Here is a 115343-nt window from a genome sequence, read left to right on the forward strand (position 1 = left end):
TGCATTTTACGGATATTTAAGCGCTGGTAATGAGGGGGTTGATTATTCACATAATATGCCACCTGCTAAATCTGTAAAATACGTCCCGAAACCCCTATTAACCATGTTAAATGTTGTTGTTATAGAGTTGCTATTGAGATCTAAGTTATTATTCTCTTTTTCCATTGTTGTGAATTGAAATATGCTTTCGTTACTATTTTTGCATTGCTCCATCGCGCTGTCTGGGTTCGTAAACATTAGTAGATTTTCTTGTTCATGGAACTCTAAAGCAACAGCATCTAGAAAAGCCTGATTATCATCAAGAAAAACAACTTTAGTGGGATGATAGAAACTCATTATATTAGTATTTAATACATTCATATTTTTTCCATTTACATCTAACGTATAAACCAACTGTTAAGATCTTGTTGAGAATCTCCTATCAGAGAAGATAAAATCTATTTTTGATTTCTTTCTTTATATCATGTTTTTTAAACCGAAATTGCTCCTTATGTTATCACAACGCAGTAGAACCACAAAAGAACACCATTTATCTAAAAAACTCCTTCTGCTGAATTTCTCTTATGATGTGAGTATTTATTTTATATTTAACCCAGCCACCCCGACCAACCTTTTGATCGGCGCGGATAAGTATTCCTGCATTATTTAAGCGGAACAAAGTGTTTTTAAGGGATTTTTGATTCACTTGAGTTAATTTTGATATTGACTCGAGTGTTAGCTCATCAGTTGTATCTGATTTGTTAATTTTAATGTTTTTGTATAGTGCAATTATAATTGCTCGCTGGTTGCCAACTAATTTTGAAAAGCTAATTTGAGGATTTTTTTCCAATACGGAAACTTGCGCATCAACTGTCTTCGATGCCAAATCATTAACCTTTACGTGAACCGATTGTGAACCGTTATTTGTATTGTTATTTAAAACGGAGTTTGCATGAGCAGATGGGCTTCCAACTGGTACTGTTTGTTGGATGAGGCTTTGATCGTGAACCGATTGTGAACCGTTACTTGTATTGTTATTTAAGCCGGAGTTTGCATGAGCAGATGGGCTTCCAACTGGTACTGTTTGTTGGATGAGGCTTTGATCGTGAACCGATTGTGAACCGTTACTTGTATTGTTATTTAATACGGGGTTTGCATGAGCAGATGGGCTTCCAATTGGTACTGCTTGTTGGATGATGCTTTGCTCGTGAACCGATTGTGAACCGTTATTTGTATTGTTATTTAATACGGGGTTTGCATGAGCAGATGGGCTTCCAGCAGGTGCTGTTTGCTGGACAATGCTTTGCTCGTGAACCGATTGTGAACCCTTACTTGTATTGTTATTTAATACGGGTTTTGCATGAGCTGATGGGCTTCCAGCTGGTACTGCTTGTTGGATGAGGCTTTGCTCGTGAACCAATTGTGAACCGTTACTTGTATTGTTATTTAATACGGGGTTTGCATGAGCAGATGGACTTCCAGCTGGTGTTGTTTGTTGGATGAGGCTTTGCTCGTGAACCAATTGTGAACCGTTATCTTTAGTATAAATATCATCAAAAAAATGGCTTGCTTTGGCGGGGCTTTTTACCCTTTTTTCTGGCAGTTTTCTTTCCTGAGTATATAATTCGAACGCTCCCTTTTTTATAGCCATCAGATAGCCTCTAGCTCGTTAGTTAGCAAAAGATCTACGAAGCTAAGTTCGTTGTTATTAACTCTACCCCATAATTCAGATATCAGATGGTAGTATTCTTCTGCCTGAGAGGAACCAAGAGCGTATTCTAATATGGTTTGTTTAGACATTAGAGCTTCTTCCCATTTTACAGATTTACGTATTGGTGTAGTAATCATATAGTCTACATAACGACTCAGGTACGTTGCATTTATTTGTTGACTAAGTGAGCTTCTTTCAAGCGCAGTACTAAACATGATTATTCCTTGGTCTGTTAGCTTCATAACATCTTGAAAGTCCCAAATGTTTTGCATATTAGTCGAAGAAGCATTATAAGCAAGAAGACTGCATCCTAATGGCATAACAACTGATGATGAAACCAAAATGGAATTTTCTACGAGATGATTCCATGTGGGGCTGTTATCAAAGATGATGACATCATATTTAGAGAGAAGCGGTATTAATTTATCTTGGAAGATATATTCACGACGTTTTTCAAAAGACATCCACTTATTTAATTTAACTAAATCGTGTGTTTCAGGTATAAAGTCGAGGGTGGGTAAAGACGTTGGGCGAATGATTTCTTCTAATGGTGTATTTTCAACGAAAAAATGAAATAAGCCTTTTCCTTGTTCAAAATCATCAAGCCTATTAAGTTCTTGTTGAGGAATTATTATATCTGAAACAGAACACTCAGGATCTAATCCTATTAATATAGTCTTTATACCATTAAGTGCTAGAGTACGTGCCTCATTATAGCTGGAAGTCGTTTTATACACCCCTCCTTTTTGCATATACTTACATAATATTTTTTGTTGTGCGGGTGGCTTTAAAAAACCAAATCTTTTTCCGATTTCAGGGAGTTGTTCTAATCCCCATACTCTAGTTGAAACCTTCCCTCGGGCTTCTCTTTTTGCTATTGGTATTTCGCCTCGATCTTCAGCATTATATAATGTTTGAACAGATTTAAAGCGGTTATCCATTTTAAATAATTTACGTATGTCTGAGTTAGTCCAGCTTGTTTGTTCCATTATTTATGCCTTGTATGTTTTTTTGTTTTTATACAGTTAATACATACAATTACATACTCATTTATGTAGGTCAATGATAAAGTAGTTAAAACATATAAAAAAAATTTTATATATGTAAAAGGCGTTTTTGTGTGCCTATTGTGAACCATTAAACATCTTTGAATGTGAACCAATTGTGAACCTATACTAAGGAGCTATTTGGCCTGAATGTTGAATTACATTTGATGCTTATTTAATTTGGTTGTGAACCATTAAACATCTTTTATTGTGAACTAATTGTGAACCAATTGTAAATCGATCGGCATGGCTCAATATATGTTCTCTATCCAATTAAATAAAGGCTAATATCATTATTTGGTGAACCGTTTGTGAACCATTGCTCGTGATTGGCTCGCGTTAATTGTGAACCATTTAAATGACAAATTCGTGAACCGTTTGTGAACCATTGTTGTTGGGAAATATAAAATACATTTAGGTAAATTGCTTGGTGATATGTGAACCAATAGTGAACCATTTTATAAGCATTTATGTGAACCAATTGTGAACCAATAAAACATAAAAAAATGCTATATTTCAATTGGTTATATAAAAAAAAGGAGTTGACGGATTAAATAATAAACGATAACTTTCTATTAATGATTTAAAAAAGGCAAAAAAAAAGCCCGTTGACGCGGGCTTTCCGGTTAACGCTAAAGTATAACCTGAACAAATATATCTTAGCGTTAAGTAATTGATTAGTCAACAATTAGCTACCGCTAAGGATATTACACGCATGCAAGAAAGTGCGTTAGTGATGGATTGCATTGATTTCATTAAGAAATCAACAGAAACAAGCTACAGCTCTAGAAGGGCAGGGATGGTGCGTCAGGGTAACTGGTGCGGCCATGATCCTGAGTCCCCGCGTTTTTTTCAAAAGCCACAGGAACATAAGGATCGCCCCAAAATAATTACCTGGGCGATTGATGCCTGGCGGCGTTACTATGGGCTACCCACATCCTATTTTAAAGAAATCCGTATGCGTCGCAACTCAACGCGCCAGCAGCGCTCTGAGGCGCGTGAAGCTTTGGCAAGTATAGCTCAGGTTTTATTACATTATACGGAACTGGCAAGTCTTAGGGTGGGTGTACCTCATGCAAGTGAAGGATTTCGCTCCCTTACCATTGAATTTCTTGCCGATAAGGCCGGGATTGGTTTAAAGCGCGCACAACGCGCCATTAAATTACTGGTTCGTGCAGGCTATTTAAAAATGATCGAGCGTTTTGATGTCAAACTCGAGGAGGGAAAAGAGCGTTTTATTGGTCTTGCTGCCGTGAAGTGCCTAACGCCCGCCTTTTTTAAAGCATGCAACATTAATCTGCAGGCTCTGTCTGCACAACGCGCTCTTGCGCGTAAACGGCTTAATAAGAAGCGAAGCACCTTTATTGCCAATGCTCAGGAGTCTCAGGCTGCCGCACGTAATATTCTTGATTTTATAGCTCCCAAAGGGAATGCTAAAACCCACATTGATGTGATGAAAGACATGCTTAAGTCTGAGCAGAAAACTGAAGAACAGGCGCGCGAAAAAGAACGCAGACGAAGAGAATCCCTTCTGCGCCGCCACAAATTGCGGGAATAGGGCGCTACAACCCACTTCAACACCCTTACCTTTGTTATTTTAGAGATATCCCTCTATACCCCCTAATACTACTAAAATGCTGCACAAACCCTAATTTTTATCATTATCTATAATTAGAGTAGAAAAAAACGTCCATCACCTGCAAAACATGTGAATTACAATGAATAAACTATCATTTTTAATAAAAGCTACTGTATATATTTTGTCATAATGAAATTTAAGTGTCTTATAGAATAGCTTTTAAGTGTCCGCTCTTACTTATAGTCCCGTTTAAACCTTCTTGAATATTATCCACAAGAAGGTTCTGTGGATAATTAATAATAAGGAATTCGCTACGCTCATCAATCATTTCATCTTATTAAAAGGAATTGGCCTATGGCCAATAATCAAATAAAAAAACAAACAAAGCAATAATTAAAGATCGATTGCCTCATCACCCATCACTCAATCGCAATAAAAGATAACTCCGCATTTTATTAAGAACAATGACTACTCACTCGCAAGCTCGCTCCGTTCCTCATTGTTCTTAATAAAATACTCCGTTATTTTTATTTTTGCGACTGAGCGATGAATGACGAGGCACAAATCTAAATCTTTCTTTTAAACTGCTTTAAATGAATTCGCTTCGCTCATAACTATTAAATGCTCCTAAGCTCCAAAATCAAAGGCAGGTGAGCAAAATTCGAACATACCTTTATCCACATTTTTAGGAGATAACCATGTGAATAGATTGACTTAAGGCAATACCGATAAGAACAAGGAGAAAGTGTACTCAATGAGAGTAATAGTTAAACATGACCCTTTTTTACCAAGATCCCGGCCGGGGGGCTAATTGATAAAAGAAATGTATCAACAGATGGTAAATACAAACAGGTGTAAAACCCAAATTAAACATATCTAATGTATCAACTATTGATAAATTCAATGGATATCAATAAACTGCCTTCAATAATTACTATAGAGCTTTATAAACTATGGCCAATAAAAAGCGCAAAGTATCCCTGGATGACTATGTATCTTGTTATCACTATTTTGAACGTGCCATTCAAAATAATCGATTCATGACTGAAGAGACGAACAATTCGGTGAGAATAAAAGCAATCCACGCCTTTGCTGAACTCAAAAACACGGCGCATGATGAAGAAACAGTACGCTTGTTTCAATTATGGCTTGATGAATTCGTAGATCCTCAAGCTTTTAGTCGCTGTTATCGTGCTCTGAATCAAAAAAAATATCTGGTCGAGAAAACTCTGCGTACCATCACCATCAGTGATGAAGCTTATAACGCATTAAAAGAAATCGCACATCAAAAAAATATCAGTCTCTCACAGGCGATAGTGGATGGCTGTACCTTACTACATAACAAAAATACTGAATCAATTAGACCATCGATAAACACGGACACATTAAAACCTGGTAACATCAATCCAAAACCAACTGGTTTGTCAATCCCACTGATAAAATCAATTGCGCAAGGCAACACCAATGTCATTTCCTTGTTTGGTGATGAACTTGATGAGTCAACAGACGAGGAAGAGTCAGACACTGAGTTTGATTTCTTTGATTTTGAAGAAGTACGCGAATGGCCACGTAAACCTGAAGGCTATGATTTTAGAACCAATGAATCCTATAAAAAATACCGCAAATATATTGAGCGTCTTACTATTAAAAAGCCAGATGAAGAACTGCTGAACACCTTTAATAAAACGATTAATTATTACCTCACGAAAGACAATTGCCACCAGATTGGACCACATCTGCTTTCAATCCGTCAGGAACTCTTAAATCAAAAGCTCTTTTCTCAAAAGTTTAATCCTGAACTCTTTGAGATCAGTAAGGGATTTAACGTAGGCAATCTCACCATGGATGATTATGCGGATGAACTGATTTTTCTTTTAGGATATATCTTTGGCTGCACCACTCAATCCATCACCGCAGGAAATAGACAACCGACCGTGTTTGCAGGTCACCCAAACCATGTTCAGCTGGCCTACAAAACCTTTCATTACCTTGATGCCTTCTTGAACGATGAAGTGAAGTCCTTTGCCGCACGGTGTCATAAAAACACCAAAAGAAAAAATCGAACTACCCGTGCAAAATGGCATGGATGCCACCTGGTCGGAGTGATGCTGAACTCTATTATTGATGATGAAGAAGACTATATGCTGTTACCCCAATCAGAATATGAACAATTATCTAAATATTCCTTTAATAAAGTGCATGAGTATTTTGATGAAAACGAACCTATTGGTGGTTGGTGGGATCCTAAAAAACATCCATTCAGATAACCTTAAGCCTGCAATATCATCAAGAATAGTGAGTCACTAAAAAAAGAATGACTGAACTCAATTTATTCGATAGAATGATCAAGATTTAACCGCTCTAAGGAAAAGCGCTCGGTTGATTGTTGTTTCAAACCAAATTAAGGAAACGTGGTAATGAGTAACATTCTGAATATTAAAAATCAATTTCCCCCCTCAATGGGCAACCTTAAGACCTTATTTTCAGGGTTTTTATACGTTGCCTCAAAAACCGCAGATACACCTCAATCCAATACGTAAAAAAAGTACTGGTAATTTCAATAATTAAGAGGTTATCCGTCACCCTGCTTATATTAAGGTTAACCTAATCATCAGGTGACACCATTTGTATTTTAAAAAAGTGGATGACCCATTCGTTGTAAGGAAGAATCATGTCGTATCAAAAAGTGGAACTTGAGTTGGCTTCTGATATCCATCAATCAGAAGACATGGAGCAGGACACTCTCGCTCAGAAAACAAAAAAAGATAAAGAGCGTTTTGAGAAGATTGTAACGACTCAAAATAAAATACAAAAAATTAAAGCAGATCTTAATCAACTGATTCAATCAATGAATAACAATTCCAGTTGGCTGTCTCGTGCTGCAAGTATATGGCATGAAATTCCTTTGTGGCAAAAAATTACCGCAGGTGCAGTGCTTACCATACCTCTTTTGATGATTGGACTCATGGCAAATCTAGCATCTCTTATTACGCTCAGTATTGTTACGGTAATTGTTTATACAGTAAGTCACATTCTTCTTGAAAATCATCAGAGTCAAAATACAGACAATATCGAACATTTGAAGGCAGGAATTTCAAGTCTTGTGGATCTGCTGGATTCGGTTATCTCAACTTTAGAGCTTTTACGCGAACAACTGGCCATTGAAATTGATGCATTCCAGAAAGAAAATGAACGTCTAACCGAGAGTGTTCAACAATTTTGTGAGCAAATTAACACACTAAAGTCAGAAATCAGTAAGCTGAGTGATACCGAAAAGGCACTGCGTGCAATTCAGATTGAACTCGAATTGACTGCCAAAACGCTTAAAGGCTCTATTGAGGAACAGTCTCAAGTTTTAGAAAACACTCAAAAGGAATTAGAGCAGGTTGTTCTGGCGTATAAAGACAATCAGAATCAGTTATCTGATAAAATTAAAGAGCTTGATGAAGTTAAAGTAAAAATGAGTAAAGAAGTTGATCAGGCACAAACACTTTCTCTTGTTCTAAAAAGCACAGTAGAAGCCCTATCAAAAACGGTCATAGCAGATGAAGAGCAACGTACCTCATTTCAATTAAGACTCAATGAATTCCTAACTGATAAAGAAAAGAGCTTTGATCAGGTAGCGGAGCGAATATGCGAAGCCGAACGCAAACTCTCTGTCGTTACAAAACAATTAGAAGAAAGTAATCAGAGGTATCGCAAGCTTTTAGACAGGCAGGAACAACAGATTATTCGCCTGGAACAAATTGATGTGGTTCAACCCGAAGAGGTGCAGGAATCGTTTGATGGTGTTAAGCCAAGCATCAATGGGTTTTATGCAATAAAAAAAGAGCCTCCATTTTTTCCTGAACCTAACCTTGGGGCTACGTTGATGGCCGTACTATAAGTGCTGAATAGTTTACTTTGGTTTGCCATGATTTACTCCATGAACCATCCATGACTGACAATAAGAGATTGTCCGGTTAACGCATTAGATTCAAATGATGCAAAAAATAAAGCAGTTTGAGCTACATCATCGGTGGTAGTAAATTGGCCATCAACGGTATCTTTAAGCATTACCTTTTTAATGACCTCGTCTTCACTGATACCTAGTTCTTTAGCTTGTTCTGGAATTTGTTTATCAACCAGAGGAGTGCGGACAAATCCAGGGCAAATAATATTAGCTCTCACGTTGTGAGCCGCACCTTCTTTAGCGACTACTTGACATAAACCAATCAAACCATGTTTTGCTGTAACATAAGGTGCTTTAAGAACAGAGGCTTCTTTAGAATAAACAGATCCCATATAAATAATGCTTCCACCTTTACCTGAAGCATACATATATTTTAGAGCCGCACGAGTCGTTAAGAAGGCACCATCTAAATGAATGGCTAGCATTTTTTTCCAATCGGAGAAGGCTAATTTATCGATTGATTCTATGATTTGAATTCCTGCATTGCTGACCAGAATATCCACTGCGCCAAACTGTTTTACGACGGCATCAACACCTTCATTGACCTGTTGTTCGTCAGTGACATTCATGGTTACTGCCATAGCCTGTCCACCTTGGGATTTTATTTCGTCAACAACACCATGTGCTGCATCCAAATTGAAATCAGCAATAGCAACTTTGGCGCCTTCTTTGGCATATACCAAAGCGATTTCTTTACCTATTCCACTGGCAGCGCCTGTAACTATGGCTGTTTTATTTTTTAATCTCATGAGTACACTCCCTGTAACTACATCGGTTTTTTTCAAAAAAGACAGCTAGGCTGCGTTAACGCCGCCTAGCGTTTGGAACGTCATCTGACTTTATCTTCGCCTTGATGAATAGGTTGAATCGCTTACCCGCAGGCCTACGCTCCGGAGTTTTTCTAAATATTCGCGCGCGCATGGTGCTTACATGTATTGACCACCATTGATATCAAAGTTTGCCCCTGTAATGAAACCACTTTGTTCATCAGCAAGAAAAGTAACTAATCGAGCGACTTCTTGGGGAATTCCTAAGCGTCCCACTGGAATTTGAGCGATGATAGAATTTAAAATATCTTCCTTTATGGATGCAAGCATTTCAGTTTTAATATAACCGGGTGAGATTGTATTCACCGTAATCTCTTTTTTAGCTACTTCTTGGGCTAAGCTTTTAGTAAATCCATAAAGTGCTGATTTACTTGCTGAATAATTGCACTGCCCGAACTGCCCTTTACGGCCATTGATGGAAGAAATAGTAATAATGCGACCGTACTTATTATCCAACATAGTGGGTAATACCGTTTTTGTCATATTAAAAACACTATTTAAATTCGCATTAATCACATCATGCCATTGTTCTGGAGACATTTTTTTTAATGTTGCATCATTGGTAACGCCTGCATTGTTGACTAGCACATCGATTGTACCGTATTTTTCTATGACCAAATCCGTTAAGTGTTCACAGTCTTTGAATTAAGAACTATCCGCATAAGCAATATCAATCTCAAATCCTTGAGCTACTTGTTGCGCTTGCCAAGCTCTTGCTAAATCGTGATCACCATTTTTGAAATAACAGGCAACTACTTGATAATTCAATTGATGCATCTCTTGACAGATAGTTGTTCCAATACCTCCTGTCCCACCTGTTACTAAAGCAACTCGTTTATTCATTTGTATTCCTCCTTGAATTTTCTTTACCTTAAAAGTAAATTGATTGTTTTGTAATGAACTAAAGATTTATTTGTAGAGATAAATAGGGTACTAATTAGTGACTAAATGAGTTCAACTTCTTCTGCTTGCAGACCTTTTTGTCCTTTACCTGCTTTAAACAGAACATTTGCACTTTCTGGCAAGGTTTTAAAACCACTGCTTTGTATGGCACTGAAATGAACAAAATAATCTTTGCCACTACTTTCAATAAAGCCAAAGCCTTTGCTTTCATTAAACCATTTTACCTTACCACGAATTTTGTCTGTCATTTTGGGGTCCTTTTTGAGTCATTGAAAATCTGTACTAGTTTTATGCTGGATGATTCATGATGTCAATAGCCGCTAAGTGGTGCATTACACCATGAAAGTGGCTAATGGTGATTCACGAACCATTAATTCTTAAGATGAAGCATGTCATTTAAATATAAAGGATATTTGACCTCCCCGCTCAAGTGTTGCATCTTTTATAGACGTAATGTGTTCTAAGCCATGCTGTACTCTCAATGCTTGTAAAATATCATGCGGAGTCAGGCGACAAGAGCGAATATTCTTTTCAATGTATTTTCCGTTTTTAACAAGACCGATTTTCTCGCCTTTAATGTAGGTACCAAGCCAATGACTTTTATAGGATAAATAAGCTAAAAATCGATGGATGGCTACGATGAGCGCACAAACTATCATTGAGGGAAGGAGGGGAATATTATTGACAATAGCTTCTCCTAGTATTGCACCAAGAATAATATAAATTATAAAATCTAAAGAAGAGTGATTACCAAATAGTCGGGCTGAATTCGCTCTAAAGAGAACTATCGCATAGAGGGTGATAATGATCCCTCTGAAATAAAGCCTATAATCAAACACCTCGCTCCAACCAAAAAGGTTATCCATACTATTCCATTTAAATTAATTAACTTGGATGATAAGTTTATTGTCCCTGTTACGATTATACGTGACAATCATTCTTTAGGTTGACATCTAGTTATTTCTAATTTTATTACGATAAATTAATCAAAGAGATTGCTCTGAGTATCTGATTAAAAATGTGCCCTAATCCGTGTGATATACACGGTAATAGAACTGTTGGGATTCGTACCACCAACGACGCGCAGCCATTACAAAACCCTATGGAAAAAACCAATATCCGGTGGGTGATGTGATACATCATGCCCCCAATTTTTAATTCTTTAAGATTTATACTGTTCTTGATAAATCAAAGGTTAATACTCCTTCTTCATGACTTGGACGCTTAAAAATTTGGGGGTATTGCAGCGTTCTCACCGTGTCTGCATAACCCGCGTTCCAATGTTCTCTCATGGTGAAAAGAGCGAATTCATAATCTTTGGAATGTCCTTCAGATTGTTTTGGGCGGTGAATCAATTGCACAATATTATATACTTTGTGATCCGCTATTTCTTTAAGAAGGGACGCTTCTTTGCCTTCAGATAAATGAGGCGGTAATTTGGAAAGCAGGCTGGCAAGTGTGCAGCGAATACTTTGGAGTCTTTGGAAATGAAAAGTACTGGCACGTGTCCTGCTGGAATATTGGATTTCTTTTTGGCGTGTCATGGTCTCGGCAATAGAACGTGGTAGTGTGCCTTGAGCATTCCAAAGATCTACTTGAAAGGCAAGAGTATCCTGGCGCGTCTCACCTTCAACTACCCACTCTAGCGGAGTATTAGAAATCAACCCCCCATCCCAATAGAATTCCCCATCAATTTCAGTGGCGGCAAAACCTGGGGGTAGGGATGCGCTTGCTATGACATGCTCAGGACGAATAGTGTGCGTTGTATTATCAAAATAGATGAAATTGCCAGAGGTTACATTGACAGCTCCTACACTAAAGCGAATCGGTTCATTATTAATCCTGTCAAAGTCTACAAAACGTTCTAACGTGGTTTTAAGAGGGTTAAGATCATAAAAACTTGTAGCCTCAATGGTTCCATCGGGGTAAAAAAAAGGGGCGGGATTGCGAGGGGTGAAGAAATTAGGCACCCCATTCATTAAACTTGACCAGGCACTCGTCTGATTGAACAGGTTACGCCCTAGGATATTGGTGGAAGTTATTGGAGCAAATACACTTGACCAATCGAGTAAAGGATTCGCACAGAGATGTTCCCAAAATAGTTTAAGTTGTGCGACCCTATTATTGATTGGGTTGCCTGCTATAATTGCGGCATTAATAGCACCGATTGAAATACCTGCTACCCAGTCAGGAAGGAGATCAACCTCGGCAAGAGCTTCATAGACTCCTGCTTGATAGGAACCTAAAGCGCCTCCTCCTTGTAAAACAAGTGCAATACACTCAAAGGGTGGCCGTTTTATCGTGTATGGTGACTTTTTTAGCTGTGACGCGCTCTGTCTTTTGCTTTTCAAAGAATGCCCCTATCTTGAAAAATTCATTTACGGATTTAGTGTACCTATATTAAATACTAAGATAGGCATTATTGATGAATTAGGCAACTTGCTCCTGACATTGAATGAACTATTAAGTGGGTGGTGCTCTAGAAATCTATTATCGTTTAGTGTCGAACACATTAATTGGCGTTCTTTTACAGAATCCTAAATGCGTTCCTGGTCATTTAACAAATCAGAATTAATTTTGTGCGGGATGATGCATTATGTCAATAGGGATTACGTTGTTATCATTTCATCTCTCGAAGGAGAAAAAGACTCACATCATCCATGGTTTCATGCCCCTCTCTAAACGGTTTTTCTAATACTCTGATGAGACGTCCGATATAGAGGAAGAAATAAGCAATGAAGCCAAAAAGTATAAATGATTCTGGAGAACCTTCAGTTTTTAAGAACAAAAGAAACAAGGTGAGAAAACCTATTAAGGATTCTGCCAAAATATGGACGGATGGTATAAATTGAGTTCTTTGAATTTGATAGATACGTAGGATAATACGGCGCAAGGTTCCTTGTTCCATTTTTAAACGCACAACAAAATTAGGTGGCATACCTAATTGTTCCATGGAATCAAACGAGGATGCCAGTTGATTGATTGAACTTAGACAAGGATCTAAGTCGTGATGATCTCCATCATGATCGATCCCTTTAAAAAAAAGCTGCACTATTTTTCTAGTAGTGTTATGAATTTTTTTTAAATCAAACTCATTATTCTTTTGATGAAAAAGAGTCGCTTCTTCTAATATATTTTCAAGAGTGGCTCTGATTTCTGCTGGAAATTTTTCGGCTTCTTTAAAGTCTGCCAAAATGCCAGCGAGCAAAATACTAATAATAAAAATGGCACCGGCCATCGTACTTGTAAAAAGAAGACTCACGCCTAAAAATTCTAAATTGAAGCGATGAATAAAAAATTTCGTGATGATCAATAAAATCATTAGGGGCACAACCCAAAAACAGATATGAAATTTTTTGAACCCGTTGTTTTTCTTTTGATGTTTATGGCTCTTCATAACCGATCATCCCTTGCTCATTTTTTAGTAAATTAAATACATCATTATCCCTAAAATCACTATACAGTGCTTTGATATAGATTCAATTCATTAATTCATTGCGTCTGCTCCACCAAAAAAGTAGTTACAGGATATTATTGGGAATGTTTTTTAATGGAGTAATAAGTGTGAAGTTCATCTATAAGACTTTGTAGTTTTTTATATTGAGCTTGAGTTATATCGTAGTCATTCACATCGCTGCTGGCATCCATCCGAGTGGCCAGTTTTTTAATAGAAGCAATATGGTTTTGAAGCATCTTTAATTGTTCTGGTGATAAATGTTGGCTTAATTTAGGTAGTGCTTTTACCAATTTAAGAACAGCAAAAACATGATAATGCACTTCACTTAACTGCTTGTTCTCAAGCATTTTATAAAGAGCCACGTTGTATTCATCTATTTCTTGAAAAATTTCTGGAATGGTTTTAGGAATAACCACTTGCGACACGGGATGCTCACTGGCAAAGGCTAAAGATATAAAGAATATAAAAAGAAAAATAATTTTAGCACTTTGTCTCACTCGCATGTTTCGTATTAAACATCTTATATTCATCGGCGCCTCATCTAAAGGATAACTACATCTTATTTAATATTAATGCCGCCCTGGGTGTCCTGATGGGCGGTAACCTCCTCCTGGGTTCTTCTTATGTGTGTGTGTATCTTCAGTTGTTGAAGTACAAGAGGATAGAATCATTAGAACTAAAATTAGGGTACTTATTTTATTTAAGATCTTAAAAAATAGCATGGGGCTGTCCTTAGTCGTTTAATAATTCCTTTCAAAGAATCAGTGTGTTGGAATGGTATGAAAATATTTCTTATATAAAGTAATATAAATGTCATTATTGGTTAATTTTTGAAGCGCTTTATTAACTCTTTTAATGAGTGGCACAGAGTCATTTTTAGCCATAATTCCATAGCCTGTCCCTATGAGTAAGGGTTCGCCAATTCCTATAAAAGAGTGTTGATTATTAATAATCCAATAGTCTGCGGAAAAATCATCCATTAAAATACCATCCACTTCATTACCGTTCAATGCACTAATTAATTGGTCTGTTGTAGGATATTCTGTAATGGATATGCCTGGCAATTTAAGAGTTATCCATTGTTTAAAAATACTTCCTTGTATGACGCCCACATTTTTTTTATTGAAATCGTCCAGCGAGGTGATTGCGTTTTTTGATGTTGTAATAAAACGTGCGTTACTTACTAAATAGGGAAGACTAAACGTAAACTGTTTTTGGCGCTCATCGGTTATGATAATTGCAGCAATCGCTAAATCGATGGTTCCTTTATTTAATTGTGTAAAGAGTTGATTAAAGGGCATGGGTTTAAACTGGCATTGGGCCTTCATTTCAGTACATAGACTGCTCATAAGCTCTATATCAAAACCAAAATAATGATCCTTACCCGCACGAACAGTAAATGGGGGATCATAAGATACAATTCCTACCGTCAAGGGTTTAGCGATTATGAGAGAGGTATGTATCAAAAGAATTAAGCCTATAAAACGAATCAACATAACAGAATCACTTATAATAAAGCATTAATTTGTATGTGTTTTAACATGTATCCCCAAGTTTTTAAATGATTTTTAAGAATAAATCACAGGGGTGTATAATTAATCTATTTAAGGGTAAACTTAAAAAGAGCTTGTTATTACAGATATGATTGAAGGTAAGGGATGCTTTATTTTATAAGAATGATACTGACGGTTTTATTCATCTTCGTTTTCAGCGAGGTGATGGCCGCTAACCCACTTACATTTAAAGAAGCATTAAATGAAGCCTATCAAAACAACCCTGAACTACAAGCAGAAATTGACAAAGCCCATGCCATGCGTGGTTACTTCATCCAAAGCGGTCTTTACCCTAATCCCCAAGTTACCTTAACCGCAGAAAACTTTGGTGGTTCAGGTTCTTATTCAAGCTATGAAGCCGCAGAAACCACAGCTTCTATTACCCAACCCATTCCTTTAGGAAACCGCTTATATTATCAACAAAGAGCTACTTACGGTGATTACCTTGCATCTCTAGCACAAATTCAGGTCTATAAGGCAACGTTATACATTAACGTAGGAACAGCTTATGTAGATGCCTTGTATGCAGGTCAGTGGCATGAGGTTACAAAAAAATTGACTCGTGTCAACGAAGATATCGTAGCCGCTATTGATAGACGGGTAAAAGCAGGCGCTGGCGCGGAACTGGATTTACGGTTAGCACAAGTGCGACTCGGTGATGCACGCATTCAACAGAAAAAAGCAGGTCAAGACACACTGGCTCAGCGCGCCAAATTATCGCGCCTTTTGGGTGATGGTTTGCGAGAAGACCGTCGTTTAGTCGATAAAGGACTTCCTGATGTGGCATTGAAATGGTCTGAGTTAATTAAGAAACTGCCGCAAAGCCCGCAATTACAACAAGTACAAATCCAATTACAAGCCAAGCGTGCTACCATCACTGCCGTTAAAAAGGCCGTATGGCCTGACTTAAATGTGCAATTGGGTGGACGACATTTTGAAGACGACGGTTCTAATGCGGTGGTTGCTTCAGTTAATGCTGAGGTGCCGGTGTACAATAGAAATCAAGGAAAAATTCTCACGGCCGAAGCCCAATACACGCAGACTGCACATCTGTATCAAGGCACCCGCCTTGATGTGAGACAAAATGTTTATACCGCCTTCTTGCAAGCTCAACAGAGCCAATATGAAGCTAATTTGGTAACTAATTCCCTGCTTCCTTTGGCGCGTAAATCGATTGGATTAGCCCAAGAAGGCTATAAAATGGGGCGTTACACCTACCTTGAATTATCACTTTCTTTAAACACTTTGTTTGAAGAGGAGCGCCATTATCAACAAGCTCATGCAGATTACCATAAAACCTTAATCCAGCTCACAGGACTCTTGGGATTACATCCCACTAAGGAGAGTAAATGAACCGACTACTATTTAAATCTTTTTTTATGCTCATCATTCTTTTGGTAAGTTTTAGTTTTATGTCAGGTTGCTCTAATGAATCTAATGTGCCTCAGGAGGAGAAGAAAGAAGAGCCAATAGAGAAGGGGCCAGCCGGCGGCCGTTTACTTAAAAAAGGAGCGCTAAGTCTTGAGCTTCAGTTATTTAATCGTGGCATGCCTCCTCATTTTCGCGCCTATATTTATCAAAACGATACGATAATTTCCCCAAACCAAGCCCAGCTTACGGTACAACTAACCCGTTTTAATCAGAAAAAAGAAGACATTACGTTTATTCCTGTTGAAGACTATTTGCAAAGTAATCAAGTGATTCAAGAGCCCCATTCGTTTGATGTCTCCGTTAAATTAGTGTTATCGGGGCAATCGTATGAATGGAATTACGCAAGCTATGAAGGTCGCGTGAAACTGCTGCCAGCAACACTTAAAGCTGCGGACATTCAAACGGAAACCGCAAAAAGTCAGATTATAAAAACCCAGATAAAAGTAGTAGGGAAAATAGTTCCTAATCGAGATACGATGGCGCCTATTTATGCGCGTTATGCGGGCATTATCAAATCGATGAATAAGTATTTAGGCGAAGAAGTCACTAAAGGTGAACCGCTGGTGACTATTGAAAGCAATGAAAGCTTACAAAACTATACGATTAACGCGCCTATTACCGGCACCATCGTCCAAAAATATGTAACTAATGGTGAGTTGGCACAAACCACCAAACCTATTTATGATGTTGCGAATTTAAGTAATGTTTGGGCTGATTTTAGTCTATACCGTAAAGATGCACCGTTGGTGAAACAAGGCATGACTATTCGGGTAACAGGCGATGAAGGCAAACCTAATTCGAACAGTACTATATCCTATATAGCTCCTCTTGGCATTGAGGACAGTCAGACCACATTGGCACGTGCCGTTTTACTCAATGAGAAGCGTCTTTGGTTGCCGGGCATGTACGTTAATGGGGAAATTATTATCAAAGAAAAAACAGTACCTGTCGCTGTACTTCTTTCAGCCACTCAACGTATTGGTGACCAAGACTTAGTCTATGTACAACAAGGTGATTATTTTGAAGCAACCCCAGTGGTTCTTGGGCAAAAGGATTCACAATGGGGTGAGGTGATATCAGGACTGGAGGCCGGGCAGAAGTATGTCACTCAAAACAGTTTCTATATTAAAGCGGAGCTTGGCAAGGAAGGCGCAAGCCATGACGACTAAGGATAAAAGATGCTCGAAAAAATCATCCGATTTTCACTAAGACACCGTTGGTTTATCCTGCTGTTTACATTGGTTATAGCACTTTTTGGTGTCTATAACTTTCAAAAACTTCCTATTGATGCGGTTCCTGATATTACCAATGTGCAGGTGCAAATTAATACCCAGGCCTCAGGCTACTCGCCCTTTGAGGTCGAGCAACGCATTACTTTTCCTATTGAATTAGCGATGAGTGGGTTGCCTCATTTAGATTATACCCGTTCTCTTTCTCGTTATGGTCTATCCCAAATCACGGTGATTTTTAAAGATGGGACGGACATCTATTTTGCGCGCCAATTAATCAATGAGCGATTGCAGGAAGTAAAGAATAAATTACCACCGGAAGTTGAAACCTCCTTAGGTCCCATCTCCACAGGGCTTGGAGAGATTTTTATGTATACGGTAACCAATAAACCCAACCTTCCAGAAAAGCAACTTTACAATCCAACAGAACTGCGCACGATACAAGATTGGATTATCAAGCCTCAGTTGCGCAATGTAGAGGGCGTTGCCGAGGTCAATACGATTGGTGGGTATGAAAAACAATTTCATATCACTCCAGATCCTGCAAAATTAGTGCGCTACAACTTAAGTCTAACCGATGTGGTTGAAGCACTTCAGCGCAATAATGCGAATGTAGGCGCCGGATACATTGAGCGTAATGGCGAGCAAAGTCTTATTCGAGTTCCAGGTCAAGTACAAAACATTCCTGATATTGACAATATTGTGGTGGCAAGCTTTGAAGGAACGCCAATACGTATTCGTGATGTGGCCGATGTAGCGCTGGGCAAGGAACTACGTACAGGGGCTGCCACAGAAAATGGTAAGGAAGTGGTGTTAGGAACGGTATTTATGTTGTTGGGAGAAAACAGCCGAACTGTTTCAGAGCGCGTGGCTGCCAAAATGAAAGAAATCAATAAATCGCTTCCAGAAGGCGTTGAAGCGGTGACTGTTTATAACCGCACGTTGCTGGTTAATGCGACCATTAATACCGTGAAAAAAAATCTCCTTGAAGGGGCTTTATTAGTATGCATCATTCTCTTTTTGTTTTTAGGAAATATTCGCGCAGCGCTTATTACTGCAATGGTTATCCCTCTGTCCATGTTGCTTACCATTACGGGTATGGTCACGAATAAAATCAGTGCGAACCTCATGAGCTTAGGGGCTCTTGATTTTGGTTTGATTGTTGATGGTGCTGTGATTATTGTTGAAAATTGCATTAAACATTTAGGGGAACAACAACATGAACTAAAACGGCTGTTAACGCTCGAAGAGCGATTAAAAGTCATTTCTTATGCTACAACCGAGGTCATTCGTCCTAGTATTTTTGGGGTGTTCATTATCACTGTTGTGTACTTGCCAATCCTTACGCTGACAGGCGTTGAAGGGAAAATGTTTTTGCCCATGGCGGAAACGGTGATTATTGCGCTTATGGCCTCCATGCTGTTTGCTTTAACCTTTATCCCTGCGGCTATTGCTATTTTCTTGCGCGGACGCGTTCAGGAAAAGCAAAACTGGTTAGTACACTATATTTCCCAAGGCTATGAGCGTGCCTTAAGGCGGTGCTTTCATGCGCGAATCTTGGTGGTTAGCATTGCAGGTGCTCTAGTGGTTGTAAGCCTTATTATTGCTTTTCGTCTGGGCGGTGAATTTATTCCAAGCCTTGATGAAGGAGACATTGCCATGCAGGTCATGCGCATACCGGGTACAAGTCTCACCCAATCCATTGCCATGCAGGATATGGTAGAAAAAAGAGTAAAGCAATTTCCTGAGGTTAAAAGCGTATTTGCTAAGATTGGGACTGCTGAAGTGGCAACAGACCCTATGCCCCCAAATGCTGCTGATACCTTTATCATGCTAAAGCCACGTGACGACTGGCCAAATCCTAAAACCAAACAAGAGTTGGTGCAAGAAATTGAAGAGGCCATAAAAAAAATCCCAGGAAATAACTATGAGTTTACTCAACCCATTCAAATGCGGTTTAACGAATTAATTTCTGGTGTTCGGAGTGATGTGGCTGTCAAAGTATTTGGCGATGACATGAATACTCTATTAAAAGTCGCTGAAAAAATTGATGCCCAACTTGAAAAAACACCGGGCGCTGCCGATGTGAAGGTGGAGCAAGTCAGCGGCCTTCCTTTGCTTACAGTGGACATTAATAGAGATGCACTGGCACGCTATGGATTACAAATTGGTACCGTCCAAGACGCGGTTGTCATCGCTACCGGTGGTAAAAAAGGCGGGGAACTCTTTGAGGGGGATAAGCGCTTTGACTTAGTGGTTCGCTTACCTGAATCATTGCGGCTTGATCCGGACGTGCTAAAACAGGTTTTTATTCCATTACCCCTATCTAAAGACGGTATGCGTCATTTTATTCCATTGAGTGAGGTTGCAAAACTGACGCGAAGCGAAAGTCCAAATCAAATTAGCCGGGAAATAGGCAAGCGTCGAGTGGTGGTTAGTGCGAATGTTCGAGGCCGGGATCTCAGCTCCTTTGTATTGGATGCAAAACAACGTATTGACCAAAATGTTAAAATACCTAGTGGCTATTGGATTACTTGGGGTGGTCAGTTTGAGCAGTTGCAATCAGCCTCTTCTCGGCTACAAATTGTTATTCCCATCACCTTGGTGACCATTTTCTTGTTATTGTTTATGAGCTTTGGCAGTGTAAAGGATGCGCTGTTGGTGTTCTCTGGAATCCCGCTGGCATTAACGGGGGGTATCTTTGCCTTATGGTTAAGAGGTATCCCTTTGTCTATTTCAGCAGGTGTTGGATTTATTGCATTATCGGGTGTTGCTGTATTAAATGGCCTCGTTATGATTACCTTCATAAAAAAGCTTAGAGAACAGAAAAAGTTTTATTTAAAAGATGCGGTATTACAAGGTTCATTAGCACGACTTCGCCCCGTGCTGATGACTGCTTTAGTGGCATCTCTGGGTTTTGTGCCTATGGCACTTGCAACAGGCACCGGTTCTGAGGTGCAACGCCCTTTGGCAACAGTAGTTATTGGCGGGATTATTTCATCCACTTTCCTGACCCTGTTGGTTTTACCAGGGCTATATTACATTTTTCATGACCGCCGTAAAAAAGGGCAACTCAGTCCACAAAAAAAGTCAGAGTGAATTTGACAAAGCACGGTATTTAGCTATATTAATAGTTAAATACTTGTTTAATTGTTTAAGTCATTATGCTAACACACGATCAAATGATAACGCTAAGCGATATTTTACATTTAATGGGTGAACCTAATCGCTTAAGACTTTTGGTGACTTGTTTGGAAGGTGCTAAGTCTGTTTCTGAACTGGCACAACAATTACAATTATCGGTACCACTAACCAGTCATCATTTGAGTTTACTTCGTTCGGCTCGACTGCTCGTTGCTAACCGAGAAGGCAAACACATTTATTACAGTATTTATGATGCGCATGTACGCTGTATTTTAGATGACATGCTAAAGCACTTTACCGAAGAGACGGACAGTTAATAGGATTTTTCTAATGGAACACGTCTTTGAGAGCAAGGTGTTGAATATCTTAATTGGTAGAACAAGGCCTATTTGGAGTGTTAATTATGACCGCACCTTTAACATTAACGACCTTTTTTGTTGCAGGCCTTGATTGTCCTTCTGAGGAACAATTAATCAGAAAGCAATTACAAACCATACCTGAAATAAAACAATTAGATTTTAATTTCATCGCGGAAGAAGTAACCGTACACCATTGTTTACCCACTATTGAGCCCATCCAGCAAAAAATTGAAAGCCTGGGTATGAGCGTTCGTTCTAAAAGTAGCAATGTGTCAGGCCAAAAGGGCAAGCGTTTTGGTATTGATGCGTCTTGGAGTGCCATTGGAATTGCTGGATTATTTGCACTTTTTTCAGAATTAGCTGCGTATTATTTTGCATCAGAACAATCCATTTGGGTCATTGTTCCTGCCTTATTAGCTATAGCGTTAAGTGGTCCTGCAACCATTAAAAAAGGGTGGATTGCTTTACGCACGAAAGCGCTGAACATTAACAGCTTAATGTTAATTGCCATAACGGGTGCTGCCTTTATTGGTGCATGGCCAGAAGCTGCAATGGTGACCGTTTTATTTGCACTTGCTGAGCGTATTGAGCGTTATTCCTTAGATAAGGCACGTCAGGCGATTCGAAGTTTAATGGAAATTGCCCCAGAGGTCGCTCTGGTTAAAGGGGACAATGGTCAATGGCACACACTACTTGTTACAGAAGTACAACCTGGTGCCGTATTTAGAGTGAAACCCGGTGAGCGTATTCCTCTCGATGGTCATTTGATTTCAGGTCAAAGTACGGTGAATCAAGCGCCTATTACTGGAGAATCAATGCCGGTGAGTAAACGAGTAGGGGATAGTGTTTTTGCCGGAACACTCAATGAACATGGTTCGTTTGAAGTCAAAGTGAGTAATGCTTCAGGGGATACCCTACTCGCAAAAATTGGCAAAGCGATTGAACAAGCACAAAGTGAGCGTGCGCCAACTCAGCGATTTGTCGATCAATTTGCGAGGTATTATACCCCAATAATGGTACTCATTGCCGTTCTAATCGCCCTTATCCCACCCTTGGTATTTGGTTATCCTTTTTATGATTGGATCTATAAAGCATTAACCTTACTGGTTATTGCGTGCCCTTGTGCCTTAGTTATCTCGACACCTGTTACAGTGGTAAGTGGTTTAGCCGCTGCAGCTAAGAGCGGGATACTTATCAAAGGGGGAACTTATTTAGAGAATGGATATCGCTTAAAATTAATTGCCCTGGATAAAACAGGCACATTAACCGAAGGTAAACCGGTAGTTACTGATTTTATTGCTTATGATAAAAACCATACAAAGAACGAGTTATTACTATTGGCAGCAAGCCTCGATTCTCACTCCGAACATCCCGTGGCACACGCATTGGTGGCCTATTGGCATCAAGAGCAGCCTGATGAAGTGATGCTATCCATAGATCAATTTAGCGCATTGCCAGGTCGAGGTGTTAAAGGCCTCGTTGACCAAGAACTCTATTATGTAGGGAATCATCAATTAGCTGAAGACAATGAAGTATGTAGTTTAGGAGTCGAACAAGCGCTCGAACGATTGGAAGAAGAAGGGAAAACAACCGTGATCTTAAGCAATAAGACTCAGGTTTTAGCGATTTTTGCTGTAGCAGATACACTTCGTCCCACCAGTAAAAAGGCTATTGAAGCCTTGCATCAACAAGGCATAAAAACTGCGATGCTCACCGGAGATAATGCCATTACCGCTCGTGCTATTGCAACGCTTGTAGGAATTGATGAAGTACAAGCGAATGTATTACCTACAGACAAAATGAAGGCTATTGGTCTTCTTCTGAAGGAATATAAAGCAGTAGGGATGGTCGGTGATGGAATTAATGATGCCCCAGCCTTGGCTGCAGCTACTATAAGTTTTGCTATGGGAAAAGGCACTGATACTGCTTTAGAAACAGCCGATGTCGCTTTAATGAATGATAATCTGGCGATGCTGCCTTTATACATTCACTTAAGTCGTAAAACGTCTCGTATTCTACAGCAAAACATCAGCCTATCCCTGATTATTAAATTGGTGTTCTTTATTTTAGCTCTTAGTGGATTAGCTACCTTGTGGATGGCTGTATTTGCTGATATGGGTGCTAGTTTAATTGTGGTGGCAAATGGTTTACGATTGCTGAACGCTCATAAAAGCTATATGAAAAAGACTCATTTAGCCGAAAGTGACACGTTAATTAAGTAATTAAAGGGCGTAAATAGTACGCTTGTTACATGAGTTAGGAGGTCGTTATGTTGCAGTATAAAGGCTACATTGGACATGTGGTATTTGACGATCTCAATGAATTGTTTTTTGGAGAAATAATTAATACGCAAGCGGTAATTACTTTTCAGGCAACTATGGCTCACCATTTAAAAAAAGCCTTTATGGAAGCGATTGATCATTATCTAAAAAGTTGTGAGAAACAATTTAAAGAGCCTGAAGTACCTTTATTAGGACAATTGACACTCACTATTTCGCCCGAGCTTCATCGAGATGTATTCATGGCGGCAAAAAATTCAGGAGTGAGTTTGAATGTTTGGATTTGTAGTGCTTTAAGGCATGCAGTGTGTAGGCATTAAAAATAAGAAATAAGGGAGTGTTAACAAAAGAGGCTATATATTGAGAGGTAGTATATGAATAGCAAATTGCATTTCTTAGTAACCGAACCCTCTCTTGGCGCACGGATTATTATACGCGCTCAAATAACTCAATTGGGGCATTGTGTCGATATGGCCTTGGATGTTGAATCCACCTTAGTTTTGGTGGAATTAAAAACCTATCATGTCATTTTGATTGATGCTGAGCTTAATAAAGAATGCGATTGTTTTGAACTGACTGATCTTATCCGGGAACAATCAATTTTTAATAAACTGACCCCCATTATATTACTGAGTACATCACCTCATAAAATTTTAAAAAACAGTCTTTACCCTTGCTTTGCAAAGCCTATGAACATTAACGATGTCACCAAGATAATTAATTATTTGGAGGAATATAATAAAAATAAATGATGTAGTGTTGGGGTTGGGACATATTATCCTCAAATAGAAGAGGAATACATTCTAATATTCAGTATGTTATGCTTAATAGGTATCGATTCAAAAGGAAATAAAAAATGACTATGGGATTTAAAAAAATTATTGTTTTGATAGGGGTATTCTTATTAGGTTGCAGTTTAATGTCCTGTGCAAAAAACAATCCTGACCCAGCCCATCCTGAGGAGGGATATCAAGGAGGGTTTGGTGGTGATGGTGGACATCTGCATGAACCTAAAGAATAGCTCAGGTGTTTAATCAGTCTAGGAAAGATGATGGAACTTACTCCATGGTTTTTAGTCGCTCTGTCAGCCGCAGTCATTGTGTTATGCGGGCTTTCTCTTTTCATTTTTAAAAAAAGAAAAAGCCGGCATTTCATTATTGTTCTCTTTATTTTTCTAATGTTTGCAGCCATTTTTTTACATGGGGTTTCATTTAGAATGTTATAAAGGGTGTGCCAAGTGCCTTTAAGTGCTAATTGTTAGATGCATCGGGAGTGATGTGACACATCATTGTTAGGAAGACATTATGAACAAAAAGATTAAACCCAATGTTCAAGGAGTTTCGAGAGAACAATCACTTTGGTGGGCGCTTTCATTAACAGGTGGTTTTTTGATTGCTGAGGTAATCGGCGGTATTTTAACCGGCAGCCTTGCATTAATCTCCGATGCTGCGCATATGTTAACCGATGTTACTGCGTTAATTATTGCACTAATTGCTATCCGTGTAAGTAAACGACCGGCTGATGCACGCCGTACCTTTGGTTACTATCGATTTGAAATTCTAGCTGCTGCATTTAATGCCGCTCTTCTTTTTGTAGTAGCGCTTTATATTATATATGAGGCATATCAACGGTTAAAACAACCTCCTGAAATTTATTCCACCGGTATGTTAATTATTGCCAGTCTCGGTCTGCTTATTAATTTAGCATCTATGTATTTATTATCCCGTGACAAAGATAAAAATTTAAATTTAAAAAGTGCTTATCTTGAGGTCTGGAGTGATATGTTAGGCTCTGTAGGGGTGATTATTGCAGCGCTTTTAATTCGCTTCACAGATTGGAGCTGGGTGGACTCAGCTATCGCAGTTTTAATTGGATTGTGGGTATTGCCCCGCACGTGGATACTTTTAAAAGAGACTATAAACATCCTTTTAGAAGGCGTACCCGCAGGAATTGATTTTAACCAAATTAAGTCTCGAATAATGTCTATAAAAGGTATTTTAGACGTACATGATTTACATATTTGGGCTATTACTTCCGATAAGATTAGCTTAACAGCTCACCTTGTCATTGATTCTCGTTTTAAGGAAGAACTGGTCAGGGATGAAGTTCAGTTATTATTATTAAACCAATTTAAAATTTCCCATACTACCTTGCAAATAGAATGCAAAAAGACACTTTATCTATGCCGTAGGGTTAATAATGTTGACTATTAAATGGCTATTAGAAGTGTAACGGAATCATAAACACAATATAGGGAGACTATTTAATTAATCCAATAAAGATTTAAATTTTCTTAGCCGCTTTATAGCCCATAATAACAAGAAACTAAATGTTTATGGATTTAGTGGTTATGAAAGAATTTATGGTGTTAGAATCAATAATTACTATTGAGATGACCCATAATTTATTCATCCATTAGAGCACATGGAATGGACTGTATCACATGAAACAACATTGCCCTATTCGATGGGTTATTCTAATAAATCTTTGTGACCATAAATTTTCCTTCCTTGGCCATAAACAAGGAAAAAAAGCTTACTTTATCTGAAGCAGAATCGTTAGCTCTTGCTACTTCGCCTGAATTACACCGCTTTCAAGCAGCGAGTGCGGCATTACAACAACAAGCTATTGCTGAGGGTCAATTAACTGATCCGCAATTGGTCGTTGGAGTTGCTAATGTGCCGACTGATTCTTTTAGTTTTACCCAAGACGAAATGACGATGGAGCAAGTAGGATTGCAACAAACGTTTGCTCGTGGTCGTTCCTTATCCATGAAATCAAAACAAAGCCGGGCGCTAGCACTTGCGGAGCATAGAAAAGCGCACGAAAAAGCCTTAACGTTAATTCGCAATGTACGAGAAACTTGGTTAGAACTTTATTACTGGACCGAAGCGCTGCGCATTTTACAAGCCAATCGTTTATTGTATAAAAATTTATTTAAAGTGACCACAGCAATAAAATAATGACTGCGCCTAACAAACCAGATAGAAAGTGAGCCTCTACATCAATTCAAGCCCAAAATTTACATTGAAATATACTTATTTATGATCATGCCGATGATGAACATCCGGATAATGAGGATGTGAATGCTTTATCATTTTATGATAGTGATGATGAGTATGTGGCTCCTTTCCATCCCATGGAAAATCATGGGTATGCTGGTGGTATTCATCATGAATATGGCTATGGCTGTGCTCAAGTAATTCGTGAGCATGTTCATGCTCATGATGTTCGGTGAGATGCAGCCAGACCCCAATCCCCATTAGTCCAGATGCAATCCAAAATGATAGAGAAGTTGTTTCATGAAAAAATAAAATCGCAATTGCGGCACCAATGAAAGGTGCTGTTGAAAAATACGCGCCTGTTCTCGCTGTTCCTAAGCCACGTAAAGCGAGAACAAATAAAACAAGGCTTGCACCATAACCAATAAAGCCAACTAATAACGCATATCCTGTTGTTAACCACGGAGGAAATGCTAATCCAAAGCAAAGAGCAAGACTTATACTAACTATGCCTGAAACAAGGCCTTTGCTTCCTGCAATGAAAAAAGGGTCACCAGTGGACACTTTGCGAGTTAAATTATTGTCAATAGCCCAACATAGACAAGCACCCGCGATGGCAATTAGACCAAGTAGATTTTGACCCCTTGTTTGACCTTGAGGCCATGACAATAAGATGCCTCCTGCAACAATCAATAACATACCAAACACAATTCGATGCGCCGTATTTTCTTTAAAAACAACCCATGCTAATAAGGCAGTGAGTACTGCTTCAAGATTTAGCAATAAGGATGTTGTTGCAGCACTTGTTTGTTGCAAGCCGAACATTAATAGTATAGGCCCTAAAATTCCGCCAAAACCAATAGCACCAAAGAGCCACGTCCAATCGCTTTTTACTAATCCCGAATGCTGCCAACCGCGGTCTTTAATTAAGCGAATTAAAATTAATCCTATCCCACTACCAGAATACAACAATCCAGCAAGTAGCAAAGGAGATATTTGCCCAACAAGGTGTTTGGCAAAAGGCGTGCTGCCACCAAAAAATACTGCGGCACTAAACGCGGCAAATGTTGGAGAAATGGTTCGTAAGTGCAACATTTAGATTACCTTTGAAGACCAATATAAAAAAGAAAGAAATGAATATTACCAAGCTCTTGCAAAATCAACCAGCAGCAAGTAGATCAAATAAGGCTTGACCATTAAGAAAGAAAAAAATGCCATAGCCATTTAGCAATTAGAGCGATGATAATTACCCACAAGCACACCATCATTGACGCAACCACCCAGTTTTTTGGTAATAAATCACCTTTATCAATAGCAATCTCTGCAAGCCGATTACAGTCATTCCAAACCTCTTGAGGTATTAGTTTAATAGCTAAGTAAATTCCTAAAGGGATAATTATTAAATCATCGAGTAGTCCTAAAATAGGAATGAAATCAATTGGGCTCAATGCATAAGCGAGAGTTATAAGTACAACTAATTTAGCTTTCCAATTAACTCTAGGATCGCGTTTAATAAAATATAATATCCAAACATATTTCTTCATGGATACAACTACTTTATTTGAATTATTCATACAGGTGATAATCTCCTAAATAGAGGCCATAGTGCATAGTTGTATGATATACAAAGCAGCAAGGGTAATTAATGAAATGCCTTTGGCAGATTTTGTTTTAATTAATGAGATAATTTGAGGTGTAAATAGCGTTGCATTTACCAGAAAACATATTGAAAACCTGTAATGGATGATGCTTCCTGCTATTGACATGATGAACCATAGTGAGTGGCCTTTGATAAAATTATATGTTGTTTCAGGATAAAACACACATCAGTTTAAGATAAATTACCAACCTGTATGATGTAACCATAGTTGTGAGATAATGTTTCGAGCTTCTTCGTTAAGAATGAAAATTGCCTGCACGAAATTGGGAGACTGAGCCTGGACTAAAGTCCCTGACCTCACTCAGGATCATAAAACGAATACATTAAACCAATTAAAACTTGTTTGCCATGGCTGTAGCTGCCAATTGCATTTTTGATAAACTGGTAGTTTGGTTCTAACTGCCATTTTTTTTGAGTTATATCAAGGGAAGAGGTTTTTATATTAAAAAATTCAGCTCCTACTTTTTTAATCCCTTTTTTCCAGGAAGAAACAAACAACTATTCATTCATATCACTTGTTTTTTTTCTTGACTGAATATTTGAATTTTACAATAGCAAGATTAACTTCTATGCTGGCTTCAGTTTCAGATGTGTCGAGATCATCAGGAACCACTAGATCTGAAATTAAATCACCTGTTTTTTGCATGAGCTCTTGGTACTTTGGTGAATTTTGTGGGGTTTGTGGTATTGCTTTAATAGTGCGTGATATTTCTCTTACCTTGGTAAAAGTTTCAATAATGGCTAAAGTGGTTTCCGTTGCCTTTGGGCTTTTTAATATAGTAGCTAGCATATAAAGACCTTTCTCAGTGAAGGCCTTAGGGTTTACTGTTGAATGCTTTAGTCCATTGAACCGGTGGAAATTTTCCACCAGTTCATTTTTTTCACGTTTATTTAATTGAATAATATAGTTCTCAGGAAACTTATCCGGGTTGTTTTTGACTGCTTTATTAATATCCCTTGTTTCTACTCCGTATAAAGCGGCGATGTCTGAATCGAGAATAACGTGAGTGTTTCTGAGATTTATTATTTGTTCTTCTACGTCTAATTGACTGATGTTCATTATTAAATCCGGGGTTATAGCCTGATGCGCTATTATAAGGTGAGCTGACTTTTTATCCCAGAACAATTTAAGAGGGCAGAGGGGTATTTATAGTGTCGGATAGAAATGATAATGTTTGGGATAGATAACGTACCTTATCTTTCACAAACAGGGTATAATTGAGAAAAAATTAAAAAGGGAACATATGGAGTTACTGGATCGCCAAAATGTGAAAAATCAAAAGTTTGTGATAGATAAGATTTTCCATCCCCTAGATGTGCATTTTGATACCAATTCCTTATCTGCATGGCTGACTTATTATTATTCAGTGCATGTTAAAGGGGCACCTGAAAAAACCGAACAAGCCAAAATGAAAGACATGTCCAAATTCGCTCAGTTTTTCCAAGCCGAAGTAGGGCATGATCTAGTGGATAGTTGGACTCCAGCGGTGAGTAAACAGTTTCAAAAAAATTTAGTAAAAACTATTTCAGAGAAAACGGGAAAACCGTATAAGGCAACATCTATCAATCGAACGATGGCAACCATCCGGCATGTCGGTCGATGGCTCCATCAACAACGCCCTTTATTGGCTGGCGACCCTTTAGCGCAAGTCAAAGATTTACAAACCGATGCGCCTAATTGGAATGGATTAACCTCAAGACAGTTAATGCGTTTAAAATCTGCCTGTGAACAACGAATCAAAAGTTGTACTCGTAAAAATCAAAATCCTGTAATGGAAGCCGCTTTATTTTATTTGCTCATGGGTACAGGGCTTCGAGAATCGGAAGTAGTTTCTTTAAATGTAAGGCAGTACCGGCAAAAAGGGCTGTATGATGTGTTACGCCATAAGTCGAAACGAATCAGTCAAAAAATTCCATTACCACAAGAGAGTAGAGAGTATTTGGAGCTGTATTTAGAAAAAAGGGGTGCTCAGGAAGAGGAGCCGTTATTTATAACAAGGTATGGTACTCGCTTACAAAGTTTGGATGTGTATCGAATTTGCCAGCGGGTATTAAAGCAAGCTTTGACTTTTTTACCAGAGCAAGAAAAATTTACATTTACACCTCATAAACTGCGTCATACCTTTTTGAAGAAGGTTACCGATAAGCATGGAGTGCATTTTGCTCAAGAGCTTAGTGGCAATGTGTCGATTAAAGAAATTTTTCGCTATGCCAAACCGAGTCAGGATGAGGTGCAGTCCACCATAGAGGCATTATTTGATAATTAGGTTATATAATTTAAGAAAATGATATAAGACTAAAGTAGGCACTATGAATTTAAATGAGTATAAACAGAAATATAGTTTGTATATGAATTTCTCTGAAATTATCAGTGAAATACTAGTAACTGCTATAGAGGAAGCGAGTTCTAATGGGAGTTATAAATATAATCTACAACATATTCCTCATAGAGCAAAAGATTATGAGTCCTTAAAAGCCAGGTTAATTCAACATGGTCATGAAGAAAGGTCAGATATCGAGGAGTTGAGAAAGGATTTAGCTGGATGTAGGGTAATATTTTATTACAATACTGATGTTAATGTTTTTTTACGGTCAGGAATTATTCATAATAACTTTAAGGTAGTAGAGTCGAAAATACATGGGCCAAAAGAAGAAATTAAGACTGTTGATGACATATATACTGCTAACCATTTTGTAATCGAGCTTGATGAGAAGCGACAAGCTTTACCAGAATATAGCAGATATAAAGGATTAAAATGTGAAATTCAGGTTCATACGATACTCAATCATGCATTGGCGCAAACGACCCACGATATAACCTATAAGAAACCTGAGTCGTCTAGTTTTGGAAATAATATTTTAGATGCTATTGATAGGCGTTTTTTAAATATTTGGGAAAAATATTTAAAACCTGCTGGTTATGAGTTTCAAAAAATACAGCATGATTATCGAAGATATGTTGAAGGGAAAAAAGCATTTAATCGGAATATTGAAGAAGATCTTTTAAATGCTAATGATAATAATCAGAGATATGATATCTTGCAGGAGTTTCGAGAATATGTTTTGCCATCTATAGATCCAAATTATTTGCAAGGGGAACTGCTAACACTTTTAGATGTAATAAAAAATACAATTTCCGTAGCAAAGAATACTTATCCTACCGCTATTAAAACCCCAGATGGAGAAATGCCTGGTAAGGCATTTATGGACATATTGCGAGAATCCCTTGATATATTGAATTTTATTGCATTTTTTAATTTAACTTTAGTATTCCCAACTTATATACAACTCTATGAGCTTTTAACAGACGAAGAGGAGAGGGATTGCATAAGTAAAGCTGCCAAATCTATATCGAAATATAAAATTGATATATTAAAGCAAGCTGGGTTTTATGTTCAGGTCACTGCTTTGGAAACATTGGAACAACTTGATGTTTTAACCTTAAATAAAATAAAGGGCCTTGCTTCAGATATTTGTGAGGCAATATTGGATCCTACAGTAGAAAGTATTTCAAGTAGTTACAGAACTGTTGCCATAAAACAAGCTTCTTTATCCGGTAATAAAAATACTTCAGAAATAAGAAAACGAGCATTATCTTTGCTAAAAAATATTTATAACCCTGAAGATACATATAAAATAAAGCTAAAGTTAATTAGAGCGTTCGATACGGCAACAAGACCATCTCGCATAGGGACAGGAGGTAGTGATTTGTTAGAATTGGTATTAAATAACTGTGTTGAAATTATCGATTTTTATAACGAGCATTTAAATGAAAAGGATTTTGAGATTTTATCTGAAATTGAAAACGATGTTTGCCGTTTATACGGATTTGGAATCGATATTATTGAGGGTAATCGGTATGAAAATTTGAATGAACATGCAAAGTCAGTTGTCCATGTGGCGTTAAAATTTAGAGACCAGTTAAAAATAAACAAAGAATTTTATATTTATAAAACTTTAGTAGGGTATGACTCTGTTTTTGAAAATTCATGGAATGATCGTGAGTGGCATTATCGAGAAAGAAATGAATACAGAGATAATAAAGCAGTTGAATATGCCCAGGAAGTTAGCGATATAAATAAGGAATATTGGGAAAAAATAATTATCAAGTGCACAGAAGCCCAATCAAAAGATTTAGCAACATACCCACATTTTGGTAAATTCCTTCTTTCTCTGGCAAATATAAACCCTAAGTTTATATTAGATTTAATTGAGCATAACAAAAAGGCTCTAGAAAAATTTCTTGTTCCGATAATTGATGGTCTTTTAAGTGGTAAAGGTAAAAATAATACTCAATCGCTTATGAAAAGATGGATAAAAAATGGTGAGTATTTATATTATTGTACCGCTGCATATGAGTTTTATAAGCCAATACATAAAACTATAATAAAACAGATATTTTCAGCTGCTAAAAAGAATGGAGATCACAATGCATTAATTAAGGTTATGGTTGTTGCATCAAAAAACTATCACTTACCTTCTATGGAAACCATTAGACCTTTATTTATAAGATCTATTGAGGAATTAACAAAACTAGGCATTTCTTCTTGGATTTTTGAATTTTGGTTTCGTCCTGAATATAAAACGGTTATAAATATTTTATCAGAAAGGGATTTGGATTTACTAATAAACAATCTTTTGCTTTTGAAGGACTTTGATTATCACGCAGAATACCTTTTAGACCCTATTGCGCAAAGAAATCCTGAGAAAATAATGGCATTTTTTAAGCAGCGTATAATTCAAGGAAATGATCGCAGTAAAACTAATTATTACGATATTCCTTACCATTTTGACTCTCTCAAGACGAGTTTGTCATCGAAGCCAGATTTGGTTTTTAAAACGGTGATCGAATGGTATCGAAAAGATTATAATAGTTTTTTTATGCGAGGCGCGAGATTATTGCACAATATTTTTCCGGAATTTTCAAAGGAGGTGGAAGAGGGACTTCTAAGCTTAATTTCCAATAACGATAACATAGATCAACTTATAGTGATTGATATACTACGTACTTATAATGGTGTTGAGTCCATATATAATACTTGTCGAGAATTAGTGAGGCTATTACCATCGGATAGCGAATTATTAAATGGTGTTATGGATGTTTTAGATAGGACAGGGATTGTTTCAGGAGAAGATGGTTTCGTAAAAGAATATAGTCAGAAAGTTCACAACATAAAGCCATGGTTGAAGGACGAAAACAATGATGTACTTCAGTTTGCAGAGCGTTTTACTGAAATTATGGAAATGAGAATAATTCAAGAAAAACAACGAGCAGAGGAGAGGATTGAGTTACTTAAACATCAATATGGAGATGATGATAAAAATGAGGAAGAATAGATAACTAAGTTGTCATATACGTAGTTACAAAACTCAATAAAATGTTTTATTCCTTAGCTTAGATAAATTAACCACATTTAATAACTAATTTCTTTTTGAATTTTAGTGGATCGAGAGAGTAGGGCGGTACAGTAAAGAATCCCCCCGTATAATTTACAGAAACAATCGAGAACAAGAAGCTTTCTTGTTTTTTCTCATTTTATTCACTCTGTACTTAGAGCCACATGAATTTGAGCACCATTTGGTATTAGATCGGCCTATAAAAAATTTAAGACAATCCTTATTATGACATCTTTTCAATCCATCCAATCCACCAAATGAAGCTATACGAGAGAACATATAAGCACCGAAAACTATGGGAGAGGGGTTATTGGGTATGTAAGCAACATGAACAGCGGAGAGTTTATTTTCTATATTTTCAACAAGACATTGAATTCTTACATTCCTAATAATTTCATTTAGTTTATTTAATAAATAATCAGTGAGGCCACTCTTATAATATTCTTCCATGAATTCATAAATAATAGCATCAAGTTCAGGTATGGTATTTGGGGAGTCTTTTCCCTTCTTCCCTGCTATGTAGAAATTTGCTGCTTCTATTAAAAATGAGGAGTCTTTATCACTGTAAACTTTGATTTCGTTTCCTGTGTTGATATAAAAGTAGTCATGTAACGTTTTTCCCACTTAAATCCCCTCTTGAAGATGTAACATGTTTGATGGTTATATCCCGCAACATTGTTTTTTTCAACCATAAGATATGAAAGATTTAAGGGGATAAGAAATGACAGATATTAAAATGCCAGATTTCCATTGTATGGAAATGGCCTTTACAAAAAAATGTACGCAGTTGGGGTGGGCTGCTAATTATTATTTTCCATATTGCCCTCAAGAAATTGGAGAAAATACACTTGAAGCGTATTTCAAGGACCTAAAAATTGGAGCAGTATTTGCCTATAACGATGATTCCCCAAAATTAATAATACTAGATTTTGTAAAGGGGAAAAAGAACTCTTCAATTTTAGTGATGTGCGAGAGAGAAGGTGTTATGTGTGAACGAGAGGGCTTTAAACCGTGGGTCATTACTGAAATTACATTTGGTAATGAGCTACTCCTCCATTCAAATTTGGGCTCATATTTTGAGAAAGACGATGCTGACAAAGAATTTTGTCTTAGGCAGGGTATAGAATGGAAGGGAGTTGATATTCTTGATGATTACTACTGATAAGTGGCTTAAACACCATGATAAGAGAACGAGTCAAGAGGATGTTCATAACTTTCCGTTAAGTCAACTACGACATCGGTACTATTTTAGGCTCATATTTAGATTGGAAAATACTCATGAGGCCTTATCTTTATTAACGTGATTTAACATCGGTTGTTGTTTGCGCCAGATCATCCAGTCGTAAATTGGTTATTCCAATTGCAGTGGCGCATTGCAAAAAGAAGGCAAATTGAAAGGCACCACGGCTCATTTTATTTAATATACTGGCGTGAGTTTCGTGTACATCAATTGCGTTGAGTAGGGTAACAAGTTGCTCATAACTGATGTTGCGTCGTTTTAATTCGGCTTTAAGCATCCCAGAAGCTAATTTATTCCAGTCCATAGTACCCAATAGAAATCCTCTGAAAATATCTTTAATAAAATTATTATCTCAAATACGATATAAAAATGTCAAATATGGCTTGCGTTGAATACCGTAAGTGATATAATAATACTGTATTCGATATATCATATTTTACAAAGGACATTAAAAATGATTAGAGAGATTGTGCGAAAAACTTCTTTACCAATTTATTTTGTTTTGGACACCATCCGGCACAAGCGTGGCCAACGCAAGATGATGGCATACTCCTTGAAGAATAGCCGATGCACTTAATTTTAATTAATACTTTTGGTAGGTATGTTGTGCCAAAATATAGGTTTTTTGAGAAACTCTTTATCGTCTAGCACACCACCATATAAAGATGGAGAACACAATGAAAATAAGATTCATGTTAATGAACGCAGTTGCAGTATCAGCCATTGTTTTAACAGGATGCAATACGACTGATATCAAAGCGACTATGGGGAATGGAGATGCAGTATCAACAACTACTAACCGTCATATAAAGTCAATCAGCTTTGAGAAAGTAAAGATATATCATTCAAAATCTTCAATGCCAAAATCCCATAGCGTTGTTGGTAGAGTCTCTGCATCAAATTATAATATGATTGGTATGACTATTTCTCAAGAATCGATAATAGCCGAATTAAAAAAACAAGCAGCTTCTATGGGTGCCAATGGAATTGCACACATTTCCACAGGACTTGCTCAAACTACGGCCGAAGCAATTCTTTCAAAATAATTTTGATACCCTTTTCATTTTGAGGCCTCGACCCATTTCATCGTAAGAGGCCAAGTATAATCATACCAGCGGCCACGAGTGTAAGCGCTGATGCGGCAAGGTTAATCATGGCGATCCGTTCTGTGCGTCGCAATGCCCCACCTGCATGAGACAGCAATTTTTCTATATCATTTTGTATGGTTAAAGCGGTTGATCTTGCACTTTCCTCTAGTACGTTTGCCATAGTTTCTTTAGCAGCAGCAAGAGACGCATTCAAAATTCGTTCAGATTTTTCTTTTGCCTCATTTCCCCAGCATAAAGCGATCCCCTCTAAATCCTCTTTGTACTGATGGAGCATGAGTTGTTGTGTTTTAGCGTTGTCTTCCATCAGTTTGGCATTCATGGTCTGCAATATAAGAATTGGATCGTTTCGTCCAAGGACAACCCCATGTTTTATGGCAACCTCGTTAATGAGCGATTCGAATTGATCGGCCATTACATTACTACCGCATTGGTTAGTTGATTAAAAAGTTCGTCTCGCACTATTTTGAGGCGTTGCCTTGTCATGATAGTTCGAGCGGGTGAAGCGATGGCTTCGCTAAAAGTAAGACGTTCTTGAAGCATTTCGGATACATCACGACCAAAAGTCTCTTCTTTAAGTGCCGGTATATGAATTATTGCGGAAATCTTTTCTTTGTTTTCTTTGTAGGTTTTCATTTGTTCAAAGTCTTTACCTTCGTGTTGCACTGGTCCCCAGTAAGAGTTTAGCCAAACTACAAATAAAGCATTTTCTGGGAACTGGCTGGCAAGTTGTGAAAAACCATTCACAGTGTCTTGCATGGCTTGCCCACCCGTAATGACGGTATGAACTACCAGCTCATGCCCCATTTCAGCCAACAGTGAAGGGATGTTGCTGCTTATTAAGTAATGTGACAGTGGCACGAAGGAGCTTGCTCCATTGTCAATAATGACGTCATGGGTTGTTGGCGCAATCAGTTCAATGAGGTCATCAAAGTGACGAGAGTTAATTTCATCGCCATCCATTATTTGCAGTCGGGTAACATTTAGCGTTTTATATCCTGAAAAAGTGGTATTAACTGGATCGGTATCGATACAAAGAGGCTCTTTCCCCTCGTTTTTCATATACTGTGCAAGTGTTGATGCTACGAAGGATTTCCCGACTCCTCCTTTTCCTTGCAAGACCATATTAATTTTAGCCATTAAAATAATTCCTCTGCATTGGGTACAGGATTAAAAGTAAAGCCTGATAGTGTTCCCGGTTTCGTTGTTTTTGTTGTTGGTTTTGTATGGTCTTCTGGTGGTTTGGATATACTGTCCTTTGAGATTGCGGCTGAATCGGGTTCAACTTTTGGAATCGATTGATTTGCTTGTGGCCGACGAATTTGGCGATTCACATAATTCAAAAAGGTGTCATAACCAAATTCAATTCGCTTTAACTCATGCATGTTTTCCCACACGGTTTTAACTGGATATCCCGCATCAAGCGCTTCTTTTATATCAGCTCGAACAGCTAAGAAGGCCACCAAATTCTTATTGCGAGGTGTTGATTTTTTTTCCTTGACCCACTTGGCCAGCTGGTCGGTATAGGAAGTTCCCATATCAATTAGTTACCTGTTATAAAATCAATTAAATGTCAATTTCATGTCAACTAACATCGGTTCAAATTCGATTATAAACATATTAACCCTGGTTTTCATATGACCTACGCTAAAATTAATTTTTCCTATAAAAAACAAGGCTAAATCGAACGCACCATGTTATTATTTCTTGGTGTAATGGATTCAAAAAACAGGGCAAGATAGGTGAAGATGGCCACCCAGCGAGCTGGGTATCCACTTCACATCCTTCCTTATTCGCACCTTCGGTGCTCAACGGAAATCTTGCTCTTGCGAGGCTAACGGCTGCCGCCGTTTTAATGCCAGGTAAAGCCAGAAAAAAGGTATTACGATGAACAACAGCGAAACAAGACTCAGCAGAAAACACGTCCGACGGCTTCGAATTCCCGTACTTCCAGAGGAAGAGCAAATAATCAAAGAAAACGCGGCACATGCGGGATTGGCCACCGCTGTATATCTTCGTCGTTTGGCTCTAGGTTATGAAATAAAGAGTTCCTTCGACCAACAGCACATCATCGAACTTTCTAAAATAAATGCTGATTTAGGTCGCTTGGGTGGTCTGCTCAAGTTGTGGCTTACCAATGATGAGCGGCTAGCTCATATTGAGCCCAAAACAATAACTGTCGTATTAGAGCGCATCAAAGCAACCCAGGCAGCCATGCTTGAAGTAGTGAACAAGCTATGAACTTCTTTAGAGCCCAAAGTGTGGTAGGGAGTTAAGACATGATTGTCAGACACATTCCAATGAAAGTTATTAGGAAAAGTAACTTTGCAGGACTCATCCAGTATATGACTAATGAGCATGGCAAACAGGAACGTGTTGGCGAAATTCGTATTACAAATTGCCAGAGCAATGAGATTGAATGGGCAATCCATGAAGTACAGGCAACGCAAGAACTTAATCAGCGTGCAAAAGGTGATAAAACCTATCATCTTTTAATTTCCTTTCCTGCAGGAGAAATTCCATCAGCTGACGTATTAAAGAATATTGAGCAGAGGGTTTGTTCTTCCGTGGGTTTAGGGGAGCATCAACGAATTAGTGTGGTGCATTATGATACCGATAATTTTCATATTCATGTGGGCATCAATAAAATCCATCCCACGCGTTATACCTTGAATGAGCCATATCTTGCCTATAAAAAATTGGGTGAGATTGCAACTTTGCTTGAAATCGAACATGGTCTGCAACGGGTGAATCATATTCCTCATAAGGTGGGTTCTGAGAATCGAGCGGATGATATGGAGCATCATGCGGGTATCGGGAGTCTTTTAAACTGGATTAAATTTGAGTGCTTGGAGCAACTTAAGGCCGCTAATAATTGGTCCCAGTTTCATCATGTATTGGCGCAACACGGTCTTGAACTACGCGTGCGAGGTAGTGGTTTAGTGATTGTGGATGGTTTAGGAATTGGTGTTAAGGCAAGCTCAGTATCACGTGATTTTTCTAAAGCGAAGCTTGAAAAAGTATTTGGGTCTTTTAAAAACCATATCCCGACTCATCCAGACTTCGTAGCTCCCGTAGCAAAAAAAGCAAGGGTTGCAAAAGTGGGACATAATCCACCACCGCGTAGTCAAAATCGTTTGTATAAATTAGAGCAGCTTGAAACTCTTTCTATTGAGAAAGGTATTCATTATTCACTCAAACCTGTTCACATGAAAATAAATACCTCGATTCTTTACGCCAGGTATCAAGAGGAACAGAACCACGCCAAATTTAATTGTGCCTCTGAGCTTTCTCGTGCTCGCACACGGAAAAAACAACTGATCGAATCAGCGAAGCGAGGCGGTCGGTTAAAGCGTGCGGCAATTAAATTATTGCGTGGAACTCCTGTTACCAAGAAAGCTCTTTATGCTCTGACCAGTCAAGCAGTTCAATCCAATATTGAAGAAGCAAGAAAGAAGTATGCGAAAGAACGTGAATCCATTTATCTTAAATATCAGCGCAGCACCTGGGCTGATTGGTTGAAATTAAAAGCCCTAGAAGGCGATGCCGATGCGCTTAATGCACTGCGTTCTCGTGAAGTACGCCAAAATCTTAAAGGGAATGTTGTTACGGGGCAAGGAATGCAAAGTGGTGAGCCTAACCTTAAGATAAAAAACGATAATATTACTAAAACAGGAACCGTCATTTATCGCGTGGGAACTTCTGCGATTAGGGATGACGGAGAGCTGATTAATATGTCACGTGGTTCTTCCGAAGAAGGAATTGCGACCGCCTTGCACATGGCCATGAATCGTTATGGTGAATGCATTACTGTCAAAGGAAGTGATGTGTTTAAAGAGCAGGTCGTCAATGTTGCAGCACAGTTAAACTTAAATCTTAGGTTTGATAACGAACAACTTGAGTTACAACGTCAACAGTTAATAAAAAACCCAAAACCAAAGGAAAATAATCATGAATCAAGAAGACAATCTGACCTTAACGGCAGAGGAACAAATCGAGGCAGTAATGAGAACTTTGGATCAATCAGAGTCATCAACCCTGACAGCAGAAGAACCAGAAGAAAATCAAGTTCTGGTGGGACACCCAAGCCCTACCTTGGGCGCATTGGACAGCAACCGCCGCCCGAAAGTAAAAACCGTTTGCGAGACTTGTCCCAACTCGGTATGGTTCAGTTCTCCAACCGAAGTGAAGTGTTATTGCCGAGTCATGTACCTGGTCACCTGGAGCACCAAAGATCCCAATCAGATGACGGGCTGCGACGGGATGTATCTAGGCCAGGAGCAGTAAATTTTATTTCGGATGCTGCAGACAAATACATTGCTGAGCGTGAATTAAAGCGTCAAAAAATAGCCGACATTCCTAAGCATAGACGGTATAATAAAAATGATGAGGGGCTTATGCAGTTTGCAGGGATTCGTCAAATCGATGGTGAACTGTTGGCTCTTTTAAAGCGAGATAATGTCATTGTGGTATTGCCCATTGATTCGGACACGGCTCATCGAATGAAGAGGTTGTCTGTTGGTGAGATGGTCAAGTTAACCGCAAGAGGCACCATTGCATCAAGAGGGCGCACCAGATAATGTAGGTTAATCTGTGAAAATTATAATAGGGACTGAATTTTATGAATAAAAAACAACCTTTCAAATCGATTTTTTCTCCAATGGTGGGTGTGTTTCTTACAATACTTCTGTTTGGAATAGAACAGAAATTCCCACTATATAAGATAATTGAGAACAGCCCCAAAGGCGCCTCATGGATTGATTTGGCTTGGATGTATTGGGTGTATTTTGCTTTATATAACGGGTATTTCTTCTTGAAGAAGATAATATTCAGCTTTTCAGAAAAAAACCACGAATCCATTTGATTGAATTAATCATTTATTTTGGCCTAAAGAGTGCAATTTAAATCCATTTCTTCTTTCAACCGCAAGGGGCTCTATTATAGAACCCCCTGTTATTAGTAACTTACTAAATGTTCTTATTTAAGCCGCACTTTGAATGTCAACCAATAAATCTAAGCCTTCTCGATTAAGCATGTCTTGCAAGCACAAACGCACAAACTGTTTGCTTGAATATCCTAGTTTATCAGCAAATTCAGCAGCCGCTTTAGGACTTACGTAGCGGCGATTATGCTCGATGTCACATAAATAATGACGAGAAACCCCTAGTTGTTTGGCAAAAGCGGCTTGCGTCATTTCTTCACCCTGACGAATTGCCAATAAATGATCTCCAAGAGTCGGTTTTTTGCCTATTAGGGACTCCAGATAAGCAAGTGCTTCTTTGCTTTCGTTAGTAATCATGTTTATTTACCTCCATCACTTCAACAAGTTCCATTTGCCCATTAGTCTTTAATTCATAAATAGCCCGATAAGCCTTATTTAATCGAATAGAACGCTGTCCCTTTCTTTTACCCTGTAATGGCTCATCGTGGTAGCCAGAAATTTTTCTAACTTCTAATAACCCATCATGAGATACTGATTCAACCCATTGATACAACTTAATGGCAATATACTGAGGTACTTTTTTTAAGTCCTTTTTTGCCTGTTCACTAATGGTGACTTTACAAGTATTCATTGCAATCATCTTATTTTTCTATAATTGTACCCTAATTTAGGTAACAAATCAAGTTTGAGTTAACTGTTTGAGTTAACTGATTTGTCCACAAGGACTGTCTTTACCCACAAATACCCTAAAAATGAACTAATCCTAAGCTTAGGTGCACACCAAGTAGTGATTCGACAACTACATAAAAAGAGTCGTGATTAGCAAAAATAGACAAAAGTATGGCATTGTCCAAAAACTCAATAGTGGAAGACGCACGAGGATGAAGATTGAATTTTCATGTGACTCGATAATCCTCCAAAGGATTCTTTGCAAGGAACCCTTTGGATAATATGATTTTATAACGTCAACGTGCTGTGTTGATGCCTGGTCATTTTGATTTCTTTCTGCTCTATAATAGACGTTTCCTTTTTTTGAATTATTTTATCGACAATAGGTTTAATCTGGCGTTTTACTCCCTCAGAGCCCAATACACTTTTGGATGCCAAATCGTTAAAGTCGCTAAATGACTTTGGATCTCCTGCCTGTTCACCAGGTGCAAAAATTGGAAACAAGGCAATGCCATTAACGGCCTTTGCAGCGTCAAGCGCTTTGCTTCTTCCTGGATTAATTCCTTGATTTATTTCAAGATGCTTATCATCATCCCCCATAATAATAATGGGTTTATCAGGAAATTGTTCTTGCAAAGCCCGCGCTACTGGCTCTAAGTTTCCTGCATCAAAGGCCGAAATTGTAGCAAACCCAAGTTCTTGAGAGATGCTTGCAGCAGTAGCAAACCCTTCTGCGATTACAAGGGCAGGAGCTTCTGCTAATGCGTTAAGCCCGCCCAAAGCATGAAAGCATCCTTCCTTGCGAGAGTTTTTAGCAAATCGTTTGGTCCCATCTTCTTTAATGTATTGCATAGTCCATAGTTTGCCACTTGCATCGGTTGCAGGAATATAAGTCGTTTGTCCGTTAACATCTGTGAATATTTGAGAATGGGGTTCGATTTTTTTGGTCTGTAAATAAGGCGTTGGGGTTGTTATGAGTACTAAATCGGATAATTGTTTGCTTACTCGTTTGGCCGCTTCTTCCTGGTCTTGCCTTTGTTCCTCGGCCCGTTCTTTAATTTTTGTGGCTGCAAGTGCATGCAATGTGGCCCGCTCTTCATCAGTTAATGAGTAGCCCTTACTTTTCCATTTTGTCTCAATACCCGTGCGGTTATTTTTAACATAACCCGCAGGATGACCATCAAGATGCCCCACATAAAACCCTGAATTTTCACCTTTTTTATCCCCTTCAACGCTGATTCGATGTTTTTTTCCATCCATAATAGGATGTTCGCCTGTAACCATACTGCCGATACTTTTCAATATATCGGAAAATTCCTGCTTAGGTGTTAAGGCAGGCTGTTGCCGTTCTAGGTTTGTGTTTAAAATCCAGGGTTTTAAAGGTTCTAAATTGGTGCCAATGTGTGCAAACCAGCATTTTGCGGCCTTATCCCACTCTACTGCCTTTTTACCGTCCTCAAGCCTTCCTGCAATATGTTTGACCGCTTCTCTTTGCTCGTATGGTACAGCAAGCCATGTTTTTTCAGTGGCGATTTGTGATGGCTCGATATCTTGAGCTTTAGAGCCAGTATCAAGCTGTTGGCTAATAATCCAAGGTTTTAAGAGTTCTAAATTAGCACCAGGGTGAGCAAACCAGCGAGAGTGTTCTTTATCCCATGCAATGGCTTTTTTGCCATCGGGAAGAACACCCGCTAGTTCTTTAGCTACTTCTTTTTGTTTAAAGGGAATATCGAGCCATAGTTTTTCAATCTCTGCAGACTTATTGGTGACTGGAGTTTGGTTGGTTGGGGCCTGGGTTTGGAGTTGACTTTGAGCTTTATTGAGCGTGGCAATCTCATCGTCTAAGGTGGGTGGATTTTCATTTAAATGATAATCATGATTTACAGGTTCTACTTCATTTGCCAATGTCATTTTGTTTTCCAGCTCGTTTGGCAAAGGGTGATTGGTATTTTGTACTTGTTCTTGTTTTAGTTCGAAAGATAGAATGAATTGTTGCATTTTTTCAGCCTCTGCAGCAGCACGAAACAGTTCCAATGGATCGTCATGTAATACTTTAATCCAAGACTCGATATAAGTTGCATGTTGATCTGGATCGTGACCAATCCCCAATTCATCCCCTAAAATCATGCTGGTAATTTCAGCCCGCAATTCTTCTTTGGCATAGCCATCACTTCCAAAAGGATGAATCAAATCCCTGTCCATTCGTGTTGAATGCCCAGTCCAATGGCCGAGTTCATGCAAAGCAACCGCATAATAATTATCTGCGCTTAAGAATTGGCTTTTGTCAGGCAGATGGATGGTATCCGTGGAGGGTCTATAAAACGCGCGGTTGTTCTCACCATGTAAAATAGCAGCTCCAGATGAACTTAGAATCTGTTCAGCCCGGTCGATGGAATTCCAGGCGATTTCCTTTTGAGTGCGTGGAGGTAATCCATCAATTTGTTCTGCATTAAATACGGTGGCATAAAACACTCGTGGCCGCTCAAGGCGAATTTCAATTTTAACGGGCTTACCATGAGGATCCAATACTGGTTTACCTTGCTCATCTTTTTTGATCTGTTCTTCGGTAAATTTCCAATATTGAATAGCAGAACCTTTTTCGCCTTTTCGCACTTGCGCTTGAGCCTCTTCTGCTTGTTTGTAGGTCATCCAACGCGGATCGCGATAATCCTGGGCCATTAGTGCAATGGCATTTATTCCTTTATAACGTTTTCCGGTGATTGGGTTCATCGGTATAAACGCATTGGGAGCACCTGGTTCCCATGGTCTTTGCCATGGAGCTGTTCCTTGCTTTAACTGCTGAAATAATCGTTCAGCGATCACTTCATGAAACGGTTTTTTATTCATTATTGATCCTTCCCGATAATGTTTATGTCTTTAGTATCTGCATTGATGATATCCATTTCATCAAAACAGCTGTCTTTGGCATCCGCTTCAGTTAATGCGTCTTCAATGAAGGCGCCAGCTTTCATCGCTTCATCAGGATCAAATTCCACTTGCAGCCCTGGGGTGAGTGCATCAAGCAGTTTTTCAGACAACACTTGAGGTTCATTGGCTTTCACGTTTAAATGACGGTCATTTGGTGTTTGGGTTTTCGGGTTCATGAGTTAACTCCTTTGATTAGTGATTTGCCGCTAGTTTTGAAACGCTCTAATTCATTTTTACGGATTAAATAAGGATTGAAAGTCCAAGTAATACTGCTTGTTGAGTAGGAATATTAGTGATACGCGCCGTTTCGGTTAAAGAATCCACCTGATAGTCGGGATTGCCTCCAAATACCTGTTGATACTCTATATGTAGGGCTAAATTGTCGTTTAATTTATAGCCTATTCCTGCTTGAAGCTCTGGACTGATTTGAGATAAATCATTGACTTCATTTCTATCGACTTGAGCTTGTCGATAGGCCACTCCTCCTTTGAGAAAACCAAATATTCGCTCGTCTTCAAAAGGAGTAATTTGTGCTGTTACCAGAATATCTATCATCGGTTTAACAAGGATGCTGACTGGCTCGCCTCCTAATTCATCCAGGGTTGATTTAGGAATATCCAAACGCATGGTATTGCCATTTTGTATTCCTGCGTCTATCCCAAGAGCAAAAAAACTAGACAGATTGTATTGGGTATTCAAGCTCAATCTTCCCATGACGCTTTGTCCATCATTGTTATATACAGAATCATAATGAGTGAGGCCCAAGCTACCAGAAAACCCCCAACTTAAGGGCATGTCACAATCTGAACACGCGTAGGATGGATGCAGATAAACACACAACAAGGCAAACAACAGATGTATTTTTTTCATTTTTTTTATCCTTTTTAGTTTCATTTATTAAAAATGGGATATAGCGCGAACCCGAGCATTCGTGTTGGATTTGTCACTTGCAACCAATTCTCCGGTCGAAAAATTAATGAGCCAGGCTTTGGATGCGTTTGCTTCTGTTGAACTCCAATATAGGTCTGGCGCAAAGGAGGACAGGTTGGCTTCTTGTAAATGGGTGTGCATGAGTTGTAATTCAAAAGCACCTGGCAAATACCATCCGCCATAGCACATGCTGTCATTGGCAATTGGGGTCTGGCAGGGCGTTATTCCATCACTTAGAACTTGAAAGGATGCGGCTTTTAGGGCTGCAAACGTTCCTTTTTGATTATCAATCGTTTGCTCTGCAATAATGACTCGTGTATTGATTTCTCCAGCTCCTATCCCATCCGCTCGTGCATTGGTTACTTTATTTCCTGAGGGCCCATTTCGCCATTGCACCCCATCGCTCAGAACATCTCTTTTGCTGGCAATCAATCCGTGTTGGCCTGTTTCATCGACATAAAAAACAATACCGCCGCGATATTCTTCGCCAATATGGTGCTGATTGGATAATTTGGCAGTGATTACAGCACCTTGAATTTCAATTCCTGGACCTGCCTGATAATGAATGGGTTGTGGTAGCTGGTTGACTTGAGCTTGAAGGGCCGATATTTGCCCGCCTAATGCACCTATTGCTTGCCAAAGGCCGGTGTGACTGGCATGGGCATTTAGACTGCTTAATAACATTATGGTAAGAATTGATCTGTTCATGATTTCCTCATTAAAATTAAAAAGAATGGATGGGGCGAACCTTAGGCTCAGTACTTGATTTATCAAGAGAACTGGATTCACCAGTGATCCAATCTAAAGCGAACGATTGGTTGACGCTTGCTTCCGTTGATGACCAATAAAGATTGGGTGAAAAATTTCCAAGCCCTTTGTCATAAAGATTGGCTCTTAGAAGATGTAATTCGTTTAATGAGGGCAAATACCAGTTGCCATAACATAATTCATTCTCAGTGCACGCAGAAACCCCATCGGATAGGACAGAAAAACTTTGAGCGCTCAATGCTGCAAAACTCCCTTCCTGATCGTCAATGGTTTGTTGACTAACGATTAAGTGGGTATTGGATAGACCTGCATAAACTCCGTTGCCAAGAGCATTCGTTGTTTTGTCGCCACTTTCTCCATTTTGCCATGACATACCGACACCTTGATTTGCATCGATTTTGGCAACGATTAGCCCGTGTTGTCGGGTTTCATCAACCCAAAAAACAATCCCCCCTTGATAGGACTCCCCTACCTCGTGGAGCGTGACCACTGGAATCGCATTGATTTTAGACTCCGTTTTTTGGCTTTCCTTAGCCACTTGGATGAGAATCGTATCAACAGCTTCTTTAATTTTGCTGTTCACATATTCTGTGGAAGCAGGACTTGATGTGGCAATAGTGCTGTAAGCCAATAAACCAAACCAAATATTTAAAAGAAATAAGTGTTTTTTCATGAAGTGTTCCTCTTGTTTATCTTGATTCTTTAGGGGTATAAGCGGGTTTTCCTTTTGCATCGGGATAGCTCTCTTTGCATTGCGGATAAGCGCTACAGGACCACCAAAATCCTTTTTTCCCAGGGCGTCGAACAAGTCCTTTGCCACACACTGAGCAGCTGTATTGATTGGAAATGGTCAGCGCGTTTTTAGTTCCTGAGATGCGAATGGCTGTACCATTCGCTTTTTTTACCCATTCCCTTACAAATAGGGTTTGCCTTTCAATGAATCCCATAGATAGGGTTTCATCCTCTTCCATGTCTTTTAAAATACGCTCATTAATGGCGGTTAGAATTGGGCTTTTGACCACTTCGGGAAGTGCATCAATGATGCTTTTTCCTAATGAAGTACTGATAATAGTTCGCCCTTTTGTTTCCAAAAAATCACGACGTTTTAATTCTGAAATAATGGATGCACGAGTTGCTGATGTGCCAATTCCATCACCCTCTTTGAGCATTTTTTTATGTTCTTCTCCTACGATATATCTATGGATGTTTTCCATCGCTCGTTGCAGGGTCCCTTCAGTGAGTCGACCTGGTGGCTTGGTTTTGGTATCGATTCGTGTGGCTTTTAAGCATGTCGCAGCCTCATTTACCCTCATTGCAGGCAGGTTTTGGTGTTCATTAGTCCCTACGGTTTCTTCTTCATCTACAACGGCATACACATCTCGCCAGCCGTTATGAATAATGGTTGTTCCAGAGGTTTTAAAGGTCATACCATTCACTTCAATGTGAACTGTGGTGCTAAGGTATTCATGCACGGGGTAGAATTGGGCAAGATAGGCGCGGACAATTAAATCATAAACAACTCGTTCTTTTTCATTTAATCTGGAGCTGTTGCCTAGATGCTGAGTTGGGATAATTCCATAATGCGCCCCTACTTTGCTGTCATCCCAGGTGTTTGATTTAATGGACGTATCACACCGTTCAATAAGCGCAGTCAACTCAGGATTAACCTGTTTTAGAGCCTCTAAAACCTTTGGTGCATCATTGAGTTGGGATTCGGGTAAAAACCCACAATCGGTTCTAGGGTAGCTTGTGAGTTTGTGCGTCTCATATAAGGATTGGCAGGCATCAAGTACTTCAGAAGCTGTATAGCCCCATTTTTGGGAGGCACTTAGGGTAATATCGGATAGAGAGTAAGCGCGGGGATGGTTTTTCTTCTTTGGTTCTTTGGTGTATTGGGTAATTAATCCCGAGTAGCCTGTCACTTGACTAAGGATTTGATTGGCAATATCAGGATCAATCAAACGACCTTCAGAATCTAAACCTTGCTGATGTTCATCTGCATGAAAGGTCGCTAAAAAGGCATGGTTTTCAACCTGGAACGCAGCCTTGATGGTATGATAATCCTTTGATTTAAAGGCCTCAATTTCTCGGTCCCTGGCAACAACCAAGGCCAGGGTCGGTGTTTGTACGCGTCCCACCGTCAGTAAAGTATTACACCCGCCACGCTGAGCACTTAAGGTATAAGCACGACTTAAATTCATGCCAATTAACCAATCCGCACGGCTTCGACTGAGTGCGGCCAGACTTAATCCTTTATAGTGTGCATTGTCTTTCATGGACGAGAATCCGCGTTGCAACGAGATGGAATCATGAGCAGACACCCAAAAACGAACTACAGGCTTTTGGTTATTGAAGTATTCTAAGATTTCATCAATCAAGAGCTGCCCTTCCCTGTCGGAGTCTCCAGCATTAACAATGAGCTGTGCCTCTTTGAGCAATTGCCCAATGATTTTAAGTTGTTTTTTGGCCTCATCTTTTGGTTTTATAATCCAGGTTGCTGGGATGATGGGCAGTTCATCAACTCGCCATATTTTTTTATCGGTTTTAGGATGCCTTGGAACGTCGTTGGCGGTGTACTCATCAGGCTCAGCACATTCCAGCATGTGGCCAAAACACCAGGTGATTTTATCAGTGCCACATTCAATATAGCCCTCCCCTTTACCCGTTAGTCCAAGCTCTTGGGCTAGCGCACTAGCCACGGATGGTTTTTCTGCAATAAATAAACGCATGGTTTGTTCCTTTTTAAGAAGTAGATCCCCAAGTGAGGATGGGCGAAATAACCGCCTTAACCTGAGAACGCTTTATGAGGCCAAAATACCGCGCATCAAAGGACAGATCGTTTTGGTCGGTCATCAGCAGTAATTCAGAATTCTTTAATGGGTATTGGCGAATAGTCAGTTCGGGCAATGGCCGCCCCTGCTCATCTGTTGGATACGGAACACTATGTTCTACGAACCGATTGTTTACCCAGACACCCCATGGATTGATGGATACGACATCATTGTGCGAAGCTAGAACACGTTTCATCATGTAACCAAAGCCACCAGAACAAAAACCAGAATGGATATATCCCCGTTTTAATGCCTTTTGGAAGATGGTTTTTTGTGGTGGACAAAATAGAACGTACTCTCCTTTTTGAATGGGGTGTTTGGTTATCCAATAAAGGCCTAGTGGAATACTTCTGGAGGTATTAAACCGAGCGCCACTGATAGTGAGAAGTCCAGTTAAAAAAATGAAGATTAAGCTTGCGATGGCCACCATCATGCTTGCTTTTTTTGCCAGTCGTTTCATAAATGAATTACCTCATTTGTACTAAGACTATGACGCAAGGTATCGCTTATTGCGGGAGGGGCAAGGGCTGCACGAGCAGTAAAAACAGGATCTTTAAAGTACAAAGGCTGTTTACCATAAATCATAGGAAATCCGGCCATATAAACCACCATGTCCCCCGCCTGCTCAATCAGACCCATTGAATTTTTTTTAGGTCCAGGAAGGCGTAAACATTCATCGGCAGTTAATAATGGACGTTGTACTTCGGCAATAGTGCGTGATACCTGACTTAACATAAGTTCCGCACGTCGGCCGCTGGTGGTGATTTGCTCTTTAATCACGGTTGTAAGTCCCGTGAGTTTTGATAAATGCTCTGCAGTTTCAAGGCGGTTTGGAGGAAATGCATTTTGAATGTGGCAGTTAGAGGTAATGGTTTCATCAGGACCATAACCCCTCTCACGGCTTTTGAGTTGATTAATGTCCTGGCAAATCAGATAAAATTTAATGCCGTAGCCTGCAACAAAGGCAAGAGACTCTTGCAGAATATCGAGTTTTCCAAGGCTTGGAAATTCATCAATCATGCCTAAGAGTCGGTGTTTGTAGGTTTTTTTGGTACGCACCGTGTGTGATGGTTCAGGACGCAGAGTACAGCGCACTAAAAATCGTTGCCAGAATGAGGTTTCAGGAAGGAAGCGCTCAAACTCCATTTTATCTGCCAGTAAACGTACGCTCATATTGATGAGTACGCGAACTAGCGGCTGCAAACGTGCCTTATCGTTTGGTTGGGTGACAATATAAAGGCTTACAGGTTGGTCATGGTTCATTAAGTCTTTGATGCTAAAATCAGATGCGCTAACATTTCGTGCAACAACCGGATCGCGATAAAGCGACAGATAGGATTTTAAGGTCGATAATACTGAGCCGGCTTCTTCTTCAGGCCGGTCAATCATGTCTCTAGCGGCTGCATGAATGACGGGGTGAGTGGCGTTATTTTGATGGGGATATTGCGTCATTTCTTTCAATAAATCTGAAACGCTGAGATGGGTATCCGCCAACATGCGGTCGATGTTTGGGAAATGTGCAGGAATTGCCTCATTTTTTAGTTTGTATAAGGCATGAAGAATGAGACCAACTAATAAGGCTTGAGAGGTTTTTTGCCAATGAGACTCAAGGCCTTTGCCATCAGGATCAACAATCAACGTTGCTAAATTTTGGACATCACCCACTTCATATTCTGTCCCAATTCGAATTTCATCCAAAGGATTCCAGCGGGCAGAACCCTTTAAAGAAGCAGGCTCAAAGAGAATGACTTTATTATTCGCGTGATTTTTTCGCCATCCTGCGGTCATCGCCCAAAGCTCCCCTTTTAAATCGGTAATGAGTGCGCTGTGAGGCCATGACAGTAAAGTAGGCAAAACTAACCCCAGTCCTTTTCCTGAGCGAGTCGGGGCATAAGTCAAAATGTGCTCAGGTCCATTATGGCGTAAATAGTGGAGCTGGCCGTTTTTATCTTCCCAGGCTCCTACATAAACCCCTTCCTCGGCACCTAAAAGACCTGATTCAATAATGTCTTTTCGATTGGCCCACCGGGCTGAGCCATGCAAATGTGCATTGGTTGTTGATGAGTTTTGCGCCACCCGCTTCAACATGGCACACCCTATTAATCCAACCGCTGTGAGCATGGCACCCAGACTTCCAGCAATCGTGAACTGCTGGGGATAAAGTACATATCCTTGTTGCCACCAGGTAACAATCGACCAGGGTAGATAGACATGGTTCCATGAAGCACCTAAGGCGTCTTGATAATCAAAAAGATAAGCAAGGTATTGAGTGGCAGCTTGAAGGCCAGCCGCAAGGGAGGCGATTGCTAATAAGGGTATTGATTTGCTGAGTCGTGCTTGGTGATTCCCACCTTCTGGACCACTTTTATACTGGCTGTGTTGTCTCATGAAAAACCTCGCATCGGGTTTGATGTATAAAAGGCATCTAATGCCTTTAGTGCGTTACGATTGACGTAAACCGTCTCACGGTTAGTTGGTTTATTCAGCGGTTGCGGTACCGCTATGCTGGTATGAATGGCTCGTAGTGGTGCACTACCCGGTTGGGTCACGCCATAGGTTGGAAAACGCACCTCTAACCATTGCCCCCATTTGGCTGCTTTTTTAATTAAATCTTCCCTATAAATCTGGTTGTATTTAGGGGTTCTGGAATGATAGTTGGCAGCCCGGGTCCATAAGTCTTGAGAGTCATGACGCAAATGCCCACGCAAGCGCCAAGCGGCTAAATCAAAGGAATAACAGCCTGGTTGTGCTACGTCGTCCGCGGTAATGCCGTACTTTTTTAAATCTTTAAGGTAGGTGGTATTAAATTGCATGGAGCCGACATCAAAGGTCCCATTGCTGTTTTTAACCCACTGTTTCGGCGTTCCCCCTTCTTTTTCAGCAACAGCCAGAACGATGTTCGCAGGCACTTCATATTTCACGGCAGCCATAATGGAGCACACCACGCGCTCTTCAATCTGTGGAGGTAAATCAATCGCTATCATTCATCCCCCGCATCAATACGTGGAGATTGATTGACAAAATGAGCTACTTCTTCATTCTGACTGGCCAAACTCACAACGTTACCAGCACCTAGACTGTCACCACTAAAATCAGGAGCGCTGTCATTACTGGCATCTTTTGGCATTTGAACAGTGTTCTCTCCACCTGAGCCGCTATCGTTCATGTCATTGATGGATTGTGCTACCTGCCCACCAAAGGTTTCAGAAATCCGGGCGCAAGCGGACTCTTTCATGGAATCGAATTTATCTTTGACCGTTTGAGCTGCCCCTGATGCTAATTGAGATCCCATAAGCGCTGCCATTCGACTGGCACCTCCCATGGCACTTGCCAGGCTCCCACCTGAAAGTCCTGAGGAACTACCGCCTCCTGATGAACTATCTGCCATAGTGCTTTGAGCGGCTTGAAACGCTGCTTTTAGGGCAGATCCTCCTCCTGCAGCGCTTGTAGCCGCACCCATTGCCGAAGCTGCAGCACCGGACGCCATGGCTCCGGCCATACCAGCAGCACCAAGGGCAGCCCCAAGCCCAAACCCACCCATACCGCCGCCACCGCCTCCTCCACCGCTTACAATGGCGGCTAATTTAGACGGGATTTTATCCATAAGAAGTAAGAGAATGATGGCCACGACTAACATCACCAGCAGTTCTTTAAAGGCCATGTCATTACCCATGGCGGCGTAATATTGATCGATAAAGGACTTGCCAATTCCGACTAAAAGAACCATGGCAAACATCTCTACACCTACGCCTAAAACCATCTTGTAATAACTAATCGCAATGTCCTGAGTCCAACGACCACCACCAAAACCTAATAAAAACACCCCACCATAGGCCAGAATCCATCCGGTAATCAGGATGATTAATAAATTGATACTGACTAAGGCCAGCACGATAAGAATCACGGTGGCAATTAATAAGCCCACAGTGGATGTGGCGGGAGACCAAATGGATGATTTATCAACTACCTTGGATGCAATATCAAAACCTATGTCAATAATTCCTGAAGGGGAGACCACTTTATTAAGTCCAGAGGCTTGTGATGCCATCATTCGACACGAATCCATAATGGCCGTTGCAATCGCAGGACCATTTCTTAGAATCCACAAGAAAAAACCCGTGGTTGCAAAAAAGCGTACGGTTTCAGCAAGAAATTCGCCAATATCCGCTTTTTTTAAAGCCATTAACCCGTAAGTCCATACCATACTGATTAAGGTTAATCCCCAAAATAACCAGGTGCCCAATTCAACCAGTCGCTTTCCCCACCCTGATGCAGTATTTGCAAAACGTACAAGAATGCTGTCTAGGAGATCGGCGTTGTTTATTCCAAGAGATCCTGCATGTGCTGAGTGACACATCAGCGTCAAAAAACAGATGAATACACTTGAGGCAAAAAATTTCTTCATGCTCTTACCACTCCATCCCAGAACTTTTTTTAAAATTTCCCTGGCGAAAGCAGGCATCTGCTATGAGGGTTTGCTCGGCTTTAGAACGCCCTGTTGGAGAGTCCTTGCACGTCAGTTCTGCTGTGGGTTTTGGTGGTTGGTCACAGCCTGTGAGTAGTCCAACCAATAACCACGCCATTAAGTGTGATTGATTCATGTTTATGCTCCTTTTGAATGTCAGTGAATTACCAGGTTTTTCCTGAACTTTTTTTAAAATTCCCTTGGCGGAAGCGCTCATCTCCTGCAGCCTGTATCGCTTCTTTATCTGCGATGGCCGCAAGGCGTGTCGCTTGGGCATTTTGCTCTGCCACCATTAATCCTCGAATTTGCAGTAGTTGGTTTGTTTCAGCGCTCGCCAATTGGTTTGCCGCTTGAAGGGCTGCCATTTGCCCTGGGGCACCTTGTGCTTGTTCTTGTAAACGAGTCAATTGACGTGCATCAGATTTCATGGCTACTTCTTGAAGTTCTAAGCCCCGTAACATGGCGTCATTGGCTCGTTTTTGAGCTTCTGAGGCATTTGCTTCTTGTTGCAGCAACGCATTAAGCTCTGCTTCACTGCATTGTCCTCCATTAAAACAAGGCATGTTTCGGTAATGATTCTCGTCCTGGTATCGGGATAAATATTCATTCATGCCGCCTGCTTGCTGTTTGTAATAGTTCAGCGTATCTATGGAGTTGACTAGGTTATCCATGGTGTTGGTGGCTTCATCCCAGGTGAATTTATCCAGATTTTTAGTATTTTCTAACATGTTTTCATATTGGCTTAATTGCGTTTTATATTGTTGAAGTTGTTGTGATGTCTGAGTCACGCTTTCAAGTAAATTAGTAAAATCAATGACTGGTAAATTCGCATAGACCGCTTGAACCAAGATGGTCGCGGTAACTGATGTCCTAACCGTTAAAGAGAGTATTTTTTGAATCAACATGGTGCTATCTCCTTAATGCTAATAATCAAATGATTGATAAGGTTTGGTGAAGGTCATGTCTTTGACCACGATGACATTAAATTCATAGCCTGGACGAATCTTAAGGCTTGGCGCTATATTTAAGTTTTTCGCGATCATTTGGGATGTAACCTGCCCTAATTCCTGGCCTAATGCGGCACTCATCACAGAGCCTGCAGTGGGTTGAGCGGGTTGGCCAAAGGCCCCCGTCTGTGTTGGGTTTTGGCTGTAGGTGATGCCAGCAACAACACCTGACATGAGTAAAGCCGAGCCAAATAAACGCACGTAATGGTTATTTACCTGGTCATGAAATCCTGCATAACCTGCACTATCGCCACCCGGCATGGAACCTATATCTAATGCTTTGCCATCAGGAAAAATCAAGCGCTGCCAGGCAATCAACACGGAGTTTTGCCCATAGGACACTTCATTTGAATACATCCCTATGAGGCGTGTTCCTTGCGGGAACAATAAGTATTTACCAGTGGCAGTGTCATAGACATTTTGCGAGACTTGACCAATGATTTGCCCCGATAAATCAGGTTTGACACCACTAATCATTATTCCGGGAATCACAGCCCCTGCTCTCAAAACAAAAGGTGTACTCGGTGCCTCCACTGTAGAGTGAAGCTCCCATCGGTCGGAAAGATCACTTAAATTTTGCGATGGGTTTTGAATCAGATGCATCCCCGCATCCCCCTCATGGCCTCCCATAGCTGCGCGTATTTGCTGTAATCGTGCTTGATATGAAGCAGTAGGATCTCCTGAATTAAGAAGTTCCATTTGACGTTTAAGGGCTGCCAGTTTTGACTGGGCATCATCCCCTGCATGTTGCGTTTTGAACGTTGATGCAGTGCTCAGTTGATCGGGAAGTGGGATGCTCATTTTTGCTTTTACCGCATCCTCAAATTGTTCCAACTTTGCCATCTTGATGCGATCGAGATCGGGTGAGGTCAGCTCACCAGAACGACTCGTTTTTGGACGTAAAATAGGAGGTTTATTACGGATAACGGGTGGGTTATCTGGATTATCGACTAAGGCCACAGGCAGTGCCAGGCTGGTATTCACCTTCTCAATCGGTTTGGCGGGCATAATAATGCCTCCTGCACGCCCTGCTACAATCTCAGCTGCCATTAATGAAGAATCCATATGGCGCTCTACAGGAATGGGATCTTGCTTTGTTGGGTGTTGTTGATTGGCGCGCTTCATGGCGACGAAGGCAATGATGAGTACAAACAGCGCAAAAGCGGCGATAACAAGGATTAGAGGAAGATTATTGACTCGACGTACCCCGTTTTGGTTTAAAGTTCCAGGGGATGCATTAGGTAACATCAGATCATCATTTTTTTTCATGGTGTTTACTCCTTTCGAACCCAAAACCCTAAAGGGGTCAATGTGCCGTTTTTAATTTTATAAGCGCGGCTAAGAGACTGTTGCCCCACTATGAGGGTGACTCGATATAAGGTTCCTTTGATGGGCTCATCGACTAAGTAGTACAAAGCCACATTTTGTGATCCTTGAGAGCTTGCTCCATGACTTGATGATTCATTGATGCTGTAGCCTTTTTGTCGTAAGCCTTCAATGAGCGACACACCAAAAGAGTCTTTAACGGACTGTTTGATATGAAACCGGGTTCGGGCCGGAGGATAAAGAGCAAGCAAACGATTGATGCAATCTTTGGTTATTGCTTTATTTAGGGTCACTGGAGTTGTAGTAAAGCTCCCTTGTTGGACTGTGGCACATCCTAAAAGATTTAAAGTAAGCAGCAGGATAAAGGGTAGTTTGAATCTCATTATTTTCTCCTGGTGATGGTGATTTTTTCTTGGTTTCGGCCAACACCGGCAATCAAAATGGCTTTATCAAAAACGGTGTCTACAATAAACCGATTGTTTTGTACCCGATAATTAACCATCACCGTTTCAGCTTTTTTAAATAATCCCCCATGGCGCAAAACCAGCAAGGTGGGCGCTTGTGTTTGTTGCATCGCTTGAGGCATTTCAATGATGGTTTTGACCCCATCATTAAATACCCGAGTGGGTTTCCAGCGGGTGTTACCTGTGATGCAATAGTTAAAATTCAAATTACCTAGGTATTCGCCGGTAAGAGGTATCGTGTTATTATGACGCTCAATGGTTTCTTTCACCCGAATGGCATCCCATTTGGCTTGGGCATCTTCCGGGTAAATAAAGGACACATACGGCATAAATTGTTTGCGAGAAGAGCGAAGACGTAAGTGATAGGTTCTTCTGTCGGTGGTGACTACTAAAGACGTATCAAGACCCACATCAAGCGCTTTAATCAGCAAATGCAATCGTTGGGCAGGACCAATTCCGGTGATTGCAGGCTCCACAAGAAAGCGTGGATCGCCCACATTGAGGTTATTCACCTGCTCACCAGGCTGTAGAGCTACGTCACAGACTTGCAGTACGGCACATAAGATTTGGGTCTGGCCTGAGCCATAAACAAAAGCAATGGACCCATCTCGAGCCGTAACTGGTTTGCTAGTCGCCATTCCAGTTTGCCATTTTTTACCAATGGAAAGGGCTGATTGTTCCTGTGGGGTGAGCTGAACCACTTTTTTAGAAAAATAGCGATCGGCTATATCCTCGGAAGCGCCAGCAAGTGCCACAACAGGGACACACATTAATGCAAAAAGCAGTTGTTTCTTCATGAGATCACCTTAAGTTAAATTTGTTTAGACCAGTTAAAATCACGAATATAGAGAAAATGCGGGTTACGCAGCGCCTCAATGTCCGTGGTTTGGCTGGTGGGTTCGTTTTGATAAATAGAGACGATTGCCCGCATTAAAGTAGGTTTTGTCTTTTGTGAGCCATCACGGCTTCTTACTGTTTCTAACCAATCCACTTGCCATGATTCTTTTGATTGCTGTAATACAGAGCGGATCTCAATACTGACGGTTTCATTGGCCGCACGATTAAAAGGATTCACCTCTTTGTTGGCGTTTAAGTATTCATTGGCTTTTAACGTTGCAGGGTCTTGTGCATTTAAAAAAGCATACGTTTGCAACACCGCTTTTCGTTGTAAATCCGCATCTGCAGTGACCAGGCGAATGTGTTCAATAAACTGAGCTACGGTGGTGCGGTAATCATCGGTTTTTGCATCAGGTATACGGTCAGCACGGGTGATTGAAACGGTATTGCCCGATGAATCTTGTTGAAACACTAAAGGAATGAATTTTGATTGGTTGCCGATGTAAATCATGCCACCCACGGATGCAAGGCTAATCATGAGTGAAGTAATGCCTACCACCTGCCATACTTGAAGGGCAGACATCACTCCTGCTACATGCCCATTCCAGGTTCGCCTAGCATTTAAGTAGGGATTATCATTCGATTGCATTAAGTTTTTAGACTGTTTGTTGAACCCATTAAAGCTTATTTTTTTGAGCATATTCATGCAGTCACCCCATAATCGTTAAGAGCCAATCCTTTGGTGCGTAGCCATTCATGCACCCAATTGGCCTTGTGTGTTTTTTCTAATTGTTGAATCATGGCTATGGACTCTTTATCGGTGGCTCCAACAAAAGAAAGTGCCAGTGGTCCCAGTGCCAGACTGTATAAACGACGGCCTTTTTCACTGACGTAGTAGTAATCTCGTTTAGGAACAGCACTGGCAATAATGTCAATTTGAGTTGGGTTAAGTCCCATCTGGGCATAGGTTGCAGCGGATTCTTGAGCACGTGCATTAGGATTAGGTAGAAATATTTTGGATGCGGTGGATTCCACAATCACTTCAAGAATTCCTGAGTTGACCGCATGGGACAGATGTTGGGTGGCCATCAGGACACAACAGTTTTTCTTGGCCATACTGTCGAGCCATTCGGCGATTTTATTGCGAAATACCGGGTGAGCTAACATGAGCCACGCCTCATCAAGAATAATGAGCGTCGGACGACCATCCAGAGACTGTTCAATACGACGAAACAAATAAAGTAATACAGGAAGCGCAAATTTTTCGCCTAAATTCATCAACTCCTCAATCTCAAAGGTCATAAAATCAGAAAGACCAAGACCATCGGTTTCCGCATCCAACAAATGCCCCATTAATCCATCAATGGTGTATTGCTTTAGTGCTTCTCGAATGATTTCATCTTGAATCGTAAGACAAAACTCCGATAGGGTTTTGGAGTGGCTTTGATGCATGTTCATGATGGCATAGCCGATTTCATTGCGTTGAGCAGGCGTTGTCGTTACTCCGTTTAATGCCAAAATGGTATTAATCCACTCCATAGCCCAGGCTCTATCTGCTTTAGTTTCTAAAAACTGTAACGGTGCAAAAGCCAGGCGCTCATTTTTTGCAGCAATCGTGTAGTGATTTCCGCCAGCACCAAGGCATGCAGGAAACATTGACATTCCCTTATCAAATGCATAGATGCGAGAACCTAAATAACGGCGCCATTGCAAAGCAATCAGACCTAAATGCGTTGATTTACCTGAACGGGTTGGTCCAAACATGATGGAATGACCCAAATCACGGACATGCAAATTGAGGCGAAATGGAGAGTTACCACTGGTTACTCCATGCATAAGAGCGGGTGAGCTTGGAGGAAATAAAGGGCTTGGTGCTTCATTTTGACCGGTCCAAATGGTACTGGTCGGAAGTAAATCAGCCAAATTCATAGTATTTAACAAAGGTCTTCGGACGTTTTCAACGCCATGCCCTGGCAACGTCCCCATGAAGGCATCCATGGTATTAATCGTTTCGGTGCGCGCGCTAAATCCTAATGTGTTGATCGCTTTTTCAATGTGACGTGCGGCGCGCTCAAGGCTTGCTCTGTCCTCACTCATCAACACGACTACACTGGTATAATAACCCTGAGCCACCATGCCGCTGTTGGTTTCAGCTATTGCATCTGAAGCATCCTGTACCATGTCCATAGCGTCTGTATCAATGACCCCCCTATTCGTATTAAATACCTGATCGAAAAAGCCCCGTATTTTTTGCATCCATTTCTTTCGATACTTCTCAAGGTGTGCAACGGCTTCATGGTTATCCATAAAAATAAAGCGTGATGACCAACGGTACTCAATCGATAACTCCGCAAGAGTGGTTAAAATTCCAGGATGAGACTCCAAAGGAAAACCTTCGATGGCAACGCATTGAATAAATTGTCGCCCTATCTTTGGAATGACACCGGTCCATAGCTCTTGCCCACCAATCACCGCATCAAGATACATTGGGTTACCAGGCAGAAGAACTGGGTGATTAAGGCCTGTGACACAAAATTGAATCCAACGCAGGAAATTGTCGTGCATCACTTCACTGCCGTCTTCTTGCAGAACTTTTTCGCTACCCAATCGGGTTAAAGACACTGCACCAAACAAACGTGATTCTATGTTATGGCACTCTCGTTTAAACGACTCGATGAGTTGGGTGGTTTGAGCATGGCGGTTGGGTTTCTCAGCATCGTCATCAAACATCAACTCCACAAATTGACGTTGCGCAAGCTTTGGCGGAAACCAGGTCACGGTAAGGATAAAAAACCCTTCATAAAGCGTCCCTAAACGCTCAAAATGGCGACGTCGCTCTTCATCAACAGCTGCGGATAGTGCATCAGGGAAATGAGATTGGGTTCCTTCATTGTAGCCAGGTGCTGCCCGGCGTACTGCATCCACATGAACCATCCAACCACTGCCAAGAGCGCTAAGAGCCTGATTGATGCGAAAAGAAACCAGTTCTCTTTGATGATGGGTGGCACTCGCATTGTCCTCGCCACGGTAGAGCCAAGAGGCCATGAATGCCCCGTTTTTTCCGACAATGACCCCATCATCAACTAAGGCTGCGTAATTGAGTAAATCAGAAAGCCCCGCCTCTTTTTGTTGATGTTTTTTAAGACGAAGTTCAGTAGAGGATTTGCGTACTGTTGCAAATAAAATCCAAATAAGCGCAATACTCAATACCGAAATAAACACTAGGATAAATTCAATCATTTATATTGCCTCTCCTGGGACCCAGTATTCACTCGAAATGGAGTGGAACGTGCTGGGTAATAAGGTTGATAGCGGCGCTGGCGTAAATAGACAAATCGCAGTTGTGGGTCGGATTTGGCCATAAGTCTTAACATCCAGAGGGATAAAAACCACAGCCCAATACCCACAAACAACGCAATCCAGTCTTGGGTAGCAAATACGAGAATTGCGGCCAGTAGGCCCGAGAACATCACCAGTTCTCGGTCGCCACCCATAAACAGATTGTGACGATTTCCAGCACGTCGAATGGGAATGGAACGCAGGCTCATGATGCAACCCTTCTACTGTGAACCGAATGTGAACCAATTTGCGCCCCTTTTCCTGTAATGGCTGAGAGGGTGTTTTTTGCAGCAATGATGAAAGCAAGGACCAACACGATAAAAATCAACGAGCGCATAAAGCCATTCATGTCGCCACCAAAAATTAACGCAGCGCCCGCGGCTACAAGCCCTATAATCGATACGGAAAAAGCGAAAGGTCCTGTGATCGAATTACTGATTTTTGTGAGCCAACTGTCAAAAGGCAACCCTCCTCCACTGGTGCTTGATGCAAAAGAAGGCTCGGTTCCTAGTAAGAGCAACATCATTAAGCCTAAGGCAATGAATACTTGGGGTTTTAAAAACAGAGCGTGTTTATTCATTAAATAATTCTCCTTATAAAGTTCGGGTAATGTAGTGGCCGTCGCTAAAGCCTGAAACTTCTAAGAGTTCTTGCACGCGACGACCATCCTTAGTTCGGGCGATATGAACTACCAAATGAACTGCCTCGCCTATGAGCGGTTCAATGTCTGCAGGTGCGGAAGGATTACGCGTAATGAGTGATTTTAAGCGCGTCAAACCTGCGGCAGGGTTATTGGCGTGAAGAGTGGCCGCCCCTCCTTCATGCCCGGTATTCCAGGCATCCAGTAAATCCAGGGCTTCAGCGCCTCGAACTTCTCCTACTAAAATCCGGTCCGGGCGCATTCTTAAGGTTGTTTTAAGCAGCATGGTCATGGTGACTTCAAGGGTTGTGTGGTATTGCACGCAGTTTTCAGCGGCACATTGAATTTCACCGGTGTCTTCGATAATAAAAACCCGCTCAGTTGGATCGAATAAAACCATTTCATTGATGATGGCGTTGACCAGAGTTGTTTTACCGGAGCCTGTGCCTCCAATAACAAGGATGTTTCGATGGGTTGCAATGGCTTTTTTAATAGCCTCACAGTGCTCTTTTGACATCACGCCAGACAAAACGTATTCATCCAGCGAAAAGATGGATAGAGCTTTTTTACGAATGGCAAAGGTTGGCGCATGAACAACAGGAGGAAGCTGGCCTGCAAAGCGTGAGCCATCCAGTGGCAACTCCCCTTCTAGGGTTGGTTTGAAACGGGTAATTTCCTTACCGTGAAAACCAGCAATGGTTTTAATAACCGATTCAGCGCGACTTGCTGACATGGTTCCAATGCAGCGCATTTTTTCGCCCAGCCGTTCCTGCCAAAGACGCCCATCCGCATTGAGCATGATTTCCACTGTTTTGGGATCGGCTAGAGCATTCTCAATGACAGGCCCCAAATCGCGGCGCAATTTTTCTTTAGCACGGGTTTTAACCGTTGACTGTTCTTCATCATTGTTCATCTTTGAACCCCTTCATTCATGTCCTCATTCCTTTTTTAAAGTCAAAAAATTCCCATCAGATGATAAACATCCGATTTTTGATTTAATTTTGCTTAATTAGTGCAAAGGGTTATTTGCACTTCATTTAGAGCTACATCACTTAATGAGCAGTGTATTGATGAGACTCTGTTCGTTTTAATGGTGTTATTGGCACGCCATTGCCATTTACAGTATTCTCTGAATCAAGGCGCATTGTTTTTTCTTCCTGAACCTTTAGATAGATTTCTTGGCGATGAATTGAAATATGGTCAGGGGCATCAAAGCCTAAGCGAATTTGATTGCCTTTAATTCCGAGTATCGTAATAAATACGTCATCACCTACTACTACTGTTTCACCTATTCTGCGCGTTAAAATGAGCATGGTTTTTCCTTAAGTTTTTTAATGGATTTGGTGTGTTTTCTTCTGTGAATTAATTTCAAAGCCCAAGGCTTCACAGGCAAGCCTTGCCTGGATTGCAATGTGCCAAAAATCAGTATCATTACTTTCTTGATACGCCAAGGTTAACGATTCAGAGCAGGCGCTTAGAAGGCAATAGAGTTCTTCTTTTGAAAAGAGCTTTAATTTTGGTATCTGTCTCATGATGCAATTCCTAGTCGTTGGCGCATTAAGTTTAAGTGTTTTGTTGCAACGTCTTTTGATTGAGGTTTAGGAAGCATTACCCCTTCTTTAATTTCAGGAACACTATGCCCTTGGCGCACTAAGTGGCAAACTTGCTCATAGGCTTCCTTAAACACAGCAAAGGACTCCCCTTCATTTACTATTTCTAAAAATTTATAACCCAATTTTTTTGCAGTATATTTAACAACTATATGACTCCATTGTGGGTTGGTAGTGTAGGCACGATTTAAAACTTCTCTATGAGCCTCAGCGGGCTTCGGCATACGCAACTCACTATAAAAACCAAGGCATAACGCGCGAAATTGCAGGCAATTTGGTGGAAACTCACAAAACTTATCGCCTTTACTCAATGTCATTAATCGCTCCACGCCACTGTCTAATGCACGAGGTGTTAAATCTTTAAGTGCAGCAAACCAAACGCCCGTATCCTTAACCCCATGCTTACTTATAAAAAGCTGTCCGTAGATTGCTGTCAGTTTCATCCATAGGCTGGACAAGTGTTCCTTCGATAAATGCACAGGAGTTGAGTTCACTGCCTGAGGTGCCCCAGAGTGATTCGATTGAAATGCCATGCTGCTGGCTGACTCGTTCAAGTGCTGTTGGGTTAAGACTGCTTTGATTGGTACCACGCTCATTGTGATTACTCCTTAATTGTCCTTGTGCCTTTTGTTGTTGTTTTTGCATGTATTGGGCATCTCGTTCCAGCCAGGTAATGAATACTGGATTAAAATCAGCCCATTGGGTGTTTAGTTTTTTGTTGTGTTTGATGAACGCCTGAATTTCCGTGAAATCCGTCACCTTGGTGAGTCCCATGGACAAAGCCAGTTCGATGGTTTTTGTGTTGGGGTAAAAGTCGTCGCTAATTTGTTTTTTGCTGCAAGAAAAATCATTGCCCGCAGTTTGAGTTTGTTTGTTTGAGTTAGTTATATTAAATATATTATTATTCTTTACTGCTGAGTCATCTGTGTACAGCTCCGTGTATTCCTGTGTGTTCTCAAGCGATTTTAATTCATCATTTTTCTTGGGATTTTCAATGGGCTTAGATATGGATTGTTCATCCCTGCGCTCTATGTACACTTCTGATTTTTCAAGAAAACCGGCATAAATCTCTGGTAATTTTGGGAACTGAAATTGTAGTTTTTGGCCCTCACTAATAACTTTAAAATCTTCGGGACATTGTTTTTCAATGGATCGCAAATAACTTCGAATTGTTTCTTTTTGAGGAGTTCCTGACTCAGTTCTTCCAGGAGCTTTGCTGATAGTTAACAAATCGGCAATGTCACGGTAAGTAATACCAGTAACTATTCCTGTTAGCGGATTTGCTAGCGTTATAAGAGACTTTATTAAAGTTGTGTGCGCGTGTAATAACCCTTTAAATCTATTCTCAATATTTATTCGTGCTTGTTGATATGGTTCAAAATAATTCACATCAAATTCCCTTTCCTCGTACTATAGAATAAAATATTATCTATTAATGGTTAAAAAGTCAATGGTAATTTAACCATGAAGGCTTTTTTGATGCGATCAAATTATCCATGAATTTGTGAGATATAAAATCTATAATTGTTTTAAGGTAGTTTTAACGATGATTTTTTAACTCCATTGGTATACTATGTTATTTATAAAACAACCAACTTAGTTATTTTTATAATATGAAAAACTCGTTACTCGATAATCCATCTAGTGCAGAATCACGAGGAAAAAGAATCAGATTTGTTCGTGACCATCTTTTATCTCTTACTAGGAATGAATTCTGTCAAGATAGCGATATTACTTCTGCAGCAATCAAAGGATGGGAATTGGGCTGGGGAGGGGGATTAACTCAGCAGGGGGCTGAAAAAATTGCTAAACGTGCTAAACAACTCAATGTGTATTGCTCAGACTCATGGCTTATGCATGGCATTGGGCGAGAGGCTATTCATTTAACAAAAGATTTGGATATACAAGAGACCGATGAAAATCATATCGCTAAAGAATTACTGTTATTTAGCGAACTCCATAATTCTGTTAATGCTATTGTTAAAGATGATGGAATGACCCCCCTTTTATACCCAGGCAATTATGTTGCAGGAATAATATACAATAAAATTGAAAATGCTATAGGAAAAGAATGCATTGTTATTGATGATAACAATGATATATACATCAGAATTCTGAAGCCAGGTAACGACCAAAACTTATTTAATTTAGTTTGTCTCAATCAAAATCCAAGTCTTGTAAAAAAAGAAATTAAGAACATATCTGTAAGAATTGCAGCCCCCATCATTTGGATACGTAGAGTTTTTTTAGAGAGCGACTCTTGATGGAACAATATAATAAAGACATTTTAAATCATCCAGATTTTTATATAGTTAAATTCACCAAAAATTCAAGTATGCCTTATGTTCTTTTTATTCATGGAGGTCCTGGGTTTAATTGCGGAACTCTAGAATATCTTATTGATAATAATGAATTATTTAGTTCGCTAAACTATAATATCATATTATATGATCAACGAAACTGCGGTAAATCTAAGAAAACATCTATGGTCGTTTCGCATCAGGATAATATAGAGGATTTACAAAGAATAATTTTATATATAACAGAATTTTGTGAAATTGAAACGCAAGCTTTAATTGGACATAGTTATGGTGCAAAATTACTTTTTGATTACTATAAAAAATTCTCATCATTTATCCCTGGTGTTTTTATCTCTACAGCCAATTCTATACTTACCCCTCGACTAAATAACTTGATGCTTGATCTATCCTATTTAAAAAAGAGTAACTTGGTTGAATATAATAAATTATTCAATGTAATAAATGATCTTGATCTTAATAAAATATGGGAAATATCAGAGCAATTAACCCCCCTATTTCAACAAAACGAAGATAGGCCATACTTGTACTGGGCAAATTTAGAGTGTTTTCATATGGTTCAAGAAATTCAAAAGCGCATTCGACTTCCCACAGATACAGAAACGTTCATTAGTGTAAGAAAAGATCTTTATTCAAGTGAATTAAATTTTCCAGTTGATATTGATACGCTTGGTATCTCTAAATTATGGATAAATGGTTTTCATGATTTTGTTATGAACGGACATGAAGCAGCGTTGTCAAAAAATAAAAATATTTTAACTTTCTATAAATCTGCTCACTATCCACACATAGAAGAAAATAATCATTTTAGTGAGATTTTAAATGAATTTATCAAACATTCTTAAAATTATTGTCTTAATATTTTTTTTATCAGTATGCCCTGCTGTTATGGCTAATAATCAAATTAAAATATGCTTAACAGGGAGAGTTGTTGAAAACTTAAAATCCTATGGCCAATCATTTGAAAATGCTGCGAATCTTGCTTTAGACCAAGGTGAAAAATTTGGTAAAGTCGAGATTAAAAATTATTTTTACAATAATAGGCCTCTAGAGCCAATGCATGCGTATAAAAAAATGGTAAGTGAGGGCTGTTCAGCAATTATTGGATTTGAATATCTTTCCGATCTTTTATTGGCAATTAAAGAACAGAAAAACAATAATATACCAATATTTACCTCGTATGCCAGCACTACTGAAGTAGATAAATTGCCTAATAATGTATTTATATTTATGCCAAGCTATGATTCCCAAGCCAAAGAAATGTTAAATTATTTACGGAGCCGATTTAATAAAATAGATGACGTATTATTAGTTACAGAGATTAATCGTGATGAAATGTTAAAATATAAAGAGGTATATTCTGATGTCTTAAATAAAGAATATATTAAATATGACACATTCGATTTTTTAGAAAATGATAAAGAAATTTTAAATAAGTTACATACATTTTTAAAGAAAAAGAAATATAACTATGTTTTTCTATTGTCGGGTGCAATCGCATCAGCAAAGATTGCCGATGCTATGAATAATCAAAATACGATATTTATCGGGACAGAGAACTTTGGGTCATCAGTAAGTCCAACTTTTTTTATGCGGCTTAATAATAAATTGATCCAATCGTATTTTATTCGCAATTTAGATTTCATAAAACCAAGCCCTGCTTTGCAGGCATTTGAAAGTATTTATACTAAAAAATATCATGAACAACCTACAATATTAGCTGCATATACATACGATGCGATGCGAATGATTTTAAAAGCATTTAAGGTGGTTGGTTTCATTGATACACATAGTATATCTCAGATTAATTATAACGGGATCACCGGGGCATATATCAATAATGGTAAATTCCATCGTTCGACAAATTATATAATTTTGTCTGTCAATAAAGATGGATATAAATATGAAAAATAAAAGCCATTCAATAAAAACTATATTTATAAAAAAAATGGCATACTCAGCATTTATTCAGTTTCTTGTTTTTGGATTGATTTTGCTACTGGCAAAAGAGTATTTTGATAATAATCAGATAGGATCATTATCGAAAAATTTAATTATAAATGACTCATTTACTACGGATGAAATCGGAAGATATCAACTGCTGAATAATAAACATGCATTAGATTTGGCATTGTACAACTTAGAAAATGAACGCAAATTAGACTCAATAAAGTTTGTCTCAGATCAAAAACCATTGGAGAATCTTGGATCTTGTCAGTTAATTAGTGGCAATATCCATACTATTTGCAAAGCAGATAATGGTCAGTTTTCCGGTATAACTGCAATTAAAAAAGATGACCAAATACTTGGATATGTGATATCCAAAAAGCAATATAACTCGATTTTTTTAATACCTGCGTCTCATGGTCTATTATTGATTTTAATAACAGTTATTGGAATATTTCTTTTTAATTTTCTATTTTTATTCTTATCTATGAGAAAGACCATTGCAAATAGCACAGGATATTTACTTGATTTTATTTCTTCACATCAAAATAATAATGCCACTGAATTCTCGAAAGTAGATATTGATGAGTATAGACAAATAGCGACTAAATTTATTGAGGAACATAGCCAGACATTAAGCTTACAAAAGGAGAAGGCTTACTATGATGCAAGAAAAAAAATTGCTGAGCAAGTTGCTCATGACATCCGGTCACCATTAGCTGCAATTAATACAGCTTTATCTGATGTGTCTTCAATTTCAGAAAATAAGCGTATTATGATTAGAAATGCAGCTAAGAGAATTAATGATATTGCGAATAATATACTATCACAGTCAAAACATAATTCTTCCGAGTTGGGCAGTAACGATTTAGATGGAAATATATTACCTGAATTAATATTTGTTGTTTTAGACAATATTGTTTCTGAAAAACGGTATGAATATCATAACTCAAAAATTGATATCCAATTAAAAGTATCACCATGTTGCCACAGTTGTTTTTCTAATATTAATCTAGTTTCTTTTAAACGAGTATTATCAAATCTTATAAATAACAGCATTGAAGCTATTGATTGTAGTGGGTTCGTGATTATTTCCCTCCGATGTGATAATGACCAGGTTGAAATTACTATTGAAGACAACGGGTGTGGGATTCCTTCTGAAATTCTACCCCAAGTAACTGAGCAAGGATTTAGCTTTAATAAAAAAAATGGTGCTGGTTTTGGTTTATCTTATTCTAAAAAATACATAGGATTGCTTAATGGAAAAATAGAACTTCATTCAGAAGTTGGCATAGGTACAAATGTTACAATTTTTTTACCTCGCGCTAATCCCCCAGCTTGGTTCTGTGAAGCATTATTTATTAAAAATCAATCGGTAATTATTGTATTGGATGATGATCCATCAATCCATGAGGCATGGAATGAAAAATTCATAGGTTTTTCTGACTTTAGGATAGTACACTTCTATAATGCATCTGATTTGACATTAAAAAAAATAGAAGAATTAAAACCTGATATATATCTAATTGACTATGAGTTACTTGCAGATAATAAAAACGGATTGGACCTTATTGCTGATCTTGAATTAAAAACCAAAGCCTTTCTAGTAACCAGTTGTTTTGAAGACTTGACTGTACGCAATCGATGCAAAAAACTTGATGTTCAAATCATCCCAAAACCATATGTTCCTTTTATTAAGATTAACCTCTGCCACCAGATTTTAAGTAATGCTCCCTTTGTTTTTATTGATGATGATGAAATGATGCGAACCACTTGGGCTTTTGCAGCAAGTGATGCGGGTACACAAATCGCGTTATATTCCTCTATTGATGAATTCATGAGTGTAATTAATGATTATACAAATGATACAATAATTTATATTGACTCAGATCTTGATAACAATATCAAAGGTGAAGTTGAAGCTAAAAAGCTTTTTGATCTTGGTTTTACGGAAATTCATCTAGCTACAGGACATTCTCCAAAGCGGTTTGAAAATATACCTTGGTTAAAGTCTATTGTTGGGAAGTTGCCACCCTTTTAAAGAGGAAACCGCTATGAATTTAGAAGAAAAAAATAAGATAATTCATGATGTTACGAATTCCTTCGTAGTTATTAAAAGCATATCAAAATCAGCATCTAATTTTGTTAATAAAGTCTTAGAAAATAATAATTCCATTAGTAATGATCAAGTCGATCTATTTAAAAAAGCAATGTTATCTCTTCAAAAAGAGATATCTAAGATTGAAATTATGTTTCACGATAATTTTGATAAATGGTAGGTTCATTTATATGAAACCACTTTGTTCCAATGAATCGAGTTAGTTAAATTTCCTACTACGACACCATAATTGTAATTATCATCTAATTTTTTTGACTCAAAAATATATTTTTTCCAATCAGCCAGGTCTTCTTTATATTCACTTTCTGAAAATAAGAACAATATATTTTCTTTTTCTTTTATTTTTTTGATCAGTGCGTCTGGAAAAGAATAATCTTTTAATAAATCAACTTGGCTGTTAATTTTATCTTGATCTGATATGAGCAACCATGTTGGTTTACCATCTCTTGTCAAAAATAAAAAACTTCCTAACCGATCAATAAGATAGTATTCGATTGCATCATTTTTTCTAATAATTTGATTAAACAAATCTTTGAATGAATCATTATTTAATAATGATTTTAATGATCCACCACCATAATTAAGCGAATCACGTGAAAAATTAATAAAATATTTATTTGTTAACTCATTAATATAGACTTTCAACTGTTCAAATAAATTAACATGTGTCTTTAATATAAATTTATCTATAATCCCATCATTAAAAGCGTTGATTGCAATATCACTATCAGCTTCGGCTGTTAGTAGTATCTTGTATATGTTTCTATCACTTAGTTGTTTACAAAATTCAATGCCATTAATATTGGGCATTGAATAATCAACAACTAATACGGCAACATTATTAAAACGTGAAGGTTCATAAATCATATTAGGGGTTTGGGGAAGCATTTTACAGAATTCGCAGGTCTTAATTTAACATTATGAATTTAAAGGTTATTTTCCAAACTTCTAAAATTCAATTTCATCTCAAAAACTCCTATTTCTGACCCCAAAATTATTCACATAACTGATTATATATGAATAATATAAGCCGTTTTAGTTGTATTATGCGAAGCAAACAGCTATGCTAACTCCAGGGTTGATTATTCACATAATACACGCACATGAATCATGATGACTTGCTCAATGAATTTAGAACCGTACTGGAAAAGCAGGATTTGTCACTTGCCTCAATTACCAGTTATCTCCAAGGAATAAAAGTATTTACTACTTGGGTATTAGATTTTTATCAACAAGATGTTAGTCTTATCGAAGTGACATCCAATGATCTTCGTGCTTATCGAGAATATGTCTCCAAAGTACTTCGACGCAAACCTGCTACCATTAACCACCACATTCAGGTATTAAAACGATTTTATGCTTGGGCTTTGCAAACCCGACTGATTTCTGATGATCCAGCATCAGCTATTCATTTTGTGAAGCGAGTGACGACCACTAAACCACAGGCATTAAACAAAGAAGAAATTCATGCTTTGTTACGAGCCGCGGGCCTTTCCACTCATGGCCTTGCAATAAGAAATTATGCCATTGTGCAACTCATGTTACAAGCCGGTTTAAGAGTGGCAGAAGTAAAAAATTTAATACTCAGAGACGTAGTTATTAGAGAACGTTCGGGCTTTGTCAGTATTGTTGATGGGAAAGGTAGGAAGCACAGGGAGGTTCCATTGAATTCAGTGGCACGCAGGGCATTAACCAGCTATTTAGAAACACGAGATGCTATTGAAGCTGATGATTCATTATTTACTACTAAGCGCAGGGTTTCAGGAACCGTCAGAGCCCTACAACAACTGATTAGTGGACTCGCCATCCGGGCTAATATTACACGAATTAACGTCACGGCCCATACGTTGCGTCATACCTTTGCGGTTCAGTTTTTACAGGCTAATCCAGGATGTCTTGTTGAATTGGCGATGCTCATGGGGCATGAATCCATTGACACTACAGCCATTTATACGAGAGCATCAAAAGAAAAATTAGCAGAGCATATCGAACGTTCAGGGATAAATATCGATGCAAACCACGATTGAGATTACGGAAGATCAGTTAGCCATTGACTGGACACTCACTGAAAGTGATGTTCAGTTTATTAACAAAACCACAAATCAAAGTATTAAATTTGCCGCTCTTCTTTGCCACTTAAGGGCTTATGGGCGATTTATTGGCAAAGACGATACAGTACCGTTTATCGCCTTAAGTTATCTTGCCAAACAACTCGGGCAACCACTTTCAGTTACACCTGTCTTTGATAAAAACTCACATAGTTATATTCAGCAAGAAAAAATTCGTAATTATCTTGGATATACTGAGTTTAATGAGTCCGCGCAACTTCAATTAGAGGAATGGCTTGTGGTTCTCTTGCGCCAAGAAACCATGGACAAAAAACAACTGATCGCCCTGGCTATTAATCACTTAAAATTGAGCCGCATTGAGTTGCCATCGTCCTTAGTATTAGGTCGCCTGGTAAGCCAGAAAGTGAATAAAGCGGTTGAGGGATTTCATCGAAGTATTGCAGAAAGCTTAGCTCCTGGTAAACGGAAACAATTGTATCAATTAATCACACCAAAACACAAAGAAGCCTATGCTCAATTAGCGGAACTTAGAACATCGCCCCAGAATGCCAATAGCGAAGTGATGAATAAGTACCTTGACTATTTTGACCAAATTGAGCAGTTAGGGATTCTGGACTGCAATCTGTCAGCAATACACCCCGAGGTCATTAATGAACTGGCTCAAAAAGGTCGCTACTATGATGCCGCCCAGCTACGTGATATGGCTTCTAAATTAAAACAAGAAGCCATCATTATTTGTTTTTTGCATGAAACGGCTAAAACCATTCTTGATTACCTTGTTTATGTATATAAGCGAATATTTTTGGACATTAATCGACACGCTACCCATGAAGTAACCGCCGAGCGCGAGAAAGTATCCAGAAAAAATAAAGGGAAATTTAAACCCGCTAGTGAGTTCATTAAACAGGCTTATTCCCAAGCATCAGTTGGGCAGTTAACCCTCATGGAATTTGTGACCCAGTTTAATGAAGACACAATGCTTGAAACAGCCAGTGCCTGTGAGGCCATCGATAAGCTGGAGTCCTCTGGAGTTACCGATCATATCGTTAACCGATTTTCCTATGTCAGAAAATTTTCAAAACGATTTTTAAACTTAAAGCTCAGCGCAAGTGTTGGGTTAAGTTCATTAATGGAGGCACTTGAGCTTCTTCGTCAACTTCACAATGGCGAGATTAAAAAACTTCCTGCTGCTGTGCCAACAGACTTTCTGCCAAAAATGTGGAAGGATGTGGTGTTTGATGAGAATGGGGAAATCAAAGCCCATCACTGGGAAATGGGTTTTTATTACGTCCTCAAGAAAAAAATCAGCGCGGGTGATGTTTATCTTTCAAAAAGTCGTAATAATCGTTATTTTTGGGACACGGTTTATGGTGAGCAGCCCTGGGAAAACGAGCGAGAACAACAGTACCTTAAGCTTGCGCTACCCAATGATTTTGATACACTTCTGGAGACACTACGGGGGGAATATCATCGAGTAGCCACAAATGCCAGTAAGAGTTTACCCACTAATGATTTTGTAACAATTAAAGAGGGTAAATTTTGTTTCACCAAAGAGGATGCCCTGGTTATTCCTCCTGAAGTGGTCAAATTACGTAAGTTAATACAGTCCAGGATGCCTGCCATTAGAATTGAGAAACTCTTGGCAGAAGTCGCCAAAATGTCAGGCTGCATGGAAGGATTTACTCCTTTTTATGCACACACGCAACCGATAAAATTTCCATTAAAGCCATTGCTTGCGGCAATCCTTGCGCATGCAACCAATATTGGGCTGTTTGGAATGGGAACCAGCGCTGTTGGCATCAGCATTGATGCGCTGACCAACGCATCTCATGTTTATCTACGACAAGACAGCATCAAAGAGGTTAATCGTCGATTAATTAATCATTTATTGACTTATCCAATCAGTGAGGAAATGACGGATGGCTCTTATTCAACCTCGGATGGTGAGCGTTACCCCATTGAGAGAAAGTTTTTTCTCTCCTCTTATTATCCAAGATACTACGGATATTATGAGCGTGCGATTTCTATCTATACGCACGTGACAAAAGATGGTGTCTTTGGTACCCAGGTTATTTCAACTGGTGAAAGAGAAGCCTCTTTTGTGCTCACGGGGTTATTAGAGAATGATACTCTGCTCAATCCTGAGTTTCATAGCACCGACACACATGGCTTTACTGAGCATCTCTTTGCTCTGCTCTATTTAAATGGGTTTTCTTTTCATCCAAGGCTTAAGGATTTAGCCGAGCAAAATATTTATAAAATTGATGATGCAATGAGCTATGGTGACTTGGATGAAGTATTTCATGGTGCAGTGGATATTGAACTTATTCGTAAATATTGGGATCAAATTGTCCGTATTGTCGCCTCATTAAAGAATGGCCTGGCTCCAGCCCATGTGATAATCCAGAAATTGGCCAATCGAACTGATAATGTATCTAAAGCAATAAGAGCTTTGGGACGTATCATTAAATCCATTTATATCTTGCGCTATATTGCAGACAAAGATCTTCGTTATACAGTTCATTTACACCTCAATCATGGTGAGTCAAGACACCATCTGGCCAAGAAATTATTTTTTCTAAACAGAGGAGCCTTTAAAACCAGTGATTATGAGGAAATTATGAATAAGGCCAGCTGTTTAAGTTTGGTATCCAATGCTGTTTTAGTATGGAATACCCATCACATACAACACATAGTTGACGAACTTCGAGCAGAAGGACTCGATATTCCAAGCGAGCACTTACAAAAAATATCCGCGCTAATGTTTAAACACATTCAAATTTATGGCACTTATCACTTTGAGGATATTTAAGAACGGATTTAATATCCTCCTGAATCACTTGAAATAGTACTATAATATGGTATCATTAACCAATGAAAGCTAAACATAAAAAAGTGCTGCACAGCATATTTGAAACGCCAGTGAATGCCAGCATTATCTGGAAGGATATCGAGTCGTTGCTTATTAGCTTGGGTGCCGAATTATCTGAGGGGCGCGGATCACGAGTACGTATAGCGCTGAATGGTGTTCGGGCTGTTTTTCATCGACCTCATCCTAAAAAAGAGGCCGATAAGGGAGCGGTTGTTTCAATGAGGCGTTTACTGAAAGAAGCAGGAGTAGAGCCATGTTAAATTATAAAGGTTATCTTGGTCATGTAGAGTTTGATGACGAAAATGAACTTTTTGTGGGTGAAGTTATTAATACTAAAGATGTGATTACGTTCCAGGCTGATACAGCGCATGGGCTAAAACAGGCATTTGTTGAGTCAATAGATGACTATATTGACTTTTGTCATGAGCGAAACGAAAAGCCAGAAAAACCGTTTTCAGGGAAATTCAATCTGAGAATTTCTCCAGAGCTCCATCGTGAGGCCTATGTAGCAGCCAAACATTCTGGCATGAGCCTAAACTCATGGGTGTGTGATGTGTTGAAGCATGCTGTTTAATGTAAATTATAATGCGCTGCATTTTACGGATATTTAAGCGCTGGTAATGAGGGGGTTGATTATTCACATAATATGCCACCTGCTAAATCTGTAAAATACGTCCCGAAACCCCTATTTCTTATGGCCAGAAAACCTATTTAAAACCAAATGAAATTTCAGAAAGGATCTTACTTTCTATCTATGGGATGGGCACAAATGTTGGATTAAAACATATGTGCGCTGGAAATCCGCATGTCAGTGACCACCAGCTTAGACATATTAAAAACTATTTTTTATCCCCTGATAATTTAAAAAATGCACAGAGTAAAGTAGCAAATGCATTATTTAAAATAAGGCTAGAAGAGATTTGGGGCGGCATGCCAATAGCTGTTGCCAGTGATTCCACGCAGTTTTCAGCCTACTTTCAAAATCTGATTTCAGAATACCATAATCGCTATGGAGGAAGAGGCGTGATGATTTACTGGCATGTTGAAAAAAATGCCTGTTGTATTCACTCACAACTAAAAAGTGTGTCAAGCTCTGAAGTTTCAGCCATGATTGAAGGTGTTTTAAGACACTGCACAGAAATGTCCGTTCAAAAAAATTATGTAGATACTCATGGCCAAAGCGAAGTTGGTTTTGCCTTCTCGTATCTTTTAGGATTTTCCTTGATGCCACGGCTTGCCAATTTGAATAAACAAAGATTAGCACAATGTGAACTTGGTGATTATCAACTATATAAAGATTTACAGCCAGTTTTGACTGACACTATTAATTGGCAGTTAATTAAAGAACAATATGGTCAAATAGTTAAATATACTGCCGCAATGAAGGCAGGCCATGCTGATCCAGAATCTATCCTCAGACGTTTTAACCAAAACAACTTAAAACATCCAACTTATATGGCATTATCTCAATTAGGTAAGGTATTAAAAACTATTTTCATTTGTAATTATTTAATGCACGAATCCATCCGACAGGAAATTCAGGAAGGATTAAATGTTGTTGAGCTTTGGAATGGCGTTAGCAAGTTTATTTTTTATGGCCGCGCTGGGGAAATTTCATCTAACCATGAAAAGGCTCAAACATTATCTGTAATGTCCCTACATCTTTTGCAATTATCAATGGTTTATATCAATACGTTAATGATTCAGCAAATTATAGAAGAGCATGGTTTAAAAGATATACTGACAAAGGAGGATAAACGAGCATTAACCCCCCTTATTTACGAACATGTTAACCCGTATGGTTTATTTCCATTGGATTTATCAACACGCCTTCCTCATCTTCATTATAAGGCAGCTGCATAATGGAACATATATCAGCTAAAAAAATGGCTCAGAAGGTTTCAAGTCTGCTGAAAACACAAAATCCTAATTATGATTATCTTCGAGATGTATTCCGGTTCGTAAGAGAAAATCTTAATATCGAAGTAACAACGACACTCAAACGCTTACCTTACGTTCCCACTGAGGATGAAATTAGACTCTTTTATAAAACTGTTTGGGAATCTCACGACATTATACCGATGCTGATTGTTAAAGTTTTGCTTTATACAGGGATAAGAGTCAGCGAATTAATTAATATACAGTTATGCGACATTGATTTAACCTAAGCTTGCAGGTATTGAGCGATCCATATCCCCCCACAAGTTAAGACATTTTTTGTTTACTTGGCTTAAGAAGCAAAACATTGATGACGCTTTTATTCAACCTTATTCAGGCCATGCTAAAAGAGATTCTCTTGAAATATACTCCAAGTTAAGCCTAGCTAATGCACAAGATAAGTATAACGATGTAATTGGGGATTTTCCCATATGAGATTTTAGATTTTGCATCAGGGCGCAAGTTCCGGAGCGCTAGGCCCATTAGGAGAGTAGTTGCCTATAAAAGCACGGTCATCGTTAAGTGCAGTCCAGATAACAATAAATACATAATGCAAAGGAAAAATGCGCGAACCTATCTCTCTTGTGGACGGATTCAATACAATATTATCCATTTGCTCCCATTGATAGGCCTCAGTAACCATGGTCTTAGGAAAAACTTCCGGCAGTTTTGCTTCCAATCGAGTGATTAATGGCTGAAGGTGAGCGAACTCAGGCATATCTTTTGCAAGATTAAGAGCCCGAAACATCTCTTGATGACAAGCAAGGTATGTGTCATTTAATGAATCTTCTTCCAAGCATCTGGTCTTATTGATTTGGTTATTTACAACTACCTCACGCTCTTTTTCAGTAACTTTAAAACCATACCTCCTTTCCAGTGCCATTAATCCTGCAGCAACGCTGGCTGAATGGGCAAAGTCATGCGTTCCATCTTTTGCAGTAAGACGTGCTAATTCATTTTTTTCAGCGGCCATTGAGAGTTCCTGTAATGTATATAGGTATTCATAATATAATTATGTCCTATTTTAAAAAGCGCTTCTACTACCTCGCTCCGAAGCGTAACCTATGGGGTTGGTAAGGTTTTTGTCACCAAATCCACCTTCGGTTTTTCTTCCTTGAATCGCTCATTTAGTGCAGCCCACACTTTATTGCTTTCGCCTTTGAAAAAGGCATTCGAATAGGAATAGTGGGATGAATAGTGGGGTGTGGCTATGTGAGTGGCCGTAAGGTCACGTAGTTGATTCATACTATCCTCTGATAAATGCACAATAATGCCTTCCAAACTGTCTGATGAAATGATGTTAGTTAATTCATTCAGGATAAATCTATTGTCTGTTTTAAGGATTTCAAAAAACACGTCAGGCTTTTCTTTAGCCAATGAAGATAAAATAGGCACAGTAATTTGTGGAGTAATGGGCTCAGGAACAGCACTTAGGCGCATGTAGGTATAGCAGAAAATCTGTAAAAAATCTTTGGCAGTTTGAATGAACGCTGGCAATTGATCTTGCATGGCTGTAGCAAGGGTGGTGATTTGTTCCGGATTAAGATACTGCAAGACCCACCCAAAATCCTCAGCCGTTTGAATGAGCACTGACAATTGACCTTGCATACTTTGCAAAATATCTACCTTTTGCCCCGGATTAAGATACTCAAAGACCCACCCAAAATCCTTAGCCGTTTGAATGAGCGCTGGTAATTTACCTTGCATGCTTGCAACCAGAGTAGTGATTTGTTCCGGATTAAGAACTAGTAAGACCCACGCAAAATCCTTAGCCGTTTTAATCAGCTCTGGCAATTGACCTTGCATGCCTGCGACTAAAGCTACCTTTTGCCCCGGATTAAGATCTTGCAAGACCTTCTTAAAATCCTCAACCGTTTTAATCAGCTCTGGCAATTGACCTTGCATACCTGCCACAAGAACAGTGATTTGTTCTCGATTAAGATACTTCAAGACCCACGCAAAATCCTGAGCCGTTTTAATCAGCGCTGGCAATTGATCTTGCATGCCAGCAACAAGGGTAGTGATTTGTTCCGGATTAAGAACTAGTAAGACCCACGCAAAATCCTCAACCGTTTTAATCAGCGCTGGTAATTGACCTTGCATACCTGCGACACATGCTATTTTTTGCTTCAGGTTAAGGGACTGCAAGACCCTCGCAAAATCCTCACTCGTTTTAATCAGCGCTGGCAATTGAGCTTGCATGCCTGTAATAAGGGTAGTGATTTGTTCCGGATAAAGGTGCTGCAAGACCCTCGTAAAATACTCAACCGTTTGAATCAGCTCTGGCAATTGACCTTGTATGGCAGCAACAAGATCAGTGATTTGCTGCGGACTAAGGTATTTTAAGAGCCATATAAAATCACCCTCCATGCTAATAAGCGGAAGTTTGTGCTCATTTAAGCTCTCAACGAACGGAGCAAATAACTCCCCGGGAATAGAATACAGCACAGACAATAACTGCTCTTTATTTTGCACCGCTAAAGTCCCAAAGGGCATCCACAACAAGTCATTCTCGCTTTTTGGTAAAGGATTGCCTTTTTTTAGCACGTCAAGCAACATCAATTGATTGATTAAGCTCGGTGTGTAGGAGGATGCTTTTAAGGTAGCTGTCTTAGCGGTATCGCTGCTCTGAGGCTTTATGAGGCTTAATGTTTTTTCAAATACTTCGGTGAATAAATCACTCCATTGGGCCACAGGCGTCATCAATGCATGCAATACAACACGATTGATTTCATAGGGAGAAAAATAGGTCTCACCATTGCTTAGGGATTGATTCATTAGTGTTCGCAACGAATCATCGCTTAAAAGTATTAAGTGCTTGTGGCTCCATACAAAACGGTACAAAGGGTGGCGAAGATGTTTGTTTTCCCAATTCATTCCTTGGGACCACAAAGCAAAAAAATTCTCAATAAATGCTTTGCCACTGTCTTTTAATGCTTTTTGTTCTACAGCAAGAAGTTCTTCTACAAAAGAACGGGAGGGCTCTACAGCCTGCGGCTGCTTCTCACTAAATTGGCGGATACATTGCTGTAAATAAGCAACCGCCTGTTCTTTTTTGCTGTCACTTTCAGCTTCGGAGTATAATCCCATTACAGCAAGTAAGGTTTTCTCTTTAGTTAAAAAATCAATGCATTGAACCAGCTGGGCGGTCAAAATCAGCTGCTCTTGCTGCGACGCATCGCTAAGAAAATGGTTGTGTTCGCTATTTATCCAGCCAATAAGGGTACGTAAATCCTCTAAATAATCCGGCTTTTCCTGCGTGCTCGACTCTAAATTATTCGTTACATTTACCAAAAAATAAAGCGCATGCAGTGTCTTTGAAATGGCAGGGTACTTGCTGAGCTCGAGACTTGGCGGTTGATAGGCGATGATTGTATTCATTAAGGACTCGACCTTCTTATCCAGCGGTACGCCATGGTGCATCAGGAACTCTGTCAGTGCCATGGTGGGATTGAGCGTCAGAGTCACAGGAAGAGGGCCAAGGGCTCCGGAATCATCCTGTATCCAGGCAAGCAGATTGGCTTGCACTGCCTGCGCACGCTCCTCCGATAAATTATCAAGATAGTGTGAAAAATACTCGGATAAAAGGCGAAGAAACTCGGCGTTTAAAGCGATATCAAGATCTTCAATCATATCAACATCAGGGTGGATTTTATTCAGGCAGAGCACCAGGGCATTGCGAGCCCCCTGCGAGCACGTCCTATCCTGGATATTCGCATCCATTGTTTTAAAAAAAGTTAACAGACGATGAGAACGATCTGCTTGCGCTTGTTCCAGGGCACTTTTATCATCATTAGGAGAGTAGTTGCCTATAAAAGCACGGTCATCGTTAAGTGCAGTCCAGATAACAATAAATACATAATGCAAAGGAAAAATGCGCGAACCTATCTCTCTTGTGGACGGATTCAATACAATATTATCCATTTGCTCCCATTGATAGGCCTCAGTAACCATGGTCTTAGGAAAAACTTCCGGCAGTTTTGCTTCCAATCGAGTGATTAATGGCTGAAGGTGAGCGAACTCAGGCATATCTTTTGCAAGATTAAGAGCCCGAAACATCTCTTGATGACAAGCAAGGTATGTGTCATTTAATGAATCTTCTTCCAAGCATCTGGTCTTATTGATTTGGTTATTTACAACCACCTCACGCTCTTTTTCAGTAACTTTAAAACCATACCTCCTTTCCAGTGCCATTAATCCTGCAGCCACGCTGGCTGAATGGGCAAAGTCATGCGTTCCATCTTTTGCAGTAAGACGTGCTAATTCATTTTTTTCAACGGCCATTGAGAGTTCCTGTAATGTATATAGGTATTCATAATATCATTATGACCTATTTTAACACAATATTATAAAAAAAAGCGCTTCTACCACCTCGCTCTGAAGCGTAACCTATAGGGTTGGTAAGGTTTTTGTCACCAAATCCACCTTCGGTTTTTCTTCCTGGAATCGCTCATTATAGTGCAGCCCACACTTTATTGCTTTCGCCTTTATAAAATACCAATGATCATTTAATAACCAGAAGTGATACAATAATATTTTTTCCTATGGTATAAAATATATGCTGCCTACCCACGAGATAATAATCAATAAGATTTTGGCTCTAAGCCCTGAAGAGAGCTCTCTTGATTTGAGTGAATCCGCACTCTACCAAATGGAACATGCAGATTTATTGGAGATGTTAAGGCGTATTCCAGAAACAAATTGTTAATTTAAACTTAAGCTGGAACTACCCTGGCAATAAAAGTCTTGATGAATTAAAAGCAATTTTTAATGCGTTGCCTAAAGGATTGCAGTCGCTTGATTTAAGCGGCCAGTCTTTGCATTTGCGCCCTTATTCAGAATTAATGGAACTCTTCAATTTAACTTTACCGACTGTCCAGATAGTAACCGAACATCAGCCGTTAAAAGATTTTATTCTCTGCTGGAGGTTGGTCCAATGGCTCAAGCAAGATTTTGCGCAAGACACTATTCTACCCATAGCACAACACACCCATGTTTTTTTAAATAGTTTAAAAGAAGAAGAAAAAAATACAATACGCCAGTTTTTAGAAGATCATATTAACGCTTTAGGTGCAGAAAAGCCCTGGGGTTATTTAAGCCGCATTTATCTGGACAGCCCTGAGTGCAATTGCCTGTCTCCAGACGTCCTCGATGATATAACTCTGTCTCATCAATTCATTGGCCTGGTGTGTACGTCGGACCTGTTTTGTGACAACTTTGTTCCCACTTTAATTTTATAGTTGTCATTCATGATGATTTCAATTAAGATTCCATCCTATTAATGGCTGATAGCAGCCATATTTGATGTATAAAGTTCCGCCTCTGTTAATATTAATTATATTTATTTGAGATTGTTTCTTGCACTTCATCTTTAGTAAGACCTGTATACAACAATGCGCCAATCAATATCTTTTGTTTCTCTTCACTACGCATTGAGGGATCGCTAGACAATAACGAATGAATATTTTTTAAAAATTGGACACGTTTTTCTTTTTCTTCATTATTTATTGGTTTTTGAGTAAACAACTTCATATATATTCTCCAAAATCGATAATATTGATTATTTTTGATACTTCTTGAAAGACAAGAATTGCAGCATTATAGAATAAGTTTTAATTTTCCAAAAATATTTTTGCTACCCACCAGTTTTTTTATTATTTTTAATAGCAAAGATTAAAAGCTTTATAGTTTTCAGTATATTCGTTCCGTTAGGTATTTAACTCCGTTCTATGCTTAAATTGGAAATTTATCTATTTTTTCATTATATATCTCTTGTGCATCTGCTAATGATAATTTTGAATAAATTTCTAAAGATTGCCTTGTCTCATGACCAGAATATGGCTGAATTAACGCATCATCAATTCCTTGTTTTTTAAGCCAAGTAAATAAAAAATGTCTTAGTTTATGCGGTGATATAGATTGTTGTATTCCTGCCTCCGTGGCATAGTCTGCTAGAATTTTTCTTATTCCACGAGTAGTAAACGGCTTTTTGCGATTCGATTCAAAAAGATAAACTGCCCCATTAGCCTGTTCAGCATTCACAAACAGGATGAGTATTTCTCTGAAACCATGTGGAAACGGTACGATACGATCCTTACTGCCTTTTCCTTGATTAATTCTGATTTGGCATCGATCAAAATCAATGTCCTCCATTTTTAGATTAACCAACTCTTGAACTCGAATCCCCGTATAAAGTAGTGTTTTGATTAGAACCATGTGCTTTGTATTCCTGGTTTGCCAAACAATACTGTAATACCGCTTCAACTCTTCCTCTGTAGGCACATAAGGCAATCGTTTAGTTTGCGTTGTAATCAGACTTAGAATATAGCATGTTGCATCACACATCACTTCTGCCCCGATACATAAATCAAAGATATTGATTAACCCAGCGAACCATGTCTTGAGAACTCATTACCCCAGAGTGCCGCGCATTTTCTTTTCCTTGGGAAAAAAGTATTAAAGTAGGAATACTTTGAATGTTATAGCGAGAAGCTAATACTTGTTCAAGTTCCGTATTGATTTTAACTAATCTAACTTTGGGCTCAAGCTGCTTAGCAGACGCTTCAAAATAAGGTGCCATCATTTTACACGGACCACACCATTCTGCCCAAAAATCAACAAGTAAGGGAATATCATTCTTTTTGAGATGAAGATCGAATTGCCGAGCGTTTAATGCAGCAGGCTTTCCATCAAAAAGTGCGGTTTGACATTTACCGCATTTGGGGCGCTCAATCAAGCGCGTAGAAAGCAAACGATTTGTGATATGGCAGTGTGGACAAACAATATGGATCGAATCATTCATAATACTATTTCTCTTGATTAGATTTTTCAATTTTATGTGCTCTTAACGAATAACGTGTAAAAGCATTAATCTCCGAATAAGGTAATGAGTTGGATGCACCAGATTTTAAATATATGTGCTCATCTAACCATTCCCTCTCTAAACTTAACTCATCAATATTTAAAGTAATATGCCAGCATTTAGGTAACGATTTAGTACCATCAGACCAACGATACTTACGAGCACTCAACATATCTTTCTTATCAAAGGGAGCGTTTACAGCACATATTATTGCTTCTTTTCGACGAACATTTGATTTTAGTTCATCAAATGCCCCTTTCTCCTGAATCAACAAATTAAGTGTTGCCCAACAATCAACAATGGCTCGATGCCCCTCGTAAAAATAACCTAATTTAAAATTAAGATATTCTAATTTGCTACTCTCATATCCCCTGCCCTTCCAGTCAATATCTGCAATAGTGCAGGCAAAAGGTTTTTTCTCTACAACCTTCTTGATGACATCTGGTGTTTGTAACTCCAAAAAATTTCGATCAAACTGGCTATTATGGCAAATGATAACATGGGACTGACTCAGTATTGAGTAAACAAGATTCCAATCAATAGCCTTACCTTTGACATCTTCATCAGTAATTTTAGTTACCTTAGTGATTTCCGCTGGAATAGGTTTACCTGGATCTTGAAGTTCATTGTAACTATCAAATATATTGATAATTCCATCCCCATTGGTAAATGAAAATGACAATATTCCGATTTCTATAATTTCATCAGATTTCGGATCCATACCCATCGTTTCTAAATCGATAATCGTTCCTATAAAAATTTTAGGATCTTGATAATTGACTGAGGGGATTTGAACAGGTACACGTCTTAAAAGCTTGTAATCTGGATTATTTATTATTTCTTGTACGGAATCATTCATTATAAAAGCCCATTTATACCGCGTCTTTCTAATTAGGGTTTGTTATACTTTTGCCCTTCTGTTAGAAGTCTCTATGTATGTAAGTAATGTAATTTCAAATCTGCCGCAATGGCCTCAAAATCCAGCAAATCAAATACAGGGGTTATTAAACTGTATACTGATTTTATATATTCTGGATCGAATAATTCAGGATATACATAAACACACCAAGCAATTACTGTTTGACTGTAAATACATGTTTTATCGATATTTAAAATAATAATCCATGCACAATCTAATAAGATCAGTATATTTGTTTCTGTGTTAAATGTAAGTGTAGCTTTAGGATCTTTGTCTGCATGTTTAATAAAATTTTTTGAAGTATTAAATATGCGCCTAAATTCCTTTTTCCCATCAGGCGTTAATGCTGACGAGTCAATCATGTGGGAATCGCCGCTCATTGCACATAAGACTTCATGTGCAGCATGAGCAAGATGATGAATTGAAATGGCACTCCTTTTTTCAAAAAATAATAGAGTAGCTTCATTAAACAAGTTACGTGCTACATTTATTTTATTAATTTCAATTAATTTCATACACTTTATAATCAAATCATTGTTTTAAGGGATCTAATTTTAAAATTAATCAGAATTAATGATAATTATGGTGCGGTGCCCCACTCCTGTTTCGTATTACTCCTATTATAAAAGAGAGCTATGATTATCTAAAAATGACACCGTTTTTGACAATCCTTGATTAGATAAAATCTCTAAATACTCAGTTATATTTTTGGGTGGATTTTTGAGGCGCATCCGAATTTCTTTTATAGCCGAACAAAATTCAGTACAATCCAAGTCAGTAAGGTGCATTAAAAAATCGTCTGGATGCTGAGACTCAATAGAATATTTTTCTAATTCTTTATTAGGAAAATCCTTTGTATTAAAGGTAACAATAACATCACAACCAGAAACAATTGCAGCAGCTAAAACATGTCTATCATTTAAATCAGGAAGTTTTAATCCCACCTCAATATCTTCATAATGTTCTACAAGGCAGTCTAAAACTGCACTATTCATTATATTCTTGGTTTTGTCTAACAATTCTCTTGAGAGGTCTGGTCTATTTTTCAAAACATTTCTTATCCATTCCTCATGAATTCGATTGGTCCATTTCGCTCTGTATAGCCCTGTTGACGCCAATTGCATTAAAACATCACGGAGCGGCGCAGGATATAGGACATTTGCATCATATAAAACTGTAAAATGTCCCATTCATTAATATCCCATATTTAATTCTTGTGCTTGATCCAACAACTCCTGAAGAGCTTTTTCACGTTCATTTAATGATTTACTCATAAATAGCTTAACATCACTTGCAAGAACTCGGCGACGTGTACCGACCTTCTCAAAAGGGATTTTTCCTTCTTCTAATAATTTTACAAAATAAGGTCTAGAAACATTTAACATATCAGCACCTTCCTGTGTAGTTAAATGAGCATGTGATGGTATTAGAGTTAATGAGTTTCCTTCAGCCATTTCACTCAATATTGAAAATAATAGTTTAACTGCCGATGCAGGTAACTCTACCGTTAAACCATCTAAATTCAAGGCTGAATTTTTGGGAATCCTATGCACACTTTTTATTCTTTGAAAGGATTGCTTTGCTATTCCCCTCTCTTGACTGTTTGGACTCTTAATTTTCATTGCGAAATTGTTCATATTTTACGCCTTTTGATCTAGTTAGTATAAGTATAGCACTATATTCGAATTTAACGAAACAAACGAAATATACGAAACCATAGACAAACTAAAGAAGAGCAAAGGATTGTAACCACGTATAATGTTTGAAGAGCATTATTTAAAAACAAATTTATGACCTATCACCTTTCTATATAGACGGGGATAGATTTCGGTAGTAATGATGGCTTTGTTGTATTTACATAATCGGACTGTAATTCATCTACTATTGCTACCAACTTATTATTGCCCATTTTGGAAAAGAGAACTTTGCAACTATCCAAAAAATTAAATGTATTAATTCGGATGTTAAGTAGTTCTTGTTTTACCCGTATTTGATTATGGTAAAGCTGGGTTGTAGGGCATGAATAGTCAATTTCTTGGGTGCCTATCATTGCTCTTTCAACAAGCTTCTTATACTTCTGGGCTATTTGACAACGATAAAAATCATTTAAAATCATTTCTAAAGCTTTGGTACTCGGGCTCTCCTTTTCTCCAGATAATACACCTTTAAGTAATCTCTCAAAATTATAACTAAATGAATTAAATTCTGAGGCCATTGAATATTTCAAACAATCTTTAATCATATGTTCAATATTTGGAGCAAATTTTCTAATAGTTTCTCGAGCAAAGATTACCCTTTTAGTTAGGTCGAACATTTTAAAATATTTTATATCTAAATTTTCCGCTACATACTTATAAGGTGCCTCTTCCGGTATTGCTGAGTTCGGATATGGGATTATATTAGCTACGCCCTCCTCTTCTGTGTAATAAGGAGTTAAATTAAATGAAATATATGCAGCACTACGAGAAGGTGCAATTGATAAGTAATTGATAAATTCTTTGACTGAATTACAGCAATGATGATTAATTGCTATATCTATAAATAAGCTATAAATTCTTTTACATTCCCATCCATCTATCCCATTAAAATGAATGAATTTCTTTTTTAGGTAATACTCCATAAGTCGTAACGAATATTGTGTTTTGTGGTAATTATCATATTTAAAAAGTAGATAAAATACCTCATGTATATTTTGATATATAGACAATATATTTTTAAACTTTAAACTTTTTTTATATTATCAAAATGTTCTGCGTATCCATAATTCATCAGATCACCAGGATCTTTACTGACACTAAAATCATATAAATAATAAATTAAATCAGTTAATTTTGCCTCTGTTATATTTATGGCTTCTGATTCGAGAGCTTTCTTTCTTTTATCCAGATACCTGCTTAAAGGTAAATTTTTCTTTAATAATGGTCTATCAATAATAAAGCTAGGAGTATTTTTATTAAACTCTTGATAATTAGGTCGTCGAGGAAACCTAGTGTAAACCTTTTGAATTAAATCATGTTCATCAAAGAACTCTGAAGCCAAAGATACAATAAAGCCCATAGAATCTATAGAGGAAAAAGGGCTCCCAAAATTATTGCTATTGGGTTGTCCCCAAGCAGGATAAGCAGATCCTATAATATTACCGTGGTGACTTATACATATCTTAATAATAGAGGTATCATCGCCCGTTAGAGCATATCCCGTTATTAAGTTTTTACTTGATTCTTCATTGTCAATTTTTTCTAATGCCTCATTTATTAAAGCCACAATATCTGAGGAGGAAAATTTTGGGGGAAACAAGGTCTTCCAAAGATATCCAGATTTATAATACACCTCTAATTTCTCAGTTATTTTTGCAGCTTTTGACTTAAATACACTCACCGGCAGTTTGAGTAAAATAACTCCATTTTGTAATTCTTTAGCAAAATACCAATCATTATGTAAATTTGGATCGTAAAACCGACCATGAACAATTTTGTTAAGCTTTTTTTTAAATAGCAGCCAACCTTTTACTGTATGAAGCCCTCCTGCAAGGCGAACAATTTCCTCTTTAGAACACTTATTTTTAATATTCTGAGAAGTAAAATCCCCTAAAATAATATGCTGAAGAGCTTGTTTAGTAAGCACATAATTTTTTTTGGGGCCTAAAATATAATCTCCGTTATTATTTGGTCTAATTTGACTCTTCATATTAAACCCCTAACTAGCACCTCATCATATTCGATATAATTAACTCCCCTAATATTAATTAATATTTTAGCTCCTAATTACTATAATAATTAGGAAAAGAATATTTTTATTGTAAAAATCTGTATTTAGAAATTTTAATAGAATTAAAGAATGAGGCATTTCTAGTAAGCTATATCATATAGAAGACTGGAGATATGGATTCTTTGGTATGTAAGAAATTTCCCAGAACACAGTTTGAGCGACAATCAGAAACCTCTATAAAAACAAATCTGTCATTTAGGAGACTTTTGTAAATAATATTACAAAGCTTCAGTTACTAAGTTCAATAGGCCATTTTTTTAGCCAAATACTAGCTAATGTTTGTGCTTTTTTTATTTGTTCTCTTGTCATTTTATTTGCAATAGCATCTCTTAATTCGGCAGCATCCTCCATACCATTTGCCGATGCTAAATTAAAAAGTGCATGTGCAATGGTATTGTTTTGCAATACCCCATGACCTTTGAGATACATCAAACCTAAATTAAACTGGGCATGTGGATTATTTGTTCGAGAACATGACTTCATATACCAATCCAAAGCTAGCTTATAATTTTGAGGAACACCCTTTCCAGTAGAATACATATAACCCAATTTGAATTGAGGTGCTCCTGAATCATTTGATGATTGATCGAAAATGGAAAGATATTTAAATGCCTCCTGATATTTCTTCTTATAAAATAATTCTTCAGCAAATAAAATTAACTCCTCAACACATGTATCTTTATTAGTACGTTCTGTACCTTTATTTGCATAATTCATAACCATTTTATCATTAGCGAACTTATTGCAAATTTCTGCTCTATTTGATTTTTCTTTATACGCATTCAAAATTAAAGAATTATAAGTAGCAGCAAACATTTTTGCTCTTTCAATTTCATTTAACTTCATATTCATTAAATGAAGAGAATTAAAACATATCTTCATCGATTTTTTATCTACTGCTTCGATAACCCAACTACCATCGGGTATGCATAATACTTTTACAGCATCAATAGAGCCCTGATTTGCAAGTTTACGATATATGCTTGTTGCTCTTCCTGAGTAATTACTTTTTCTAGATATCTGATTATCTTGCGACTCTTTGGCTATATCAAGCAGCAGAGCATACGTAGCTAAAGTATCATTTGCTGTGGCCGCACAAAAATTTGATTTTTTTGACTGGGATAACAATGTAGTAATGTCTTCTTTACTTAATTTATTTTCCTTAAGTAATTTAATCATATTAGATTTGAAATTTTTTGAAATAAAAATCTTTACACTGAATCCAGCTTTTATATGACTAATTTTATCTATTAATTCTTTATTAAAACAATTCGATAAGCTTGACTCACTTAGAATAGTGGTATTTTCAGTGTCAATTTTTTCTAATGATTGCGCATCAACATCGACGGATACTAAAGTGATCATTATTAGCAATGAATTAACTAATTTAGTCATTATTTCTCAATCTATAAATAAAATGTATTAATACAATGGTAATTAATTTGTGACAGGCATTATATTTAGTTACGTCTTATTGATCAAATTTTATTCATTGGGTTTTCTCTCACAACCCTCAACATTAATAATGGGCATATCAATCTATTCAATTAAGCAATAAACATGTGTTAAGAAAATTTTATTAAATAATCAAATATTAATCACATACAATCGAATGACAAAAACGAGCCACCCCTTCAATTGCATTTCTTTAAGAAAGATACTTGTATGCGATAATAAAACGGGGAGTTTTATTCTTTATTCTCAGAACTTTTTCAATTCTCATAAACCGTGCGATTTAGGTAAACAAACCTGGTATTTATTTCTAAGTAAAAAAATTTTCAATACTAATAGGATAATTAACTGACAAATCTATCAACAATTTTGAACAATGAAGGAAATGTTCATTTAAAAGACAGGCAAGTTAATAGATTTTAATAGGCGCATATTCTATAAATATAGAACAAAATCCTAATGTGATTTTCATCTAGGAGAGAATAATGAGTTCAGTAAACATTCTAATTAGCTCGGCATTTGAGATGGCTTTCAAACATTCTCCCGAAATCCATCAAAAATGGATAAAGTCCTCCCTTTTTACGGGAGCTCAATTACCTAATACACAACTTGTAATCTCCCTACAAGATATCGGGAACATGGATTTATTACTCAGGGCCATGGAAGACGAAAGCTCTAGTAAAGCGCCATTGAATTTGACTTACCAAAGACTACTTTCAGATTTATGGATTGGAAGCTGTTATGAGGTATTCAGAGTAATGAAACAAAAAATTAAACCGGAAAGTGAGACGTTTAAGAAAATATTCAAAAATTTAACGTTAATTCGTATTGGTATAGAAAAACATGAAATTGCAGGCGATAAAAAATTAAAGGAACCTATTGCATTTGTTTGTGAATCATCCATAGAACAATACGAATATAATCCAACGGATGAGAAGCGGGGCCATATAATGAAGAGTGGGTTATCAAAAAAGGGCTCTATCGTGTGGGAGGTCCTTGATATAAAACCTTCTCCACATAATTACTGGCTTGAAAGAAGAGATATATCTGATGATGTAGTTAATTATTTAGCTGAAAACGATTATAGTTAAGGAAATTGGGCGGCCTTTGAAAAATATGATTAAATAATAATCTATAAATGCATGTATTTAGTGATAGAACAATTTATCAAATAACTATAATTAAATGGAGGGATCAAGCTTAAGGAGAAAAGAAATGAATAGCGAGCTCAACCAACAACGTGGCACTCAGGTTAAATCTGGTGATTTATTTGGTATTGATGGTTTCTGGATTAACACCGATCAAACCCATCATGAAGCAATAATAGAGGTAGAGGCAGATGATCAAGTACCTGGACACTCAGGAGCCTCTGGCCGTTTAATATACGTGTACTGGGGTAAAACAAGGCCAACTTCAGAAGAAGTCGATTCATTATTACATTAAAGAAATTTCTTCCAAACAAGGGCTGGTGTGTACGTTCAGGTAGTTTTCGGACAAGATTAGTTCCGCTCAGCCTAATATAATTGGCATTATCAACATAAAAATAGATTTTTTAACAGGAATATGGTCTTTTTGTTCGTTGATATCGGCTTTCAGCTCCAATCAACGGTGATTAATAGTTATGAATGAATCAAATTAAACCTATTAGCTATTATATTTTTCTAAAATGTTGCCCGAAAACTACCTGAACGTACACACCAAGCCAAAATCAAATAATGTGATTTTACACAATAGTGATTTAAAAATGTTCATAAAAAGCCCGTGATTAAATCATTCATTAGTATAAATGAATATTGGATGATTAAAATCGACTTAGCAGACATAGAGAGGGGTAATAATCTATAAAAGAATCCAGCAGAACAAAACTTTGAACCCTGGGGTTTAGGTGGGGTGCACACGTGTCAGGTCAGGCTTCCCACAATTAACGTGATATAGCACAACGCCGACAACAGAACGCGCTCCATTAAAAGCTTATCGGTTCAAACATTTTGTACTGCTGGCTAAAAGTAAGTATAGCACTTGAATGGAAGACCTAATAAATTTTATAACTTTTTTTATGGGCTAGGTACTTGGTCGATATTGCTCTTCGCATGAATGAGCTCTCCGAGAGCAGATTGAAGTTGATGTGTGAATCATGGAAATGATATACACAATCAATAGAGTGTACTCTAATGGTAGGTAGGAAATAATAAGCAAACACCTCTCATATGGCTTAAATTTCAACTTTTGATAGATGACTATCAAAACATCTAAAGCTAATTGATAAAAATTGAATGTAACTCACATGTCCAAAATCAAACCACAATCAAATACGTCCTTTAATATACATAAAAGGATGTCTTCAGATCCTGCCAAATCCTAAATGTCTACTTTATCTGTAAAAATCAGAGCGAAAATGAAATTAGATCTAGTTACTTATCAGAATATATTCTGTTTTTTTAATACAGGAAGACGTCCCGAAACCTATACTTATAAGATATAAATTATTAAATAGGAGTCTGCAATGCATGACAGTATGGAAGTTGGCGGCAGATGGTCCTGCCCATATTGTAATCAATATACAGTTTTAAGAGATGGAGATATTTTTATAAGCTCTAATTCTCATCATTTTTTGGGAAGTGATGAGAATAATGTAAGTTATATCTTTAAAATAGCTAAATGCCATAATCCTTCTTGTCTAAATTATACTGCCACGATTTCTATTACGGAAGAAGATAAGAAAGAATTTCGAGGTAGGTACAAGGATGTAATTTTAAATATACAGATAATGCCACTGTCAGAAGCTAAAATATTTCCATCATATATACCGGAAGAAATTATAGAGGATTATTCGGAAGCTTATAATATAAAAGATCTGAGTCCCAAAGCCTCTGCAACCTTAGCAAGAAGATGTATTCAGAACGTTATCCATGATTTTTGGAATGTACATAGAGCTAATTTATATGATGAAATAGAGGCCCTTAGTAATATCGATGATTCGCTTGTTCTTGCCTTACACGACGTTCGAAAAATAGGAAACATTGGTGCACACATGAAAACAAATACCAATGAAATTACTAAAATCGAAAAAGAAGAGGCCGGCATATTGCTTAAATTAATAGAAATATTATTCGAAGAAACATATATTAAACGTCATACGTCACAAGAAATAAAAGACCGACTTACTCAAATAGTAGAAACTAAGTTTGAAAAATAATTTTTTTAGCGCGATTTACTACATGCACAAATAAGTAGTGATACGCTGAGAAGCGTAGATGAAGTGAAATAATTTTAACAAACATTCAGCTTCGGTAGTGCCCCCTCTCGAGGACACTACCAAAAATTCTTTATTTATTAAATTTGATGAATGGTTCCAAAGAACTAAATGGATGAATCTGCATTAGCTCCTTTATTCTATCCATAATTTCTGGCTGATTTTCCATTCTAACAAGCCACTTATCTACCGCATCACAAAAGTCATTACAAAAAACATCTATCTGTAACTGTAAGACATCATGCAATATATTATTATGAATCAACATGCCTTCTTGAGGTTCAACAAAATGAACTCGTTTAAATGCCATTCGAGCATCGCTATCAGAACATTGATGTAAACAAGCATTACGTAGTTTCCAACAGTCATCGGCTGCTAAATTTTTATATTTTTCTGCAAGATATTCGTTATACCACTTCCTATATCTTTCACCATTTTTGCTTGCAGGATTTTCCATAGCCCCGCAAATATCAGGTAATGTTAAACATAAAAATAATGAAGCAAACCAATTCTTGTTTAACACCGCCATTTTAATTGAATGAATTATAACTTTCATTTTTATAATAGCCCCAGATTAACATATATTAAGTATATGTCTCCTAGTCTAACTCCTCTCCTTTTAAATACGTTATTCAACAGAATTCTTTTAACCCCGCATAAAGTCTTATGTATTGATAAAGAGTCTCTCTACTGATACCTAGTTCACGAGCTACTACTGCTTTTTTTTCTCCGGATTCAATCCGCTCATGCATCAATTTAATTTGATCATTGTTTAGCATTTTCTTTCGTCCAGGATAAGCCCCTCTTTTTTTTGCTAATTCAATCCCTTCACGCTGCCTTTCTTTTAATAATGATCGCTCAAATTCGGCAAAAGCTCCCATTATTGAAAGCATTAAGGTGGCCATAGGGGAATTTTCATTTGTAAAAATTAAATTTTCTTTGAAGAATTGAATGCAAATATCCCTTTTCGTAACTTCATTAACTAAGTTTCTTAAATCAACCAAATTACGAGCTAACCGATCCATACTATGGACAATAATAGTATCCCCATCCCTAACATAATTTAATAACGCCTCAAGCTGGGGACGCTGAACATCTTTTCCCGATGCCTTGTCAATAAAAACTTTATCTAATTCCATACCTTCTAATTGACGTTCAGTATTTTGATCAAAACTACTTACGCGAATATAACCAATTTTTTTTCCAGCCATAGTTTCATTTACCCAATTGTGTCAGATTAAATTCTATGACCTTAGAGTAAATGTGTCAATATATTAAAAAACCATATTTTCCTGACACCACTTTTCAAGGTATCGCTGACGTCCATTTAGGGTATACCTCAAAATGACAGAGGAGATATTTTGAATATGAAACCATCTTGGAAAATTTTTTCATATCATAGTATGGTTATTAGTTAAATTATTCTTTTACTAAAGAGAAATTAATAATGTTCATTAAAATAATATCTTATCTGTTAATAATTACTATGGTTACAGCATGTTCCAGCAATAAAAAAATTCAATTAATGTGTAACCTAGCCGAATCACAGAATCGCTCTACCTACTACATTACAATTGATCCTGATGCAAAAAACGCTACGGTTTTATTCTCTAGTCTTCATCAAACGGAAAATGGAACATTAAAAATTGAGGAAAATAATTATATAATCGATTTGAAAAGAGCAGGTATTTTTCATATAGATAGGTATTCGGGTCTTACGACTTATAATGCACTTCCTTTACTTTTTGAGAAAGGTACTTGCAAAATAAAACAATATTTAAGTTAAACTGTTTTTTATGCTACGTAGTTTAATTTATTATGGATTCACTCTTCGATAAGTCTAAATTTTTTCACCTAAAAGAATTAGGAGATAGAAATGCACTTCACAAAGAAATTTTTTCTTATTTTACTATTATTACCTATTCACAGTTTTGCTTTGACTTATAAATGCTCTGTTTTATACAAAGTTGGATTTGAGCATGTATATACAAAAGAGGAGTTTTTCCGCATATCCAGCCCATTCTGGCAATATAGATAAAATTATTAATAATCAATAAAATAAAATTTCATGCGAGTAGAAATTTGATACTATTTTCTCTTTAAGTTTATAAATTCACTCGCTATAAAAGATAAATTTATTCCAAATAGTTTGTACTTTTCCCTATTTTAAGCATCAGTTGCCAGAATGGGCTGGATATGCGGAAAAACCCTAAACGCAAAAGAAAAGTGTCTTCGCTTCAAATCACCCGCAGGGGCGCAGACCATCATCGAGCTCATGGGGCAAACGCGGGGTCCCATTAGCCCCCATCGAGGCTGTTTGTTTTTTAATTCAGACATTATCAATTCTTGAGAACGGATCAATTTTTCGTCCATTACTGTTAAATATAAGGCTTATATGATAAAATAATGGGCAATTTAACTGATTATCGGAGTTAATTTATGTTTGATCTGTTTAAGGACATTGATTTTGAAAAAGAAATACAACTCTCACCCGATGAAGTCCGTCGATTAAAAATAACTCAACGGAATATGACACAATTTTATCCTGATTCTTATTTCACCGTTAGATATAATAATAAACAATATCAAATAATAAGGCATCGATTACCCGAATTGCCTGAGTTGAAGATTACTCCTATTAATCAAACCAGTGTGGTAAACATCCAAAGTTTTCTTGAATTTGAAAATAAAAAGCACGAAACAGGATTTCCCCCGATTTATGCTATGGACAGATTTCCAGAAGATACGCTGATCGGATCTGAGCAATGGGGCAAGTGCATTTAGTTTCCCTGGGTACAACTCCCCTTGCATTAAAGCTGGAACGGTGTGAGCATTCCTCTGTCAGACAAGGACGCAAGTTTACATTAAAACCTGACTACGTGAATTCCCGGACGGTTTTAACCTCGCCTTTATCTGCCGATGAGATGCCTGGTTCGTTCTTAAACTCCTTTCATTATTGGGAGACAAGTAAAGATATTCCTCATTCCGAATGCATTGCTGAGATAAGAGGGTTGGCTTTTATAAAAGAACTCAATCAGTGGGGCGTATTATATGAATATATTGATGGGTATTGTTTTAATAAGTTTTGTGATGATTTAAAACTCCAGCCAAACTCGACCAGAAAATCGAAGATCATCGATATATCGCTTCAATTGGCTGAAGCGCTGAAACTTCTCGATGATGTCGGGCAAGCGCATACGGATCTGAGCGCCTTCAATATTCTTATCCGAAGATCTAATCATTTTCCTGTGCTAATCGACTATGGTGGTCACGTGAAGAAAGAACATCGTAGCATTCCTTCGCGGCAAATGTTTGGAGAACGACTCATTCAATTGACCCAAGCCCTGGACTCTACAATCGATCTAAGCGATTTAAATCAACTCGCGAACGATTGTCAAACCAATAAAACGTTTGACGAGCTGTCCTGGGAGATAATTATTAATCGTTTAAGCCACATCAAGCTGAGGCACTCCGGAAGTGATGAAGCTTGTGTTACTCATCTGGGTAGTATCGGATTATTTAAATATGCTCCTAAAACGGATAATTCTTTAGCCGAACTCGACCAGAAAAGCGAAGAGGATCAATATGAGGCTTTAATTGGTTGAAGCCTCATATTGATGTCAGCAACAGTTTGAAGAACGACTCACCCAACAGGGCAACAGCTTCTGCAATAACATGAAGCGTTCACGAAATGGCATCAATTATGAAGTAGCACCTGAGCGACTTCGCTAAGGGATCTTAATGAGGCCATTATTCTTTGCATTTCCCGCGAGTACTGGCGAATCGAAACGAGCCCTAAATCTTCGAGGGCCATCCACCAACTATTAAGCCTATGAAGTCATTCATTAGCATAGAGGAAAATTGGATTATTAAAATCGCCTTAGTAGGCGAAGAGAGTAATAAATAGGCTACAAAAGAATCCAGCGGAACAAAACTTTGAACCTTGGGGTTTAGGTGCTTCCCCTCTGCCTGTCAGTGCAACAAAAGATAAGCATTATGCTGCACAAAAATCCATTATGGCAATCTACAAGTACACGCGTTATGAAGCTAAATTTGAGACTGAACTCAGTAGACAGGCCAAAAGGCTGTCAAAACGTGATCTCACACCCAGATTTATTTTTGATGAGCTACTGCATTACTGTGAACAATTTCGAATAATTCGACCAAAATATTCAACATTGCAGTCATTGGTTTCAAAAGCAATTGCACGAGAAGAAAATCGATTAACAACAAAGCTGGCTGTTTTATTAGACAAAAATTCGCGAATTATACTGGATAGCCTGCTTACTAAAAATGATACCATTTCAAGCCTTGCTCTTTTGAAAAAAGATCCCAAAGGCATGGCAACAAAAGAAATGGAGGCTGAATTAGAAAAACAAAGGGATATTGCATATTTATTTGAAAAATCAAAAAAAGTCGTTCCTGCCCTAAATATTTCGAGGCAAAACCTGCAATATTATGCTGGTTTGTGTGAGTATTATTATGATACCTATCAGTTCAGATCTTTTAATAATAAAAAATCTCGCTTATACATGATAGGCTTCGTTTGGCAAAGGTTTATTAAGCTAAATGATCATTTAACCAACTACTTTGTATATAAGGTTTCCTGGTACATTAATGAGGCATTATCTTATGCTAAGGGCTGTACTTTAGATGCAAAGTTAGACATTGGCCAAGATAGAAAACTGGCCAGCAAAATGCTAAAAATCGTGAATAATAGCACAGTCAGTGACGCAGATATTCGACCATATTGTTACGGCATTGTCAGTAAAGACAGTTTTGATGAATTTACAAACAAGCTTGCCAAACCCGATATAGATGAAAACAGTTATGTATGGGCTTACTACACAGAAGAGCATGCCACCATAAAACGAAACTTACGGGCCATTTTTCTAGCACTTAATTTTAATTTGGATAAAAACACAAACATCAAAGAGGCTGTCGAATTTCTCAGAGATTACTTCCATTCAACAGAAAAAACAAAAGATCCATTAGCTCAGGGTGTGCTCTTGGCGTTTGTCCCTAAACACATCTTGAAATTTATTGTTTATAAAAAAGCGGCTAGCATTTCCCCTGGCTCTAAAAAAACCAAAAATGTAAAGTACATTAATATCCAACGTTATGAGATGGCAATATACAAAGCAATAGTAGAGGCTCTTAGTGCAGGTAATATTTTTGTTCCAGATAGTGTCAATTATCGAAGCTTGGAAAATGAGCTGATTCCATTGCATGTTTGGTGTGAAGATAAAGAGAAAAGACTGAATGATTTATCTGACTGCATTAATACATCACCCATTGAAGACATCCTTACCGTACTTGATACTGAACTCAGTAATCTGTACAAACATGTAAATAAGCGAATTAAGTCTAATGAAAACAAGCATATTAAGGTCGACAAGATAAACTCACATGGCGCCTTCCATACAAAAAAGATGCAGATTCAGCAAACAATCCATTCTATGAACAATTTAAACAATAGGTATCGCCAACATTATTGATTTTACAGCAGGAAAAACAAATTTTTATGATTGTCTAACGCATATATTAAATCAAGGATCCAAATCTAAGCCCAAGCCTAAGCATATTAAAGGATATTTGGTTTCACTGGCGAAGGTATTGGCCACAAAAAAGTTGCTGAATCATCAGATGTCAGCTATCAAAGCCTGTTAGACATGGAGGGTAAGTTTATTAGAGTCGAATCCTTGGTTGACGCTGGTGATAGAATTATAAACCATATCGCTCAATTGCCAATATTCAAGCATTACAATCTATCAGACTACGGAATACATGCAAGCTTGGATGGACAAAAATTAGAGACCAAATATCAGACAATTTTGTCACGATATTCCACTAAATACTTTGGGTACGGTAAAGGCGTTGTATCCTACAGTTTGATTGCTCTTTATCATCTTCTTTAAGAATCGTTTCGCAGCCGTAGCATTACGCCGATGAGACAAATAAAAATCAACCGTATTACCCCGCTCATCGATTGCGCGATAAAAGATACTTCCATTTCCCTTTTATTTTGATGTACGTCTCATCCAAATGCCAACGCCTGGAATATCGTTTCTTATGCCATTCAAGACGCTTTTTAAGTTCCGGAGCATAGTGCTGAACCCAGCGATAAATAGCAGTGTGATCTAATTCAAGTCCTAGCTCTCCTATCATTTCTTCCAAATCTCTATAGCTGATGCCATATTTACACTACCAACGAACACACTGCAGAATTAGTTCTCCTTGAAAATGACGCCATTTAAAAGATATAGGTTTTTTTGAGCGCATTTGGATAATCCGGGAGGATAAGAGAATAGTTGAAATTATAAAATACTTTTCGTTTTTGCAACGGAGCCCTCCCGTTTCACCATCATATCTTAAGCAAAAAGGCCTCGCACTCCGGAACTTGCACCCTGACGTAAAAATTGTTTGGTAACGAGACCACATTGCTGTGATCCCGTTTCCAAACAACCATAGATTTATCGTTGGATTTCTTTTATTTTCGCCTCGATCCCTTCGCGTGAGCAATGCCATCAGCAGGATTTAATGGCCATTGATGTTTAGGATAACGTATCCGTAACTCTTTACGGATTTCTGAATAACCATTTTGCCAAAAGCTTTCTAGATCACTTGTTACCTGAGCTGGACGAAAATTCGGCCCCAATAAATGCAGTACAACTGACACACTCTGAAATAATATTTTCGGCGTTTTTTCCCATCCAAACACTTCTTGGATGCGTACTCTAAGAAAGGGATGCTCAACCGTTGAATAATGAATGGGTATCATGCTGCCACTTGGAACTTTTAACTTATTTGGGAGTTCGGTTTGTAAAATACTACGCAATGTTTCAGATATATTTAGTTCAAAAAAATACACTAAATTTTTTTGCAGTACGAAGGTCATTTTACTTTCACCGAAACATGCTTGTCTAAATACAGTTAAGCAAAATGATTTTTTTAATGCATCTCCGTCGAAAAGACTTTCCAATTCATCTTGTATATGAGGGGGTATTAATGCCTTATGGAATCGTAAAAATATAATCTTTTGATACCACTCATGTAAATTTTCATTTTTCTTTAGTGTGGTCGCCCAATTGTCAGTTAATATATCAGGCAATTTTTCTGCAACGTGTACAGAGGTCGCCAGCGAAAAATTCGGTTCTTCTATAGGTAAATCCCAAAGTGTTTTAAATTCACGCTGATAAAATTGCGATTTTTCTGCTTCAAAAATGATGTCTCTTTTCTTTATGATGTGGTCAGAAAAGTGTTTGAACAAAAATTCTTTATTTATCCCACTCGCCTGATTAATCAAAGTTTCAGCCTCGCCGCTTTCTTCAAAACCATTCAATGCAATAAAAAATTCACTCCTTTTCACAAGCGTTCGATCTAATAATTTTACACCACGACCACCGACCATTAATGCACGATCAGAGTTCTTGCGACGTCGACACAAACGATCACCAAAAGATAACATAAGGAGTAACTGTCTAGCTTCATCTTCTTCAAGATAAGCAGAGGGCTCTGCTTTTTTTAATTTTTTAGCAAGATCTAGAATTTGCTGATAACTTTGCGCGACACTTTGTAAAATTGTGAAATGACCTTCATGTGAAGAACCATCTTTTAGATATTTATTCAAAATTTTTAATCGCGGTGCAACATCACATTCAAAAAGATCGGCTTGAAAATGATTCGTCATTTCTTTCCGTAGAATATCGCGCTCTTGTAATAATGCTGCAATTTTTGCAGCCAGCTCGATGCAATTATTTTCTATACCTGCAATTAATAGTCTCCCCAAACGTAGAGGTAATGGGAAGTCCAAAAGCTGGCGACCTATTGATGTTAATTCATTGTTATTTTTGATAGCACCTGCGGCTTGTAAGCTAAAGGTCGCACGTTCGATGTTGACAAGGGGAGGTCTTTCAAACCACGAAAAATTCTGAAAATTCGAGATATGTTGATTAGCTAAAAAAAGTAAACTATCGCTTAAATCCGAACATAGAATTTCTGGAATATTTGATTTCACAAATGAACTTTCATCATGTTGATTCCACATCCTGTAACAAACACCTGGAAATTGTCGGGCAGCTCTACCAGCACGCTGAATGGCACTCGCTAAGCTAATTCGCGAAATTTCCAGGCGTGAAAATCCAGTACGTAAATCTTGTTTCATTATTTTTACTAAACCTGAATCTATGACGGTATCAACACCATCTAAAGTAACAGAAGACTCAGCAATATTAGTTGCAAGAATAATTCTTTGCGCTGAAGATTTTTGCAATGCGATACGCTGTACTTCCAGAGGAAGACTGCCATGCAGCGTGATTACTTCTATTTTTTTGCTTTCTTTCCAATCAAGTAAGTTTCCTTTAGCGCGTTCAATTTCACGTGCACCCGGTAAAAATACTAAAATATCTTTCTCAGTCTGTCGCTGTGCTTCTTTGATGACTTGAGATAAATGCTCATAAAATTGATATTGAGGTGTTAGTAATTGCGTTGATTTTTGATAATGTACCGTTAACTCAAATAATTTTCCAGGCACGGAAATGACAGGACAATTACCCAAATATTCAGCAATTTTTTCTGCTTCGAGTGTCGCTGACATGACCACAATTTTAATATGATGCCCTAACTCTTGTAATTCACGTATTAATCCTAGTGTTAAATCAACGTATAAAGATCTTTCATGAAACTCGTCTAGAATCACAATGTCTACATCGTCTAACTCAGGATGATGAATCATGTGTCGGGCCAGCAAAGCTTCCGTCATGTAAATTAATCTGGTTTTATGCGATGTTTTATTGACAAAACGGACTTGATAACCAACCTCCTCACCGACTAGCCAATTATTTTCTTCTGCAACCCGATGAGCAGCAGCAATCGACGCCATTCTTCGAGGTTCTAGCACTAATATTTTCCCGGCTACAACAGAAAGCAATTCCGGAGGCAATCGAGTTGTCTTGCCAGCACCAGGTGCGGCTGTTATTACTAAATTAGTATGAGATGTTACCTTCTGTAAAATATCATCTATAAAATCATCTATTGGTAAATGAGTTGAGCCTGCTTTTAAAATGATTGTACCCTCAGTTGAAATTTTCAAATAACCATTTGAACTTGTAATTTAATGAAAATGAACATTTCTATAAATTGACCTCTGGCCTGGATTTTAGTAAAAAAGGGGAATGATTGAAATTTAATCAATACCACCTTAAGAACCGTAGATTTATCTTATTCTTAACATTCTAGGAACGTTCAATTATCGAGTGCCAAGTTGCTCTTGAAATTATAATTATTGGTCTTTAGATACTATTGGTAGAACTCCTCTTTATCCGTTATTAGAGTGACAAAAGAAATAAAAGTCCTTTCTTCTCTTCATCACATCAATGAACTGGTCTTGATTTTGAAGTTCGAGTTCCCATATATACAAAATGGTCATTCCTTATCTTTATCTATAATAATACTTGTTGGAGGTTTATACTTGGCTCTATAATTATCAGCAGAAATAGATACTCCTCTCAATTTCAAATATTTGTAAAACGTCGCTTTGCTTAAATCAAGTTGCATGCAAATCTCAGCAACACTAAGCTTTCCTTCCTTGTAGAGTAACTCTGATGAGTGCGCCTTTCCTTGAGCAGACTTTGATAGACCTGCCGGACGCCCTCCCTTTTTTCCTCGCAATCTTGCTGCTTCTAATCCTGCCAGTGTCCGCTCTCTTATCAGTTCTCGTTCAAATTCCGCAAGAGAACAAAATATATTGAATATTAATCCTCCTTGCGCAGTGGTTGTATCTATCGGGTCATTCAGACTTTTAAGACCCACTCCTCTTTCCAGCAGATTATTTACTAATGTAATTAAATCTTTAAGAGATCGCCCTAGCCGGTCTAACTTCCATATGACTAAAACGTCATCTTTTCTAATATCCTGAATTAATTCATCCAAAGCCGGTCGGTTTATTGCAGAACCACTAATTTGATCTTGATAAATTTTCTCACATCCAGCTTTCTTCAAAGCATCAATTTGTAAATCTAAATTTTGGTTGGTGGTAGAAATTCGAGCATAGCCAATTAACATAGAGGATTTAGTTCAATATAAGGTTATATTTAGTCTAAATTAAACATTATATAAATGAAACAGTTTTTTAAACCGAGATGTGATAATGAAATTAAAAATATATACAAATATTGAATGGTTCAATTATACGGTGGTTTTAATAAACTGAAAGGGTTCACGTTAAATACCATCTATTAAAACTACCCTCAATTTATATTGTAATTATTGATTCACAATATTAGTTATTTCATCACATACAAGTTTGGGCTTTTTTAGTTGAATGAAATGAGTTGAAGAAACTTTTATTATCTTGCTTTGTGGGTGCAGATTTAGCCACTGCTTTTGACTATGATACCAATCCTCCTTTAGAGGATGCTCTTGTTCCATCTCAGAGGAAGAAATAATTATGACAGGGATACTATCTACAATGCTTCCAAGTATCGAAAGAGACTGCATCGATTGATTAAACCCAACTAATTGATAAATAACTTCTGCTATAGAGCCTTTATATTTATGATAAATATATTTAGATGAAAATTTTTTGGCCTCTTCAACACCCAATTTATATTTATTTAATAACTTATCAGAAAAATGAAATTTTTTAGGTACAGGATCAACAAACACCACCCCTTTTATTAATTTAGGATTCTTCAAAATAAAATAACCAGCATAAATTGCCCCGTATGAATGGGCTACAATTACATAAGGAGGCTGAATTTGATTTTTTTCCAATAATATAGATAACTTATCACTAATTATTTTACCTGTTATAGGATTATCTAATGATGTATGAAAATCTGGTGGACTCTTACCAAGTCCATTTCGGTCATAAAAAAATAGAGAGCCTGCTTTTTTTATGCAATTTAAAAATTCAATGTTTCTTGTCCACTCACTAAGATCCGTGCCGCTACCATTTTCAAAAATTATTGTACCTTTAAATTTCGCATTGTTATTTTGATAATACTCTGAATAGAGTGTAATACCGGGCCTTATGATGCTTAGATTTCCTAATGCAAATGCATTTAACGACAGAAAATAGAGGAAATATAGATATTTTTTCATTTCTCTTTATCCTTCGCCCACTCGCATATATCTCACTTTCAAATAACATTACTCTCTGATACTATCAGTTATTAAAGTCATTTTGCAGTTTAAATTCATGCAGCTTCTCTTTCATAAAAGTAACACATTGATGAGCTACATCCATACATTTAATGAATAGAATAAAAGTCAAATAGTGTTATGTTAGATTCTTTGACATTGTATTACCATGTCCAATAAATTAGTAAGTTATTTTTCGGGGGGATTACCAATCGAACTGAGATTTCATTTATTAATGAACAATTTGGTATCTACAGCTGAGATCTATCCATAAGACAGATTTTTGTATAGGTTTTCGTTTTTGCAACGTATATGAACCATCCGACCCATAAAGCTCTCTTTTTAATTCCATTAAAATCAATGTTACTCCTGTAGGGATTTAATAGAATAATTAGCAATGCTTATTTATCATTTTAGGGAAAAAAGTTCTGTGTTAAAATTTTGACAGTATGGCTCGGATTTTGTCGCTTGATTTTAGTGTGCTTGGAGCGCTTATGAAAAAAATATTTGGACTATGTTCTTTAGTTATAATAAATTGTTTCACACTTTATTTACTATATAAATATATAGAAGTCATTTGCTCAACAAGAATAGATAATTTTCTTCATATTCCTTATGAGCCATCTGGATTTCAGATGATTTATTATTTTATATCACTTCCATTCTTTCTACTTTTGGCTATTTTAAGCCAAATGCATAGTTATTATTTTGATTTAAAAAAATCTTTATTTCCGGGTATTTTTATCATCTGGACACTTTATTTGGCTTTAATTTTATATGTGGATTTTATAGGACGGTTATCCAATAATAATTCCATATTATATTGGGGGACGTGGATAATTTCCCTAATTGCTACTTTTTATATAGCTTATGTGTTTTGTTGTGAATTTATTCAATTTATTAAAATAGATAAAAACTAAAGGGATGACGCTTGAAAAGCGTTATGTGATTAAATTTTATTTGATATACGCAAAATATTAATATCTGCTGTAATTAAGCCAACTTATCAAGGAAACCTAAGATTTAAAATTCTTTATTCTTACCGGCCTATGGCAAAAATGAATCATATAAAGAATTTTTTTATTTTATGGAATTAGCAAACATCGCAATAAGCATATTAGAATAAAAAGGAACGCCGATATGAGAAATAAGTTTATCTATGCATTAAGCACTCTAATTATAGCGACTCCAGTACAGGCCAAGTGTGACGTAGTCAACCAAATTGTTACACCCTAGTTAAGCAACTTTCATTAAAAAATCACTCTTTTTTCAAATTGATTTGGGCTTAAATATCCTAAATAAGAATGCACTCTGTGACTGTTATAGAACAGAGTAATGTAATTCAAAATGTCCTGTTGAGCTTCCCATCGAGTTTGATAATTTCGCCATTGAACTCGTTCTTGTTTTAAACTTCCAAAGAAGCTTTCAATAACACTATTATCCCAGCAATCTCCCTTTTTACTCCTACTACCAATATAACCTTTACCCATTAATAAATTACCGTATTGGTAACGTGTATATTGAGTTCCCCTGTCTGAATGAACAATGAGACCTGGTGATGGCTTTCGCTGCCAAATAGCCCTATTCAGAGCATCACAAACTAATGCTGCTTTCATTCGAGACCCCATACTCTAACCCACTATTTTTCTTGAAAATAAGTCCATAACAACCGCTAAATAAAGCCAGCCTTCCTGAGTCCAGACCTAAGTAATATCAGATACATACGCTTTATTTGCTTTTTTAACATCAAATTGTCTATTTAAAACGTTTTCATAAACTGGTTGTTTATGATTGCTATTTGTTGTCACTTTGTATTTCTTCCGATAACGAACAAAAACGTGCGCCTCTTTCATTAAACTTTGAGTCCGTCTTCCGCCTACAGGATAACCTAATGCATTTAAAGCACTCTTCATCCTTCGGCTTCCATAACAATACTGGCTGGCTTCAGCTATGTTCTTTACCCACTCAAGAATTTCTTGATGCCCAGGAGCCGCAGGTTTATTTCTTTGCCGTTGCTGATAACTGTAATATCCATGTCGTGTAATCCCCAGTAGTTGGCACATGACGCCAACAGGCCAGCTCTTCTTTTGTTGGGCGACAAACGAATATTTTATTTCGTTTCTTGAGCAAAGAAGAGCGCCGCCTTTTTTAAGTTTTCCTTTTCCATTTTAAGGCGTTTATTTTCTTCTTGCAGGCGGCGTATTTCTAATTGCTCTGCAGTTAACTTCCCATTTCCTCGAAATGCTTGGCTATCTTGCTCTTTATGTGCTTTTATCCAACGGCTTAATAACGCTTGAGCAATGCTTAAATTATTTGCTGCTTCCGTTACCCCATAACCTTGTTCTAATACCAAGCTAATCGCATCAAGTTTAAATTCTTTCGGGTATTTCTTTCTTGTCGGCATTACTTTCTCCAGTTAAGTACATTATCTCTTAACTGGGGTGTACAGATCTATTAAACCACTTCAGTGGAATTACGACAGGCTGTTGAAAAACAGTTAAATCGTATTGAGCTAGCGAATAAATTCTCAAAAGCCATTTTGTTTGGTAACAACCAGGAGATTCAATACAGCAGTAAGGAGGAACAGGATATGTTGTTCGATATGGACAAAATATTAGCATTTAAAGTCGCGTAGCTATCTCACTGCCAGTTTGGGCTGGATATGCGGTAAAACCCTTGGTTCAACTGCAATTCCTCATACAGTGACCATGGATAAGAGTGGCGCTAACAAAGCTGACATTGATACTATCAATCTGCATCTGGCACTGCTGTTTATGCTGGGCGGACTATTCCTCCAGATCAATGTCAGACAGGTCAAGTACCTCAACAACATCGTGGAGCAGGATCACCGGTTCATCAAGAAAATCACAAAACCCATGAAGGGGTTTAAGGCCTTTCAATCTATCAGGCATTGAACTCCACTATATGCTTCGAAAAGAACAGCATCTGAAGGCAGGAAACCAGTCCCTTTTCGAACAGTTTTACGGACTTGCAGCATAAATTCGCCCAGCGTTTGCCTAGCTTTGGTCTGGTAAATTTTCCGCGACAAAACCTAAAATCCACTGGGTGATATTTCTCCATGCATTACTCCATACTTTTGATTAGCTAAGTATAGACAATGGATTTTCTTGCAACACAGCCGTTCTTAACTTGATTGATCTCCTCGTTATGGCTTATGTTTCACCTCACATAATACTTACCGAGATACTTAGACGTAAATCACCAATAGATACATATTGTAAAAGAATAGCTATTTTTCGAGATTCCTCAGTATTTTTTAAAAAACGAGGCAATCCTAAAGTAATGCCACCTTCAATATGATCGTTAAGTCTGGATTTAATTCCGCCGGAAATAATATTGATTGATTCATTTAAAACATCGCTCATTTGCTCTTTATCCAATTTCTCTTTAGAAGATAAAGAAAGCATTTTGCGTGTTATCTGATTTAAGTTTTCTAAATCTACTAACAAACCCACTTCAACTTGGTATGTGCCACAATCGAGCATCAGATAAGAGCCTGAAAGTTGATTCGGATTTTGAATTCGTGAATATTCGAGACTGAACACTTCCGTATCCTGATCCCCTAGACCATTTATAACAAAATCATTGACCGCATCCACTGCGGCGGTTAGCCAAATTTCAGGAGTGCTTGCAATCGACATAATCTATTCCTTGATCTCTAAAATTAAATGTTCTGTTTTAATTGATAACATGGAAATTTATCAATACCTACTCGCACAAATTGATTATTAATCCAAATCGTTGTTTCTGCACCTCCCAAAAACAAGTATCCCTCCGGATTTAATGTTGCTTCAACCCGTTTAACGATTTCTTTTTTAGTGTCGATATTAAAGTAAATTAAAACATTACGCATGAATACTAAATCCATCTTGGGAATAGCCCAGGGATTAATTAAATTGATTTTCTGAAAGGTAACCATATCGCGTATTTCTTTATTAATTTGCCAATTAGGTCCTTTTTTTTCAAAAAATTGAGTGAGATAGGTTAGCGGTAAACCGCGATTGACCTCCATTTGGTTATAAAGGCCTTCTTTCGCTTTAGCAAGCATTTTCTCAGAAATATCACTGGCTATAATATTAATGCTCCAGCCCTGAAATTGAGAGGATAACTCTTTTAAAATCATGGCAATGGTATAAGGCTCTTGGCCACTGGATGCGGCAGCGCACCAAATATCCACTTTTTTATTGGATTTTTTAGCTTTTAGTTCGGGAAAAATTTTAGTTTTTAATAATTCAAATGGATGAATGTCACGAAAGAATAAGGTCTCATTAATCGTCATAGCATCAATGATTTTTAATTTTATTTCTTCCCGAGGCTGTCTTTTAAAAGCGTGAATGAGTTCATCAAGTGAAGCGAAGCCCAATTCCTTAGATATAGGCGTTAACCGACATTCAACCAGATATTCTTTAGTAGGCTCCAGAACAATTGCTGTCTCAGCTTTAATAAACTGTCTAATAAATTCAAAGTTGTTATTGTCCATAATCTCTTCTTATTCGATTCACACGTTGATTAATAGCAGAACCAATATTATTTAATGACACGATTTCATCTGCTAGCTCGGCCGCGGCTACTGCACCTGGCATACCCCAAACAATACTCGTTGCTTCATCTTGCACAATGATTTGACCATTTTTTTCTTTAATTAAATTACATCCGTTTAAACCGTCATGCCCCATTCCGGTCATAACCACTGCTAAAGTATTCCCGCCAAAATATTGGGCTACAGAACGAAATAATACGTCTACTGCAGGCCGGCAATAATTTTCTGGAGGATCTTGGTTTAACTGCACTACATAATGCTTGCCTTCAAGAGCAAGGGACATATGATAATTACCAGGCGCAATCAAGGCTTTACCTGGAACTAAGATGTCTCCTTCTTGTGCTTCAACTACTGGAATCTGGCTGTCTTTAGAAAGGCTTTCTGCAAGAATTTTAGTAAACATAGGAGGCATATGTTGAACGATAACTATAGGCACAGGAAAATCCTTGGGAATAGCAGGAATAACTTGTTTCAATGCATTGGGCCCACCTGTTGAGGTTCCAATAGCAACGATGTTAATTTGCTTCTTTGGTATTGAACTTTTAGGAGCCAAGTTTATTTTATGTGTTTTTAAATCCAGTTTGGGTCTTGTTAATTCTTTAATTTTGTAAATTAATTCATCTCCGACCATGTTTAAATTATCTTTGATGGAATAGCCGCTTACCTCTTTAGTCACATAATCATTCGCGCCGTAATTTAATGCAGCTAGTGTGGTTTCAGCACCTTCCTTCGTTAAAGAACTAAACATAATTACTGGAAGCGTGGGGTGTTGTTTCCTAATCTCTATAAGCGTTTCTAATCCATCCATTTCTGGCATTTCAATATCAAGAACGACCACATCAGGCTTCATTTGATTGATTTTTTCAAGCCCTATTTTTCCATTTACAGCCGTTGCAATCAGATCTATTTCTGGATCCTTAGCCAGAAAATTACCAACTAAGCGCCGAATCACTACAGAATCATCAACCATAATCAGATTTATTTTTTTCACACAAGTCTCCCCTGCAAGTAATCTGCATCATTAGTTAAATAATTTAGGAAGACAGGCCCATCATTTCTAACTTAGCCATAATGACGTCTTTGGTAAACGGTTTCATCACGTACTCATTAGCACCGGATACCATTGCTCTTCTTACATTTTCCATTTCTGTTTCGGTGGTGACCATCATCATCCATGTTTCAGAAAAATTAGGATGTTTTTTAGCAGCCTTTAAAAAATCCAAGCCATTCATGATTGGCATATTCCAATCGATACACGCAAGATCAATATTGTCTATTTGGGACAGCAAGTCTAACGCTTCCTGTCCATTTTCTGCTTCATAAATATCCCAATTACCCAGCTCCTTAAAGATGCGAATTAATAATAATCTTGCCGTTTTCGAATCATCAACTAATAAGACTCTCATTTCCTCTCCTCAACACGGATAGTGAATTATTCATAAATAAATTGCGCAACAATCTGTTGTAGGTTATCTACCATCTTTGATAATTCCTCAGCAGATTGTTGGGTGCTTAATGAGCCGTTGGCAGTTTCTTGCGCTGCTTGAGCCACACTCATGATATTTTCCGAAATTTCAGCACTGCCTTTCGCGGCCTCTGAAACATTGCGTCCAATTTCACTGGTGGTTGCCGATTGTTCTTCTACAGCACTTGCTATGGTGTTTTGGGCTTCATTAATTTCTTTAATGATCGAGTTGATCTTAGAAATAGCTTCTACAGAATTTTGGGTATCTCCTTGAATTGCCTCGATCTTAGAACTAATGTCTTCCGTTGCTTTCGCTGTTTCTTTAGCAAGCTCTTTCACCTCATTGGCAACCACGGCAAAACCTTTACCTGCCTCACCGGCACGCGCAGCTTCAATGGTGGCATTCAACGCCAATAGTTTTGTTTGTTGCGCGATTGCGGTAATTACTTTAACCACATTACCAATTTCCGTACTACTTTCACCTAATTTGATAATGGTATTATTGGTTTCTTCGGTCACAGTCACAGCTTGATTAGCTACTCGCGCCGCATCAACCGCACTTTTAGCAATTTCTTTAATACTGGCATTCAACTCCTCAGCTCCAGCTGCAACTGTTTGCACGTTGGCACTGACTTCCTCTGATGCGGCAGAAACCAGACTGGATTGAGCCGAGGTTTCTTCTGCACTCGCAGACATTTGCTGGCCGACGGCAGCTAATTGTTCTGAAGAGGTAGCTAATACAGAGGCGCTATCTGAAATGGATTTCATCATATTGCGCAATTGTAAAAAGAATTTATTCAGGGCATCACAGATTTGATCCGCAGGTTTTTTATCCCCTTTGACTTCTAAAGTGCCCGTTAAGTTTCCTTGAATTGCGTCATGAACAAAGCCTAAAATAAGACCGACTCGTTCTACAAGTTCGAGTTCGTCTACTTTTTGAGCGGTAATGTCCGTAGCGATTTTGATTATTTTAGTGACGCGATTCTTTTCATCACGCACTGGCGTATAAACTGCGCGTATCCAAACCACAGAGCCATCTTTGGCGATGCGTTTAAACTCATTATTAAATGTTTTACCATTGGCAAGATCATCCCAAAAACATGCATACTCTGGTGTTTTTACATATTCTGGATCAATAAATATGCGGTGATGTTCGCCAACAATTTCAGAAAGCTCGTATTTCAGTGTTTTCAAAAAATTTTCATTAGCGGTTTGCACATAGCCTTTCGTGTCGAATTCAATAAAAGCATAAGCTTGATTGATGGCATCCAAAATTCCGCTCATGTTTTGACGTTCAAGCTCTTCTCTAACTTTTTGTTCCGTAATATCGGTTGCAATTTTTACCACTTTAGATACACGATTCATTTCATCGCGAACAGGAGTGTAAACAGCACGTATCCAGACTATGGATCCATCTTTGGCGATTCGTTTAAACTCATTATTAAATGCTTTCCCATGAGCAAGATCATCCCAAAAACGCGCATATTCTGGTGTTATTACATATTCGGGATCGATAAATATACTGTGATGTTTGCCAATAATTTCAGGAAGCTCGTATTTTAGTGTTTTTAAGAAATTCTCATTGATTTTTTGAATATTGCCTTTGGTATCAAATTCAATAAGTGCGTAAGTTTGATCGAGCGCCTGTAAAATGGCCAGCATGTTTTGGCGTTCTAGTTCTTCATCGGTAATAGGGTAGCGAACGCCTACATATTTAATCGGTTTTCCATCGCGTCCTAAGACAGGGCAAATAGTTGCATCAACGTAATATGGGGAGCCATCTTTTTTCTTATTTTTAATTTTTCCTCTAAAAATATTTCCAGCGCCAATGCTATTCCATAAGTCTTTAAAAAGTGTTTTAGGCATATCAGGATGGCGAAATATATTATGTGGTTGGCCAACACATTCTTCTTTACTGTATTGAGAAACTTCACATAATTTTTCATTGACATCTAATATATTGCCACGCTTATCCGCGGTGGATACAATGCAGGTTGAGTTTATAATTTTTAAAAGAGCATCATTTTCTAACTGTAACATTTCTGCTTTACTGTATTCTTCTTTTTTTACTGCTTTACCATTTCCTTTTGGAGACTTTGGTAATCTACCTGCATCCATTACTTCTTCTGGGCTGTTCATGTACACTCCTTTTGCTTCACAAGTACGTCGGCTTAATTTAATGTTAAAACTTGTCCTATATCCAAAATCAATAAAAGCTTATTCTCAAATTTACAAACTTCCTTCAATACGGTACGAATCTCCCCCTGTAAATTTTCAGGAGGGGATTCAAAAGTATCTGCAGAAAGATCGATAACATCCCCAATATCATCAACCCAGAGACTCACTGCACCATCGTCAGTACGTACAATAATATTGGTTGGCTTTTGATTTTCTTCCAGCATGGGAAAATCCAATCGTTTACGCATGTCAATCGCAGTGACAATCTGCCCACGTAAATTAATCAATCCACTAATGGTTTGATCGGCTAGAGGTACCGTGGTCATTTCATGGTAACGAATGACTTCCTGAATTTGAAAAACATCGACTCCAAAAAAATAGTTATCCAGATAGAAAGTGCATATTTTTCGTTCATTAGTCATAGTCTTTCTCTAAATAGCGGCTATCTGTTTGTAGATAGGTAGCGCAATATTAATAATGTTTTCTATATCGATTACTTCAGTCACTTTATCTTCAATTACGGTAGTTCCAATAATACCTTTGCGAATCATATGTTGATGTAAGGGGAACACCCCTTCGACTATGTCATAGACATGATCCACAATGAGGCCGAAATTATGATGTGCATTGGAATAGACAATCACATGTATTTTTTCTTGTGGTTCGGAAGAGTAAGCGCCATTAATTACCGCATCAAGTCTAACTAAAGGCATAATGGAATTTCGATATTGAACTACTTCTTGTTTGCCCGCTTTTTCGATCATTTTTTCTGAAAACTCCTCTATCCTATTGACCTTAATTAGCGGTACTGCAATCAAACTATTTTCTCCTGAACGCAATAATAATAATGTTTGCTTTTCCCCATGCTGGGCATCAGCCAGGTTATTCTGCGTTGATTTACTTGCTTTCATATTCGCAGATAAGAGCCCTGCCTTATGGGCCAGGCCAATGACATCCAGAATCAAAGAAACGTTCCCATCACCCATGATGGTAGCACCAGCAAATACAGAAACATTGCGAAACAATTTGCTAAGTGGTTTGACCACAATTTCTTGCGTGTCATTAATGTCATCGACAACCAAGCCAAATTGTGATTCACCTGCTTGCAGAATCACAATATAGGTAGACTCATCATCGTGATTTAAAGAACGCTCATTACTTACCTTTAGTTCTTTTTCCAAATAAACTAAAGGTAATAATTTGCCGCGTAACTTATAAATAGGCGTATCTTTGATGTATTGAATTTCTGTTTTGATTTGTTCTTTGTCCAAACGAACCAGCTCAAGCAAGTTCACTTGAGGAATCGCATAGCGACTATCTCCGCAGGTAATGATTAGTGCTGGGATAATTGCCAAAGTCAGCGGTATTTTAATTTTTATCGTGGTGAAACAACCTACTTTACTTTGTACGTCAATGCTGCCATTAATCCGTTCTATATTGGTACGTACCACATCCATTCCGACCCCACGACCAGAAACATTCGTGACTTGCTCAGCAGTTGAAAAACCAGGAAGGAAAATAAGATTATATGCTTCTCGATCACTCAAGCGCGCTGCTTGTTCACTAGTAATTATCCCTTTTGCTAATGCTTTAGATTTAATTTTTTCAGGGGATATTCCTGCACCATCATCAGTGATTTCTATATTGACGTATCCTCCCTCATGATATGCTGTAAGTTTTAGCGTTCCTGTTTCAGGTTTTCCTTGGGATTTACGTTGCTCAGGAAGTTCAATACCATGATCCACCGAATTACGGACTATATGGGTGAGCGGATCTTTAATTGCCTCAATTAAATTTTTGTCTAATTCAATTTCTCTTCCATGCATGGTCAAATTAACTTGCTTCTTACAGGTGTTTGCTAAAACACGAATAACTCGTGGAAATTTTCCCCAAACATTTCCTATGGGCTGCATGCGAGTTTTCATTACGCCTTCTTGTAATTCGGAAGTAATTAAATTGAGCCTCTGCGATACAGCGATGAAGTTGGAGTCGGATTGCATGGAAATAAATTGCAGTAGTTGATTGCGAGAGAGAACTAGCTCTCCAACAAGATTCATCAGTTTATCCAAGAGATCCACGTTGATGCGTATGGTGTTATCTGCTAAAGTTCTTTTTACATCATCGATTTGTGGCGTGTCTCCATTCCATAAAGCGCTGTTATCTTTAATACCCTCCAGTTCCTCGCCTCCCTCATTATTCTCGTCCTTTTCTTCTTGTATTTCTTCAGATACGGCATATTCGGCAATCAGATTTGGCTCTTGGATTCTCTGAATGGGTTCTTCAGGTTGTTCTTGATCTAGGATTTGTTCTGTCATTATTTGAGAGGGTTTCTCCACGTTTAGTGGCAATGTATTACCCCCTGTGCGTAACTCATTGAGCAGTTGGATAAGTGTCGTATGTTCTTCAGTTCCATCTTTGCCTGTGGTTTCAATTAACTTAAGCATTCCTCTCACGACATCAGCTGTTTGCAAAAGAGCCGTTGTGCATGGGGCATCCAGCACCATTTTCTTATCGCGTAGTAAGACTAATAAACTCTCAGCTGCATGAGTTAACCTTTCCAAGTTTGGAAAAACCAGCATGCCTGCACCGCTTTTAATAGTGTGCATCGCCCGAAAAATAGCGGATAAAAGTTTCGGGTTTGTAGGGGCTTGTTCTAAAGCAACGAAATCATTTTCAAGATTATCTAAATGCTCCATACATTCGGTTAAAAACTCTTTAATAATCTCATCATCTTCATCATTATCCATGATATAGCTCACTTAACTTACACATTATTAATATAATTAACCTATATGTACAGTAAATATACTTTACAATTTCGCCTCAATAACATCAATTTTAAATCAATTAAGAATATATGCATTTACATAATGTTTTTCGGGCTCGACCCTTAATCCGACATCGTCTTCTGCTGTAAGCAAAATAAAAGGCAATTTAAATAAATCAGCATTGGCATAACTCCATGCCCATCAGCAGTTTTCTATCAGTAGCAAAATCATCAACGATCAAAATCTTTTTATTTGCATTCATTTTTTCTACTTGCGCCCTCCTGCATTTTTCATGGTTTACTTAACTTAAAAGTGGCCACCAAAGCATCATAATCAAACTGTTTAAGTGCGATATTCTCGGGAAGTTTTAATTCTGATTGATATGTGTGATAAATTTGCTCTAGGACTTGCAATGCTTGGCTAATTGTTTCACGCATGTCTTTTTTCTCTATCCGCAGCTGTTCAATTAAGTCTAAATATTGGGAAGATTCTTCAGTCAGAGTCTTATTTTCTATGAAAGCGGTTTCTATTTTTTCTTTAAAATCAACGACAAAATTTTTTGCAGCATAAATATCATCAAGTGTGCTCTCATCGATTTCTTGATGGCATAACTTTGCCATCATTAAAATCGCTTGTTTTATTTCCTGATCGATATGATCCAAAGAATGAGAAGAGTTTTGCAATTCTTTGGTTAAAGAAAGATGAGTCTGTGATGCCTCATAAAAAGTATTAATATAAGCTCCATGCATTGTTTCCAGAGTTCCAGTGAGCGTATGTATGATATTTGGCTTATATTCCATCATCAACGAAATAATTTGGTCACAAAAAAGTTGATTTTGTTTTTTAATATTTTTTAAATAATGTTCTGTTTTTTCGCCGTAAAAGCTGGCTAATATTGGGCCAAGCTCCGATGCATTTTTCTCTATATATTCTTCAGCTTTTTTTCGTGTCACAGATAATGTTTTTACTTTGGCACGATTTGCTAGGGTTTTAGTAACAAAAAAGATAATTAGCGATACAGTTAATAAGACAACGACAAGCATTAGCATGGGAAATAAAGTATCAGATGTCATTATTACCTCCTAGCGTATCCATTTTTCCT

At 38.1% G+C, this 115343-nt stretch carries 116 protein-coding genes and 5 pseudogenes (1 of these 121 running past the window's edge); 45 read left to right on the forward strand and 76 right to left on the reverse strand.

The genetic code is table 11. The annotated features are described in order from the left end of the window. Positions 1-42: 42 nt before the first annotated feature. The 3 genes from E1P08_RS14240 to E1P08_RS14250 all read right to left on the reverse strand — a co-directional run bounded on the left by E1P08_RS14240 (position 43) and on the right by E1P08_RS14250 (position 2679). Positions 43-360: a hypothetical protein gene (locus tag E1P08_RS14240; protein WP_133137681.1), complete on the reverse strand. Its 318-nt coding sequence runs from the start codon at positions 358-360 to the stop codon at positions 43-45. Positions 361-529: 169 nt separating this feature from the next. Beyond that, positions 530-1630: a hypothetical protein gene (locus tag E1P08_RS14245; RefSeq protein WP_133137682.1), complete on the reverse strand. Its 1101-nt coding sequence runs from the start codon at positions 1628-1630 to the stop codon at positions 530-532. Then, a complete protein-coding gene (locus E1P08_RS14250; protein ID WP_058475106.1) occupies positions 1630-2679 on the reverse strand; it encodes a ParA family protein in 1050 nt (349 codons plus the stop codon). The genes E1P08_RS14245 and E1P08_RS14250 overlap by 1 nt, the downstream gene beginning before the upstream one ends. A gap of 772 nt (positions 2680-3451) precedes the next feature. Here E1P08_RS14250 and E1P08_RS14255 point away from each other — a divergent pair. From E1P08_RS14255 to E1P08_RS14265, 4 genes are all read left to right on the forward strand, one after another. Further along, positions 3452-4294, forward strand: coding sequence for a hypothetical protein (locus E1P08_RS14255; RefSeq protein ID WP_242602483.1), 843 nt, complete (start codon positions 3452-3454; stop codon positions 4292-4294). Positions 4295-5268: 974 nt separating this feature from the next. Further along, the gene (locus tag E1P08_RS14260; protein WP_133137684.1) at positions 5269-6582 is read left to right on the forward strand and encodes a DUF7168 domain-containing protein; all 1314 of its coding nucleotides are present in this window, start codon (positions 5269-5271) and stop codon (positions 6580-6582) included. 150 nt (positions 6583-6732) lie between these two features. Further along, positions 6733-6855: a hypothetical protein gene (locus E1P08_RS17650; protein ID WP_278043069.1), complete on the forward strand. Its 123-nt coding sequence runs from the start codon at positions 6733-6735 to the stop codon at positions 6853-6855. 131 nt (positions 6856-6986) lie between these two features. Continuing rightward, positions 6987-8201, forward strand: a complete 1215-nt coding sequence (locus E1P08_RS14265; protein WP_133137685.1) for a LegC2/C7 family Dot/Icm T4SS effector — start codon at positions 6987-6989, stop codon at positions 8199-8201. A gap of 32 nt (positions 8202-8233) precedes the next feature. Here E1P08_RS14265 and E1P08_RS14270 read toward each other — a convergent pair whose 3' ends face one another. The 8 genes and pseudogenes from E1P08_RS14270 to E1P08_RS14305 all read right to left on the reverse strand — a co-directional run bounded on the left by E1P08_RS14270 (position 8234) and on the right by E1P08_RS14305 (position 14950). After that, on the reverse strand, positions 8234-9016 hold the full coding sequence (locus E1P08_RS14270) for a 3-hydroxybutyrate dehydrogenase (protein WP_133137686.1): 783 nt from the start codon (positions 9014-9016) through the stop codon (positions 8234-8236). Positions 9017-9193: 177 nt separating this feature from the next. Beyond that, positions 9194-9937 (reverse strand): annotated as a pseudogene (gene phbB, locus E1P08_RS14275) (acetoacetyl-CoA reductase). 101 nt (positions 9938-10038) lie between these two features. Further along, positions 10039-10245 (reverse strand): cold-shock protein, encoded by a 207-nt coding sequence (locus tag E1P08_RS14280; protein ID WP_061401101.1) that lies wholly within the window; start codon positions 10243-10245, stop codon positions 10039-10041. A gap of 144 nt (positions 10246-10389) precedes the next feature. Then, a complete protein-coding gene (locus E1P08_RS14285; RefSeq protein ID WP_133137687.1) occupies positions 10390-10863 on the reverse strand; it encodes a DUF421 domain-containing protein in 474 nt (157 codons plus the stop codon). 303 nt (positions 10864-11166) lie between these two features. Further along, complete coding sequence (locus E1P08_RS14290; protein WP_133137688.1) at positions 11167-12348, reverse strand: patatin-like phospholipase family protein; 1182 nt, start codon at positions 12346-12348, stop codon at positions 11167-11169. Positions 12349-12617: 269 nt separating this feature from the next. Next, a complete protein-coding gene (locus tag E1P08_RS14295; protein WP_230305026.1) occupies positions 12618-13319 on the reverse strand; it encodes a hypothetical protein in 702 nt (233 codons plus the stop codon). Between the two features lie 209 nt (positions 13320-13528). After that, entirely contained in the window at positions 13529-13984 is a 456-nt protein-coding gene (locus tag E1P08_RS14300; RefSeq protein WP_061401098.1) for a hypothetical protein, read from the reverse strand. Positions 13985-14215: 231 nt separating this feature from the next. Continuing rightward, positions 14216-14950, reverse strand: a complete 735-nt coding sequence (locus tag E1P08_RS14305; RefSeq protein WP_133137689.1) for a transporter substrate-binding domain-containing protein — start codon at positions 14948-14950, stop codon at positions 14216-14218. A gap of 162 nt (positions 14951-15112) precedes the next feature. Here E1P08_RS14305 and E1P08_RS14310 point away from each other — a divergent pair, with 162 nt between their 5' ends. The 10 genes from E1P08_RS14310 (at position 15113) to E1P08_RS14350 (ending at position 26412) form a co-directional block, all read left to right on the forward strand. Further along, positions 15113-16360 (forward strand): TolC family protein, encoded by a 1248-nt coding sequence (locus E1P08_RS14310; protein ID WP_061401097.1) that lies wholly within the window; start codon positions 15113-15115, stop codon positions 16358-16360. Beyond that, a complete protein-coding gene (locus E1P08_RS14315; protein WP_061401096.1) occupies positions 16357-17607 on the forward strand; it encodes an efflux RND transporter periplasmic adaptor subunit in 1251 nt (416 codons plus the stop codon). Before E1P08_RS14310 ends, E1P08_RS14315 begins: the two co-directional genes overlap by 4 nt. Positions 17608-17616: 9 nt before the next feature. Beyond that, positions 17617-20766 (forward strand): efflux RND transporter permease subunit, encoded by a 3150-nt coding sequence (locus E1P08_RS14320; RefSeq protein ID WP_061401095.1) that lies wholly within the window; start codon positions 17617-17619, stop codon positions 20764-20766. Positions 20767-20831: 65 nt separating this feature from the next. Further along, complete coding sequence (locus E1P08_RS14325; protein ID WP_028383794.1) at positions 20832-21128, forward strand: ArsR/SmtB family transcription factor; 297 nt, start codon at positions 20832-20834, stop codon at positions 21126-21128. A gap of 86 nt (positions 21129-21214) precedes the next feature. Further along, positions 21215-23392: a heavy metal translocating P-type ATPase gene (locus E1P08_RS14330; protein WP_133137690.1), complete on the forward strand. Its 2178-nt coding sequence runs from the start codon at positions 21215-21217 to the stop codon at positions 23390-23392. Between the two features lie 47 nt (positions 23393-23439). Beyond that, complete coding sequence (locus E1P08_RS14335; RefSeq protein WP_133137691.1) at positions 23440-23769, forward strand: type II toxin-antitoxin system HicB family antitoxin; 330 nt, start codon at positions 23440-23442, stop codon at positions 23767-23769. Between the two features lie 54 nt (positions 23770-23823). Then, positions 23824-24201 (forward strand): response regulator, encoded by a 378-nt coding sequence (locus E1P08_RS14340; protein ID WP_133137692.1) that lies wholly within the window; start codon positions 23824-23826, stop codon positions 24199-24201. A gap of 104 nt (positions 24202-24305) precedes the next feature. Continuing rightward, positions 24306-24470 (forward strand): hypothetical protein, encoded by a 165-nt coding sequence (locus E1P08_RS17240; protein WP_165485199.1) that lies wholly within the window; start codon positions 24306-24308, stop codon positions 24468-24470. Between the two features lie 283 nt (positions 24471-24753). Further along, positions 24754-25662, forward strand: a complete 909-nt coding sequence (locus E1P08_RS14345; RefSeq protein WP_133137693.1) for a cation diffusion facilitator family transporter — start codon at positions 24754-24756, stop codon at positions 25660-25662. 276 nt (positions 25663-25938) lie between these two features. Further along, positions 25939-26412: a TolC family protein gene (locus E1P08_RS14350; RefSeq protein WP_044012621.1), complete on the forward strand. Its 474-nt coding sequence runs from the start codon at positions 25939-25941 to the stop codon at positions 26410-26412. A 75-nt stretch (positions 26413-26487) separates the two neighbouring features. On the opposite strand, the gene E1P08_RS14355 is transcribed toward E1P08_RS14350, so the two are convergent. From E1P08_RS14355 to E1P08_RS14375, 5 genes are all read right to left on the reverse strand, one after another. Continuing rightward, on the reverse strand, positions 26488-27546 hold the full coding sequence (locus E1P08_RS14355) for a DMT family transporter (RefSeq protein WP_133137695.1): 1059 nt from the start codon (positions 27544-27546) through the stop codon (positions 26488-26490). Positions 27547-27647: 101 nt separating this feature from the next. Beyond that, positions 27648-28025, reverse strand: coding sequence for a YkvA family protein (locus E1P08_RS14360; RefSeq protein ID WP_133137696.1), 378 nt, complete (start codon positions 28023-28025; stop codon positions 27648-27650). Between the two features lie 15 nt (positions 28026-28040). Beyond that, on the reverse strand, positions 28041-28217 hold the full coding sequence (locus E1P08_RS17790) for a PQ-loop domain-containing transporter (RefSeq protein WP_133137697.1): 177 nt from the start codon (positions 28215-28217) through the stop codon (positions 28041-28043). Between the two features lie 191 nt (positions 28218-28408). Further along, entirely contained in the window at positions 28409-28609 is a 201-nt protein-coding gene (locus E1P08_RS17515; protein ID WP_242602484.1) for a hypothetical protein, read from the reverse strand. Between the two features lie 13 nt (positions 28610-28622). Continuing rightward, positions 28623-29171, reverse strand: coding sequence for an ORF6N domain-containing protein (locus E1P08_RS14375; protein WP_133137698.1), 549 nt, complete (start codon positions 29169-29171; stop codon positions 28623-28625). A gap of 184 nt (positions 29172-29355) precedes the next feature. On the opposite strand from E1P08_RS14375, the gene E1P08_RS14380 reads away from it, so the two are divergent. Then, positions 29356-30378, forward strand: coding sequence for a tyrosine-type recombinase/integrase (locus E1P08_RS14380; protein WP_133137699.1), 1023 nt, complete (start codon positions 29356-29358; stop codon positions 30376-30378). 43 nt (positions 30379-30421) lie between these two features. Continuing rightward, positions 30422-33448 (forward strand): RelA/SpoT domain-containing protein, encoded by a 3027-nt coding sequence (locus E1P08_RS14385; RefSeq protein ID WP_133137700.1) that lies wholly within the window; start codon positions 30422-30424, stop codon positions 33446-33448. A 153-nt stretch (positions 33449-33601) separates the two neighbouring features. Here E1P08_RS14385 and E1P08_RS14390 read toward each other — a convergent pair whose 3' ends face one another. Further along, positions 33602-34132, reverse strand: a complete 531-nt coding sequence (locus E1P08_RS14390; protein ID WP_242602485.1) for a CGNR zinc finger domain-containing protein — start codon at positions 34130-34132, stop codon at positions 33602-33604. A gap of 97 nt (positions 34133-34229) precedes the next feature. On the opposite strand from E1P08_RS14390, the gene E1P08_RS14395 reads away from it, so the two are divergent. After that, positions 34230-34670, forward strand: a complete 441-nt coding sequence (locus E1P08_RS14395) for a hypothetical protein (protein ID WP_133137701.1) — start codon at positions 34230-34232, stop codon at positions 34668-34670. 133 nt (positions 34671-34803) lie between these two features. Here the strand turns inward: E1P08_RS14395 and E1P08_RS14400 are convergent, their stop codons facing one another. Further along, positions 34804-35052 carry a DUF6471 domain-containing protein gene (locus E1P08_RS14400; RefSeq protein ID WP_133137702.1) on the reverse strand — a complete coding sequence of 83 codons (249 nt, stop codon included), beginning with the start codon at positions 35050-35052 and terminating at the stop codon, positions 34804-34806. Between the two features lie 373 nt (positions 35053-35425). Between E1P08_RS14400 and E1P08_RS14405 the strand changes: the two genes are divergently transcribed. Continuing rightward, positions 35426-35794: a hypothetical protein gene (locus tag E1P08_RS14405; RefSeq protein WP_242602486.1), complete on the forward strand. Its 369-nt coding sequence runs from the start codon at positions 35426-35428 to the stop codon at positions 35792-35794. A gap of 37 nt (positions 35795-35831) precedes the next feature. On the opposite strand, the gene E1P08_RS14410 is transcribed toward E1P08_RS14405, so the two are convergent. Genes E1P08_RS14410 through E1P08_RS14420 form a run of 3 tightly spaced genes read right to left on the reverse strand, consistent with a single transcriptional unit; the run spans position 35832 to position 37392 of the window. Beyond that, on the reverse strand, positions 35832-36269 hold the full coding sequence (locus tag E1P08_RS14410) for a conjugal transfer protein TraM (protein WP_133137703.1): 438 nt from the start codon (positions 36267-36269) through the stop codon (positions 35832-35834). Continuing rightward, positions 36269-36994 (reverse strand): nucleotide-binding protein, encoded by a 726-nt coding sequence (locus tag E1P08_RS14415; RefSeq protein ID WP_133137704.1) that lies wholly within the window; start codon positions 36992-36994, stop codon positions 36269-36271. The genes E1P08_RS14410 and E1P08_RS14415 overlap by 1 nt, the downstream gene beginning before the upstream one ends. Then, positions 36994-37392: a TraK family protein gene (locus tag E1P08_RS14420; protein WP_133137705.1), complete on the reverse strand. Its 399-nt coding sequence runs from the start codon at positions 37390-37392 to the stop codon at positions 36994-36996. Before E1P08_RS14420 ends, E1P08_RS14415 begins: the two co-directional genes overlap by 1 nt. A 349-nt stretch (positions 37393-37741) precedes the next feature. On the opposite strand from E1P08_RS14420, the gene traJ reads away from it, so the two are divergent. Genes traJ through E1P08_RS14435 form a run of 3 tightly spaced genes read left to right on the forward strand, consistent with a single transcriptional unit; the run spans position 37742 to position 40718 of the window. Continuing rightward, entirely contained in the window at positions 37742-38095 is a 354-nt protein-coding gene (gene traJ / locus E1P08_RS14425) for a conjugal transfer transcriptional regulator TraJ (RefSeq protein WP_133137706.1), read from the forward strand. A 38-nt stretch (positions 38096-38133) separates the two neighbouring features. Beyond that, positions 38134-40434: a TraI/MobA(P) family conjugative relaxase gene (gene traI / locus E1P08_RS14430; RefSeq protein ID WP_133137707.1), complete on the forward strand. Its 2301-nt coding sequence runs from the start codon at positions 38134-38136 to the stop codon at positions 40432-40434. A 41-nt stretch (positions 40435-40475) separates the two neighbouring features. Then, on the forward strand, positions 40476-40718 hold the full coding sequence (locus E1P08_RS14435) for a hypothetical protein (RefSeq protein WP_133137708.1): 243 nt from the start codon (positions 40476-40478) through the stop codon (positions 40716-40718). 117 nt (positions 40719-40835) lie between these two features. Here the strand turns inward: E1P08_RS14435 and E1P08_RS14440 are convergent, their stop codons facing one another. From E1P08_RS14440 to E1P08_RS14565, 26 genes are all read right to left on the reverse strand, one after another. Next, positions 40836-41153 carry a helix-turn-helix transcriptional regulator gene (locus E1P08_RS14440; protein WP_058475073.1) on the reverse strand — a complete coding sequence of 106 codons (318 nt, stop codon included), beginning with the start codon at positions 41151-41153 and terminating at the stop codon, positions 40836-40838. After that, a complete protein-coding gene (locus E1P08_RS14445) occupies positions 41143-41427 on the reverse strand; it encodes a type II toxin-antitoxin system RelE family toxin (RefSeq protein WP_120047457.1) in 285 nt (94 codons plus the stop codon). Before E1P08_RS14445 ends, E1P08_RS14440 begins: the two co-directional genes overlap by 11 nt. A gap of 326 nt (positions 41428-41753) precedes the next feature. Beyond that, positions 41754-44312: a zincin-like metallopeptidase domain-containing protein gene (locus E1P08_RS14450; protein WP_133137709.1), complete on the reverse strand. Its 2559-nt coding sequence runs from the start codon at positions 44310-44312 to the stop codon at positions 41754-41756. After that, positions 44312-44569: a protein TraD gene (locus E1P08_RS14455; protein WP_133137710.1), complete on the reverse strand. Its 258-nt coding sequence runs from the start codon at positions 44567-44569 to the stop codon at positions 44312-44314. The genes E1P08_RS14450 and E1P08_RS14455 overlap by 1 nt, the downstream gene beginning before the upstream one ends. Before the next feature lie 64 nt (positions 44570-44633). Continuing rightward, positions 44634-45263: an outer membrane beta-barrel protein gene (locus E1P08_RS14460; RefSeq protein WP_133137711.1), complete on the reverse strand. Its 630-nt coding sequence runs from the start codon at positions 45261-45263 to the stop codon at positions 44634-44636. 27 nt (positions 45264-45290) lie between these two features. Continuing rightward, positions 45291-46031, reverse strand: a complete 741-nt coding sequence (locus tag E1P08_RS14465) for an Lcl C-terminal domain-containing protein (protein ID WP_133137712.1) — start codon at positions 46029-46031, stop codon at positions 45291-45293. Between the two features lie 16 nt (positions 46032-46047). Further along, entirely contained in the window at positions 46048-46764 is a 717-nt protein-coding gene (locus E1P08_RS14470) for an Lcl C-terminal domain-containing protein (protein WP_133137713.1), read from the reverse strand. A gap of 16 nt (positions 46765-46780) precedes the next feature. Next, positions 46781-48820 (reverse strand): DNA topoisomerase 3, encoded by a 2040-nt coding sequence (locus E1P08_RS14475; RefSeq protein WP_133137714.1) that lies wholly within the window; start codon positions 48818-48820, stop codon positions 46781-46783. Between the two features lie 13 nt (positions 48821-48833). Further along, complete coding sequence (traF, locus tag E1P08_RS14480; RefSeq protein WP_133137715.1) at positions 48834-49382, reverse strand: conjugative transfer signal peptidase TraF; 549 nt, start codon at positions 49380-49382, stop codon at positions 48834-48836. Beyond that, complete coding sequence (locus E1P08_RS14485) at positions 49379-51310, reverse strand: type IV secretory system conjugative DNA transfer family protein (RefSeq protein WP_133137716.1); 1932 nt, start codon at positions 51308-51310, stop codon at positions 49379-49381. Before E1P08_RS14485 ends, traF begins: the two co-directional genes overlap by 4 nt. Continuing rightward, positions 51307-51906 carry a transglycosylase SLT domain-containing protein gene (locus E1P08_RS14490; RefSeq protein WP_133137717.1) on the reverse strand — a complete coding sequence of 200 codons (600 nt, stop codon included), beginning with the start codon at positions 51904-51906 and terminating at the stop codon, positions 51307-51309. Before E1P08_RS14490 ends, E1P08_RS14485 begins: the two co-directional genes overlap by 4 nt. Further along, a complete protein-coding gene (trbL, locus tag E1P08_RS14495; RefSeq protein WP_133137718.1) occupies positions 51903-53327 on the reverse strand; it encodes a P-type conjugative transfer protein TrbL in 1425 nt (474 codons plus the stop codon). Before trbL ends, E1P08_RS14490 begins: the two co-directional genes overlap by 4 nt. Positions 53328-53331: 4 nt before the next feature. Next, positions 53332-53523 (reverse strand): entry exclusion lipoprotein TrbK, encoded by a 192-nt coding sequence (gene trbK / locus E1P08_RS14500; protein WP_133137719.1) that lies wholly within the window; start codon positions 53521-53523, stop codon positions 53332-53334. A gap of 28 nt (positions 53524-53551) precedes the next feature. After that, positions 53552-54292, reverse strand: a complete 741-nt coding sequence (gene trbJ, locus E1P08_RS14505) for a P-type conjugative transfer protein TrbJ (RefSeq protein ID WP_133137720.1) — start codon at positions 54290-54292, stop codon at positions 53552-53554. 18 nt (positions 54293-54310) lie between these two features. Beyond that, the gene (locus E1P08_RS14510; RefSeq protein ID WP_133137721.1) at positions 54311-55663 is read right to left on the reverse strand and encodes a TrbI/VirB10 family protein; all 1353 of its coding nucleotides are present in this window, start codon (positions 55661-55663) and stop codon (positions 54311-54313) included. A gap of 5 nt (positions 55664-55668) precedes the next feature. Then, the gene (locus tag E1P08_RS14515) at positions 55669-56103 is read right to left on the reverse strand and encodes a hypothetical protein (RefSeq protein WP_133137722.1); all 435 of its coding nucleotides are present in this window, start codon (positions 56101-56103) and stop codon (positions 55669-55671) included. After that, positions 56103-56981: a P-type conjugative transfer protein TrbG gene (trbG, locus tag E1P08_RS14520; RefSeq protein ID WP_058475060.1), complete on the reverse strand. Its 879-nt coding sequence runs from the start codon at positions 56979-56981 to the stop codon at positions 56103-56105. The genes E1P08_RS14515 and trbG overlap by 1 nt, the downstream gene beginning before the upstream one ends. Positions 56982-56995: 14 nt before the next feature. Next, complete coding sequence (locus E1P08_RS14525; RefSeq protein WP_083501358.1) at positions 56996-57727, reverse strand: VirB8/TrbF family protein; 732 nt, start codon at positions 57725-57727, stop codon at positions 56996-56998. Beyond that, on the reverse strand, positions 57724-60261 hold the full coding sequence (locus E1P08_RS14530; protein WP_133137723.1) for a VirB4 family type IV secretion/conjugal transfer ATPase: 2538 nt from the start codon (positions 60259-60261) through the stop codon (positions 57724-57726). The genes E1P08_RS14525 and E1P08_RS14530 overlap by 4 nt, the downstream gene beginning before the upstream one ends. Beyond that, positions 60258-60569: a conjugal transfer protein TrbD gene (locus E1P08_RS14535; RefSeq protein ID WP_133137724.1), complete on the reverse strand. Its 312-nt coding sequence runs from the start codon at positions 60567-60569 to the stop codon at positions 60258-60260. The genes E1P08_RS14530 and E1P08_RS14535 overlap by 4 nt, the downstream gene beginning before the upstream one ends. Continuing rightward, positions 60566-60940 (reverse strand): TrbC/VirB2 family protein, encoded by a 375-nt coding sequence (locus E1P08_RS14540; protein WP_133137725.1) that lies wholly within the window; start codon positions 60938-60940, stop codon positions 60566-60568. The genes E1P08_RS14535 and E1P08_RS14540 overlap by 4 nt, the downstream gene beginning before the upstream one ends. A gap of 13 nt (positions 60941-60953) precedes the next feature. After that, positions 60954-61913: a P-type conjugative transfer ATPase TrbB gene (gene trbB / locus E1P08_RS14545; RefSeq protein ID WP_133137726.1), complete on the reverse strand. Its 960-nt coding sequence runs from the start codon at positions 61911-61913 to the stop codon at positions 60954-60956. Positions 61914-62052: 139 nt separating this feature from the next. After that, complete coding sequence (csrA, locus tag E1P08_RS14550; protein WP_133137727.1) at positions 62053-62313, reverse strand: carbon storage regulator CsrA; 261 nt, start codon at positions 62311-62313, stop codon at positions 62053-62055. Between the two features lie 18 nt (positions 62314-62331). After that, positions 62332-62532, reverse strand: coding sequence for a hypothetical protein (locus E1P08_RS14555; protein ID WP_058475054.1), 201 nt, complete (start codon positions 62530-62532; stop codon positions 62332-62334). After that, positions 62529-63068 (reverse strand): hypothetical protein, encoded by a 540-nt coding sequence (locus E1P08_RS14560; protein ID WP_242602487.1) that lies wholly within the window; start codon positions 63066-63068, stop codon positions 62529-62531. Before E1P08_RS14560 ends, E1P08_RS14555 begins: the two co-directional genes overlap by 4 nt. Next, on the reverse strand, positions 63013-63999 hold the full coding sequence (locus tag E1P08_RS14565; RefSeq protein WP_133137728.1) for a Vir protein: 987 nt from the start codon (positions 63997-63999) through the stop codon (positions 63013-63015). Before E1P08_RS14565 ends, E1P08_RS14560 begins: the two co-directional genes overlap by 56 nt. 224 nt (positions 64000-64223) lie before the next feature. On the opposite strand from E1P08_RS14565, the gene E1P08_RS14570 reads away from it, so the two are divergent. Genes E1P08_RS14570 through E1P08_RS14590 form a run of 5 tightly spaced genes read left to right on the forward strand, consistent with a single transcriptional unit; the run spans position 64224 to position 69154 of the window. Beyond that, positions 64224-64874, forward strand: coding sequence for a hypothetical protein (locus E1P08_RS14570; protein ID WP_058475051.1), 651 nt, complete (start codon positions 64224-64226; stop codon positions 64872-64874). Continuing rightward, positions 64874-65773 carry an alpha/beta fold hydrolase gene (locus E1P08_RS14575; protein WP_133137729.1) on the forward strand — a complete coding sequence of 300 codons (900 nt, stop codon included), beginning with the start codon at positions 64874-64876 and terminating at the stop codon, positions 65771-65773. Before E1P08_RS14570 ends, E1P08_RS14575 begins: the two co-directional genes overlap by 1 nt. After that, entirely contained in the window at positions 65751-66842 is a 1092-nt protein-coding gene (locus E1P08_RS14580) for a type 1 periplasmic-binding domain-containing protein (protein WP_133137730.1), read from the forward strand. Before E1P08_RS14575 ends, E1P08_RS14580 begins: the two co-directional genes overlap by 23 nt. Next, the gene (locus tag E1P08_RS14585; RefSeq protein WP_133137731.1) at positions 66832-68916 is read left to right on the forward strand and encodes an ATP-binding response regulator; all 2085 of its coding nucleotides are present in this window, start codon (positions 66832-66834) and stop codon (positions 68914-68916) included. Before E1P08_RS14580 ends, E1P08_RS14585 begins: the two co-directional genes overlap by 11 nt. Positions 68917-68929: 13 nt before the next feature. Beyond that, positions 68930-69154 carry a hypothetical protein gene (locus tag E1P08_RS14590; RefSeq protein ID WP_133137732.1) on the forward strand — a complete coding sequence of 75 codons (225 nt, stop codon included), beginning with the start codon at positions 68930-68932 and terminating at the stop codon, positions 69152-69154. Between the two features lie 2 nt (positions 69155-69156). Here the strand turns inward: E1P08_RS14590 and E1P08_RS14595 are convergent, their stop codons facing one another. After that, complete coding sequence (locus E1P08_RS14595) at positions 69157-69882, reverse strand: response regulator (protein WP_133137733.1); 726 nt, start codon at positions 69880-69882, stop codon at positions 69157-69159. A gap of 215 nt (positions 69883-70097) precedes the next feature. Between E1P08_RS14595 and E1P08_RS14600 the strand changes: the two genes are divergently transcribed. From E1P08_RS14600 to E1P08_RS17795, 7 genes are all read left to right on the forward strand, one after another. Beyond that, positions 70098-71021, forward strand: coding sequence for a tyrosine-type recombinase/integrase (locus E1P08_RS14600; protein WP_133137734.1), 924 nt, complete (start codon positions 70098-70100; stop codon positions 71019-71021). Beyond that, entirely contained in the window at positions 71005-73875 is a 2871-nt protein-coding gene (locus tag E1P08_RS14605; protein WP_133137735.1) for a Tn3 family transposase, read from the forward strand. The genes E1P08_RS14600 and E1P08_RS14605 overlap by 17 nt, the downstream gene beginning before the upstream one ends. A gap of 62 nt (positions 73876-73937) precedes the next feature. After that, the gene (locus tag E1P08_RS14610; protein WP_133137736.1) at positions 73938-74195 is read left to right on the forward strand and encodes a type II toxin-antitoxin system HicA family toxin; all 258 of its coding nucleotides are present in this window, start codon (positions 73938-73940) and stop codon (positions 74193-74195) included. After that, positions 74189-74509, forward strand: a complete 321-nt coding sequence (locus E1P08_RS14615; RefSeq protein WP_133137737.1) for a type II toxin-antitoxin system HicB family antitoxin — start codon at positions 74189-74191, stop codon at positions 74507-74509. The genes E1P08_RS14610 and E1P08_RS14615 overlap by 7 nt, the downstream gene beginning before the upstream one ends. Positions 74510-74661: 152 nt before the next feature. Next, entirely contained in the window at positions 74662-75798 is a 1137-nt protein-coding gene (locus tag E1P08_RS14620; RefSeq protein WP_278043071.1) for a transposase, read from the forward strand. Continuing rightward, positions 75798-76103: a hypothetical protein gene (locus E1P08_RS17360; RefSeq protein WP_207387377.1), complete on the forward strand. Its 306-nt coding sequence runs from the start codon at positions 75798-75800 to the stop codon at positions 76101-76103. The genes E1P08_RS14620 and E1P08_RS17360 overlap by 1 nt, the downstream gene beginning before the upstream one ends. Positions 76104-76152: 49 nt before the next feature. Then, positions 76153-76308, forward strand: coding sequence for a hypothetical protein (locus E1P08_RS17795; protein WP_423202244.1), 156 nt, complete (start codon positions 76153-76155; stop codon positions 76306-76308). Between the two features lie 16 nt (positions 76309-76324). Here the strand turns inward: E1P08_RS17795 and E1P08_RS14630 are convergent, their stop codons facing one another. Further along, a complete protein-coding gene (locus E1P08_RS14630; RefSeq protein WP_133137739.1) occupies positions 76325-76846 on the reverse strand; it encodes a hypothetical protein in 522 nt (173 codons plus the stop codon). An 89-nt stretch (positions 76847-76935) separates the two neighbouring features. Continuing rightward, on the reverse strand, positions 76936-80157 hold the full coding sequence (locus tag E1P08_RS14635; RefSeq protein ID WP_133137740.1) for a phage tail family protein: 3222 nt from the start codon (positions 80155-80157) through the stop codon (positions 76936-76938). Between the two features lie 491 nt (positions 80158-80648). On the opposite strand from E1P08_RS14635, the gene E1P08_RS14640 reads away from it, so the two are divergent. Next, positions 80649-81113 carry a hypothetical protein gene (locus E1P08_RS14640; RefSeq protein WP_133137741.1) on the forward strand — a complete coding sequence of 155 codons (465 nt, stop codon included), beginning with the start codon at positions 80649-80651 and terminating at the stop codon, positions 81111-81113. A 91-nt stretch (positions 81114-81204) separates the two neighbouring features. Here the strand turns inward: E1P08_RS14640 and E1P08_RS14645 are convergent, their stop codons facing one another. From E1P08_RS14645 to E1P08_RS14690, 10 genes are all read right to left on the reverse strand, one after another. Next, complete coding sequence (locus E1P08_RS14645) at positions 81205-81405, reverse strand: hypothetical protein (protein ID WP_133137742.1); 201 nt, start codon at positions 81403-81405, stop codon at positions 81205-81207. A 201-nt stretch (positions 81406-81606) separates the two neighbouring features. Then, the gene (locus tag E1P08_RS14650) at positions 81607-82218 is read right to left on the reverse strand and encodes a tyrosine-type recombinase/integrase (protein ID WP_133137743.1); all 612 of its coding nucleotides are present in this window, start codon (positions 82216-82218) and stop codon (positions 81607-81609) included. Between the two features lie 22 nt (positions 82219-82240). After that, positions 82241-82675: a thioredoxin TrxC gene (trxC, locus tag E1P08_RS14655; protein WP_133137744.1), complete on the reverse strand. Its 435-nt coding sequence runs from the start codon at positions 82673-82675 to the stop codon at positions 82241-82243. A gap of 4 nt (positions 82676-82679) precedes the next feature. Beyond that, positions 82680-83594 carry a 3'-5' exonuclease gene (locus E1P08_RS14660; RefSeq protein ID WP_242602488.1) on the reverse strand — a complete coding sequence of 305 codons (915 nt, stop codon included), beginning with the start codon at positions 83592-83594 and terminating at the stop codon, positions 82680-82682. A 71-nt stretch (positions 83595-83665) separates the two neighbouring features. Further along, positions 83666-84169, reverse strand: coding sequence for a hypothetical protein (locus tag E1P08_RS14665; RefSeq protein WP_133137746.1), 504 nt, complete (start codon positions 84167-84169; stop codon positions 83666-83668). A gap of 105 nt (positions 84170-84274) precedes the next feature. After that, positions 84275-84844: a PIN domain-containing protein gene (locus E1P08_RS14670; protein WP_133137747.1), complete on the reverse strand. Its 570-nt coding sequence runs from the start codon at positions 84842-84844 to the stop codon at positions 84275-84277. 3 nt (positions 84845-84847) lie between these two features. Further along, positions 84848-85291, reverse strand: coding sequence for a helix-turn-helix domain-containing protein (locus tag E1P08_RS14675; protein WP_133137748.1), 444 nt, complete (start codon positions 85289-85291; stop codon positions 84848-84850). Between the two features lie 161 nt (positions 85292-85452). Then, complete coding sequence (locus E1P08_RS14680; RefSeq protein WP_133137749.1) at positions 85453-86274, reverse strand: hypothetical protein; 822 nt, start codon at positions 86272-86274, stop codon at positions 85453-85455. Between the two features lie 101 nt (positions 86275-86375). Further along, entirely contained in the window at positions 86376-87341 is a 966-nt protein-coding gene (locus E1P08_RS14685) for a hypothetical protein (RefSeq protein WP_133137750.1), read from the reverse strand. A 309-nt stretch (positions 87342-87650) separates the two neighbouring features. After that, entirely contained in the window at positions 87651-88817 is a 1167-nt protein-coding gene (locus E1P08_RS14690) for a tetratricopeptide repeat protein (RefSeq protein WP_133137751.1), read from the reverse strand. A 542-nt stretch (positions 88818-89359) separates the two neighbouring features. Here E1P08_RS14690 and E1P08_RS14695 point away from each other — a divergent pair. The 3 genes from E1P08_RS14695 (at position 89360) to E1P08_RS14705 (ending at position 92070) form a co-directional block, all read left to right on the forward strand. Continuing rightward, positions 89360-89965, forward strand: a complete 606-nt coding sequence (locus E1P08_RS14695; RefSeq protein ID WP_133137752.1) for a hypothetical protein — start codon at positions 89360-89362, stop codon at positions 89963-89965. A 124-nt stretch (positions 89966-90089) separates the two neighbouring features. Then, positions 90090-90317 (forward strand): hypothetical protein, encoded by a 228-nt coding sequence (locus tag E1P08_RS14700; RefSeq protein WP_133137753.1) that lies wholly within the window; start codon positions 90090-90092, stop codon positions 90315-90317. A gap of 1060 nt (positions 90318-91377) precedes the next feature. After that, positions 91378-92070 (forward strand): DUF4145 domain-containing protein, encoded by a 693-nt coding sequence (locus tag E1P08_RS14705; protein WP_133137754.1) that lies wholly within the window; start codon positions 91378-91380, stop codon positions 92068-92070. 130 nt (positions 92071-92200) lie between these two features. Here the strand turns inward: E1P08_RS14705 and E1P08_RS14710 are convergent, their stop codons facing one another. Together E1P08_RS14710 and E1P08_RS14715 are read right to left on the reverse strand one after the other, a co-directional pair. Next, complete coding sequence (locus E1P08_RS14710; protein WP_133137755.1) at positions 92201-92683, reverse strand: hypothetical protein; 483 nt, start codon at positions 92681-92683, stop codon at positions 92201-92203. A gap of 76 nt (positions 92684-92759) precedes the next feature. Then, the gene (locus E1P08_RS14715) at positions 92760-93338 is read right to left on the reverse strand and encodes a recombinase family protein (RefSeq protein WP_133137756.1); all 579 of its coding nucleotides are present in this window, start codon (positions 93336-93338) and stop codon (positions 92760-92762) included. A gap of 236 nt (positions 93339-93574) precedes the next feature. Between E1P08_RS14715 and E1P08_RS14720 the strand changes: the two genes are divergently transcribed. The 5 genes from E1P08_RS14720 to E1P08_RS17800 all read left to right on the forward strand — a co-directional run bounded on the left by E1P08_RS14720 (position 93575) and on the right by E1P08_RS17800 (position 98045). Continuing rightward, the gene (locus E1P08_RS14720) at positions 93575-93913 is read left to right on the forward strand and encodes a hypothetical protein (protein WP_133137757.1); all 339 of its coding nucleotides are present in this window, start codon (positions 93575-93577) and stop codon (positions 93911-93913) included. A 653-nt stretch (positions 93914-94566) separates the two neighbouring features. Then, positions 94567-94911, forward strand: coding sequence for a hypothetical protein (locus tag E1P08_RS14725; protein WP_133137758.1), 345 nt, complete (start codon positions 94567-94569; stop codon positions 94909-94911). Continuing rightward, positions 94893-95732 carry a serine/threonine protein kinase gene (locus E1P08_RS14730; protein ID WP_133137759.1) on the forward strand — a complete coding sequence of 280 codons (840 nt, stop codon included), beginning with the start codon at positions 94893-94895 and terminating at the stop codon, positions 95730-95732. The genes E1P08_RS14725 and E1P08_RS14730 overlap by 19 nt, the downstream gene beginning before the upstream one ends. Positions 95733-96092: 360 nt before the next feature. Beyond that, complete coding sequence (locus E1P08_RS14735) at positions 96093-97625, forward strand: DUF4158 domain-containing protein (RefSeq protein ID WP_278043072.1); 1533 nt, start codon at positions 96093-96095, stop codon at positions 97623-97625. 165 nt (positions 97626-97790) lie between these two features. Then, the gene (locus E1P08_RS17800) at positions 97791-98045 is read left to right on the forward strand and encodes a Tn3 family transposase (protein WP_423202245.1); all 255 of its coding nucleotides are present in this window, start codon (positions 97791-97793) and stop codon (positions 98043-98045) included. Here E1P08_RS17800 and E1P08_RS14745 read toward each other — a convergent pair. From E1P08_RS14745 to E1P08_RS14760, 4 genes and pseudogenes are all read right to left on the reverse strand, one after another. Further along, a pseudogene (locus E1P08_RS14745) lies at positions 98028-98409 on the reverse strand (IS6 family transposase); the annotation flags it as partial. The gene E1P08_RS17800 and the pseudogene E1P08_RS14745 sit on opposite strands and share 18 nt — an antisense overlap. A 208-nt stretch (positions 98410-98617) precedes the next feature. Continuing rightward, complete coding sequence (hrpB, locus tag E1P08_RS14750) at positions 98618-101218, reverse strand: ATP-dependent helicase HrpB (protein ID WP_133137761.1); 2601 nt, start codon at positions 101216-101218, stop codon at positions 98618-98620. 332 nt (positions 101219-101550) lie between these two features. Further along, complete coding sequence (locus E1P08_RS14755) at positions 101551-102189, reverse strand: recombinase family protein (protein ID WP_133137762.1); 639 nt, start codon at positions 102187-102189, stop codon at positions 101551-101553. A 201-nt stretch (positions 102190-102390) separates the two neighbouring features. Next, on the reverse strand, positions 102391-103230 hold the full coding sequence (locus tag E1P08_RS14760) for an alpha/beta fold hydrolase (protein ID WP_133137763.1): 840 nt from the start codon (positions 103228-103230) through the stop codon (positions 102391-102393). 533 nt (positions 103231-103763) lie between these two features. Between E1P08_RS14760 and E1P08_RS14765 the strand changes: the two genes are divergently transcribed. Beyond that, entirely contained in the window at positions 103764-104189 is a 426-nt protein-coding gene (locus E1P08_RS14765; protein ID WP_133137764.1) for a hypothetical protein, read from the forward strand. A 330-nt stretch (positions 104190-104519) separates the two neighbouring features. On the opposite strand, the pseudogene E1P08_RS14770 reads toward E1P08_RS14765, so the two are convergent. After that, positions 104520-105673: pseudogene (locus E1P08_RS14770) on the reverse strand (IS3 family transposase). 63 nt (positions 105674-105736) lie between these two features. Here E1P08_RS14770 and E1P08_RS17805 point away from each other — a divergent pair. Continuing rightward, positions 105737-105904: pseudogene (locus E1P08_RS17805) on the forward strand (Tn3 family transposase); the annotation flags it as partial. Positions 105905-106076: 172 nt separating this feature from the next. Further along, positions 106077-106172: pseudogene (locus tag E1P08_RS17810) on the forward strand (DDE-type integrase/transposase/recombinase); the annotation flags it as partial. 282 nt (positions 106173-106454) lie between these two features. On the opposite strand, the gene E1P08_RS14785 reads toward E1P08_RS17810, so the two are convergent. The 9 genes from E1P08_RS14785 to E1P08_RS14825 all read right to left on the reverse strand — a co-directional run. Then, on the reverse strand, positions 106455-106931 hold the full coding sequence (locus tag E1P08_RS14785; protein WP_133137766.1) for a chemotaxis protein CheX: 477 nt from the start codon (positions 106929-106931) through the stop codon (positions 106455-106457). A 23-nt stretch (positions 106932-106954) separates the two neighbouring features. Next, positions 106955-107770: a CheR family methyltransferase gene (locus tag E1P08_RS14790; protein WP_133137767.1), complete on the reverse strand. Its 816-nt coding sequence runs from the start codon at positions 107768-107770 to the stop codon at positions 106955-106957. Beyond that, complete coding sequence (locus E1P08_RS14795; protein WP_133137768.1) at positions 107760-108821, reverse strand: protein-glutamate methylesterase/protein-glutamine glutaminase; 1062 nt, start codon at positions 108819-108821, stop codon at positions 107760-107762. The genes E1P08_RS14790 and E1P08_RS14795 overlap by 11 nt, the downstream gene beginning before the upstream one ends. A gap of 43 nt (positions 108822-108864) precedes the next feature. Continuing rightward, a complete protein-coding gene (locus E1P08_RS14800; RefSeq protein WP_133137769.1) occupies positions 108865-109236 on the reverse strand; it encodes a response regulator in 372 nt (123 codons plus the stop codon). A gap of 26 nt (positions 109237-109262) precedes the next feature. Beyond that, positions 109263-111434, reverse strand: a complete 2172-nt coding sequence (locus tag E1P08_RS14805; protein ID WP_133137770.1) for a methyl-accepting chemotaxis protein — start codon at positions 111432-111434, stop codon at positions 109263-109265. A gap of 32 nt (positions 111435-111466) precedes the next feature. After that, complete coding sequence (locus E1P08_RS14810) at positions 111467-111895, reverse strand: chemotaxis protein CheW (protein WP_133137771.1); 429 nt, start codon at positions 111893-111895, stop codon at positions 111467-111469. A gap of 9 nt (positions 111896-111904) precedes the next feature. Next, the gene (locus E1P08_RS14815; protein WP_133137772.1) at positions 111905-114220 is read right to left on the reverse strand and encodes a chemotaxis protein CheA; all 2316 of its coding nucleotides are present in this window, start codon (positions 114218-114220) and stop codon (positions 111905-111907) included. A 311-nt stretch (positions 114221-114531) separates the two neighbouring features. Next, the gene (locus E1P08_RS14820; protein ID WP_133137773.1) at positions 114532-115314 is read right to left on the reverse strand and encodes a hypothetical protein; all 783 of its coding nucleotides are present in this window, start codon (positions 115312-115314) and stop codon (positions 114532-114534) included. Next, positions 115304-115343: the 3' portion of a hypothetical protein gene (locus tag E1P08_RS14825; RefSeq protein WP_133137774.1), read on the reverse strand. It continues 422 nt past the right edge of the window; the window shows 40 of its 462 coding nt (coding positions 423-462); its start codon lies beyond the right edge, outside the window — the gene reads right to left on this strand; it ends in the stop codon at positions 115304-115306. The genes E1P08_RS14820 and E1P08_RS14825 overlap by 11 nt, the downstream gene beginning before the upstream one ends.

Source organism: Legionella rowbothamii (assembly GCF_900639985.1).
Taxonomy (GTDB): Bacteria; Pseudomonadota; Gammaproteobacteria; order Legionellales; family Legionellaceae; genus Legionella; species Legionella rowbothamii.

Excerpts from the sequence above, each read along its gene's own strand:
- E1P08_RS14240 (WP_133137681.1), bottom strand. The coding sequence starts at position 360 with ATGAATGTATTAAATACTAATATAATGAGTTTCTATCATCCCACTAAA.
- E1P08_RS14245 (WP_133137682.1), bottom strand. The coding sequence starts at position 1,630 with ATGGCTATAAAAAAGGGAGCGTTCGAATTATATACTCAGGAAAGAAAA.
- E1P08_RS14250 (WP_058475106.1), bottom strand. The coding sequence starts at position 2,679 with ATGGAACAAACAAGCTGGACTAACTCAGACATACGTAAATTATTTAAA.
- E1P08_RS14255 (WP_242602483.1), top strand. The coding sequence starts at position 3,452 with ATGCAAGAAAGTGCGTTAGTGATGGATTGCATTGATTTCATTAAGAAA.
- E1P08_RS14260 (WP_133137684.1), top strand. The coding sequence starts at position 5,269 with ATGGCCAATAAAAAGCGCAAAGTATCCCTGGATGACTATGTATCTTGT.
- E1P08_RS17650 (WP_278043069.1), top strand. The coding sequence starts at position 6,733 with ATGAGTAACATTCTGAATATTAAAAATCAATTTCCCCCCTCAATGGGC.
- E1P08_RS14265 (WP_133137685.1), top strand. The coding sequence starts at position 6,987 with ATGTCGTATCAAAAAGTGGAACTTGAGTTGGCTTCTGATATCCATCAA.
- E1P08_RS14270 (WP_133137686.1), bottom strand. The coding sequence starts at position 9,016 with ATGAGATTAAAAAATAAAACAGCCATAGTTACAGGCGCTGCCAGTGGA.
- E1P08_RS14280 (WP_061401101.1), bottom strand. The coding sequence starts at position 10,245 with ATGACAGACAAAATTCGTGGTAAGGTAAAATGGTTTAATGAAAGCAAA.
- E1P08_RS14285 (WP_133137687.1), bottom strand. The coding sequence starts at position 10,863 with ATGGATAACCTTTTTGGTTGGAGCGAGGTGTTTGATTATAGGCTTTAT.
- E1P08_RS14295 (WP_230305026.1), bottom strand. The coding sequence starts at position 13,319 with ATGATTTTATTGATCATCACGAAATTTTTTATTCATCGCTTCAATTTA.
- E1P08_RS14300 (WP_061401098.1), bottom strand. The coding sequence starts at position 13,984 with ATGAATATAAGATGTTTAATACGAAACATGCGAGTGAGACAAAGTGCT.
- E1P08_RS14305 (WP_133137689.1), bottom strand. The coding sequence starts at position 14,950 with ATGTTGATTCGTTTTATAGGCTTAATTCTTTTGATACATACCTCTCTC.
- E1P08_RS14310 (WP_061401097.1), top strand. The coding sequence starts at position 15,113 with ATGCTTTATTTTATAAGAATGATACTGACGGTTTTATTCATCTTCGTT.
- E1P08_RS14315 (WP_061401096.1), top strand. The coding sequence starts at position 16,357 with ATGAACCGACTACTATTTAAATCTTTTTTTATGCTCATCATTCTTTTG.
- E1P08_RS14320 (WP_061401095.1), top strand. The coding sequence starts at position 17,617 with ATGCTCGAAAAAATCATCCGATTTTCACTAAGACACCGTTGGTTTATC.
- E1P08_RS14325 (WP_028383794.1), top strand. The coding sequence starts at position 20,832 with ATGCTAACACACGATCAAATGATAACGCTAAGCGATATTTTACATTTA.
- E1P08_RS14330 (WP_133137690.1), top strand. The coding sequence starts at position 21,215 with ATGACCGCACCTTTAACATTAACGACCTTTTTTGTTGCAGGCCTTGAT.
- E1P08_RS14335 (WP_133137691.1), top strand. The coding sequence starts at position 23,440 with ATGTTGCAGTATAAAGGCTACATTGGACATGTGGTATTTGACGATCTC.
- E1P08_RS14340 (WP_133137692.1), top strand. The coding sequence starts at position 23,824 with ATGAATAGCAAATTGCATTTCTTAGTAACCGAACCCTCTCTTGGCGCA.
- E1P08_RS17240 (WP_165485199.1), top strand. The coding sequence starts at position 24,306 with ATGACTATGGGATTTAAAAAAATTATTGTTTTGATAGGGGTATTCTTA.
- E1P08_RS14345 (WP_133137693.1), top strand. The coding sequence starts at position 24,754 with ATGAACAAAAAGATTAAACCCAATGTTCAAGGAGTTTCGAGAGAACAA.
- E1P08_RS14355 (WP_133137695.1), bottom strand. The coding sequence starts at position 27,546 with ATGTTGCACTTACGAACCATTTCTCCAACATTTGCCGCGTTTAGTGCC.
- E1P08_RS14360 (WP_133137696.1), bottom strand. The coding sequence starts at position 28,025 with ATGAATAATTCAAATAAAGTAGTTGTATCCATGAAGAAATATGTTTGG.
- E1P08_RS17790 (WP_133137697.1), bottom strand. The coding sequence starts at position 28,217 with ATGTCAATAGCAGGAAGCATCATCCATTACAGGTTTTCAATATGTTTT.
- E1P08_RS14375 (WP_133137698.1), bottom strand. The coding sequence starts at position 29,171 with ATGAACATCAGTCAATTAGACGTAGAAGAACAAATAATAAATCTCAGA.
- E1P08_RS14380 (WP_133137699.1), top strand. The coding sequence starts at position 29,356 with ATGGAGTTACTGGATCGCCAAAATGTGAAAAATCAAAAGTTTGTGATA.
- E1P08_RS14385 (WP_133137700.1), top strand. The coding sequence starts at position 30,422 with ATGAATTTAAATGAGTATAAACAGAAATATAGTTTGTATATGAATTTC.
- E1P08_RS14395 (WP_133137701.1), top strand. The coding sequence starts at position 34,230 with ATGACAGATATTAAAATGCCAGATTTCCATTGTATGGAAATGGCCTTT.
- E1P08_RS14400 (WP_133137702.1), bottom strand. The coding sequence starts at position 35,052 with ATGGACTGGAATAAATTAGCTTCTGGGATGCTTAAAGCCGAATTAAAA.
- E1P08_RS14405 (WP_242602486.1), top strand. The coding sequence starts at position 35,426 with ATGAAAATAAGATTCATGTTAATGAACGCAGTTGCAGTATCAGCCATT.
- E1P08_RS14410 (WP_133137703.1), bottom strand. The coding sequence starts at position 36,269 with ATGGCCGATCAATTCGAATCGCTCATTAACGAGGTTGCCATAAAACAT.
- E1P08_RS14415 (WP_133137704.1), bottom strand. The coding sequence starts at position 36,994 with ATGGCTAAAATTAATATGGTCTTGCAAGGAAAAGGAGGAGTCGGGAAA.
- E1P08_RS14420 (WP_133137705.1), bottom strand. The coding sequence starts at position 37,392 with ATGGGAACTTCCTATACCGACCAGCTGGCCAAGTGGGTCAAGGAAAAA.
- traJ (WP_133137706.1), top strand. The coding sequence starts at position 37,742 with ATGAACAACAGCGAAACAAGACTCAGCAGAAAACACGTCCGACGGCTT.
- traI (WP_133137707.1), top strand. The coding sequence starts at position 38,134 with ATGATTGTCAGACACATTCCAATGAAAGTTATTAGGAAAAGTAACTTT.
- E1P08_RS14435 (WP_133137708.1), top strand. The coding sequence starts at position 40,476 with ATGAATAAAAAACAACCTTTCAAATCGATTTTTTCTCCAATGGTGGGT.
- E1P08_RS14440 (WP_058475073.1), bottom strand. The coding sequence starts at position 41,153 with ATGATTACTAACGAAAGCAAAGAAGCACTTGCTTATCTGGAGTCCCTA.
- E1P08_RS14445 (WP_120047457.1), bottom strand. The coding sequence starts at position 41,427 with ATGAATACTTGTAAAGTCACCATTAGTGAACAGGCAAAAAAGGACTTA.
- E1P08_RS14450 (WP_133137709.1), bottom strand. The coding sequence starts at position 44,312 with ATGAATAAAAAACCGTTTCATGAAGTGATCGCTGAACGATTATTTCAG.
- E1P08_RS14455 (WP_133137710.1), bottom strand. The coding sequence starts at position 44,569 with ATGAACCCGAAAACCCAAACACCAAATGACCGTCATTTAAACGTGAAA.
- E1P08_RS14460 (WP_133137711.1), bottom strand. The coding sequence starts at position 45,263 with ATGAAAAAAATACATCTGTTGTTTGCCTTGTTGTGTGTTTATCTGCAT.
- E1P08_RS14465 (WP_133137712.1), bottom strand. The coding sequence starts at position 46,031 with ATGAACAGATCAATTCTTACCATAATGTTATTAAGCAGTCTAAATGCC.
- E1P08_RS14470 (WP_133137713.1), bottom strand. The coding sequence starts at position 46,764 with ATGAAAAAACACTTATTTCTTTTAAATATTTGGTTTGGTTTATTGGCT.
- E1P08_RS14475 (WP_133137714.1), bottom strand. The coding sequence starts at position 48,820 with ATGCGTTTATTTATTGCAGAAAAACCATCCGTGGCTAGTGCGCTAGCC.
- traF (WP_133137715.1), bottom strand. The coding sequence starts at position 49,382 with ATGAAACGACTGGCAAAAAAAGCAAGCATGATGGTGGCCATCGCAAGC.
- E1P08_RS14485 (WP_133137716.1), bottom strand. The coding sequence starts at position 51,310 with ATGAGACAACACAGCCAGTATAAAAGTGGTCCAGAAGGTGGGAATCAC.
- E1P08_RS14490 (WP_133137717.1), bottom strand. The coding sequence starts at position 51,906 with ATGATAGCGATTGATTTACCTCCACAGATTGAAGAGCGCGTGGTGTGC.
- trbL (WP_133137718.1), bottom strand. The coding sequence starts at position 53,327 with ATGAAGAAATTTTTTGCCTCAAGTGTATTCATCTGTTTTTTGACGCTG.
- trbK (WP_133137719.1), bottom strand. The coding sequence starts at position 53,523 with ATGAATCAATCACACTTAATGGCGTGGTTATTGGTTGGACTACTCACA.
- trbJ (WP_133137720.1), bottom strand. The coding sequence starts at position 54,292 with ATGTTGATTCAAAAAATACTCTCTTTAACGGTTAGGACATCAGTTACC.
- E1P08_RS14510 (WP_133137721.1), bottom strand. The coding sequence starts at position 55,663 with ATGAAAAAAAATGATGATCTGATGTTACCTAATGCATCCCCTGGAACT.
- E1P08_RS14515 (WP_133137722.1), bottom strand. The coding sequence starts at position 56,103 with ATGAGATTCAAACTACCCTTTATCCTGCTGCTTACTTTAAATCTTTTA.
- trbG (WP_058475060.1), bottom strand. The coding sequence starts at position 56,981 with ATGAAGAAACAACTGCTTTTTGCATTAATGTGTGTCCCTGTTGTGGCA.
- E1P08_RS14525 (WP_083501358.1), bottom strand. The coding sequence starts at position 57,727 with ATGAATATGCTCAAAAAAATAAGCTTTAATGGGTTCAACAAACAGTCT.
- E1P08_RS14530 (WP_133137723.1), bottom strand. The coding sequence starts at position 60,261 with ATGATTGAATTTATCCTAGTGTTTATTTCGGTATTGAGTATTGCGCTT.
- E1P08_RS14535 (WP_133137724.1), bottom strand. The coding sequence starts at position 60,569 with ATGAGCCTGCGTTCCATTCCCATTCGACGTGCTGGAAATCGTCACAAT.
- E1P08_RS14540 (WP_133137725.1), bottom strand. The coding sequence starts at position 60,940 with ATGAATAAACACGCTCTGTTTTTAAAACCCCAAGTATTCATTGCCTTA.
- trbB (WP_133137726.1), bottom strand. The coding sequence starts at position 61,913 with ATGAACAATGATGAAGAACAGTCAACGGTTAAAACCCGTGCTAAAGAA.
- csrA (WP_133137727.1), bottom strand. The coding sequence starts at position 62,313 with ATGCTCATTTTAACGCGCAGAATAGGTGAAACAGTAGTAGTAGGTGAT.
- E1P08_RS14555 (WP_058475054.1), bottom strand. The coding sequence starts at position 62,532 with ATGAGACAGATACCAAAATTAAAGCTCTTTTCAAAAGAAGAACTCTAT.
- E1P08_RS14570 (WP_058475051.1), top strand. The coding sequence starts at position 64,224 with ATGAAAAACTCGTTACTCGATAATCCATCTAGTGCAGAATCACGAGGA.
- E1P08_RS14575 (WP_133137729.1), top strand. The coding sequence starts at position 64,874 with ATGGAACAATATAATAAAGACATTTTAAATCATCCAGATTTTTATATA.
- E1P08_RS14580 (WP_133137730.1), top strand. The coding sequence starts at position 65,751 with ATGAATTTATCAAACATTCTTAAAATTATTGTCTTAATATTTTTTTTA.
- E1P08_RS14585 (WP_133137731.1), top strand. The coding sequence starts at position 66,832 with ATGAAAAATAAAAGCCATTCAATAAAAACTATATTTATAAAAAAAATG.
- E1P08_RS14590 (WP_133137732.1), top strand. The coding sequence starts at position 68,930 with ATGAATTTAGAAGAAAAAAATAAGATAATTCATGATGTTACGAATTCC.
- E1P08_RS14595 (WP_133137733.1), bottom strand. The coding sequence starts at position 69,882 with ATGCTTCCCCAAACCCCTAATATGATTTATGAACCTTCACGTTTTAAT.
- E1P08_RS14600 (WP_133137734.1), top strand. The coding sequence starts at position 70,098 with ATGAATCATGATGACTTGCTCAATGAATTTAGAACCGTACTGGAAAAG.
- E1P08_RS14605 (WP_133137735.1), top strand. The coding sequence starts at position 71,005 with ATGCAAACCACGATTGAGATTACGGAAGATCAGTTAGCCATTGACTGG.
- E1P08_RS14610 (WP_133137736.1), top strand. The coding sequence starts at position 73,938 with ATGAAAGCTAAACATAAAAAAGTGCTGCACAGCATATTTGAAACGCCA.
- E1P08_RS14615 (WP_133137737.1), top strand. The coding sequence starts at position 74,189 with ATGTTAAATTATAAAGGTTATCTTGGTCATGTAGAGTTTGATGACGAA.
- E1P08_RS17360 (WP_207387377.1), top strand. The coding sequence starts at position 75,798 with ATGGAACATATATCAGCTAAAAAAATGGCTCAGAAGGTTTCAAGTCTG.
- E1P08_RS14630 (WP_133137739.1), bottom strand. The coding sequence starts at position 76,846 with ATGGCCGCTGAAAAAAATGAATTAGCACGTCTTACTGCAAAAGATGGA.
- E1P08_RS14635 (WP_133137740.1), bottom strand. The coding sequence starts at position 80,157 with ATGGCCGTTGAAAAAAATGAATTAGCACGTCTTACTGCAAAAGATGGA.
- E1P08_RS14645 (WP_133137742.1), bottom strand. The coding sequence starts at position 81,405 with ATGAAGTTGTTTACTCAAAAACCAATAAATAATGAAGAAAAAGAAAAA.
- E1P08_RS14650 (WP_133137743.1), bottom strand. The coding sequence starts at position 82,218 with ATGTGTGATGCAACATGCTATATTCTAAGTCTGATTACAACGCAAACT.
- trxC (WP_133137744.1), bottom strand. The coding sequence starts at position 82,675 with ATGAATGATTCGATCCATATTGTTTGTCCACACTGCCATATCACAAAT.
- E1P08_RS14660 (WP_242602488.1), bottom strand. The coding sequence starts at position 83,594 with ATGAATGATTCCGTACAAGAAATAATAAATAATCCAGATTACAAGCTT.
- E1P08_RS14665 (WP_133137746.1), bottom strand. The coding sequence starts at position 84,169 with ATGAAATTAATTGAAATTAATAAAATAAATGTAGCACGTAACTTGTTT.
- E1P08_RS14670 (WP_133137747.1), bottom strand. The coding sequence starts at position 84,844 with ATGGGACATTTTACAGTTTTATATGATGCAAATGTCCTATATCCTGCG.
- E1P08_RS14675 (WP_133137748.1), bottom strand. The coding sequence starts at position 85,291 with ATGAACAATTTCGCAATGAAAATTAAGAGTCCAAACAGTCAAGAGAGG.
- E1P08_RS14680 (WP_133137749.1), bottom strand. The coding sequence starts at position 86,274 with ATGGAGTATTACCTAAAAAAGAAATTCATTCATTTTAATGGGATAGAT.
- E1P08_RS14685 (WP_133137750.1), bottom strand. The coding sequence starts at position 87,341 with ATGAAGAGTCAAATTAGACCAAATAATAACGGAGATTATATTTTAGGC.
- E1P08_RS14690 (WP_133137751.1), bottom strand. The coding sequence starts at position 88,817 with ATGACTAAATTAGTTAATTCATTGCTAATAATGATCACTTTAGTATCC.
- E1P08_RS14695 (WP_133137752.1), top strand. The coding sequence starts at position 89,360 with ATGAGTTCAGTAAACATTCTAATTAGCTCGGCATTTGAGATGGCTTTC.
- E1P08_RS14700 (WP_133137753.1), top strand. The coding sequence starts at position 90,090 with ATGAATAGCGAGCTCAACCAACAACGTGGCACTCAGGTTAAATCTGGT.
- E1P08_RS14705 (WP_133137754.1), top strand. The coding sequence starts at position 91,378 with ATGCATGACAGTATGGAAGTTGGCGGCAGATGGTCCTGCCCATATTGT.
- E1P08_RS14710 (WP_133137755.1), bottom strand. The coding sequence starts at position 92,683 with ATGAAAGTTATAATTCATTCAATTAAAATGGCGGTGTTAAACAAGAAT.
- E1P08_RS14715 (WP_133137756.1), bottom strand. The coding sequence starts at position 93,338 with ATGGCTGGAAAAAAAATTGGTTATATTCGCGTAAGTAGTTTTGATCAA.
- E1P08_RS14720 (WP_133137757.1), top strand. The coding sequence starts at position 93,575 with ATGTTCATTAAAATAATATCTTATCTGTTAATAATTACTATGGTTACA.
- E1P08_RS14725 (WP_133137758.1), top strand. The coding sequence starts at position 94,567 with ATGTTTGATCTGTTTAAGGACATTGATTTTGAAAAAGAAATACAACTC.
- E1P08_RS14730 (WP_133137759.1), top strand. The coding sequence starts at position 94,893 with ATGGGGCAAGTGCATTTAGTTTCCCTGGGTACAACTCCCCTTGCATTA.
- E1P08_RS14755 (WP_133137762.1), bottom strand. The coding sequence starts at position 102,189 with ATGTTAATTGGCTATGCTCGAATTTCTACCACCAACCAAAATTTAGAT.
- E1P08_RS14760 (WP_133137763.1), bottom strand. The coding sequence starts at position 103,230 with ATGAAAAAATATCTATATTTCCTCTATTTTCTGTCGTTAAATGCATTT.
- E1P08_RS14765 (WP_133137764.1), top strand. The coding sequence starts at position 103,764 with ATGAAAAAAATATTTGGACTATGTTCTTTAGTTATAATAAATTGTTTC.
- E1P08_RS14785 (WP_133137766.1), bottom strand. The coding sequence starts at position 106,931 with ATGTCGATTGCAAGCACTCCTGAAATTTGGCTAACCGCCGCAGTGGAT.
- E1P08_RS14790 (WP_133137767.1), bottom strand. The coding sequence starts at position 107,770 with ATGGACAATAACAACTTTGAATTTATTAGACAGTTTATTAAAGCTGAG.
- E1P08_RS14800 (WP_133137769.1), bottom strand. The coding sequence starts at position 109,236 with ATGAGAGTCTTATTAGTTGATGATTCGAAAACGGCAAGATTATTATTA.
- E1P08_RS14805 (WP_133137770.1), bottom strand. The coding sequence starts at position 111,434 with ATGAACAGCCCAGAAGAAGTAATGGATGCAGGTAGATTACCAAAGTCT.
- E1P08_RS14810 (WP_133137771.1), bottom strand. The coding sequence starts at position 111,895 with ATGACTAATGAACGAAAAATATGCACTTTCTATCTGGATAACTATTTT.
- E1P08_RS14815 (WP_133137772.1), bottom strand. The coding sequence starts at position 114,220 with ATGGATAATGATGAAGATGATGAGATTATTAAAGAGTTTTTAACCGAA.
- E1P08_RS14820 (WP_133137773.1), bottom strand. The coding sequence starts at position 115,314 with ATGACATCTGATACTTTATTTCCCATGCTAATGCTTGTCGTTGTCTTA.